Annotated in this window: 111 protein-coding genes (2 of these 111 cut by a window edge); 44 read left to right on the forward strand and 67 right to left on the reverse strand. The window is 61.6% G+C overall.

Annotated elements, in window-relative coordinates; all coding sequences use genetic code 11:
• Positions 1–566 carry the 3' portion of a protein-disulfide reductase DsbD domain-containing protein gene (locus tag BLW80_RS03375; protein WP_093756810.1) on the forward strand. The gene continues 262 nt to the left of window position 1, outside the view, so only the last 566 of its 828 coding nucleotides appear in the window; its start codon lies beyond the left edge, outside the window; the stop codon is at positions 564–566.
• Between the two features lie 114 nt (positions 567–680).
• Complete coding sequence (locus tag BLW80_RS03380; protein WP_170849564.1) at positions 681–2,057, forward strand: flippase; 1,377 nt, start codon at positions 681–683, stop codon at positions 2,055–2,057.
• A gap of 41 nt (positions 2,058–2,098) precedes the next feature.
• Here the strand turns inward: BLW80_RS03380 and BLW80_RS03385 are convergent, their stop codons facing one another.
• From BLW80_RS03385 to cysG, 11 genes are all read right to left on the reverse strand, one after another.
• Positions 2,099–2,887 carry a 3-hydroxybutyrate dehydrogenase gene (locus tag BLW80_RS03385; RefSeq protein WP_093756812.1) on the reverse strand — a complete coding sequence of 263 codons (789 nt, stop codon included), beginning with the start codon at positions 2,885–2,887 and terminating at the stop codon, positions 2,099–2,101.
• Positions 2,887–4,083: a DUF3734 domain-containing protein gene (locus BLW80_RS03390; protein WP_093756813.1), complete on the reverse strand. Its 1,197-nt coding sequence runs from the start codon at positions 4,081–4,083 to the stop codon at positions 2,887–2,889. The genes BLW80_RS03385 and BLW80_RS03390 overlap by 1 nt, the downstream gene beginning before the upstream one ends.
• Positions 4,084–4,193: 110 nt before the next feature.
• Entirely contained in the window at positions 4,194–4,703 is a 510-nt protein-coding gene (locus BLW80_RS03395) for a CAP domain-containing protein (protein WP_093756814.1), read from the reverse strand.
• An 84-nt stretch (positions 4,704–4,787) separates the two neighbouring features.
• Positions 4,788–5,828 carry a sulfate/molybdate ABC transporter ATP-binding protein gene (locus tag BLW80_RS03400; protein ID WP_089265416.1) on the reverse strand — a complete coding sequence of 347 codons (1,041 nt, stop codon included), beginning with the start codon at positions 5,826–5,828 and terminating at the stop codon, positions 4,788–4,790.
• Complete coding sequence (gene cysW, locus BLW80_RS03405; RefSeq protein ID WP_093756815.1) at positions 5,818–6,711, reverse strand: sulfate ABC transporter permease subunit CysW; 894 nt, start codon at positions 6,709–6,711, stop codon at positions 5,818–5,820. The genes BLW80_RS03400 and cysW (BLW80_RS03405) overlap by 11 nt, the downstream gene beginning before the upstream one ends.
• Positions 6,712–6,717: 6 nt before the next feature.
• Positions 6,718–7,554: a sulfate ABC transporter permease subunit CysT gene (cysT, locus tag BLW80_RS03410; protein ID WP_089265418.1), complete on the reverse strand. Its 837-nt coding sequence runs from the start codon at positions 7,552–7,554 to the stop codon at positions 6,718–6,720.
• Positions 7,555–7,620: 66 nt separating this feature from the next.
• Positions 7,621–8,610, reverse strand: coding sequence for a sulfate ABC transporter substrate-binding protein (locus BLW80_RS03415; RefSeq protein ID WP_093757326.1), 990 nt, complete (start codon positions 8,608–8,610; stop codon positions 7,621–7,623).
• Positions 8,611–8,818: 208 nt separating this feature from the next.
• Complete coding sequence (locus tag BLW80_RS03420; RefSeq protein WP_093756816.1) at positions 8,819–9,331, reverse strand: DUF934 domain-containing protein; 513 nt, start codon at positions 9,329–9,331, stop codon at positions 8,819–8,821.
• Positions 9,318–10,973 carry a nitrite/sulfite reductase gene (locus BLW80_RS03425; RefSeq protein WP_093756817.1) on the reverse strand — a complete coding sequence of 552 codons (1,656 nt, stop codon included), beginning with the start codon at positions 10,971–10,973 and terminating at the stop codon, positions 9,318–9,320. Before BLW80_RS03425 ends, BLW80_RS03420 begins: the two co-directional genes overlap by 14 nt.
• Before the next feature lie 12 nt (positions 10,974–10,985).
• Positions 10,986–11,300, reverse strand: coding sequence for a DUF2849 domain-containing protein (locus BLW80_RS03430; protein WP_068735099.1), 315 nt, complete (start codon positions 11,298–11,300; stop codon positions 10,986–10,988).
• Complete coding sequence (gene cysG / locus BLW80_RS03435; protein ID WP_093756818.1) at positions 11,297–12,733, reverse strand: siroheme synthase CysG; 1,437 nt, start codon at positions 12,731–12,733, stop codon at positions 11,297–11,299. Before cysG ends, BLW80_RS03430 begins: the two co-directional genes overlap by 4 nt.
• A 301-nt stretch (positions 12,734–13,034) precedes the next feature.
• Between cysG and cysP the strand changes: the two genes are divergently transcribed.
• From cysP to BLW80_RS03455, 4 genes are all read left to right on the forward strand, one after another.
• The gene (gene cysP, locus BLW80_RS03440; RefSeq protein ID WP_068735095.1) at positions 13,035–14,036 is read left to right on the forward strand and encodes a thiosulfate ABC transporter substrate-binding protein CysP; all 1,002 of its coding nucleotides are present in this window, start codon (positions 13,035–13,037) and stop codon (positions 14,034–14,036) included.
• A gap of 225 nt (positions 14,037–14,261) precedes the next feature.
• Positions 14,262–15,089: a sulfate ABC transporter permease subunit CysT gene (gene cysT / locus BLW80_RS03445; protein WP_089265424.1), complete on the forward strand. Its 828-nt coding sequence runs from the start codon at positions 14,262–14,264 to the stop codon at positions 15,087–15,089.
• Positions 15,089–15,976: a sulfate ABC transporter permease subunit CysW gene (gene cysW, locus BLW80_RS03450; RefSeq protein WP_093756819.1), complete on the forward strand. Its 888-nt coding sequence runs from the start codon at positions 15,089–15,091 to the stop codon at positions 15,974–15,976. The genes cysT (BLW80_RS03445) and cysW (BLW80_RS03450) overlap by 1 nt, the downstream gene beginning before the upstream one ends.
• A gap of 131 nt (positions 15,977–16,107) precedes the next feature.
• Entirely contained in the window at positions 16,108–18,267 is a 2,160-nt protein-coding gene (locus BLW80_RS03455) for a malate synthase G (RefSeq protein WP_093756820.1), read from the forward strand.
• A 68-nt stretch (positions 18,268–18,335) separates the two neighbouring features.
• On the opposite strand, the gene BLW80_RS03460 is transcribed toward BLW80_RS03455, so the two are convergent.
• A complete protein-coding gene (locus tag BLW80_RS03460; RefSeq protein ID WP_086937086.1) occupies positions 18,336–18,491 on the reverse strand; it encodes a Thivi_2564 family membrane protein in 156 nt (51 codons plus the stop codon).
• A gap of 370 nt (positions 18,492–18,861) precedes the next feature.
• Between BLW80_RS03460 and BLW80_RS03465 the strand changes: the two genes are divergently transcribed.
• Entirely contained in the window at positions 18,862–20,955 is a 2,094-nt protein-coding gene (locus tag BLW80_RS03465) for a methyl-accepting chemotaxis protein (protein ID WP_093757327.1), read from the forward strand.
• Between the two features lie 206 nt (positions 20,956–21,161).
• Entirely contained in the window at positions 21,162–23,255 is a 2,094-nt protein-coding gene (locus tag BLW80_RS03470) for a methyl-accepting chemotaxis protein (RefSeq protein ID WP_093756821.1), read from the forward strand.
• Positions 23,256–23,279: 24 nt separating this feature from the next.
• Here BLW80_RS03470 and BLW80_RS03475 read toward each other — a convergent pair whose 3' ends face one another.
• Together BLW80_RS03475 and BLW80_RS03480 are read right to left on the reverse strand one after the other, a co-directional pair.
• Positions 23,280–23,912, reverse strand: coding sequence for a DUF2865 domain-containing protein (locus BLW80_RS03475; RefSeq protein ID WP_093756822.1), 633 nt, complete (start codon positions 23,910–23,912; stop codon positions 23,280–23,282).
• Positions 23,913–23,951: 39 nt separating this feature from the next.
• Positions 23,952–24,749 (reverse strand): L,D-transpeptidase, encoded by a 798-nt coding sequence (locus BLW80_RS03480; RefSeq protein ID WP_093756823.1) that lies wholly within the window; start codon positions 24,747–24,749, stop codon positions 23,952–23,954.
• Positions 24,750–24,984: 235 nt separating this feature from the next.
• Between BLW80_RS03480 and BLW80_RS03485 the strand changes: the two genes are divergently transcribed.
• The 3 genes from BLW80_RS03485 to BLW80_RS03495 all read left to right on the forward strand — a co-directional run bounded on the left by BLW80_RS03485 (position 24,985) and on the right by BLW80_RS03495 (position 27,113).
• Positions 24,985–26,094: an AI-2E family transporter gene (locus BLW80_RS03485; protein ID WP_093757328.1), complete on the forward strand. Its 1,110-nt coding sequence runs from the start codon at positions 24,985–24,987 to the stop codon at positions 26,092–26,094.
• 75 nt (positions 26,095–26,169) lie between these two features.
• The gene (locus BLW80_RS03490; RefSeq protein WP_093756824.1) at positions 26,170–26,541 is read left to right on the forward strand and encodes an ElaB/YgaM/YqjD family protein; all 372 of its coding nucleotides are present in this window, start codon (positions 26,170–26,172) and stop codon (positions 26,539–26,541) included.
• Between the two features lie 92 nt (positions 26,542–26,633).
• Positions 26,634–27,113 (forward strand): phage holin family protein, encoded by a 480-nt coding sequence (locus BLW80_RS03495; RefSeq protein ID WP_093756825.1) that lies wholly within the window; start codon positions 26,634–26,636, stop codon positions 27,111–27,113.
• A 21-nt stretch (positions 27,114–27,134) separates the two neighbouring features.
• Here BLW80_RS03495 and BLW80_RS03500 read toward each other — a convergent pair whose 3' ends face one another.
• The 4 genes from BLW80_RS03500 to BLW80_RS03515 form a co-directional block, all read right to left on the reverse strand.
• Positions 27,135–27,494, reverse strand: a complete 360-nt coding sequence (locus BLW80_RS03500; protein WP_244527934.1) for a hypothetical protein — start codon at positions 27,492–27,494, stop codon at positions 27,135–27,137.
• 371 nt (positions 27,495–27,865) lie between these two features.
• Positions 27,866–29,092, reverse strand: coding sequence for an ABC transporter substrate-binding protein (locus BLW80_RS03505; RefSeq protein ID WP_093756826.1), 1,227 nt, complete (start codon positions 29,090–29,092; stop codon positions 27,866–27,868).
• A 62-nt stretch (positions 29,093–29,154) separates the two neighbouring features.
• Positions 29,155–29,484, reverse strand: a complete 330-nt coding sequence (locus tag BLW80_RS03510; RefSeq protein WP_093756827.1) for an AtuA-related protein — start codon at positions 29,482–29,484, stop codon at positions 29,155–29,157.
• Between the two features lie 2 nt (positions 29,485–29,486).
• The gene (locus BLW80_RS03515; protein WP_093756828.1) at positions 29,487–30,821 is read right to left on the reverse strand and encodes an acyclic terpene utilization AtuA family protein; all 1,335 of its coding nucleotides are present in this window, start codon (positions 30,819–30,821) and stop codon (positions 29,487–29,489) included.
• Between the two features lie 201 nt (positions 30,822–31,022).
• Here BLW80_RS03515 and BLW80_RS03520 point away from each other — a divergent pair, with 201 nt between their 5' ends.
• Entirely contained in the window at positions 31,023–31,934 is a 912-nt protein-coding gene (locus BLW80_RS03520; RefSeq protein ID WP_093756829.1) for a LysR family transcriptional regulator, read from the forward strand.
• 7 nt (positions 31,935–31,941) lie between these two features.
• Here the strand turns inward: BLW80_RS03520 and BLW80_RS03525 are convergent, their stop codons facing one another.
• The 5 genes from BLW80_RS03525 to BLW80_RS03545 all read right to left on the reverse strand — a co-directional run bounded on the left by BLW80_RS03525 (position 31,942) and on the right by BLW80_RS03545 (position 36,943).
• Positions 31,942–32,922, reverse strand: a complete 981-nt coding sequence (locus BLW80_RS03525; protein WP_093756830.1) for an ABC transporter substrate-binding protein — start codon at positions 32,920–32,922, stop codon at positions 31,942–31,944.
• Positions 32,923–32,953: 31 nt separating this feature from the next.
• Positions 32,954–34,084: an ABC transporter permease gene (locus BLW80_RS03530; RefSeq protein WP_502688582.1), complete on the reverse strand. Its 1,131-nt coding sequence runs from the start codon at positions 34,082–34,084 to the stop codon at positions 32,954–32,956.
• Positions 34,081–34,983 carry an ABC transporter permease gene (locus BLW80_RS03535; protein ID WP_244527993.1) on the reverse strand — a complete coding sequence of 301 codons (903 nt, stop codon included), beginning with the start codon at positions 34,981–34,983 and terminating at the stop codon, positions 34,081–34,083. The genes BLW80_RS03530 and BLW80_RS03535 overlap by 4 nt, the downstream gene beginning before the upstream one ends.
• 13 nt (positions 34,984–34,996) lie before the next feature.
• The gene (locus tag BLW80_RS03540) at positions 34,997–35,827 is read right to left on the reverse strand and encodes an ABC transporter ATP-binding protein (RefSeq protein ID WP_093757330.1); all 831 of its coding nucleotides are present in this window, start codon (positions 35,825–35,827) and stop codon (positions 34,997–34,999) included.
• 315 nt (positions 35,828–36,142) lie between these two features.
• Complete coding sequence (locus BLW80_RS03545; protein WP_068735059.1) at positions 36,143–36,943, reverse strand: response regulator; 801 nt, start codon at positions 36,941–36,943, stop codon at positions 36,143–36,145.
• Positions 36,944–37,180: 237 nt separating this feature from the next.
• On the opposite strand from BLW80_RS03545, the gene BLW80_RS03550 reads away from it, so the two are divergent.
• The 8 genes from BLW80_RS03550 to BLW80_RS03585 all read left to right on the forward strand — a co-directional run bounded on the left by BLW80_RS03550 (position 37,181) and on the right by BLW80_RS03585 (position 46,512).
• Complete coding sequence (locus tag BLW80_RS03550) at positions 37,181–37,378, forward strand: NepR family anti-sigma factor (RefSeq protein WP_068735402.1); 198 nt, start codon at positions 37,181–37,183, stop codon at positions 37,376–37,378.
• Positions 37,378–37,926 (forward strand): sigma-70 family RNA polymerase sigma factor, encoded by a 549-nt coding sequence (locus BLW80_RS03555; protein WP_068735058.1) that lies wholly within the window; start codon positions 37,378–37,380, stop codon positions 37,924–37,926. Before BLW80_RS03550 ends, BLW80_RS03555 begins: the two co-directional genes overlap by 1 nt.
• Positions 37,927–38,156: 230 nt before the next feature.
• The gene (locus BLW80_RS03560; RefSeq protein ID WP_093756832.1) at positions 38,157–39,380 is read left to right on the forward strand and encodes an ABC transporter substrate-binding protein; all 1,224 of its coding nucleotides are present in this window, start codon (positions 38,157–38,159) and stop codon (positions 39,378–39,380) included.
• A gap of 160 nt (positions 39,381–39,540) precedes the next feature.
• Positions 39,541–40,776: an ABC transporter substrate-binding protein gene (locus BLW80_RS03565; RefSeq protein WP_093756833.1), complete on the forward strand. Its 1,236-nt coding sequence runs from the start codon at positions 39,541–39,543 to the stop codon at positions 40,774–40,776.
• Between the two features lie 156 nt (positions 40,777–40,932).
• Positions 40,933–42,168 carry an ABC transporter substrate-binding protein gene (locus tag BLW80_RS03570; protein WP_093756834.1) on the forward strand — a complete coding sequence of 412 codons (1,236 nt, stop codon included), beginning with the start codon at positions 40,933–40,935 and terminating at the stop codon, positions 42,166–42,168.
• A gap of 176 nt (positions 42,169–42,344) precedes the next feature.
• Positions 42,345–43,586, forward strand: a complete 1,242-nt coding sequence (locus BLW80_RS03575; RefSeq protein ID WP_093756835.1) for an ABC transporter substrate-binding protein — start codon at positions 42,345–42,347, stop codon at positions 43,584–43,586.
• Positions 43,587–43,767: 181 nt separating this feature from the next.
• The gene (locus BLW80_RS03580) at positions 43,768–45,009 is read left to right on the forward strand and encodes an ABC transporter substrate-binding protein (RefSeq protein ID WP_089265442.1); all 1,242 of its coding nucleotides are present in this window, start codon (positions 43,768–43,770) and stop codon (positions 45,007–45,009) included.
• A 222-nt stretch (positions 45,010–45,231) separates the two neighbouring features.
• A complete protein-coding gene (locus BLW80_RS03585; RefSeq protein WP_093756836.1) occupies positions 45,232–46,512 on the forward strand; it encodes a glycerate kinase type-2 family protein in 1,281 nt (426 codons plus the stop codon).
• Between the two features lie 163 nt (positions 46,513–46,675).
• On the opposite strand, the gene BLW80_RS03590 is transcribed toward BLW80_RS03585, so the two are convergent.
• Positions 46,676–47,182 carry a MarR family winged helix-turn-helix transcriptional regulator gene (locus tag BLW80_RS03590; RefSeq protein WP_081421958.1) on the reverse strand — a complete coding sequence of 169 codons (507 nt, stop codon included), beginning with the start codon at positions 47,180–47,182 and terminating at the stop codon, positions 46,676–46,678.
• Between the two features lie 185 nt (positions 47,183–47,367).
• Here BLW80_RS03590 and BLW80_RS03595 point away from each other — a divergent pair, with 185 nt between their 5' ends.
• From BLW80_RS03595 to BLW80_RS03605, 3 genes are read left to right on the forward strand one after another with little or no spacing between them, the layout of a single operon-like run.
• Positions 47,368–48,408, forward strand: a complete 1,041-nt coding sequence (locus BLW80_RS03595) for a branched-chain amino acid ABC transporter permease (RefSeq protein ID WP_170849565.1) — start codon at positions 47,368–47,370, stop codon at positions 48,406–48,408.
• Positions 48,409–48,413: 5 nt separating this feature from the next.
• Positions 48,414–50,189 carry a branched-chain amino acid ABC transporter ATP-binding protein/permease gene (locus tag BLW80_RS03600; RefSeq protein WP_093756837.1) on the forward strand — a complete coding sequence of 592 codons (1,776 nt, stop codon included), beginning with the start codon at positions 48,414–48,416 and terminating at the stop codon, positions 50,187–50,189.
• Positions 50,186–50,917 (forward strand): ABC transporter ATP-binding protein, encoded by a 732-nt coding sequence (locus BLW80_RS03605; RefSeq protein WP_093756838.1) that lies wholly within the window; start codon positions 50,186–50,188, stop codon positions 50,915–50,917. The genes BLW80_RS03600 and BLW80_RS03605 overlap by 4 nt, the downstream gene beginning before the upstream one ends.
• Before the next feature lie 65 nt (positions 50,918–50,982).
• On the opposite strand, the gene BLW80_RS03610 is transcribed toward BLW80_RS03605, so the two are convergent.
• The 10 genes from BLW80_RS03610 to BLW80_RS03655 all read right to left on the reverse strand — a co-directional run bounded on the left by BLW80_RS03610 (position 50,983) and on the right by BLW80_RS03655 (position 62,005).
• A complete protein-coding gene (locus tag BLW80_RS03610) occupies positions 50,983–52,131 on the reverse strand; it encodes an ABC transporter substrate-binding protein (RefSeq protein WP_093756839.1) in 1,149 nt (382 codons plus the stop codon).
• Positions 52,132–52,323: 192 nt separating this feature from the next.
• Entirely contained in the window at positions 52,324–53,472 is a 1,149-nt protein-coding gene (locus tag BLW80_RS03615; RefSeq protein ID WP_093756840.1) for an ABC transporter substrate-binding protein, read from the reverse strand.
• A 128-nt stretch (positions 53,473–53,600) separates the two neighbouring features.
• A complete protein-coding gene (locus tag BLW80_RS03620) occupies positions 53,601–54,362 on the reverse strand; it encodes an SDR family NAD(P)-dependent oxidoreductase (protein ID WP_093756841.1) in 762 nt (253 codons plus the stop codon).
• A 48-nt stretch (positions 54,363–54,410) separates the two neighbouring features.
• Positions 54,411–56,294 (reverse strand): feruloyl-CoA synthase, encoded by a 1,884-nt coding sequence (locus BLW80_RS03625; RefSeq protein WP_093756842.1) that lies wholly within the window; start codon positions 56,292–56,294, stop codon positions 54,411–54,413.
• A gap of 65 nt (positions 56,295–56,359) precedes the next feature.
• A complete protein-coding gene (locus BLW80_RS03630) occupies positions 56,360–57,151 on the reverse strand; it encodes a crotonase/enoyl-CoA hydratase family protein (RefSeq protein ID WP_093756843.1) in 792 nt (263 codons plus the stop codon).
• A gap of 173 nt (positions 57,152–57,324) precedes the next feature.
• Positions 57,325–58,257, reverse strand: a complete 933-nt coding sequence (locus BLW80_RS03635; protein WP_093756844.1) for a cyclase family protein — start codon at positions 58,255–58,257, stop codon at positions 57,325–57,327.
• Positions 58,258–58,437: 180 nt separating this feature from the next.
• A complete protein-coding gene (locus BLW80_RS03640; RefSeq protein WP_093756845.1) occupies positions 58,438–58,902 on the reverse strand; it encodes a DUF3237 domain-containing protein in 465 nt (154 codons plus the stop codon).
• A gap of 4 nt (positions 58,903–58,906) precedes the next feature.
• Positions 58,907–60,217 (reverse strand): TRAP transporter large permease, encoded by a 1,311-nt coding sequence (locus tag BLW80_RS03645; protein WP_089265454.1) that lies wholly within the window; start codon positions 60,215–60,217, stop codon positions 58,907–58,909.
• A 5-nt stretch (positions 60,218–60,222) separates the two neighbouring features.
• Complete coding sequence (locus tag BLW80_RS03650) at positions 60,223–60,717, reverse strand: TRAP transporter small permease (RefSeq protein WP_244527997.1); 495 nt, start codon at positions 60,715–60,717, stop codon at positions 60,223–60,225.
• Between the two features lie 265 nt (positions 60,718–60,982).
• Positions 60,983–62,005, reverse strand: coding sequence for a TRAP transporter substrate-binding protein (locus BLW80_RS03655; protein WP_089265456.1), 1,023 nt, complete (start codon positions 62,003–62,005; stop codon positions 60,983–60,985).
• A 206-nt stretch (positions 62,006–62,211) separates the two neighbouring features.
• Here BLW80_RS03655 and pobA point away from each other — a divergent pair, with 206 nt between their 5' ends.
• Together pobA and BLW80_RS03665 are read left to right on the forward strand one after the other, a co-directional pair.
• Positions 62,212–63,384: a 4-hydroxybenzoate 3-monooxygenase gene (gene pobA, locus BLW80_RS03660; RefSeq protein ID WP_093756847.1), complete on the forward strand. Its 1,173-nt coding sequence runs from the start codon at positions 62,212–62,214 to the stop codon at positions 63,382–63,384.
• A gap of 251 nt (positions 63,385–63,635) precedes the next feature.
• Entirely contained in the window at positions 63,636–64,055 is a 420-nt protein-coding gene (locus BLW80_RS03665; protein WP_093756848.1) for a PaaI family thioesterase, read from the forward strand.
• 6 nt (positions 64,056–64,061) lie between these two features.
• Here BLW80_RS03665 and BLW80_RS03670 read toward each other — a convergent pair whose 3' ends face one another.
• Positions 64,062–64,961 (reverse strand): LysR family transcriptional regulator, encoded by a 900-nt coding sequence (locus BLW80_RS03670; protein ID WP_089265459.1) that lies wholly within the window; start codon positions 64,959–64,961, stop codon positions 64,062–64,064.
• Between the two features lie 124 nt (positions 64,962–65,085).
• Between BLW80_RS03670 and BLW80_RS03675 the strand changes: the two genes are divergently transcribed.
• On the forward strand, positions 65,086–65,712 hold the full coding sequence (locus BLW80_RS03675; RefSeq protein WP_093756849.1) for a pyridoxamine 5'-phosphate oxidase family protein: 627 nt from the start codon (positions 65,086–65,088) through the stop codon (positions 65,710–65,712).
• Between the two features lie 13 nt (positions 65,713–65,725).
• Here the strand turns inward: BLW80_RS03675 and BLW80_RS03680 are convergent, their stop codons facing one another.
• Both BLW80_RS03680 and BLW80_RS03685 read right to left on the reverse strand, forming a co-directional pair.
• A complete protein-coding gene (locus BLW80_RS03680) occupies positions 65,726–66,451 on the reverse strand; it encodes a glutathione S-transferase family protein (protein WP_093756850.1) in 726 nt (241 codons plus the stop codon).
• Positions 66,452–66,509: 58 nt separating this feature from the next.
• Entirely contained in the window at positions 66,510–66,713 is a 204-nt protein-coding gene (locus BLW80_RS03685) for a hypothetical protein (protein WP_093756851.1), read from the reverse strand.
• Positions 66,714–66,817: 104 nt separating this feature from the next.
• Here BLW80_RS03685 and BLW80_RS03690 point away from each other — a divergent pair, with 104 nt between their 5' ends.
• Together BLW80_RS03690 and BLW80_RS03695 are read left to right on the forward strand one after the other, a co-directional pair.
• Positions 66,818–67,516: a helix-turn-helix transcriptional regulator gene (locus BLW80_RS03690; RefSeq protein WP_089265463.1), complete on the forward strand. Its 699-nt coding sequence runs from the start codon at positions 66,818–66,820 to the stop codon at positions 67,514–67,516.
• Positions 67,517–67,576: 60 nt separating this feature from the next.
• Positions 67,577–67,906 (forward strand): YkgJ family cysteine cluster protein, encoded by a 330-nt coding sequence (locus BLW80_RS03695; RefSeq protein ID WP_093756852.1) that lies wholly within the window; start codon positions 67,577–67,579, stop codon positions 67,904–67,906.
• Between the two features lie 11 nt (positions 67,907–67,917).
• Here BLW80_RS03695 and BLW80_RS03700 read toward each other — a convergent pair whose 3' ends face one another.
• From BLW80_RS03700 to BLW80_RS03715, 4 genes are all read right to left on the reverse strand, one after another.
• Entirely contained in the window at positions 67,918–68,334 is a 417-nt protein-coding gene (locus BLW80_RS03700) for a hypothetical protein (RefSeq protein ID WP_089265465.1), read from the reverse strand.
• Positions 68,335–68,490: 156 nt separating this feature from the next.
• Positions 68,491–68,895, reverse strand: a complete 405-nt coding sequence (locus BLW80_RS03705) for a DUF3307 domain-containing protein (protein ID WP_068735395.1) — start codon at positions 68,893–68,895, stop codon at positions 68,491–68,493.
• Between the two features lie 170 nt (positions 68,896–69,065).
• On the reverse strand, positions 69,066–69,911 hold the full coding sequence (locus BLW80_RS03710) for a DUF6537 domain-containing protein (protein ID WP_093756853.1): 846 nt from the start codon (positions 69,909–69,911) through the stop codon (positions 69,066–69,068).
• Between the two features lie 15 nt (positions 69,912–69,926).
• Positions 69,927–70,586, reverse strand: coding sequence for a Crp/Fnr family transcriptional regulator (locus BLW80_RS03715; protein ID WP_089265467.1), 660 nt, complete (start codon positions 70,584–70,586; stop codon positions 69,927–69,929).
• 200 nt (positions 70,587–70,786) lie between these two features.
• Between BLW80_RS03715 and BLW80_RS03720 the strand changes: the two genes are divergently transcribed.
• On the forward strand, positions 70,787–71,593 hold the full coding sequence (locus BLW80_RS03720; RefSeq protein ID WP_093757332.1) for an enoyl-CoA hydratase/isomerase family protein: 807 nt from the start codon (positions 70,787–70,789) through the stop codon (positions 71,591–71,593).
• 199 nt (positions 71,594–71,792) lie between these two features.
• On the opposite strand, the gene BLW80_RS03725 is transcribed toward BLW80_RS03720, so the two are convergent.
• From BLW80_RS03725 to BLW80_RS03760, 8 genes are all read right to left on the reverse strand, one after another.
• A complete protein-coding gene (locus BLW80_RS03725) occupies positions 71,793–72,470 on the reverse strand; it encodes a nitroreductase (RefSeq protein ID WP_093756854.1) in 678 nt (225 codons plus the stop codon).
• A gap of 192 nt (positions 72,471–72,662) precedes the next feature.
• Positions 72,663–73,904: an acyl-CoA dehydrogenase gene (locus tag BLW80_RS03730; protein WP_093756855.1), complete on the reverse strand. Its 1,242-nt coding sequence runs from the start codon at positions 73,902–73,904 to the stop codon at positions 72,663–72,665.
• A gap of 120 nt (positions 73,905–74,024) precedes the next feature.
• Positions 74,025–75,269: an acyl-CoA dehydrogenase gene (locus tag BLW80_RS03735; RefSeq protein ID WP_093756856.1), complete on the reverse strand. Its 1,245-nt coding sequence runs from the start codon at positions 75,267–75,269 to the stop codon at positions 74,025–74,027.
• Between the two features lie 12 nt (positions 75,270–75,281).
• Entirely contained in the window at positions 75,282–76,409 is a 1,128-nt protein-coding gene (locus BLW80_RS03740) for an acyl-CoA dehydrogenase family protein (RefSeq protein WP_092145058.1), read from the reverse strand.
• 31 nt (positions 76,410–76,440) lie between these two features.
• Positions 76,441–78,315 (reverse strand): AMP-binding protein, encoded by a 1,875-nt coding sequence (locus BLW80_RS03745; protein ID WP_093756857.1) that lies wholly within the window; start codon positions 78,313–78,315, stop codon positions 76,441–76,443.
• 78 nt (positions 78,316–78,393) lie between these two features.
• A complete protein-coding gene (locus tag BLW80_RS03750; protein ID WP_093756858.1) occupies positions 78,394–79,200 on the reverse strand; it encodes an enoyl-CoA hydratase/isomerase family protein in 807 nt (268 codons plus the stop codon).
• Positions 79,201–79,407: 207 nt separating this feature from the next.
• Positions 79,408–80,166 carry an SDR family NAD(P)-dependent oxidoreductase gene (locus BLW80_RS03755; RefSeq protein WP_093756859.1) on the reverse strand — a complete coding sequence of 253 codons (759 nt, stop codon included), beginning with the start codon at positions 80,164–80,166 and terminating at the stop codon, positions 79,408–79,410.
• Positions 80,167–80,399: 233 nt separating this feature from the next.
• Positions 80,400–81,065 (reverse strand): TetR family transcriptional regulator, encoded by a 666-nt coding sequence (locus BLW80_RS03760; protein ID WP_093756860.1) that lies wholly within the window; start codon positions 81,063–81,065, stop codon positions 80,400–80,402.
• Between the two features lie 141 nt (positions 81,066–81,206).
• Here BLW80_RS03760 and BLW80_RS03765 point away from each other — a divergent pair, with 141 nt between their 5' ends.
• The 3 genes from BLW80_RS03765 to BLW80_RS03775 all read left to right on the forward strand — a co-directional run bounded on the left by BLW80_RS03765 (position 81,207) and on the right by BLW80_RS03775 (position 85,541).
• Positions 81,207–82,379 (forward strand): acetyl-CoA C-acetyltransferase, encoded by a 1,173-nt coding sequence (locus BLW80_RS03765; RefSeq protein ID WP_093756861.1) that lies wholly within the window; start codon positions 81,207–81,209, stop codon positions 82,377–82,379.
• Positions 82,380–82,612: 233 nt separating this feature from the next.
• The gene (locus tag BLW80_RS03770; RefSeq protein WP_093756862.1) at positions 82,613–84,157 is read left to right on the forward strand and encodes an acyl-CoA synthetase; all 1,545 of its coding nucleotides are present in this window, start codon (positions 82,613–82,615) and stop codon (positions 84,155–84,157) included.
• A 64-nt stretch (positions 84,158–84,221) separates the two neighbouring features.
• The gene (locus BLW80_RS03775) at positions 84,222–85,541 is read left to right on the forward strand and encodes a cobyrinic acid a,c-diamide synthase CobB (protein ID WP_093756863.1); all 1,320 of its coding nucleotides are present in this window, start codon (positions 84,222–84,224) and stop codon (positions 85,539–85,541) included.
• A 6-nt stretch (positions 85,542–85,547) separates the two neighbouring features.
• Here the strand turns inward: BLW80_RS03775 and BLW80_RS03780 are convergent, their stop codons facing one another.
• Positions 85,548–86,393, reverse strand: a complete 846-nt coding sequence (locus tag BLW80_RS03780) for a DUF1194 domain-containing protein (protein ID WP_092145074.1) — start codon at positions 86,391–86,393, stop codon at positions 85,548–85,550.
• A 220-nt stretch (positions 86,394–86,613) separates the two neighbouring features.
• On the opposite strand from BLW80_RS03780, the gene BLW80_RS03785 reads away from it, so the two are divergent.
• From BLW80_RS03785 to BLW80_RS03795, 3 genes are all read left to right on the forward strand, one after another.
• Positions 86,614–87,930: a tetratricopeptide repeat protein gene (locus BLW80_RS03785; protein ID WP_170849566.1), complete on the forward strand. Its 1,317-nt coding sequence runs from the start codon at positions 86,614–86,616 to the stop codon at positions 87,928–87,930.
• 48 nt (positions 87,931–87,978) lie between these two features.
• The gene (gene clpS / locus BLW80_RS03790; RefSeq protein WP_089265483.1) at positions 87,979–88,284 is read left to right on the forward strand and encodes an ATP-dependent Clp protease adapter ClpS; all 306 of its coding nucleotides are present in this window, start codon (positions 87,979–87,981) and stop codon (positions 88,282–88,284) included.
• Positions 88,285–88,374: 90 nt separating this feature from the next.
• Entirely contained in the window at positions 88,375–89,130 is a 756-nt protein-coding gene (locus tag BLW80_RS03795; protein WP_093757333.1) for a hypothetical protein, read from the forward strand.
• Between the two features lie 2 nt (positions 89,131–89,132).
• Here BLW80_RS03795 and BLW80_RS03800 read toward each other — a convergent pair whose 3' ends face one another.
• The 4 genes from BLW80_RS03800 to fabI form a co-directional block, all read right to left on the reverse strand.
• Positions 89,133–90,323 (reverse strand): adenylate/guanylate cyclase domain-containing protein, encoded by a 1,191-nt coding sequence (locus tag BLW80_RS03800; RefSeq protein ID WP_093757334.1) that lies wholly within the window; start codon positions 90,321–90,323, stop codon positions 89,133–89,135.
• Positions 90,324–90,374: 51 nt separating this feature from the next.
• Positions 90,375–91,460 (reverse strand): chorismate synthase, encoded by a 1,086-nt coding sequence (gene aroC / locus BLW80_RS03805; RefSeq protein ID WP_089265485.1) that lies wholly within the window; start codon positions 91,458–91,460, stop codon positions 90,375–90,377.
• Positions 91,461–91,535: 75 nt separating this feature from the next.
• On the reverse strand, positions 91,536–92,135 hold the full coding sequence (locus BLW80_RS03810) for a histidine phosphatase family protein (RefSeq protein WP_093756865.1): 600 nt from the start codon (positions 92,133–92,135) through the stop codon (positions 91,536–91,538).
• Positions 92,136–92,146: 11 nt separating this feature from the next.
• Complete coding sequence (gene fabI, locus BLW80_RS03815; RefSeq protein WP_093756866.1) at positions 92,147–92,968, reverse strand: enoyl-ACP reductase FabI; 822 nt, start codon at positions 92,966–92,968, stop codon at positions 92,147–92,149.
• A 225-nt stretch (positions 92,969–93,193) separates the two neighbouring features.
• On the opposite strand from fabI, the gene BLW80_RS03820 reads away from it, so the two are divergent.
• Both BLW80_RS03820 and BLW80_RS03825 read left to right on the forward strand, forming a co-directional pair.
• Positions 93,194–93,682, forward strand: a complete 489-nt coding sequence (locus BLW80_RS03820) for an RNA polymerase sigma factor (protein ID WP_093756867.1) — start codon at positions 93,194–93,196, stop codon at positions 93,680–93,682.
• An 18-nt stretch (positions 93,683–93,700) separates the two neighbouring features.
• Positions 93,701–94,474, forward strand: a complete 774-nt coding sequence (locus BLW80_RS03825) for an anti-sigma factor family protein (protein WP_093756868.1) — start codon at positions 93,701–93,703, stop codon at positions 94,472–94,474.
• A gap of 26 nt (positions 94,475–94,500) precedes the next feature.
• Here the strand turns inward: BLW80_RS03825 and BLW80_RS03830 are convergent, their stop codons facing one another.
• Positions 94,501–95,475, reverse strand: a complete 975-nt coding sequence (locus tag BLW80_RS03830; RefSeq protein WP_093756869.1) for a DnaJ C-terminal domain-containing protein — start codon at positions 95,473–95,475, stop codon at positions 94,501–94,503.
• Positions 95,476–95,615: 140 nt separating this feature from the next.
• Entirely contained in the window at positions 95,616–96,029 is a 414-nt protein-coding gene (locus tag BLW80_RS03835; RefSeq protein WP_089265490.1) for an RT0821/Lpp0805 family surface protein, read from the reverse strand.
• Between the two features lie 122 nt (positions 96,030–96,151).
• Here BLW80_RS03835 and pdxH point away from each other — a divergent pair, with 122 nt between their 5' ends.
• Together pdxH and BLW80_RS03845 are read left to right on the forward strand one after the other, a co-directional pair.
• Positions 96,152–96,802 (forward strand): pyridoxamine 5'-phosphate oxidase, encoded by a 651-nt coding sequence (gene pdxH, locus BLW80_RS03840; protein ID WP_093756870.1) that lies wholly within the window; start codon positions 96,152–96,154, stop codon positions 96,800–96,802.
• A gap of 65 nt (positions 96,803–96,867) precedes the next feature.
• A complete protein-coding gene (locus BLW80_RS03845) occupies positions 96,868–97,587 on the forward strand; it encodes an SDR family NAD(P)-dependent oxidoreductase (RefSeq protein ID WP_089265492.1) in 720 nt (239 codons plus the stop codon).
• 1,105 nt (positions 97,588–98,692) lie between these two features.
• Here the strand turns inward: BLW80_RS03845 and BLW80_RS03855 are convergent.
• Positions 98,693–99,673, reverse strand: coding sequence for a magnesium transporter CorA family protein (locus BLW80_RS03855; protein ID WP_089265493.1), 981 nt, complete (start codon positions 99,671–99,673; stop codon positions 98,693–98,695).
• A 443-nt stretch (positions 99,674–100,116) separates the two neighbouring features.
• Between BLW80_RS03855 and BLW80_RS03860 the strand changes: the two genes are divergently transcribed.
• Positions 100,117–100,803, forward strand: a complete 687-nt coding sequence (locus BLW80_RS03860; protein WP_068734945.1) for a L,D-transpeptidase — start codon at positions 100,117–100,119, stop codon at positions 100,801–100,803.
• Between the two features lie 275 nt (positions 100,804–101,078).
• Here BLW80_RS03860 and BLW80_RS03865 read toward each other — a convergent pair whose 3' ends face one another.
• Entirely contained in the window at positions 101,079–102,167 is a 1,089-nt protein-coding gene (locus tag BLW80_RS03865) for an extensin family protein (RefSeq protein WP_093756871.1), read from the reverse strand.
• A gap of 86 nt (positions 102,168–102,253) precedes the next feature.
• Between BLW80_RS03865 and BLW80_RS03870 the strand changes: the two genes are divergently transcribed.
• Complete coding sequence (locus tag BLW80_RS03870; RefSeq protein ID WP_093756872.1) at positions 102,254–103,882, forward strand: fatty-acid--CoA ligase; 1,629 nt, start codon at positions 102,254–102,256, stop codon at positions 103,880–103,882.
• Positions 103,883–103,971: 89 nt separating this feature from the next.
• The gene (locus tag BLW80_RS03875; RefSeq protein ID WP_093756873.1) at positions 103,972–104,322 is read left to right on the forward strand and encodes an endonuclease domain-containing protein; all 351 of its coding nucleotides are present in this window, start codon (positions 103,972–103,974) and stop codon (positions 104,320–104,322) included.
• Positions 104,323–104,431: 109 nt separating this feature from the next.
• Here the strand turns inward: BLW80_RS03875 and BLW80_RS03880 are convergent, their stop codons facing one another.
• Both BLW80_RS03880 and BLW80_RS03885 read right to left on the reverse strand, forming a co-directional pair.
• Entirely contained in the window at positions 104,432–104,887 is a 456-nt protein-coding gene (locus tag BLW80_RS03880; RefSeq protein ID WP_093756874.1) for a GatB/YqeY domain-containing protein, read from the reverse strand.
• 142 nt (positions 104,888–105,029) lie between these two features.
• On the reverse strand, positions 105,030–106,655 hold the full coding sequence (locus tag BLW80_RS03885; protein WP_349633086.1) for a glycosyltransferase family 39 protein: 1,626 nt from the start codon (positions 106,653–106,655) through the stop codon (positions 105,030–105,032).
• Between the two features lie 309 nt (positions 106,656–106,964).
• Here BLW80_RS03885 and carA point away from each other — a divergent pair, with 309 nt between their 5' ends.
• Positions 106,965–108,155, forward strand: coding sequence for a glutamine-hydrolyzing carbamoyl-phosphate synthase small subunit (carA, locus tag BLW80_RS03890; RefSeq protein WP_093756875.1), 1,191 nt, complete (start codon positions 106,965–106,967; stop codon positions 108,153–108,155).
• A gap of 184 nt (positions 108,156–108,339) precedes the next feature.
• Positions 108,340–108,834 (forward strand): PaaI family thioesterase, encoded by a 495-nt coding sequence (locus tag BLW80_RS03895; protein ID WP_093757336.1) that lies wholly within the window; start codon positions 108,340–108,342, stop codon positions 108,832–108,834.
• A 38-nt stretch (positions 108,835–108,872) separates the two neighbouring features.
• Here the strand turns inward: BLW80_RS03895 and soxA are convergent, their stop codons facing one another.
• The 7 genes in view from soxA to BLW80_RS03930 are tightly spaced (at most 43 nt apart) and all read right to left on the reverse strand, a layout consistent with a single transcriptional unit that may run on beyond the window.
• Positions 108,873–109,652, reverse strand: coding sequence for a sulfur oxidation c-type cytochrome SoxA (soxA, locus tag BLW80_RS03900; protein ID WP_093756876.1), 780 nt, complete (start codon positions 109,650–109,652; stop codon positions 108,873–108,875).
• Positions 109,649–109,969, reverse strand: coding sequence for a thiosulfate oxidation carrier complex protein SoxZ (soxZ, locus tag BLW80_RS03905; protein ID WP_093756877.1), 321 nt, complete (start codon positions 109,967–109,969; stop codon positions 109,649–109,651). Before soxZ ends, soxA begins: the two co-directional genes overlap by 4 nt.
• Entirely contained in the window at positions 109,969–110,445 is a 477-nt protein-coding gene (locus BLW80_RS03910; protein WP_093756878.1) for a SoxY-related AACIE arm protein, read from the reverse strand. Before BLW80_RS03910 ends, soxZ begins: the two co-directional genes overlap by 1 nt.
• Before the next feature lie 12 nt (positions 110,446–110,457).
• Complete coding sequence (gene soxX, locus BLW80_RS03915; RefSeq protein WP_502688583.1) at positions 110,458–110,922, reverse strand: sulfur oxidation c-type cytochrome SoxX; 465 nt, start codon at positions 110,920–110,922, stop codon at positions 110,458–110,460.
• Entirely contained in the window at positions 110,915–112,195 is a 1,281-nt protein-coding gene (locus tag BLW80_RS03920) for an NAD(P)/FAD-dependent oxidoreductase (protein WP_093756880.1), read from the reverse strand. Before BLW80_RS03920 ends, soxX begins: the two co-directional genes overlap by 8 nt.
• Position 112,196: 1 nt before the next feature.
• On the reverse strand, positions 112,197–112,484 hold the full coding sequence (locus BLW80_RS03925; RefSeq protein ID WP_089265733.1) for a c-type cytochrome: 288 nt from the start codon (positions 112,482–112,484) through the stop codon (positions 112,197–112,199).
• Between the two features lie 43 nt (positions 112,485–112,527).
• Positions 112,528–114,024: the 3' portion of a xanthine dehydrogenase family protein molybdopterin-binding subunit gene (locus BLW80_RS03930; RefSeq protein WP_170849567.1), read on the reverse strand. The gene runs 678 nt beyond the window's last position; only the last 1,497 of its 2,175 coding nucleotides appear in the window; its start codon lies off the right edge, out of view — the gene reads right to left on this strand; it ends in the stop codon at positions 112,528–112,530.

The following is a 114,024-nucleotide window of genomic DNA, read 5'->3' on the forward strand; positions in this document are numbered from 1 at the left end:
ATACCGTCACCATCCTGTGGCCGGCGCCGAAAAAATTCGAAGATGGCGCCGGCGGCCTGTCGCTGGGCTATGTGAAACAGGTGGTGCTGCCCATGCGGGTGATCGCCAAGGACCCCGGCAAGCCGGTGATTCTCCGTGCGGCGATCAATTACGCGGTCTGCGACAAGCTCTGCATCCCGGTCGATGCCAATACCGAGCTCGCTTTTACCAGCGTGGCCAGCACAGAAGACGGCGCCCTGACTGCGGCGCTCGATACCGTGCCTAAGCCGGCAACCATGGGCGACGCCAGTCCACTGACGGTGCGCGACCTCAAGCGCGAGGGCAAGAATGTGTTCGTTGACGTCGTGGCGCCCGAAGGCAGCGAACCCAACCTGTTCGTCGAGGGCCCGACGCCGGAATGGGCGCTGCCGATTCCCAAACTCGAGGCCAAGAGCCCGCCCGGCGTGAAGCGGTTCAGCTTTGAACTCGATGGCGTGCCACCAGGCGCCACGACCGATGGCGCCGCGTTGAAACTGACGCTGGTCGGCAGCGACCGCGCCTATGAATTCAACGTCAACCTGCCCTGATACCGCTGGCGCGTGACCTGTTGCGCGCAACCTGTACATCTCCGTCCAACCGGATGTTAACGACTGCTTGCTACGCCAGACCGCTGCCGCACGCCTGCGGCTGAGGACCTTGTCGTGGCCGTGATGGACGCAAACTCCGCACCCGCAAGCGAGCCCGCCGGCCTCAAGGCCAGGCTACGCGCGCTGTTCACCGGTACAGGCGAAGCCTCGCTGACGCGCCGCCTCGCCGGCACTATCTTCCTCATCCGCGTGATCTCGGCCGGCCTCGCTTATTTCTCGCAGATCCTGCTGGCGCGCTGGATGGGCACGTCGGATTACGGCATCTATGTCTATGTCTGGACATGGGTACTGCTGCTCGGCTCGATGATGGATTTCGGCATCGCCGCTTCAGCCCAGAAGATCATCCCGGAGTATCGCGCCAGCGGCGACCACGCACGGCTGCGCGGCTTTCTCTCTGGCAGCCGCTGGATGACCGGTATCGTCTCGGTGATAATCTCGCTGCTGCTCGCTGGCCTCGTCAAGCTCATCTCGCCGTGGATCGACGCCAACACGGTGGTGCCGCTCTATCTCGGCTGCCTGACACTGCCGGCCTTCGTCGTCGCCAACACACAGGATGGCATCGCGCGCTCCCATGACTGGATGCGCCTCGGCCTGATGCCGCAATTCATCATCCGCCAGGCGCTCATCATCGGCTTCACCGCCGGCGCCTTCGCACTGGGCTTTAAGCTTGGTGCGACCATCGCAATGCTGGCCAGCGTCGCAGCCGTCTGGGTTGCGATGATCGGCCAGATGATTGTGCTCAATCGCCGGCTCGCGGCGCATATCGAACCCGGCCCGAAAGCCTATGACTATCGCGCCTGGCTCGCAGTGTCGTTGCCGATCCTGCTGGTGGAAAGCTTCTATCTGCTGTTGTCCTACACCGACGTGCTGGTACTGCAGCAGTTCGTCTCATCCGACGAAGTCGGTGTGTATTTCGCCGTGGTGAAGACCCTGGCGCTGGTGTCGTTCATTCATTACGCGATGTCGGCGACAACGGCGCATCGCTTCACCGAATATCACGCGGCTGGCGACAAGGATCGACTTGCCGCTTACGTCACCCACGCGATCAAGTGGACATTCTGGCCGTCGCTCGCGGCGACGCTGATCCTGCTCGCTTTGGGCAAGCCGCTGCTATGGCTGTTCGGTCCGCAATTCACCAGCGGTTACGACATCATGTTCATCGCGGCCATCGGCCTCGTGGTGCGCGCCGCAATCGGTCCCGTCGAGCGGCTGCTCAACATGCTCGGTCACCAACATATTTGCGCCGTGGCCTACGCGTCGGCTTTCGTGATGAACCTGGTACTGTGTCTCGTGCTGGTGCCGAAATTCGGCGGCCATGGCGCCGCCGCGGCAACGTCGATCGCGCTTACATTCGAGACGATCCTGCTGTTCTGGATCGTGCGACAGCGGCTTGGACTGCACGTGCTCGCCTTCGGAAAGCAAGGCGCCTAGCAACCTCCCCCTGCAAAGCAGGAGGAGGTCAGGAAGCAAACTTATTCCGCCGTCCAACCGCCATCGATCGACAGATTGGTGCCGGTGATCTGCGCCGCATCGTCGCCGCACAGGAACAGCGCCAGGGCCGCGACCTGTTCGGAGGTCACGAATTCCTTGGTCGGCTGCGCTTCGAGCAGGACGTCGTTGATGACCTGTTCTTTGGTCAGTCCGCGCGCCTTCATGGTGTCGGGGATCTGTTTCTCCACCAGCGGCGTCCAGACATAGCCCGGCGAGATACAGTTGCAGGTGATCTTGTGGGTCGCGACTTCCAGCGCCACGGTCTTGGTCAGACCGGCGATGCCGTGCTTGGCAGAGACATAAGCCGACTTGAATGGCGAGGCGACCAGCGAATGCGCTGAGGCGGTGTTGATGATGCGACCCCAGCCGCGCTTCTTCATGCCGGGCACGGCGGCGCGGATGCCATGGAAGGCCGAGGAGAGATTGATGGCGATGATCGCATCCCACTTCTCGATCGGGAATTCCTCGATCGGAGACACAAACTGGATACCCGCATTGTTGACGAGAATATCGACCGATCCATAGGTCTTCTCGCCGAGCGCGACCATTTCGGCAATTTCGGCCGGCTTGGTCATGTCCGCTGGCGAATGGATCGCCTTGACCTTGAAATCGCTCTCGATCGCCGCGCGTTCCTTCTCGATGTCAGCAGGCGCGCCCATGCCGTTGATGACGATATTGGCGCCAGCGCTTGCGAAAGCGCGCGCATAAGCGAGGCCGATGCCGCTGGTCGAACCGGTGACGACGGCGGTCTTGCCTGTGAGATTAGCCATTACTTGCTCCTGTTGGACGTCAAATGCTGCGGGAGGTCATTGTAATCGTCGGCGGTGAGCGCATGGGTCACCATCGATTCGTCGGATTGCGGTCGCTCGAACCAGTCCTTGTGGCGCATCGAGAGGAACACATCGCGCTCGCCGGCGCCCCAGTGTTCGACCATGCCGATGCGCGAGAAATTGTAGTCCTTCGACGACGACTCGTAATTCTTGCTCGTATAGATCAGATGCACCACCGTGACGGTATTTTCCTTCGCGGCTTCCGACAACAGCGCCACTCCAGGATCCTGCTTCAGTTCTGCCGGCAATTTACCAATCAGATCACGCAGCGCCTTGCGGATGTTGTGGATCTTCTTGTTCTTGTCGGTATTCATGCGGGTGCGGCTGGAATAGCGAATGTCCTTTTCGCGTTCCTGCGCTTCCAGGATCGACTGCGGCAATGGCCCGCGCGCGCTGAACAGATCGACCTGAAAGATCAGCAGATCGCTGGTGACGTCATCCAGTACGAAATCCAGCGGTGTGTTTGAGGCGATGCCGCCATCCCAGAAATGCTCGCCATCGATGACGATCGAGGGAAACCCCGGCGGCAACGCACCGGAGGCCATGATGTGCTCGGGCTCGATCCTTTTGCGATCTTTCTTGAAGAGCGTGTTGTCGAAATAAGTGAAGTTGCCGGTGGTCACGCTCACGGCGCCAACGCTTAGCCGGGTCTTGCAATCGTTGAGACGATCAAAGTCGACCAGCCGTTCCAGCGTCGCCTTCAGCGGCGCGGTGTCGTAAAAGCTCTGCGACTGCGGACTGCCGGGCGGCCACAGTGGTGCTGGCGGAATCCGCGGCACGAAAAAGCCTGGCACGCCGAATGTAGCAATGACAGCGGCGCCTGCCTCGTAGAAATAAGAGCGCGCGCGATCATCCGTCAGCATCGGGCTCCAGGGGACCGGCGATGCCGCCATCTCCCAGAATTCCTTGAGCTTGCCGATCCGCTTGTCGCGCTCGTTGCCCGCGATGATCGCCGCATTGATGGCACCGATGGAGATGCCAGCCACCCATTCCGGCTCGAAATCATGATGACACAGCGCCTCATAGGCGCCGGCCTGATAGGAGCCAAGCGCGCCGCCCCCTTGCAGCACCAGGACGCGCTTGGCTTCGGCGGGTTTGCTGGCAGCGCTGGATTGAGGCTGATCGGACATATCCATGAGACCACTCGATCCTGTCGGCGACGGGAACCATACCGTGGCGCCCCCTTGCGGCGACGTCAATCAGGGATGGTGCAGAGCACCATCACGCTTCGGCTATCTGGGAAGGCTTATTTGGAATCCGTCGACGCCAGGATCATGGTCCAGAACACCTTGTATTTGGTGTTGGGAGCATAGATCGCCGCAATGCCCAGTTTTGTGACACCGGACTTCAGCATATTAGCCCGATGCGGTGGCGAGTCCCGCCAGCCCGAGAAGGCTTCCGCCATGGTATGGTAGCCCGCCGAGACGTTCTCGACGGCCAAGCTCGCCGGATAACCGCCGGCATTCAGACGCTTGGCCAGCGGTGCCTTCACATCGTGATCGAGCTTGTTTCGTTTGGCCATGGCGGTGGACTGGTCTTCAGCCAACGCCATTAATGCGGGATCGACCACAACCGGGCCGAGGCCATTGTTCTGCCGGTACAGCGAGATCATCGAGGCCGCAGCCACAGGATCGAGCTTGGCGCCACCATTGGCCATGCTGAGATACATGGTGGGCTGGTCCGGCACGGTATCGACGGTCCCCGCGCACCCTGCCAGCAACAGAAATCCCAGACTGGCCAGAGCCACCCGCTTCATCGGCAATCCCCCAAATCAAGGGGCCGTTGTTGCACACCAACCGTGGCTGAAAGGTGAACGCAGGGGATTTTTAGAAAGCGCCAGTCACTCCTGCCCGGCAAAGATCCGGTAGCGCCGCGGCTGCAGGCTGATCGCATCGCCCGTGGTGAGCGGACGGTCGCGCGGGGCATCGATCTCCACCAGCGTATCATCGCCGGACAACGCGATGTCGGCGCGCTGGATCGGGCCGAAGGTGCGGACGCGGCGCACGGTGCCTTCGAGGGCTCCCTCGCCGAGCGGACCGATCTGCATGTCGTGACGACGAACAAACAATTTCGACGGCCCGCTTGCACTGCCCGCATCGATGTTGAGCGGGCGATGGCCGAGCTTCACCTGGCCGTCGCTTACATCGACCGGGAGCACGATCGATTCACCTATGAATGAGTGCACGAAAGCCGTCGCCGGGTTATCGTAAACGTCGCCAGGCGTGCCGATCTGTTCGATCTTGCCCTTGTCCATCACCACGACGCGGTTGGCGACTTCGAGCGCCTCCTCCTGATCATGCGTGACGAAGATCGAGGTAACATGGATTTCCTCGTGCAACGTGCGCAGCCATTGGCGTAGTTCCTTGCGGACCTTGGCATCGAGCGCGCCGAACGGCTCATCGAGCAGCAGAATGCGCGGCTCGATGGCGAGCGCACGCGCCAGCGCAATGCGCTGCCGCTGGCCGCCCGAGAGCTGGCTGGGATAGCGATTGGCGAGCCAGTCGAGCTGCACGAGATCGAGCAACTCCTTCACCCGCGCGCGGATCTGCGCTTCGCTCTTGCGCACGGCGCGCGGCTGCACGCGCAGGCCGAAGGCCACATTCTCGAACACGCTCATATGACGGAACAACGCATAGTGCTGAAACACGAAACCGACGTGGCGCTCGCCGGCGCCGCGCGCCAATGCGTTTTCGCCATCGAACGAGACTTCACCGGAATCCGGCCAATCGAGCCCTGCGATAATTCGCAGCAATGACGTCTTGCCGGAACCGGACGGTCCGAGCAGCGCGAGCAACTCACCATCAGCAACCCTGAGGTCGACATTATCCAGCGCCTTGAAGGCACCGTACTGCTTTACGATATTCCGAACTTCAATCGTCACGGGGCAGCTGTCCTTCTTCAATCTGGCCTTCGAGGATGGTCTTTGCGATCAGCGTCAAGAGCGCCAGCAGAGCCAGCAATGACGCGATCGCGAACGACGCCACCAGTTGATATTCATTATACAGGATTTCCACCAGCAGCGGCATGGTGTTGGTCTCGCCGCGAATGTGGCCCGACACCACCGAAACCGCGCCAAACTCACCCATCGCCCGCGCATTGCACAACAGTACGCCGTAGAGCAGGCCCCATTTGATGTTGGGGAGCGTCACCACAACGAAGGTACGCCAGCCACTCGCCCCGAGCGATATCGCAGCCTCTTCCTCCTGCGACCCCTGTTCCTGCATCAGCGGAATCAATTCCCGGGCGACGAACGGGAAGGTGACGAAGGTGGTCGCCAACACGATCGCCGGCACGGCAAACAGAATGTTGATGCCATGCGCCATCAGCCATGGCCCAAAGAAACCCTGCGCACCAAACAGCAGCACGAATACCAGACCGGAGATAACGGGGCTGACCGAGAACGGCAGATCGATCAGGGTGACCAGCAAGGTCTTGCCCCTGAATTCGAATTTGGCCACCGCCCAAGCGGCGGCAACGCCGAATACCAGATTGAGGCTGACCGAGATCACTGCAGTGATCAGCGTCAGCCAGATGGCCGAGAGCGCCTCGGAATCTGCCAAGGCCGACAGATAGAACCCAACGCCCTTGGACAATGCCTCCGAGAACACCAAAATCAGCGGCAGGACCACGAACACTGTCAGGAACATCACTGCGACACCGATAATGATGCCGCGCACGAGCCATGGCTCGGTATGCAGGTCCTGTCGTGCCACGGACTGGGCGCGCTCCACGGTGACTGGCGAATTGATAATTGTAATGGTCATGTCAGGTCAACTCACGGCCAGCGCGCGTGTCTGCGCCCAGCGCTGCAGCCGATTGAGCACGAAGATGATCAGGAATGAGAAGACCAGCATGACCACCGCGATCGCTGTCGCATCGGCGTAGCGGAATTCCGACAGCCGGATGACGATCAAGAGCGGCGCAATCTCCGACACATTTGGAAGGTTGCCGGCGATGAAGATCACGGAGCCATATTCGCCAACGGCGCGGGCGAACGCCAGCGCGAAGCCGGTGAGAATGGCCGGCGTGAGGCTGGGAATGATGACGCGGGTGATGGTTTGCCAGCGGGAGGCACCGAGACAGGCCGCGGCCTCTTCGATCTCGACATCGAGGTCGATCAGCACCGGCTGCACCGTCCGCACCACGAACGGAATGCCAATGAAGACCATCGCCAGGAAAATTCCGAGCGGCGTAAACGCCACCTTGATGCCGAGCGACGCCAGCGGCGCGCCGAGCCATCCGTTCTGCGCAAACAACGTCGTCAGCGCGATGCCTGCCACTGCAGTGGGCAGGGCGAACGGGATATCGACAATGGCATCAAACAGCCGGCGACCGGGAAACCGGTAACGCACCAGGGCCCAGACGATAATCAGGCCAGCGACCAGATTGACCAGCGCAGCAGCGAAGGCCAATCCGAACGAAATCCTGAGCGCGTGTAGGGTGCGGTTGCTGGTGACGGTATCGATGAACTGCGAGAGACTGAGATCGGCTGTCTTGACGAACAACCCCGCCAGCGGGATCAAAATCAAAAGCGACAGCCATGTCAGGGTCAGGCCCATGCTCAGGCCGAACCCCGGCAACGAACTTCGTTTAGGTGCCGCGCTCACAATGTCCCCTTGCTTTGGTAAAAGCCCCAGACCGGCATACCGGTCTGGATGTTTCGCTGCGAACGATCAGTTCTTGTAGATCTTGTCGAACACGCCGCCGTCGGTAAAGTGCTCGCTCTGCGCCTTGGTCCAACCTCCGAACACGTCGTCGATCGTAAACAGATCAACCTTGGCGAAGGAAGCCTCGTACTTTTTGGCAGTATCGGCATCACGCGGACGATAGAAATTGCGCGCGGCGATCTCCTGACCTTCCTTGGTGTACCAGTATTTCAGATAGGCCTCGGCAGCGGCTTTAGTACCCTTTTTATCAGTGACGGTATCAACGACGGCGACCGGCGGCTCCGCAAGAATTGAAAGCGACGGCGCGACGATCTCGAACTTGTCCTTGCCGAATTCCTGGATTGCCAGATACGCCTCGTTTTCCCAGGCCAGCAAGACATCGCCGACACCGCGCTGGACGAAAGTGATGGTCGAGCCACGCGCGCCGGTATCGAGAACCGGAACGTTCTTGAAGATGTTACCGACGAATTCCTTTGCCTTGTCCTGCGATCCATATTTCTTCAGAGCATAGCCCCAGGCACCGAGATAGTTCCAGCGCGCACCGCCAGAGGTCTTCGGATTCGGCGTGATGACGCTGACGCCGCTCTTGATCAGATCGTCCCAGTCCTTGATGGCCTTGGGGTTACCCTTGCGCACGAGGAACACGATGGTCGACGTATAGGGCGATGAATTTTGCGCCAGGCGCTTCTGCCAGTCCTTCGCCAGCAGGCCCTTATTGGCGATTGCGTCGATGTCGTAGGCGAGCGCGAGGGTGACCACATCGGCTTGCAGACCATCGATCACAGAGCGCGCCTGCGCCCCCGAGCCGCCATGCGACTGCTTGATCTCGACGCTCTTGCCGGTTTCCTTCTGATACGCAGCAGCGAACGATTTGTTGAAATCGACATACAGCTCGCGCGTCGGGTCATACGACACGTTGAGCAGCGAAATGTCTGCCGCGTGCGCCGATGTTGCAATTAAGAGACCCGCAATGACGGGAAGAATACGACGGACCATTTTGATCTCCATCCAACCTCACAACACGATCGTCATGAGGTGGGGGGCAAAATCTTGAAGAAGCACCGCTAAGTCAACGAAACCAGATTCCAATGTTGGCGGCATGACGGCAGCAATGTGCTATGAATATGCCTTCGTATGGAGACCGTATCGCGCGCTGGTCATTTGTCATCAACCAACGCTGCGAAAGCTGTCGACATGCGGCGAATTAGCGCGCGTTCTCCGCATGACGCAACTGCATGCGCTGATGCAGCGCCGTGATGCGACCATCGCCGGTCGGCTGATAGAACACCGTGTAGCGTTTCACCGTAGCCGCGAACGCTTCCGCATCGGCATCCTTCTTCACTTCGAATGAATCAAAACCGGCGCGCAGCATGATGACGAACTGATCGCGTAACACCTGGCCGGTTGCCCGTAATTCGCCCCTGTATTTGTAGCGTTCACGCAGCAGGCGCGCCTGGCTGTAGGCTCGGCCGTCGCGGAACGACGGGAAGACCAGCGCGACCACCGCGAGCCTGTCGAGATAAGGCACCAGCTCTTCCGGATCGCGGTTATTCGGCCAGATCACACCGGTCGGGCTGCTGCGCTTCAGCAGCGCCTCCGGATCGGCGAGAAAACGCGCAGCCGGAACCAACGCCGCTCCGTCGACCGGAATCTCCGCATCGTCTGCCACGTGAATATAGCCGTCGGCAACGATCTTGCCTTGCTTAACGAGTGGCATAAACGCGCTCCTTGAACGGCTCGACGCCGAGGCGTTCGACAGTCTGGACAAACAATTCGTCCGGCCGGGCACGCAGTGCCAAATAGGCTTCGACGATATCCTCGATGACGTCGGCTACCTCGGCAAAAGGCACCGCCGGTCCGATCAGGGTGCCGACCACGGCATGCTCGTCGGCACGGCCACCGATTGTGATCTGGAAGAATTCCTCGCCGTTCTTCTCGACGCCGAGAATACCGATATGGCCGACATGGTGATGGCCGCAGGCATTGATGCAGCCGGAGATGTTGATATGCAGCCGACCGATCAGCTCCGCGAGATCGTTATTGGCGAAACGCCGCGTTAGTTCCTGCGCGATCGGGATCGAACGCGTATTAGCCAGCGAGCAGTAGTCCAGGCCAGGGCATGCGATGATGTCGGTGACCAGATTGACGTTCGGCGTGGCGAGGCCGAGCTTGTCGAGCTGCCGCCACAGTGCGGGCAGATCACGCCTGGCCACGCTCGGCAGCGCTAGATTTTGCTCATGGCCCACGCGGATTTCGCCGAACGAGTATTTGTCGGCAAGATCGGCAACCGCATCCATCTGGTCGGCCGTGGCATCGCCGGGCGGGCCGCCCACCGGCTTCAACGACAATGTCACGATGGCGTAGCCGGTCCGCTGATGCGGCGCGACCGAGTTCTTGAGCCAGCGCGCAAAACGCGGATCGGCCGACGCGGCCGCCAACTCGTCCGGCGTGTCGGAGAGCTTTTGATAGTGCGGATAGCTGAAGCGCGAGCGGATATCCTCGACAACCTCGTTGTCCAGCGTCAGCGCACTCTCGCGCGTCGCCAGCCACTCATCCTCAACTTCGGCGGCGAATTTCTCGATGCCCAGCTCATGAACCAGAATCTTGATGCGCGCCTTGTAGATATTGTCGCGGCGGCCATACTGGTTGTAGACGCGCAGGATGGACTCGACGTAGCTCAGAATGTCGCGGCCGTGCACGAACGGCTTGATCACCTTGCCGATGAATGGCGTGCGACCGAGGCCACCGCCGACCAGCACTTCGAAGCCAGTTTCGCCGGCCTCGTTCTTGTGAATTCGCAGACCGATGTCATGCACCTTGATCGCCGCGCGATCATGGGCCGACGCAGTGATCGCAATCTTGAACTTGCGTGGCAGGAACGAGAATTCCGGATGCATGGTCGAATACTGCCGCAGCAATTCCGCCCAGATGCGTGGATCCTCGACCTCGCCCGGCGCGACACCTGCCCATTGATCGGTGGTGACATTGCGCGTGCAATTGCCCGATGTCTGCATCGCATGGATGCCGACCGAAGCGAGATCTTCCAGCGCATCCGGCAGATCGGCGAGCTTGATCCAATTGAACTGGATGTTCTGCCGTGTGGTGAAGTGGCCATAGCCGCGGTCATAGCGTCGCGCCACATGCGCCATCTTGCGCAGTTGCGGCGATGACAGCGTGCCATAGGGAATGGCGACGCGGAACATATAGGCGTGAAGCTGAAGATAAACGCCGTTCATCAACCGCAGCATCTTGAACTCGTCTTCGGTGAGTTCACCTGCGAGGCGGCGCTTCACCTGATCGCGGAATTCCGAGACACGCTCGTTGATCAGCGTGCGATCGATTTCATCATAAGCATACATAATTCAGGTGCCTTAAGCCGAAGCCGGAAGGTCAATGGTGACGCCCTTGCGGCGAATCTGTTCACGGAGGTTGCCCGGCTCGACGGTGCCGTTGTCGTTCACGGCGACCGGCGCGATATAGGGACCGATGGCGCCAACGTCATCGGCTGTGGATTCAGCAAGCAGCGCACGCGCATCATCGGCAGTGCGCACAATGGCAGCCTGCGCGAGGTCGGTGGTCCACCCTTTATGGGCATCGCGATAAATCACCACGCCGTCCCAGGTACGGTTGGCAGTCACCACCGACGGGCCGGTGATCTTGATTTTCTGTTGCAGCGGAGAGGTCATTCGGCAGCCACCAATAAATCTGAAACGAGCTTGTTGATCTGAGCGGCCCGCCACGGCGCGGAATGCGCCACGACATCGCCAATGATGAGAACCGCCGGACCGCCATCGATCTGGTCGACCAGCGCCGGGAGATCGTCGAGCACACCCACCGCCGCTTGCGCGTCCGGACGCGTCACGCGCGCAAACACGCCAACCGGCGTTTGTGGCGAGCGCCCGGCAGCGAGCAATCCAGCGCGGATCGTGGGGGCAGCGGTCATACCCATATAAACAACGACGGTCATCTTCTCGTCGGTGAGCGTCGACCAGTCGACCTTGTCGGCGTCCTTTTCCTTGTGCGCCGTCAGGAAGGTGATGCGCAGCGCTTCGCGGCGATAGGTCAGCGGCGCCTCGAACATAGCCGCAGCGCCAAGACCTGCGGTGATGCCGGGAATAACGGAGTAAGCAACACCCGCTTCGCGCAGCGCTTCGATCTCCTCGCCACCGCGCCCGAAGATAAAGGGATCGCCGCCCTTCAAGCGCACGGCGCGTTGCCCAGCTTTCGCGGCCTCGATCAGCAATTTGTGGATCGCATCCTGACCGATGCCAGGCTTGCCGACCCGACGACCCACGGGAATGCGCGATGCATCCCGGCGGATGCGGTCGAGCACTTCGGGGGACACCAGTTCGTCGTAAAATACAACGTCGGCGTCCTGCAGCGCGCGCAACGCCTTGATGGTCAGGAGATCCGGATCGCCCGGCCCAGCTCCCACCAGCGTGACGTGACCTTCGACAACGCCGGCCTGCGCTGCACCCGCATAGATCGAGAGATCGGCGATTCCCGTCAGCGCCTTCTCGGCCTCGGTACCTCGCCCCGCCAGCACCAGCGCGCCGATCGGACCGTCGACGATGCGCTCCCAGAACCTGCGACGCAACGGAGCCTCGGCGATCTTGTCGTTGATCGGTTTGCGCCAGCGCCCGATGAAGCCGGCCAGATCGCCGATCCGCGCAGGCAGCATCGCCTCGATCTTTTCGCGCACACGCCGCGCCACCACCGGCGACGCACCGCCGGTTCCGACGGCGACGACCACATCGCCGCGGTCGACGATGGCCGGAAAGATGAAAGTGGAGTGCGCAAGCTCATCCATCACATTGACGGGCACACCGCTCGCTTTGGCGCGCGCAGCCACCGCGTGGCCGAGTTCACCGGCGCCAGCGCAGAGCACCGCGATGCACCCCGAAAGATCGGCGGTCACCGGATCGCCCTCGACATGCTCAATGCGCGCCACGCCATCGGCATCGAGCCCGGACGTGTCACGATTGCCGTCCGTTGCGTACCAGCGAATCCGCGCACCGGCCGCCAGCAGCAGCCTCAGCTTGGCGCGCACGAGTTCGCCCTGGCCGACAAGAATGATCGGCCCGGTCTGCAAATCGAGGAAGACAGGCAGAAACCGCATACATACTCCGCTGCCCCGAATTCGGGGGTTGACTGGAATTATATTCTATATATCTCTCGATAACGAGGCGCAAAGAGAAGATTTTATCTTCTTCGAGGCGTTCTAACTATAGAATTTTTGTCCTCAAACACCAAGCGTCGTAGATGCTTCTTCTCAATAACGGTCGGCCGACGCAGGAGTTGCGCGAAATCGCACCCGTGCCCGCCCCCGTTGCGCAGCAAATTCCGGACCGTTTGCCGGGCAAAACGCCGCAGCCGCCGCTCCCGGCCATCCGATCACTCTCACTCACAGGGGACTACACGTGAACCGTTTCATTATCGCTCTCGCCGCCGGACTCGGCATTCTCGCGACTGCACCCGCCCAGGCGCAGACGCCGAACACGCTGCTCAATGTCTCCTACGACATCTCGCGCGAGCTCTATGCCGAGATCAACGTTGCTTTCGCCAAGCAGTGGAAGGCCAAAACCGGCCAGGACGTCACCATCAACCAGTCGCATAACGGCTCGTCGCGCCAGGCGCGCTCGATCCTCGAAGGCCTCGAGGCCGATGTGGTGACCTTCAACCAGGTCACCGACGTGCAGGTACTGTATGATCGCGGCAAGCTCATTCCGGCCGATTGGGCCAAGCGGCTGCCGAATAATTCCTCGCCTTATTACTCGCTGCCGGCCTTCCTGGTGCGCGCCGGAAATCCAAAGGGCATCAAGGACTGGGACGATCTGGTGAAGCCGGGCGTGCAGGTGATTTTCCCGAATCCGAAGACCTCAGGCAATGCGCGCTACACCTATCTAGCCGCCTATGCCTTCGCGAAGAACAAGTATGGTGCCGACAAGGCTGACGACTTCATCAAGAAGCTGTTCGCCAATGTCCCGGTGTTTGACACCGGCGGCCGTGCTGCCACCACGACCTTCGTCGAGCGCGGCACCGGCGATGTGCTGATCACCTTCGAGGCCGAGACCTCGTCGATCCGCGACCTTGCGGGCAAGGACAAGTATGAAGTGGTGGTGCCACCGACCAGCGTGCTCGCCGAATTCCCGGTGACCGTCGTCGACAAATATGCCGACAAGCACGGCACGAAGGCCCTCGCGACCGCCTATCTTGAATTCCTGTATTCGCCGGAAGGCCAGGACATCGAAGCCAAGGGCTATAACCGCGTCACCGACAAGACCGTGATGGCAAAATACAAGGACAAATTCCCGGAAGTGAAGCTGTACCGCGTCGAGGACGAATTCGGCGGCTGGGACAAGCTGAATGCCGAACACCTCAATCCCGGCGCGAAGCTGGACACGCTGTTCGGCGGGAAGTGAACCACAAACTCCATCATGCCCGGGCTTGACCCGGGCATCCACGTCTTGGCTGCAAATGGACTAAAGACGTGGATGGCCGGGAACATCTAGCGAAGCGGCGCTTCGCGCTTTGCCCGGCCATGACATGGGAGAGGACGGGCGCCTGCATTAGACGACCTCGCCGCATTCCCTTTCCGCGCAAATCGTCTAAGAGAAGCCCCAACGGCTTCACACACGGACCTTCCCTTGCGACGTAGCGTCATTCCAGGTTTCGGGCTCTCGCTCGGCATTACGCTCTTTTATCTCGGAGCGATCGTGCTGTTGCCGCTCTGCGCGCTGATCCTGAAAGCCTCGGACGTCGGGCTTGCGCAATTGTGGGACATCCTGTCGTCACCGCGCACACTGTCGGCCATCCGCGTCACCGTGACGATGGCGCTGGCGGCCACCGCATTCAACGCCATCTACGGCCTGCTGCTCGCCTGGGTGCTGGCGCGCTATCAATTTCCCGGCAAGCGCATTCTCGACGCGCTGGTCGACGTGCCCTTCGCGCTGCCGACCGCCGTGGCCGGCCTCGCGCTGACGGCGCTGTTTTCCAAGAAAGGCTGGTTCGGCGCACCGCTCGATGCACTTGGCATCCAGGTCGCCTACGCACCGCTCGGCATCGCCATCGCGATGGCCTTTACCAGCATTCCCTTCGTGGTGCGCACAGTGCAGCCGGTGATCGAGGATCTCGGCTCCGATGTCGAGGAAGCCGGCCGCTCGCTCGGCGCCAATGATCTGCAGATTCTCTGGCGCGTAATCTTCCCGGCGATCTTTCCGGCGTTCCTCGCCGGCTGCTCGCTGTCCTTCGCACGCAGCCTCGGCGAATTCGGCGCGGTGATTTTCATCGCCGGCAACCAGCCGATGAAGACCGAGATCGTTGCCCTGCTAACCTATATTCGGCTTGAGGAATACAACTACCAAGCTGCCGCCGCGATTGCCGTGGTAATGCTGGCGATGGCTTTCGCCATGCTGATTGTCACCAACGCGGTGCAGGCCTGGAACCTGCGTTATCTCGGCCGGGGAGATGTGTGATGTCGCATCCGACGAGTGAACGCGCCCATACCGAATGGATGGTGACGCCCGTCGGTGCCGGCCCGGTGACGCGCCGCGTGGTACTTGGCATCGTCGCGATCCTCACATTGCTGTTCCTGATCGCACCGCTGGCTTTGATCTTCAGTTCAGCGCTGTCGCAAGGCATCGGCACGTTTTTCAACAGCCTCACCGAGCCCGGCACGCAGCATGCCATTCTGTTGACAGTCACCACCGCGCTGATCGCTGTGCCGATCAACATCGTGTTCGGCCTCGCCGCGGCGTGGACGGTGACCAAGTTCGTCTTCCCAGGCCGTACGCTCCTCATTTCGCTGATCGAACTGCCCTATTCTATCTCGCCGATCGTCGCCGGCGTCGCCTATATCTTCGTCTATGGCTCGCAGGGCCTGTTCGGCCCGCTGATCGAGGCCATGGGCATCAAGGTGATGTTCGCACTGCCGGCGATCGTGCTCGCCAGCATGTTCGTGACCGCGCCCTTCGTGGCGCGTGAGTTGATCCCGCTCATGCAGGTGCAGGGCACGGATGAGGAAGAGGCCGCCGTCACACTCGGCGCTTCCGGCTTTGCGACCTTCATGCGGGTCACGCTGCCGAATGTGCGCTGGGCGGTGCTCTATGGCGCGATCCTGTGCAACGCGCGCGTGATGGGCGAATTTGGCGCCGTCTCCGTCGTCTCCGGCAACATCCGCGGCCAGACCACGACGTTGCCGTTGCAGATCGAACTTCTGTATCAGGACTACAATGTCGCCGGCGCCTTCGCCGCGGCGACGGTGCTGACGGCCGTGGCACTGCTCACCATCGTGATCAAGGTGGCGCTGGAGCGGATCTCGCCAGATCACGCGCAGGCCCCGGCCCGGCCGCCCGGCCACTGATCCCTTTAGGGGACTTCTCACCGGGTAGCGTTTGGCGTTAAAAGGTCCCATGGGCGCCGCGGTTTGGCGCCGTTTATGCTTATACTCCCTGAAATTAGAGCAGAATTGCCGCTTCTCGCGAGAAAGACACCATGAAACGCATCGACGCCCACGGACTGCAGATCGCCCCCGTCCTGTTCGACTTCATCGCCAAGGAAGCCGCCCCCGGGACCGGCATCCAGCCGGATGCGTTCTGGGCCGGCGTCGCCGCTCTCATCAAGGACCTCGGCCCGAAGAACCGCGAACTGCTCAAGGTGCGCGATACGCTGCAGACCAAGATCGATGCCTGGCATATGGCCAACAAGGGCGCCTTCGACATGAACGCCTATACGGCGTTCCTCAAGGAAATCGGCTACCTCCTCCCGGAACCTGCGACCAAGCAGGTCGAGACTGCCAATGTCGATATCGAGATCGGCCAGATCTGCGGCCCGCAGCTCGTGGTGCCGCTGACCAATGCGCGCTACGCGCTGAATGCCGCAAATGCGCGCTGGGGCAGTCTCTACGATGCCTTCTACGGCACCGATGCGATCCCGCACGATCCGTCTGAAGGTGGCAAAGGCTACAATAAGGCACGCGGCGACAAAGTCATCGCCAAGGCAAAAGCCTTCCTCGATCAGGCCGCGCCGCTCGCTACCGGCAGCCACACCGATGTCACGGCCTACAGCATCATTGCGGGCCAGCTCTCGGCCAAGCTCAAGAGCGGCAACCTCACCGCGCTGAAGAACGAGTCCCAGCTCGCTGGCTATCTCGGCGAGCTCGCCACCCCGACCTCGATCCTGCTGGTCAATAACGGCCTGCATATCGAAGTGAAGATCGATCGAACCAACACCATTGGCAAGGACGACTCCGCTGGTGTTGCCGATATGATCATGGAGTCGGCCGTCTCGACCATTCTCGACATGGAAGACAGCGTCGCCACCGTGGACGCCGACGACAAGGTGCTGGTCTATCGCAACACGCTGGGCCTGATGAACGGCACGCTCTCGGCCGATTTCGAAAAGGGCGGCAAGACGCTGAAGCGCGCACTCAATGAAGACCGTGTCTACAAGACGATCGACGGCAAGAACCTGACCCTGCATGGCCGCAGCCTGATGCTGATGCGCAATGTCGGCCATCACATGTTCACGGATGCGGTGCTCGACAGCGCCGGCGAGGAAATCCCGGAAGGCCTGCTCGACGCAGCCGTTGCCGGCCTGATCGCGATCCACGATCTCAAGAGCAAGGGTCCGATCCGCAACAGCCGCACCGGCTCGGTCTATATCGTGAAGCCGAAGATGCACGGCCCCGATGAAGTGGCGCTGACCTGCGAAATCTTTGCGCACGTCGAGAAGCTGCTGTCGCTGCCCGAGAACACCATGAAGGTCGGCATCATGGATGAGGAACGCCGCACCACGGTGAACCTCAAGGCCTGTATCCAGAATGCATCCAAGCGCATCATGTTTATCAACACCGGCTTCCTCGACCGCACCGGCGACGAGATCCACACGTCGATGGAAGCGGGTCCGATGATCCGCAAGAACGACATGAAGGCGACGCCGTGGATCAAGGCTTATGAAGAGTGGAACGTGGATGTCGGACTGATCGATGGCCTGCCAGGCCATGCCCAGATCGGCAAGGGCATGTGGGCCGCACCCGACAAGATGGCGGACATGCTCACGCAGAAGCTCGGCCATCCGCAGGCCGGCGCCACCACCGCATGGGTGCCCTCGCCCACCGCCGCGACGCTGCACGCGTTGCACTATCATCAGATCGATGTCGCGACGCGCCAGAAGGATCTCGCCAAGAGCGGCCCTCGCGGCAAGCTCACCGACATCCTCACCATTCCGGTGTCGCAGTCGAACTGGGCGCCGGATGATGTGAAACAGGAGATCGACAACAATTGCCAGGGCATTCTCGGCTATGTTGTGCGCTGGATCGACCAGGGCGTCGGCTGCTCCAAGGTGCCGGACATTCACGGCGTCGGCCTGATGGAAGACCGCGCAACGCTGCGCATCTCCGCGCAGCATCTCGCCAACTGGCTGCACCAGGGCGTCATTACCAGGGATCAGGTGATGGAATCGCTGAAGCGCATGGCCGTGGTGGTGGACGGACAGAACAAGGATGACGCGCTTTATCAGAACATGGCGCCCTCCTTCGACGGCGTCGCCTTCAAGGCCGCCTGCGACCTGATCTTCGAGGGACGCACACAGCCGAACGGCTATACTGAATACATCCTCACGGCGCGCCGCCGCGAGGCGAAGGCGCTGGCTTGATCGCAAGCGGCACTATCAATAGCAAAAGCCCCGGCAAACCGCCGGGGCTTTTTTGTTAGTCCATCTCGCTAGAAAACCGCGATGTATTTCAGCAGCGAGATCACACCGAGAATGATCACGACGACGCGGCAAATCTGCTTCGCGCGGCCGTCGATCGGCAACAGATTGATCAAGTACAGAATGAGAATGACGACGAGAAAAGTGATCAAGACGCCGACGAGCATGTGCGTATCCCCCCAGACTCAATGGAAATGAATAGCAGCCCCGGCCATCGCAGCTGCTCAACAGTGATCCAACGTGGGCGAGAGCATTGGGTTCCCGGACCGGAACAAAAGAACCTCGCCAAACTAGGCACGCAAGTTGGCTCTCAGGTCACCGACGGTCACGTAGAATCCGCGCCGCCAGCGGAGTGCCGAACCCGCGCGGAGAAGCAGAACCGATCAATCGCCGGGCATCGTCCTTCGCCGTGCCGCAAGAACGCTTACGCACCAACCACCTAAAGTAGCCGTATTCAAGCCTACTTCACGATACGTGTGCAATCGGAAATATTTACCATTTGAAGCCTTACTAAATCAAATATTTGGGGGATTCATGATGTTCAATCGATTGACCGTTTCCGCATTGCTTCAATCTGTCATCGTGGTCATGGCGCTCTGTGTGGTCGCCGTTCTGGCAACGACAGCCTGGGACTCCTACGGGCGGCTACGTTCAGCCAGCCGCATCTCGGTAATTGCGGACGCCTCCGCGAATGCCTTCAAGGCGATGCACAATCTGCGCACCGACCGTGCATCGACGAACCGGAACCTGAACAACGAGACAGTCATTCAGCCGGACGGAGAAAAATATCTCCGCTCCATTCGCGATTCCGAGATGCCGGCGATGCGAGCAGCGGCTGACCTCATTGCCACCATCGAATTCGCCGATCAAAAGACGCTGCACCCGACGCTGGTCCAGCTGGTCGACAAGTTGACCGCTCTGCAAACCGAATCCTGGGGCGCGATGAGCAAGCCGAAGGCGTCGCGCCGTGCAGCCCTCGGCAAGGAGTATATGGAGACCACGCAAGCGCTGCTTGAAACACTGGAAAAGGTGTCGGCCCAGCTCGCCGCCGCGGTGAACCACAACGATCCCATGATCGATCAATTACTGTCGATCAAACAGGCGGCCTGGCTGTTGCGCAACACCGCCGGCGAAGGATCCCTCCTCGTCGCGAACGGCCTTGCTGTCGGGCGCGCTACACCTGAGAATAAGCTCGCCTACACCAAGTTTGTTGGCGGCATCGATGCCGCCTGGAATGCGCTGGAATTGTCTGCGTCTGGAATGCAGCTGCCGCCCAACCTGGCTGCAACCATGGCTGCTGCAAAGGTGGCTTATTTCGACCCGCAATATATGGCTCTTCGTGACCGTGTCATGAATGCGCTGGTGAGCGGCGAAAAGCCCGAAATCACCGCGAGCGAATGGACTCCAATCACCGTTGATCGCATGGCCAGTGCGGTTACAGTCGCCGAACGAGCGCTGAATGAAGCCAAAAGCCACACCTTGACGCAGTGGACTGCCGCGCAGCACGCGTTGATCCTGCAACTGGCGCTGCTCGCAGCCGCGCTCGGCATAGCATTCGGCAGCATGGTTGCCGTCACCCGCCGCGTCATCACCCCGCTGCACACCATTCGCGATGCGATGCTGAAAGTCGCCGCAGGCGATCTCGTCGTCGATGCCGGCTATTCCGAACGGAAGGACGAAATCGGTGCGCTCGCCGGCGCTCTGGAGACCTTCAAGCAACAAGCCAAGGAGAAAGCACAGATCGAACAGCAGGAGCGCAATCGCAACGCCGACGCGACCCAGCGGCAGCAGGCCATCGAACAGCACATCGGGACCTTCGAGGTCCAGATGCGCGATGCGCTCAACGCGCTCGGCAACGCGTCCGATCAGATGAACACCACATCGGATGGCATGGCGGTCGTGTCCAGCCAGACCAATGCCCGCGTGCAGGTCGCAGCAAAAGCTTCGGGCGAAGCCTCCCTGAACGTGCAGAATGTCGCCTCGGCCGCCGAACAGCTGAGCTCGTCGATCAACGATATCAGCCGGCAGGCCGCGCACGCCGCGGGAATCGCCAGTCGCGCCGTCAATCAGGCGCAGGAAACCGACGGTACCGTCCAAGGCCTCGCCAAGACCGCCAACCGGATCGGCGAGGTGGTCGGGTTGATCAACGATATCGCCTCGCAGACCAACCTGCTGGCCCTCAACGCCACTATCGAAGCCGCGCGCGCTGGCGAGGCCGGACGCGGCTTTGCGGTCGTCGCGTCGGAAGTGAAGTCACTGGCCAGCCAGACCGCCAAGGCAACCGACGATATTTCCGAGCAGATCGCAGATATCCAGAAGGTCGCCAATGAGGCCATCGAGGCAATCAAGTCGATCGGCGGCATCATCGGCGAAGTCAATGAAGTAGCAACCGCCATCGCCGCAGCCGTCGAAGAACAGGGAGCCGCGACACAAGAGATCACCCGAAGTACGCAGCAGGCCGCCGATGGCACCCGCAATGTGTCGGACAACATCGCTGGTGTGAGCGCCGATGCGGACGCCGCTGGCGCTGCCGCGCAGGATGTGAAGGTAGCCTCGGAAACGCTGGCCACGCAGACGCGCCAGCTCGGCACTCAGGTGACGGACTTCCTCGGCAAGATCCGGGCTGCCTAGGCAGGCCTCATCAGTCACGTCATCGAGCCCTGACAAGTATCAAAAGCCCCGGCATCGTCGGGGCTTTTTTCGTTGAAGCGTCGCCGGACACGACAATTTTCCATCTAAAGTAGATTTACAAGAAACGTATTTATCAAGACGGGCATGAGCGTGAATATTTACCAATTGCAGCCTTAAATACCGAAATATTTTTTGGGGGATTCATTGTGCTTCATCGATTGACCGTTTCCGCATTGCTCAAGTCCGTGATCGCCATCATGGCGGTCTGTGTCGTCATATTCCTGGTTCTCAGCGCGTGGGAATCATATGGGCGCCTCAACGTCGCGGGGCGCATGTCGACGATCGCCGAGGCATCCGGCCATGTGTTCAAGGCAATGCACAATCTGCGCACTGACCGGTCCACGACGTTCCGCACGTTGAACGCCGATATCGTGATTCAGCCCGATACTGAGGCCTATCTGCGCCGTATCCGCGGCGCCGAAATGCCGGCAATGAAAACAGCAGGAGAATTGCTGGTCACCGCCGACTTCCCCGGCAAGGCGACGCTGGTGCCCGAATTTAACCGGCTGATGCAGGCATTGATCGCGTTGCAGACCGAATCCTGGGACCAGATGAGCAAGCCAAAGGCCTCGCGCCGCGCTGGCCTTGCCAAGGAATTCCAGGACAATGTCGATTCCGTTCTGGCCATGCTCGAAAAAGTCTCCTCCGCCCTCACGGCCGCCGTAACCCACAACGATCCGGTGATCGATCAGTTACTGTCGATCAAGCAGATGGCCTGGCTGATGCGCAACACATCGGGCGACGCCTCGGTCATCGTGTCGAACGCGCTCGCGGTCAACAAGATCTCGCCGGAGCTGCAGCGGAGCTATGTGAAGCTGACGGGCGGCATCGAGACCGGATGGAATGCCTTGGAAATCGCATCGTCGGGAACTGAACTGCCGCAGGCTCTCGTCTCGGCCCTCGCTGCAGCGAAAACATCCTATTTCGATCCGCAATATCTGGCACTGCGCGACCGTCTGATTCAGGCCGTCGCAACCGGCGAGAAACCCGAAATGCCGGCGACGGCCTGGACACCGCTGACCGTGGACAAGATGAGCACAGCCGTGGTCGTTGCCGAACGCGCGCTTGATGAAGCCAAGAACCACAGCCTCGTGCAGTGGTCTGCTGCGCAACGCTCACTGATCCTGCAACTGGTGCTACTGGGGGCCGCCATCATGCTGGTCGTTGGCGCCATGGTCACCATCACGCGCCGTGTCACCACGCCGCTGCTCACCATCCGCGACGCGATGCTGAAAGTGGCGGGCGGTGATCTCGCCGTCGATGCCGGCTATGCCGATCGCCAGGATGAAATCGGCGGGCTGGCCGGTGCGCTGGAGACCTTCAAGAAGCAAGCGATGGAAAAGGCCGAGATCGAGGCACAGGAACGCCATCGCAATGCCAATGCGAGCCAGCGCCAGCAGGCCATCGAGCAATATATCGGCATGTTCGAAATCCAGATGCGCGACACGCTCGCCACGCTGGGCAGCGCCTCCGATCAGATGAGCACGACATCCGATGGCATGGCCGCTGTGTCCAGCCAGACCAATGCCCGCGTGCAAGATGCTGCGCGCGCCTCCGGCGAAGCCTCAGTGAATGTGCAAAACGTTGCCGCCGCGGCCGAGGAGCTGAGTGCCTCGATCAACGACATCAGCCGCCAGGCATCGCATGCAGCCGGCATCGCCAGCCGCGCCGTCAGCCAGGCACAGCAGACCGACAATACCGTTCAGGGCCTCGCCCAGACTGCGAACCGGATTGGCGAAGTGGTCGGCCTCATAAACGACATCGCCTCTCAGACCAACCTGCTGGCGCTCAATGCCACCATCGAAGCGGCGCGCGCCGGCGAAGCCGGCCGCGGCTTCGCCGTCGTCGCATCGGAAGTGAAGTCGCTGGCCAGCCAGACCGCCAAGGCGACCGAGGATATTTCCGAACAGATCGCGGATATCCAGAAGGTCGCCAATGAGGCCATCGAAGCCATCAAGTCGATCGGCGGCATTATCGGCGAAGTGAATGAAGTCGCCACCGCGATTGCGGCTGCAGTCGAAGAACAGGGCGCGGCAACGCAGGAAATCACCCGCAGCACCCAGCAGGCGGCCGACGGCACCCGCAACGTGTCGGACAATATCAGCGGAGTCAGTGCCGACGCCGACGCAGCCGGTGCAGCCGCTCAGGATGTGAAGGTAGCATCAGAGACCCTGGCGACGCAGACACGCCAGCTCGGTACTCAGGTAACGGACTTCCTCGGGAAGATCCGCGCGGCTTAAGCGCAATCGATCACGTGGCGCGGATTATTCCCGCGCCACCACCGGCATGCGCTCATACTTCGCCTGCACCGATGGCGAGACTGGCGACATCTGCAGCGACGCGCCGCGCTTGTCAGCGCCGCGACCAGTGACCATCAGCCCATCGGCACCGGCGACGATATCACCCTTGCGCAGTGTTGGATCGTTCTCGAGTTTCACCGGCGCCAGACCGATCTGGTCCTTACCGTTACAGGTGCAACCGGCCACCAGTTCGGTGCGGTACTTGAATGCATTCGGCAGCTCGGAATAGGGCTTGCCGCTCTCGGTCGCCGCCGTGTCGATACTGCTGCCATAAACAACCTTGGTATCGCTCGCCGGACAGAAATTATTGCACGACGCTGCGCGGCTCTGACTGTCGGTGGCTGATATCGGGAAGTAACGCCCATCGCACGTGCGCACGCAAAAAGCCTGACGCCCGCCGCTTGCTGCGCGAGGGCGCTGCTCCTGCACCGGCGGACCTTCATTGACGAACGGCAGCGAGATATCCGGGCCACGACCACGCGCTATCCCGCCGAACAATGCCGAGAAGAAATCCTGTGCCTGCGCTGGGGCGGCACTGAGCATGACAATCGCCGCGACCGCGCCAAGAGCCATCCGTTGTCCTAGAAATCGGGTCATGGGGCCTCCAACGCGGCATCAAAGCAGAACGATCGACTCTCAGTAGAGCGACGACGCGGAAAGGTTCATCGCCTGACGGCCCGGAGCCTGCTGCACGCCGGCAGGGCGAACCGAGATCGATGTGACGCTGCGCGGCGCCGGAGCCGTGCGCGCCTCATAGTGTGGGGCAACCGACTTCGGCAGCACCACAACCCTGGTCCCAACGCTGACGCGACTGAAAAGGTCCTGCACATCTTCATTGGTCAGGCGGATACAACCCGACGACACGAACTTGCCGATGGTTGACGGATCATTGGTGCCATGGATGCGATAGGCGCTGGAGCCGAGATACATCGCGCGGGCACCGAGCGGATTGCCGGGGCCCCCAGCCATGAAGCGCGGCAGATAGGGCTGGCGCGCGATCATTTCCTGCGGCGGATGCCAATCCGGCCATTCCGCCTTGCGCGTGACAGTTTGCGTTCCGGACCAGGTGAATCCTTCGCGGCCAACACCGACGCCGTAGCGGATCGCGCGGTTGTTGCCGAGCACATAATAAAGCTGGGTATTGCCAGTATCGATGATCACTGTGCCCGGCGCTTCGCGGGTCATATAGTTGACTTCAGCGCGGCGCAGGCGCTCGGGGAGAGCGGCATCCATGTTCTCCCGCACCCGCGGCGCAGCCATCACATCCTCGTCCGGTGGAAACGCGCTTAACGCAGCTGGTCCATAGTTCATTACCTGCACCTGCGCCGATGCACTGGAGATGAACGGCGGAGCTACGATCAGAGCGGCTGCAACAACGAGCGCGTTTGTGAGACGCAGCGAAAGCTTGCGGTTTTCAGATGATGCCTGTGACATGTGACTGCCCCGTTTGGCGACGCGTCATCGTCGTGATGACCGCAACCAACCGCGCCGGAGCCTCACAGTTCCCTCCCTGCGGGCGTTCACCGAATGATTTGTCAACCAAGGAACCATCACGAAATCGCGACGGAACTTTTGCGGTATGGTCGTGTTGTAGAGCCCGATCGCATGTCGGCGATCTGACGCGCGAACGCGGTTTGCGCGAACAAGTGGCGGCATGTCGGGACAGCTCATGAGTGAAGTACGCGCTCTCCCCGAAAAGCCCGCCGGCACGCCGGTGCCCGAGAGCAAGATCGAGCAGCCGCCGGTGTTCCGCCGTGCCGAGGTGGTTGCTTTCACGCTGGTATCGCTGCTGGTGATCACCGTGATTACGGTGCTCTATGTCGCCAAGGCATTCTTCCTGCCAATCGTGACAGCCTTCATCATTGGCACCATGTTGTCGCCTGCAGCAAGCTTTCTCGAAAAGCGTCGCATTCCGCGATCAGTCTCGGCAGTCCTGATCGTTATCTTGGTCTGCGCCGGGCTCGCCTTCATCGTGGGGCTTATTTCATCCCCGCTGATGGAATGGACGACGCGGCTCCCCGAACTAGGTTCGCTGCTCAAGAACAAGCTGCATGTCTTCGACCGACCGCTGGCGCTCTGGCACCAGATACAGAGCATGTTCAGCAGCGCCGAAACGCTTGCGACAACAAAGTTCGAATTGCCCAAGATCGACTGGGTGCAGCCAACCGTCGAATTCCTGTCGCCAACCTTCACCGAATTCCTGCTGTTCTTCGCCACGCTGGTGCTGTTCATCGCAAGCTGGAAAGACCTGCGCCGCGCGCTGGTGATGAACTTCGCCGATCACGAATGGCGGCTGCGGACCCTGCGCATTCTCAATGCGATAGAGACCAGCCTTGGCGAATATCTGTTGATGGTCACTATGATCAATTTCGGAGTCGGCATTGCCACCGGCGTGATCTGCGCGGCCACCGGCATGCCCAACCCGGCCGGCCTCGGCGCGCTGGCAGCCACGCTCAACTTCTTCCCGATCATCGGCCCCGTAGCCATGTTCGTCATCCTGGTCGCGGTGGGCATCATTTCGTCGGAAACGATCGCAGCGGGCATGATCGCGCCGCTGCTGTTCGTCGGCCTCACCTTCATGGAAGGCCACTTCATCACGCCCACGATCATTGGACGCAAATTGCAACTCAACGCGCTGGCGGTGTTCATCGGGCTGGCGTTCTGGACCTGGCTTTGGGGCCCGATGGGCGGCTTCCTGGCGGCGCCGATCCTGATCGTCGGGCTGATCCTGAAAGAGCATTTGATGCCGATCAATTCGCCGCAGTTGCCGCCGGATTAATCCAGCTCTACTGATGGAACCTACGGTCTAACCGGGCGTTTCTGCATTGGATTTTCAGTATCAGGGGAGCTTCGCATGGCGGATATCGATGGCCTGGATGAACTCAAGAAACTGACCGACAAAGCAACCTATAGCCGCCTTCAGAAGGATCTCACCGCCGTGAAAAACGATGTTGCCGCCCTGACCGAACAGATCACCGACGCGCTTAATGCCTTTACGGGCCAAGCTACTAAACAAGCCCGCCGCGGCGTCAAGCAAGCCCGTGCCGACGCCGAAGACATGATGTCCGACATGCGGGAGCGCGGCAGCGCGGCCTATGATGCTGCGCATGACGCAGCCTATTCACTGGAGGAAACGCTGGAAGACAACATTACACAGCGGCCACTGGCCGCCGTCGGACTGGCGCTCGGCTTAGGCGTGCTGATCGGGATGGCCTGGCGCCGCTGAGCACATGCGCAGAATTGAGATGTGATGACTGGCGGTGCCCGAGGGTGCCGTCAGTTTTCTTTGTATTTTAGAGTTCGGGTTCGGGGGCTTCCATGCTGAAGAGTATCATCGACGATCTGAAGAACAGCACAGGCAACAGCCTGCGCATGACATCGCTCATGGCACTGGCGGGCTTTGCTGGTTTCGTGGCGCTGTGCTTCCTGTGTGTTGCGGCTTTCATCGCGGTGATGCAGCGCTACGGCGTCATTGAGGCCTGCCTCACCATCGCCGGCATCTTTTTGGTCATCGCGGCGATCTTCGCACAGGTCTATGCGACCAAGCAGAAGCAGGCTCGCGAGCGCGCAGCAGCCGCGGCGCGCGCAGCGGCCAGAGGTGCTGCGAATGCGCCGCTGATCGATCCGATGCTGGTGGCGACCGGCATCCAGATCGCGCGCACGCTCGGCCTCAAGAAGGTTATTCCGCTGCTAGCGCTGGCCGGCGTCGCACTCGGCTATATGGCCAATCGCAGCAGCGCTGCGGCAGATGATGATACGAATGAAACCTGCGACCCCGATGAGGTCGCCGACGATTGATTTAAATTGTCAGCGTGAAGATCAGGTCACGCAGCGACCCGGCTGCAGCATCTTTGCCATCTCGCTGAGCACACTCACAGGCGGTTCGCAGCCCACCGCCGCACGCTGCGGTTTGGCATTCATGGGGAGAGGTCGGATATTGACGGCTTCATTCTTGGTTGGAGCCACCACGGGCGCGACGCCCATCCGCAGAAGGACGGACGTATCCGACAGCCCCTGAACGCGGAACGAGAGAGTCTGGCTCTGCTCGTTCTGTGTGGTAATTAGTGATGCCCGGTCACCCTTGGCAGCCCGGTTGACGCCGCTGGATGCAGCCTTGTCTGAATCAGTCAGCGTGCCCCGCAGATCATTGCCGGAAGCATACTGGATGGCGCCGAACATGGTCGCTCCAGCGACCATTCCCAAGACCAAGCTGGATACCTTTGACATGTGAGCCTCGCCTGCGCCGCGTCGTTGCGTGGCGCTCATGATAGGAACGTGCGTCAAGGCTCTAGGTTCAAGAACGGCGATCACTTAACCGTGTGTTAAATAATTTGACGCCCGCGGGAACGCTTTTCACCCTCGCGCGTCTTCCCGGAAGCCGGTCGTCCCCTGCCCCAATTGACCGGCGACGCGGGGTGGAGCTGTGGTGATGCCAGCTGCACCCCGCATTCTTTTGAGGAATAGGTAAGGCTCTCTCACCCTTCGAAAGAATCGCGGGTAAAGGTATTTCCCTGCCCGCGACGCTCGGTTCATAGAGTTATGTGTTCGGCTTACTTCTTGCTCATCACCATTGGGCATGCACTCGCCGAGAGCGGCGAGAACGCGTCTTCGCCCTTCACCGTGGCGAGGATTCTGAACACGTCATAGCTATCGGTGACCTCGGAAGGCTTCTTGACCTCGGCGAGATACATGTCGTGGACCATCAGATTGTCCGGACGCAGCTTGCCGTTGCGCAGAAAGGCATCGTCAAACGTACGCCCCTGCAGATCCTTGACCACAGCGGCAGGATCCTTGGTATTCGCGGCCTCCACCGACTTGATGTAGTTCAGCGTCGAGGAATAGACACCGGCCTGCATCATGCTCGGCGGCTTGCCCATCTTGGCAGCGTAACGCTTGGAAAATGCACGCGTGCGGTCGTCCATATTCCAGTAGAAGCCGGACGTCACCAGCAGGCCTTGCGCGCTCTTCAATCCGACGCTTCGGATGTCATTCACGTCGATCAAGAGCGCAATCATCTTCTGATCGCCGCCCATCAAACCGAACTCTTCTGCCTGCTTGATGGCATTCTGCGTGTCGCTGCCGGCATTCGCGATGGCGATGACCTTGGCGCCCGACGACTTGGCCGTCAGAAGCTGCGAGGAGAAATCCGCCGTGTTGATTGGATGCGGCGCACGGCCAAGCGCCTTGCCGCCGCCCTTGACGGCAACTTCCGTTACGTCACGCTCGAGCGCCTGACCAAAGGCATAATCCGCAACAACGAAGAACCATGTGTCGCCACCGCGCTGAAGCATCGCCTTGCCGGCGACATTGGCCAGCGCGTAAGTATTGTAGGTCCACTGAATGAAGTTCGGCGAGCAGAACTTGCCGCTGAGATCCGCCGAACCGCCGGCCGACGTGATGAACATCTTGTTGCGGTCCTTGGCGAAGGTCTGCACGGCGATGCAAACAGACGACACCGGCACGTCGAGAATGACGTCAACGCCTTCCTGATCATACCACTGGCGCGCAATATTGCCGCCGACATCGGGCTTGTTGAGATGGTCGGCCTGGATCAGCTCGATCGTCTTACCGAGCACCTTGCCACCGCATTCGTCGATCGCGAGCTGCGCTGCCGCCACCGAGCCCTGCCCGCCATTGTCAGCGAACAGGCCTGTCATGTCGGACAGCACACCGAACTTCAGTGGAGTATCCGCAGCAGCACGAACGATCGCCGGAGAAAAAACTGCAGCGCTGACGCCAGTTGCACCGAGGCCAGCCAGGAATGTACGTCGCTTCATCAATAGTCCTCCCGTTTTTGGTTTTTTGGTATGAAAGTATCGTCGTCCTGTTGTGACGAAGATCATGGTGAGCCGGATGACGCTCCTTTGTCCGGCAGCTCGAATTCAAGCAGCGCAGAGCTGAATGATTTCCCGTGCGTATCCAACGCGAGCGATCGCACAACACCGCCACCGAGCGCGCCCGTCAGCACGAAGTTTAGCGCGCCGAGCGCCGGCAATTCATAGCGCGTGACGGTGCCGGCGATGGTGTCGCCGAAATGGTCCGCGACGCAATCGGCGGTCACATGCTCGGCCAGAAACGCGAAGTCCCCCATATCGAAAGCGATGACAGAAATGTTGGACGTGTCGCCCTTGTCGCCGCTGCGTGAATGCGCGATCTCACGGAGTTTCATGGTCAGGCCTCCATGAATGTGACTGATGACGTCACGACAGTTTCAGGCAGCAAAGCCGAAGCGACGCCGACGATTTCGCGCGCCGATTTCCAGGCCCCGCCGCCGCCGGCGGGTCCATTGGTGTAGAGCGTTTCGACCTCGTTGCCGATCTTCACGGCCTCTGCGAGCGAGTCGGTACGCCCGGCGACGCGGATGCGGACTTCATAGGGATCACGGCCTTCGGCCAGGGCGTCACCATGCAGCGCATTGACGCCGATCAGGTCGAACCGGCTCTCCGTCATCTTCACGCCGGTGAGCGTGAGGCGCTCGCGCACAATCTCAAGCGCCAGACGCCCCCGCGCCACGGCATTGGCACCAGCATAGGAGATCTCGCCCTCACCGATATAGCTGTCGAGATAGCCGACAGACGTCTTCAGCAAGCCCGTCTTCGGCGCTCCGCTTCCACCTGTGACATGGATGCGATCCGGTCCGACCTCCTCGACACGCACCTGCGAGAAATCGGCAACCACATCCGGCTGGTAATAGCGGGTCGGATCATGAATTTCGTAGAGCAACTGCTCCGCCACCGTCGCGCGCGTGATCTGGCCGCCCGAACCCGCAACCTTGGTGACGACGAGATCGCCGTCTTCGCGCACCTCGCCGATCGGGAAACCAAGCCGCGCGAGACCCTGCACGTCCTTGACGCCGGGATCGGCGAAATAGCCGCCGGTGATCTGGCCAGCACATTCCAGGAGATGGCCGACCATCGTGCCCTTACCAAGCAGGTCCCAGTCATCCATCGCCCAGCCGAACTCATGAACCAGCGGCCCGAGAAACAAGGCCGGGTCAGCCGCGCGGCCGGTGATGACGACATCGGCGCCGCCGGCAAGCGCTTCGGCGATGGGGGCTGCGCCGGTATAGGCATTGGCCGAGATCACGCGGTTGCCGAGCGCCTTGACGGAGCCGCCCTCGTCCAACGCAACGTCGGACATGCGCGCCTGATCCAGCACATCATCGCCGGTCACGGCCGCAACCTTGAGACCGGTCAGCCCTAACACTTTGGCGATCTCACGCGTTGCCTGCGCCGCCGAGACAGGATTCGCCGCGCCCATATTGGTGACGATCTTGACGCCGTTCTTTCGGCAGATGGACAGCACCGCCTTCATGCGGTCGGCAAGCAGCGGATCGAAGCCGCCGTGGGGATCCTTCAGCCGGTCCTGCTGGGCGAGCGCGATGGTGCGTTCGGCAAGGCACTCGAAGACGAGATAATCGAGGTTGCCGCTTTCGGCGAGTTCGATCGCCGGTTCGATCCGGTCCCCCGAATAGCCGGCACCGGATCCGATCCTGATGGTACGCACGAGCAGCTCTCCCTGGATCAGACTTGCCTGCAGTCACATCGCGAATAACGCGATCGCCGCATGCCCATCTCCCGATCGCTTTTTGACGGACGCGCCACAGGCCCGAGCAGGCGATCACGCGCATGTCGCTTTCGGGCATTGAAGCCAGAAGCTTCCCTCTATTCAATTGAATTAATTCTATCCCATTGATAGAAATTCTCTATGGATGTGAATCTGCGGCAGATCCGGTCTTTCGTCGTCGTCGCCCAAGCCGGCAGCTTCACCCGCGCCGCGGAGTTGCTGCATCTGGCGCAGCCGACGCTGACGGTTCAGATCAGGCGCCTCGAAGAAACCCTCGAGGTGAAACTGTTCGATCGCAACACCCGCTCCGTCGAACTGACGCGGGTCGGCCGCGAACTGCTGCCGGTGTTTCAGCGCATGATCCGCGATCTCGATGCCGTCGTCGTGGATACTCGCGATATCGCGGCCAAGCGCCGGGGCATCGTCCGGATCGCGGCGCTTCCCTCAGTCGCCGCGGGTGCCCTGCCCGAGGCCATCAAGTCGTTTCGCGAGTTGCAGCCCGGCACATCTTTCGTCCTGAAGGACGTGATCGCCAACCGCGTCCTTGACCTCGTCCGCTCAGAAGAGGTCGATCTCGGCATCATGGGCGGCAGCGTCACCGGCCACGACGTGGAAGTGCTGCTCGAAGTGCGCGACCGCATGCATGTGGTGTTTCCGGCGAAGCACCCGATCGGCGGCATCCGCAAGGTCACCATCGACGATCTGATGAAATATCCGCTGGTGCTGATGGATCCCGCGACCAGCGTCCGCGCGGTCGTCGACAGCGCCTTCCTGACCGCGGGACACGTCGCGCAGCCGACCTGCGAGGCGACCTATATGATGACGGCCATCGCCATGGTGCGCGCCGGGCTGGGCATCACCATCCTGCCAGGCTCCGCACGCGAAATCGGCGCGGAGCCGGACCTGCGCTCGCGGCAGATCGACGTCGCGGACTTCTCACGCGCCATCACAATCATCAAGAAAAACGGCCGCACCCTGCCGCCGATCAGCGAAGCCTTTGGCGATCACCTTGCCAAATCAATCGGCGCGCAGCCATTGTTCGCACGCCGATGATGCGCAATTACTTCATCGCCTCATAGACCGCGAAGCTGTAGGCACCTTCCGGCTTCTTGGTAATCACGGGATCCGAACCGCCAGACATCAGCGTCGCAACGGTGCGATCATAGTCCTTGACGTCGAGCTTGCCATTAGCATCGCCGAGCAACTTGCTGACCTCGGTCATCATGCGCTTCTGGTCTTTGGCAGTCTTGGCGCCCGTGGAGTCGCCAGCCAGGATGATCTTCACGGCTTCGTCCGGATTAGCCTTGGCATAGTCCCAGCCCTTCATCGACGCCTTCACGAACTTCGCCATCTTGGCGACGAAGGCGGGGTCCTTGAGGTTCTTGTCGAGCACCCAGAGACCATCCTCTAGCGTGGCGACGCCCTCGTCCTCATATTTGAACACGGTGAGCTGGCTCGGCTTGTAGCCGCCGTCGATCACCTGCCAATATTCGTTATAGGCCATGGTCGACACGCAATCGGCCTGCTTCTGCAGCAGCGGATCGACATTGAAGCCCTGCTTGATGATCTTGACACCCGCCGGCGAGCCATCGGTCTTGTAGCCCAGCTTCGACATCCAGGAGAGGAACGGATATTCGTTGCCGCCGTACCAGACGCCGGTAACCTTGCCCTTCAGATCGGTCGGCTTCTTGATGCCGGTTTCTGCGCGGCAGGTGAGTTCGAGCCCGGACTTCTTGAAGGTCTGCGAAATATTCACCAGCGGCACGCCCTTCTCGCGCGAGGCCAGCGCCGACGGCATCCAGTCCACCACCACATCGGCACCGCCGCCCGCGATCACTTGCGGTGGGGCGACATCGGGACCGCCCGGCTTGATCGTCACGTCGAGCCCGGCGTCCTTGTAGAAGCCCTTCTCCTTGGCGACGAAGTAGCCGGCGAACTGGGCCTGTGCGACCCATTTGAGTTGGATGGTGACCTTGTCCGCCGCTTGCGCGGAGCCAAGCGAGAGAGCCATCGCTGCGCCGAATGCCATGATCTTCTTCATGCTCAACTCCAGAATTGGCGAACCTGCCGAACTAGGTCCGCATGGATGGATGCCAAAACGTCGTCACGCGCTCGGCGAGCGCAACAAGTCCATAAAATGCCATTCCCGCGATCGCGGCCAGCGCGATCTCCGCCCACACCATATCGAGCGCCATGCGCCCGGCTTCGGTGGAAATTCGAAAGCCGATGCCTTGCGTCGGCGTGCCGAAGAATTCCGCGACGATGGCACCGATCAGGGCCAGTGTGGCATTGATCTTCAGTGCATTGAAGATGAAAGGTAGAGCAGCGGGAAGATACAACTTGATGAGAGTCTGGGCATAGCTCGCGCCGTAGGAGCGCATCAGGTCACGCTCGATATCGCCGGCAGCTTGCAGACCGGCCAACGCATTCACCAGCATCGGGAAGAATGTCACCAGCGCCACGACCGCGGCCTTCGACGGCCAGTCGAAGCCGAACCACATGACCATGATCGGCGCGACGCCAACCAGCGGCAGTGCCGAGAAGAAGTTACCCAAGGGTAGCAGCCCGCGGCCGAGAAATTCAAAGCGATGCGCGAGGATCGCCACCAGAAGCCCGGCGCCGCAGCCGATGGCATAGCCGATCAGCACACCACGGATGAAGGTCTGCACGAAATCCGCGCCCAATATCGGCAGCGACGCCATGAATTTCGTAGCGGCAGCGCTCGGCGACGGCAGCAGCACCGGCGGCACGCCGGCGCCGCGCACCACGACCTCCCAGAGATAGAACACTGCCGCACCGAACAGCAGCGGAATGGCGAGATCGATGATCTTCCGAAATGCGCTGTTGCGCGGTTTCAGCCCCGCGAGCGCGACGACGCAGATCCAAGATGCCAGCCAGACTCCGATCACGACCATCCAGAAGCCTGATGCCGCATCGCCGGCGATCAAGGGATCGCGGAGCAGCATCAGTGTCATATCCGCAGTGATGCCTGCCCCGATAAGGCCGATCACGATGGCCGGAAGACCGCGAAAGCCGGCGGCGAAACCGAACACAAGCACGATGACGCCGGTCAGCAGAAACGTCAGCGGGCGCGCCATAAGCGCGGCGACAGGCACACCCGAGAGCGGCAATGGCAGCATCAGTGTGATCAGCACGCACACCGCCGACATGATGAAGCCCAGCCGGATCTGGCGACGATTCATGCCCGCGCCCCCATCCGCTGCGCGACCTTGCGTTCGGCATAGCTCACAATCGCAATCAGGCCCGAGGCCAGCACGGCGGCGGCAACCAGCGCCGACCAGATCTGGATGGTCTGGCCGTAATAGGAGCCGGCCAACAGGCGTGCACCGATGCCGGCTTCCGCGCCGGTCGGCAATTCCGCGACGATGGCGCCGATCAGCGAAATGGTGATGGCGACCTTGAGGCTGGCAAAGAGATAGGGCACCGCCGAGGGCCAGCGCAGTTTCGACAGCACCTGCCTAGATGTCGCCGACCATGTCCGCATCAGATCCATCTGCATCGGATCGGGCGAGGTGAAGCCCTTCACCATGCCGATGGCGATGGGGAAGAAGCTCAGATAGGCCGAGATAATCGATTTCGGCAGCAGGCCCTGCAGGCCGATGGCACCGAGCACCACAATGAAGATCGGCGCCAGCGCCAATATGGGCACCATCTGCGAGCAGATGATCCACGGCATCAAGCTGCGCTCCAGCACGCGACTGTGCACGATGGCGAGCGCCAGCACGATGCCGAGCAGCGCGCCGAGCACGAAGCCGAGCAGCGTCGCCGACAGCGTCACCATGGAATGATAGACGAGGCTACGCGGCGCCGTCGGCGCATAGCCGAACACGCCGTCAATGAAAGCACCGACCACCTGATGCGGCGCCGGCAGCAGCGGCCGTTCCGCGCTCATGGTGCCTTCCAGTAATTCCGTCGTCGTGTAAGGCGCTTCCTCGCGCTCGAAGCCGCCGCGCACAAGCGACAGGTTCATCAGCACGGCGCCGATGTACCAGACGACGATCAGCACCGCGACAATGGTCACCACCGGCGCGCTACGCTTGACCAGCGGATGCGTGCGCCATGCCGCACGCGCGACCGGCATCGTATCCACCGTGCTACTCGTCATAGGAGTGCCCGGCGCGCAGGCCCGTGCGCACACGCTGCGCGATGGCCATGAATTCCGGTGTCTCGCGGATTTCCAGCGTGCGGTCGCGCCGGAAATTGCAGTCGATGATATCAGTGATACGGCCCGGCCGCGGCGACATCACCACGATCTTGGTGGAAAGAAACACCGCTTCGGGAATCGAATGCGTCACGAACAACACGGTCTTGCGGGTCTTGGCCCAGAGCTGCAGGAGCTGTTCGTTGAGATGATCGCGCACAATCTCATCCAGTGCTCCGAACGGCTCGTCCATCAGCAGCAATTCGGGATCGAACGACAGCGCCCGTGCGATGGAAACCCGCTGCTGCATGCCGCCGGAGAGCTGCCAGGGAAATTTCCGCTCGAAGCCGGTGAGATTGACCAGCTCCAGATAACGCGCTGCGCGCTGTTTCTGTTCGGTCGGCGAGAACCCCATCAATTCCAGCGGCAGCTTGAGGTTGGCCTCGATGCTGCGCCAGGGAAACAATGCGGGCGCCTGAAATACATAACCGTAATTGCGCCCGTGTCGCGCCTGCTCTGCGCTCATGCCGTTGACAGTGACGCTGCCAGAGCTTGGTTGCTGCAGATCCGCGATCACACGCAGCAGCGTGGTCTTGCCGCAGCCGGAGGGACCAATGAAGGAGACGAACTCCCCGCCACTGATTTGCAGATCGACATTGGATAGCGCTTCGACCGTGCCGTCGGCCGTATCGAAAGTGAGCGACACCTTGCTGACATCGACCGCAACGGGGCGTGTCACTGTGGATTGATAGATATGAGGTTCAGCGTCGGCAGTTGAGTTCATGCGCACCGGTTCGACCAGAAGGGTCACGCAGCCCCGCCAGCCCGTCAAAGCCTATGAGCCCTGCGGGACGTGGCAATTTGCCGCTTATCGAGGGATGATATCGGCATTGATCGCTGCATCAACACAATACTGTCTGCCCCCTCCTTCTGCCCGCTGATAGTTTGCGCAAGCGAAGAGGACTTATTGAGCAGGTATCATCCGGCGCGCTCTGGATGGCTTCTGGCCAAACGAAAGCGGCCGGGCACATAGCCTAGCCGCTTCGATGTCGATCAATACCAGCGAGATCAGGACGCCCGAAGTTAGGGCGCCTTGAAATCAGGATGCCTTGGCTGTCTTGTTTTTTGAGTTGCGCTGGAAGAACAGCGCCTGGCTGGCGACGGCCGAGACCATCGCGGGCTGGAACGGCTTCGAGATCAGGAAGGCCGGCTCCGGACGTTCGCCAGTCAGGAAACGCTCCGGATATGCGGTGATGAAAACTACCGGCACTTCGAAGATGCGCAGCAACTCGTTCACCGCATCGAGACCCGAGCTGCCATCGGCGAGCTGGATATCGGCGAGGATTAGGCCGGGCTTCTTGTTCTTTGCGAGCGCAACCGCATCTGCATGGGTGCGTGCAACGCCGATGACGTTATGACCGAGATTCTTCACGAGGCTTTCGAGATCCATCGCGATGAAGGTCTCGTCCTCGATGATGAGAACGTCGGTGGCGATTTCGGCGGCCATTTCTCGGCCGGCCGTATCGGCCAGCGTACGCACTTCCGCCACATCAGCATCGAGTACGAAGGCGACTTCCTCTTCCGAGAAGCCTTCGAGCGACAGCAACAGGAAGGCCTGTCGTGGCAGCGGAGTGATGTTGGAAATGCGCTTCTCGGAGGCGGCCTGCAGCGGCGCGACGTCCGGATTGTCGTTCAAGGCGACAGAGTTCCAAATCTGGGTGAACAGACGAAACAAGCCGGCACGGGCCCCGTGTTGCTCGTCGAGCAACGACTGGTCCTGCAGCAACGCTTCCAGCATGGCGCCTACATAGGCATCGCCTGAGGCCTGGTTACCTGTGAGGGCGCGGGCATAGCGCCGCAACAGCGGCAAGTGTTCAGCTACGAGCTGTGATCGGGACATCCCCACTCCATCCTGTCTGGTCAAAGACGACTCTACGTCAAAGTCGAAGGGGTATTCGGATACAATCCGGCTCCCTCGTTGTGCATGTTTACGCCCCAGCCAGACAAAAGTTCCATCGGGTCGGAACTTTCGGCCACGCTCCGCATTAGATCGCCGACAGACGCCGCAAAGGCTTCAAAAATCAAGAAAATTTCTCAAATTCCAGGGACATGTCTTCTGGGGAATGTGGAACGGGTCATGAAAGATGTGAAGCCAAAGGGCGGATTAAACGCCGAAATCCAGTCACGGATCGGGCATCAGTTGCGCGCCATGTACGACGATGTCGTGCGACAGGGCGTGCCGGACCGATTTGCGGAGCTGATCCGCAAGCTGGACGGGGCTGAGGCTCAAGCCCAGATCGCTGGCGATCCCGGCAAAAATGAAGGAGGGGAATAATGCCTCTCACAGACTCACTCCGCGACGACATTCTGGCGTCGGTGCCTAGCCTGCGCGCCTTCGCGATCTCGCTCTCCGGCAACGGCGACCGGGCAGATGACCTCGTTCAGGAAACGCTGTTGCGCGCTCTCGCCAATATCGACTCCTTCCAGGTCGGCTCGAATCTCCCTGCGTGGTTGTTCACCATTCTGCGCAACCTGTTCCGGTCGGACTATCGCAAGCGGCGACGGGAAGTCGAGGATGCGGACGGCAGCTATGCCAAGACTCTGAAGACCCAGCCGGCACAAAACGCCCATCTGGAATTTGAGGAGTTTCGCGCGGCGCTTGAGAAGCTTCCGCAGGATCAGCGCGAAGCGCTTATTCTCGTCGGCGCATCGGGCTTCTCCTATGAGGACGCGGCCACGATCTGCGGCTGCGCCGTCGGCACCATCAAGAGCCGCGTCAACCGCGCGCGTTCGAAGCTCAGCGCTCTTCTCTATGTGGATGGCGCGGAAGACTTCGGCCCGGACGATACCGTCCGCGCAGTGATCGGCGGATCGGGCGGTTAGTTCGATCCGACAATTGAGGCAAGACAAGCGGTCACTTCGGTGGCCGCTTTTTTGTGCGAGTTGGTATGAGCGTATCAGCAGCGCGCCGACTTCTTCCGCAATCGGGGCGAAGGAACCGCCACCATCTTTCCGCCACACAGAAAGTGCCCCTCGCGCTCACATCGCCGGGGATTTTTGTTGATGCACATGCCATTAACGCCTCGCGACTGCTGTACGAGGACCAACCCGGGATGCCTGCCTTTCGACCACGAACAATCTCGCTTGCCGCCGCACTGAGCATCGCCTGCGCCGGCCATGCCCTCGCGCAGAAGCGATACGATCCCGGCGCATCCGACACCGAGATCAAGATCGGCAACATCATGCCCTATAGCGGGCCGGCTTCGGCCTATGGCATCGCGGGCATCATCGAGGCCGCTTATTTCCGGATGATCAACGATCAGGGCGGCATCAACGGCCGCAAGATCAATTTCATCAGCTATGACGATGCCTACAATCCGGCCAAGGCCGTCGAGCAGGCCCGCAAGCTGGTGGAATCGGACGAGGTGCTCGTGGTGTTTAACCCACTCGGCACACCGTCCAATGCGGCGATCCAAAAATATCTCAACATCAAGAAAGTGCCGCAACTGTTCGTCGCCGCCGGCGCGACCTATTTCGGCAATCACAAGGCTTTCCCGTGGACCATGGCGTGGCAGCCGCCCTATGAGAGCGAGGGCCGCATCTATGCGAAATATCTGCTGAACGAAAAGCCCGACGCGAAGATCGCGATGCTCTATCAGAACGACGACCTCGGCAAGGACGTGCTGAAGGGCCTGAAAGATGGTCTCGGCGACAAAGCTGGAGGCATGCTGATCGCCGCCGAAAGCTATGAGGTCACCGAGCCGACCATCGATAGCCACATCATCAATCTGAAAGCCTCTGGCGCCGATACGTTCATCAGCGTCACGACACCCAAGTCGGCGGTCCAGAGTATCCGCAAGGTCTCCGAACTCGGCTGGAAGCCGCTCTACATCCAGGGCTATGCCAGCGCATCGATCAGTTCCGTGCTGAAACCGGCGGGACAGGAGATTTCGCAAGGCATCCTGTCGGCCTATTACGCCAAGGACGGCTCAGATCCACAATGGGACAATGACCCCGGCATGCAGCGCTTCTACGCGTTTCTCGCAAAATACGCGCCGGACGCCCGCCGCAACGACATCTCCGTGGTCTATGGCTACGGCGCAGCTCAGACCATGGTTCAGGTGCTGAAGCAGGCAGGCGACGATCTCACCCGTGCCAATGTGATGAAGCAAGCCGCCAGCCTGAAGGACTTCGCGCCGGACACGATGCTGCCGGGCGTCAAGCTCAACACGTCCGCGACTGATTTCTACCCGATCGAACAGTTGCAGATGATGCGCTTCAAGGGCGACAAATGGGAGTTATTTGGCCCTGTGATTTCGGGCGAGATCAGCCGCTGAATTATACCGGGGGACGGCATATCCATTGCCCAATAAAGCAGCCCTTCGCGGTGTCGTCGCGAGGGGCTTTTTGTTGCCGCATACACGCGAACGGTGTTCAATCCGGCCGGAGCCGCAAAGGCCCGCAAAACAAGACGAATAAAAATCAGGGAGTTCTGAAATGCCTTCGATCCGATCGCGCGCACTGGCTTTATCGGTTGCCGCGGCCCTCAGCGTCGCGGCCAGCGGCAGCGCGCTGGCCCAGAAGAAATACGACACCGGCGCCACTGACACCGAAATCACGATCGGCAACATTATGCCGTATAGCGGCCCTGCCTCGTCCTACGGACTGATCGGCAAGACCGAAACCGCCTATTTCAAAATGATCAATGACCAGGGCGGCATCAACGGCCGCAAGATCAATTTCATCAGCTACGACGACGCCTATTCGCCGCCCAAGGCGGTCGAGCAGGCCCGCAAGCTGGTCGAAAGCGACGAGGCACTGTTCATCTTCAATTCCCTCGGCACGCCGTCGAATACCGCGTTCCAGAAATACATGAATGCCAAGAAGGTGCCACAACTCTTCGTCGCCACCGGCGCCAGCAAGTGGAACGATCCGAAGCACTTCCCGTGGACGATGGGCTGGCAGCCAAGCTACGCGGTCGAAGCACAGATCTATGCAAAATACCTGATGAAGGAGAAACCGAACGCCAAGGTCGCAGTGATCTATCAGAACGACGACTTCGGCAAGGACTACCAGAAGGCGTTCAAGGAAGCGCTGGGCGCCAAGGCCGCCACGATGCTCGTTACGGAAGAGAGCTATGAGATTTCCGAGCCAACCATCGATTCCCACATCGTGAAGGTGAAGTCGCTCAATCCTGATGTTGTCGTCCATTTCGTAACGCCGAAATTCGCGGCTCAAGGCATCAAGAAGATCGGTGAACTCGGCTGGAAGCCGCTGCAGCTCGTCACCAATGTCAGCGTCTCCGTCGGAGCAGTGATGCAGCCGGCAGGCTTTGCCAATGCAGAGGGCGTCCTGTCCGCCGACTACCGCAAGGACGGCGCGGATTCGCAATGGAAAGACGATGCGGGCATGAAGAAATGGTCGGCCTTCATCGACAAATACATGCCGGGTGCCGATCGCACCGACAACAGCCTCGTCTACGGCTATGGCGCCGCACAGACCATGGTCAAGGTGCTGGAGATGTGCGGCGACAACCTGACCCGCGAGAACGTCATGAAGCAGGCGGCAAGCCTCAAGGATTTCGCGCCAGACACGCTGCTGCCGGGCATCACCATCTCCACCTCGGCCACCGACTATGCGCCGATCGCGCAGTTGCGAATGATGCGCTTCAAGGGCGACAAGTGGGAGCTGTTCGGCGACGTGATCAATGCCGACACGACTGCGCCGGACTAGTGCCGCAGCACTTTGCACTGCACCACTAGAACAACGGAGCCCCTGCGATTTGGTCGCAGGGGCTTATTCTTGTGACTGGCGCATCAGGGGTATTCAATGCGGACAGGAGTCGCAGAACTCCACCAAAGACCTGGGAAGAAATGATCACGGAGATCCATGATGCTCGCACGATCCATGCGCTTTGCAGCACTGCCTGCTGCTATGGCGCTTCTGGCCGCCAGTGTGTCCAGCGCGCTCGCGCAGAAGAAATACGACACCGGCGCCACCGATACTGAAATCAAGATCGGCAACATCATTCCTTACAGCGGCCCCGCATCTGCCTATGGAACGATCGGCAAGACCGAGACCGCCTATTTCAACATGATCAACGCACAGGGCGGCATCAACGGACGCAAGATCAACTTCATCAGTTACGATGACGCCTATTCGTCACCGAAAGCCGTGGAGCAGGTGCGAAGGCTGGTGGAGAGCGACGAGGTACTGGTGGTGTTCAACCCACTCGGCACGCCGTCCAATACCGCGATCCAGAAATATCTGAACGGCAAGAAAGTGCCGCAGCTTTTCGTCGCCACCGGCGCCACCAAATGGAACGATCCAAAGAACTTCCCCTGGACGATCGGCTGGCAACCCTCCTATCAGAGCGAAGCACAGATCTATGCGAAGTATCTTCTGAAGGAGAAGCCGAACGCAAAAATCGGCGTGCTTTACCAGAACGACGATTTCGGCAAGGACTATCTGAAGGGCTTCAAGGACGGCCTCGGCGACAAGGCAGCATCGATGATCACGATCGAGGACAGTTACGAGATCGCCGAACCGACCATTGACACCCATGTGGTGAAGCTGAAAGCTGCGAACCCCGACGTGCTGATGATCTTCACCACGCCAAAATTCGCGGCACAGACTATCAAGAAGACCGCCGAGCTTGGCTGGAAGCCGTTGCAGATTCTCGCCAATGTCAGCGTCTCCGTGGGAGCGGTGATGCAGCCTGCCGGCTTCGACAATGCGCAAGGCGTGCTGTCGGCCTCCTACACCAAGGACGGCACCGACTCCCAGTGGAAGGACGACCCCGGCATGAAGAAGTGGAACGCGTTCCTCGACAAATACATGCCGGACGCCAACAAGGCGGATTCGAGCACGGTCTATGGCTATGGTGCTGCGCAGACGCTGGTCAAGGTGCTGCAGATGTGCGGCGACGACCTGACCCGGGCGAATGTCATGAAGCAGACCGCCAGCCTGAAGGACTTTACCCCCGACACGCTACTGCCGGGCATCACCATCAATACCTCGCCCACCGATTTCGCGCCGATCTCGCAATTGCAGATGCAGCGTTTCAAGGGCGACAAGTGGGAGCGCTTCGGCGAGATCTTCAGCGCCGACGCCGTCACGCAATAACTCTGCAGCGCCTGCAGCTCTGCTGCATCAGCGAACACGAATTATACCGCTCTCGCGACCACGTCGCGGGGGCTTTTTCTTGCTGGCGATCCCGCGCGGGTGTTGAATGTCGTCAGGAGCCGCAGAGCTCCACGTCAAGAAACACGACACATCACAATTGATCAGGGAGATCAGAAATGCCCGCAATCCATCTGCGCCTGGCCGCACTTCCGGCTGCCTCTTTGGCTGGCTTGGCTTTGCTCGCCGCATCCGCCACCGGCGCGCTCGCCCAAAAAAAATACGACACCGGCGCCTCGGACACCGAAATCAAGATCGGCAACATCATGCCCTATAGCGGACCCGCCTCCGCCTATGGCGTGATCGGAAAAACCGAGGAAGCCTATTTCAAGAAGATCAATGCTGCCGGCGGCATCAACGGCCGCAAGATCAACTTCATCAGTTATGACGATGCCTATTCGCCGCCAAAGACCGTCGAGCAGGCGCGCAAGCTGGTGGAATCGGACGAAGTTCTGCTGGTGTTCAACTCGCTCGGCACACCGCCGAACTCGGCGATCCAGAAATACATGAACAGCAAGAAGGTGCCGCAACTGTTCGTGGCCACCGGCGCCACCAAGTGGAACGACCCGAAGGACTTCCCCTGGACCATGGGCTGGCAGCCCAACTACCAGAGCGAGACGCAGATCTATGCAAAATATCTTTTGAAGGAAAAGCCCGGCGCGAAGATTGCCGTCCTTTACCAGAACGATGACTACGGCAAGGACTACCTCAAGGGCCTGAAGGACGGGCTTGGCGCAAAGGCCGCTTCGATGATCGTGGTGGAGGAGAGCTACGAGACCTCCGAGCCGACCATCGACAATCACATCGTCAAGCTAAAGTCGTTGAACGCAGACGTGTTCGTCAATATCACGACGCCGAAATTTGCGGCACAGGCTATCAAGAAGGCCGCCGAGATCGGCTGGAAACCGATGCACTTCCTCAACAACGTGTCCAACTCGATCGGCAGCGTGATGAAGCCGGCCGGCTTCGAAAACTCGCAGGACATTATTTCCGCTGCGTATCTGAAGGACGTCGCGGACACCCAGTGGAACAACGACCCCGGCATGAAGGAATTTCTCGCCTTCCTCGACAAGGATTTTCCGGAAGGCAACAAGCTCGATGGATTGATCGTCACCGGTTACGGGGTCGCCCAGACGCTGGTTGAGGTTCTCAAGAAGTGCGGTGACAACCTGACCCGCGAAAACGTCATGAAGCAGGCGGCCAGCCTGAAGGACTTCCGAACCGAGGTGCTGCTGCCCGGCATCAAGATCAACACGTCTGCGACCGACTTTGCGCCGATCAGCCAGCTTCAGCTGATGCGTTTCAAGGGCGATAAATGGGAGCTGTTCGGCGAGGTCATTAGCGCTGACGTGGGTGGCTGATCGCCTTCATTCCACATAACGGAAAATACTAAGGCCCGCGTCAAAAACAGCGCGGGCCTTGTTGCGTTTCTGGTCGCTTTCCATTTGAGCCATTGTGCAATCGCGGTATGACTATCTCGCAGGCGCAAAAGAGCCTGCAGAACAAGAAAATCTCGCCTTGCAAGCAAGGGAAGGAACTCAAATGTCTGCCACGTCCGCGCGGCTGTTGTCGCTCTCGGCCGCCACCATGTTGCTCGCCATTTCCTCGACCCACGTCCTCGCCCAGAAGAAATACGACACCGGCGCCAGCGACACCGAAATCAAGCTCGGCAACATCGTGCCCTATAGCGGACCGGCCTCGGCCTATGGCGCCGTCGGCAAGGCACAGGCCGGCTATTTCAAGATGATCAACGACAAGGGCGGCATCAACGGCCGCATGATCAACTACATCTCCTACGATGACGCCTATTCGCCACCGAAGGCTGTCGAGCAGACCCGCAAGCTCGTCGAGTCCGACGAAGTGCTCTTGATGTTCTCGGCGCTCGGCACGCCGTCCAATACGGCGATCCAGAAATATCTCAACGCCAAGAAGGTGCCGCAACTGTTCCTGGCCACTGGCGCCACCAAATGGGCCGATCCGAAGAACTTCCCCTGGACCATGGGCTGGCTGCCCAGCTACCAGAGCGAAGGCCGCATCTATGCCAAGTACCTCTTGAAGGAAAAGGCCGGCGCCAAGATCGGCGTGCTCTTTCAGAATGACGACTTCGGCAAGGACTACCTGAAGGGCGTCAAGGACGGGCTTGGCGAAAAAGCATCCTCCATCGTCATCGAGGAGAGCTATGAGCTCACCGAGCCGACCGTGGATTCCCACATCGTCAAGATGAAGTCGCTTAATCCCGATGTTGTCATCATCTTCGCGACGCCGAAATTCGCTGCACAGACTATCAAGAAGATTGCCGAACTCGGCTGGAAGCCGACCATGATCGTGCCAGGCGTCAGCGTCTCGATCGGTCAGGTGCTGCGTCCCGCAGGCTTCGAGAACGCCCAGGGCTTGCTCTCCGCGCACTACTCCAAGGACGCCACCGACCCGCAGTGGAAGGACGATCCGGGCATCAAGGCCTATCGCGAATTTCTCGCCAAATACGTGCCGGACGGCAACCCGTCGGACAGCTCGCTGATGTCCGGCTACAATATCGCCGAGACCATGGCGATCCTGCTCAAGCAGTGCGGTGACGATCTCACCCGCGCCAATGTGATGAAGCAGGCGGCGAACCTGAAGGATGTCCAGCAGTCGACGCTCCTGCCGGGCGTTAAGGTCAACACCTCGCCAACCGACTTCTCGCCCATCGAGCAGATGCAGCTGATGCGTTTCGAAGGAGAGAACTGGAAACTGTTCGGCGACGTGCTGACCGGTGAACTCGGCGAAAGCGGCAAGGGCGGTTAGCTCTTACTTCCCCTCTCCCCAGCGCAGCGAAGCTACGCGCCGCGGGAGAGGGTGCCTGAGCGAAGCGAAGGCGGGAGGGGCTCCTTGCTTCTTAAGCCCCCTCTCCCGTCTCGAACCGCTCCGCGGTTCGATCCACCCTCTCCCACCAGTCGCGGCTGCGCCGCGTCCGGGGGCGAGGGGAAGCGCTTGCCGCCTCCGCGAATGAGCGGCATAACCCCGAACATGACCGACAAACGCCCCCTGCTCCGCGCAATTTTCGATGCCGCAGTTGCTGCGGCCCATCCCGATGTCATCCTCAGCGCCCACCTGCCGGCGCCGCCGAAGGGCCGCATCATCTGCCTGGCCGCCGGCAAGGGCGCCGCCGCCATGGCTGCCGCCGCGGAAAAGCACTATCTCGACACGCTGAAGCTCGATCCCGCGCGCCTCACCGGCATCGCCACCACGCGCCATGGCCATGGCGTGCCGACACAGCGCATCCGTGTGGTCGAGGCCGGCCATCCCGTGCCCGATGAAGCGGGCCTCAAGGGTGCCGACGACAGCCTCAAGCTCGCAGCGGAAGCCACCGCGGACGACCTCCTGCTGGTCTTGATCTCCGGCGGCGGCTCGGCCAACTGGACCGCGCCGGTGGCGGGCATCACCTTCCAGCAGAAACAGCAACTCAACCGCGCGCTACTTCGCTCCGGTGCGGTAATCGGCGAGATCAACACCGTGCGCAAGCATCTCTCCCGCATCAAGGGCGGCCGCCTTGCCCGCGCTGGGCAGAAGGCCGAGATCGTGTCGCTGGCGATTTCCGACGTGCCGCATGACGATCCCGCCGTGATCGCATCGGGACCGACGGTGCCGGATACAACAACGCTGGCCGATGCCCGTGCCATCATCGCGAAATTCAATCTCGCCATCGATGACGCGGTACGGGCGGCGCTCAGCGATGAGGCCAATGAAAGCGTGAAGCCGGATGACGCGGCATTCGCGCGCGCACGGTTCGAGCTGATCGCACGACCGCGCGAGTCACTCGATGCCGCAATCAAGATGGCAAAAGATGCCGGCTATGAGATTGTCGATCTCGGCGCCGATCTCGAAGGCGAAGCGCGCGAGGTTGCCGCCGAGCATGCGAAGCTGGCGCTTAAGGCCAAGGCCGACGGCAAGAAGCTCGCGATCCTCTCCGGCGGCGAACTCACTGTGACCGTCACGGGCAACGGCCGCGGCGGCCCGAACCAGGAATACGCGCTGGCGCTCGCGGATGCTTTCAAGGATACCACCGGCATCGTCGCGCTCGCCGGCGACACCGACGGCGCCGATGGCGGCGCCGGCAGCGCCAGCGATCCCGCCGGCGCGGTCATCGATGCACGTACGTTCGAGGCAATGCGCGCGCAGAAGCTCGATGCGAAGGCAACGCTGGCGAATAACGACGCGACGACGTTCTTCACCGCGACAGGCGATCTGCTGCAGACCGGGCCGACGCTGACCAACGTGAATGATGTCAGGGTAATTTTAGTGGACTAACCACACACTGTCATTCCGGGGCGTGCGAGCGCCAGCTCGCGCGAACCTCAGCCACTCCGCTTGGAGTGGCGGGGAATCCCGATATGAGTGTCACATGTCGAGGTTCCAGGCTCGGTCCCGTCGCCTGCGGCGCCGGTCCCGCCCCGGAATGACGGGTATTTGGCTAAAACTCCCGTGCAATCTTCGCCATCATGCCCAGCAGCGCTTTGTGCTCGGCCGGCCCCAGCACCTCGATCAGCCGCGCTTCATGCCGCGTCGCCACCAGCTTCTTGGCGCGGGCCAGCGTGGCACGCCCCTTGTCGGTAAGCATCAGCACATGGGAGCGGCGATCGCTCGGCGAGCGCATCCGCGTCAGCAAGTCGCGACTCTCCAGAGCGTCAAGCAGCGAAACGAAATTCGGACGGAGAATGCCGAGCGTATTGGCGATTTCGGTCTGATTGCGGCCCGGGTTCTTGTCCAGCAGCAGCAGCACCGAGAACTGCGCCGGCGTCAGCTGCAGCGGCGCCATGCAGCGCAGGAAGTCTTCAAACACCTTCAACTGCGCACGTTTCAGCGAATAGCCCAGCAGTTCGGACAGTTCGCCGAGCTGCAGCGCACCGCCCTCCTCGTCGAACCCGACGGGCGCAACCTGCTTGGCTTGATCCTGGGACGTCATCTTTGAAACAGTCATCGCTCGCTTTCCGCGATACCCGGCGGCTTGAATGAAACACCCGGTCGACGTGCGACAGGCCTTGAGATTATGTTCAATAATCGTTATGAAGTATATCAAATAGACGGCGGGTTTCAACCGCCATTGTTGATCGTCCCGCGCCTGTGGTATCCGGCGCGCCAGACAGTGTGGGGGAGCGCGCGGCTTTGAATACGACGATTTTGCTGTTCCTTTTGCAGGACGGCATCACCAATGGCGCGATTTATGCGCTGCTCGGGCTGGCCCTGGTGCTGGTCTTTGCGGTTACACGCATCATCCTGATCCCCCAGGGCGAATTCATCACTTTTGGTGCGCTGACCTATGCCAGCCTCTCGGCCGGCCAGATGCCGGGCACCATCAAGCTCGCCGTCGCCATGGGCATCGTGGCCTTTGCCTTCGATCTCTTCACCTTCCGCAAGGCGCTCCATGCCAGGCGCGTACTGCGCTCGATTGCTGTCAATATCGTGTTCCCGCTGGCGATCTGGGGCGTGATGTGGGCGCTGGGTGGACGGCCGGGGAATATCGCCCTCAACATCGCCCTGTCGCTGCTGATCGTTGCCGCCATCGGCCTATATCTCTATCGCATCGCGTTCCAGCCGATCGCCCACACATCGGTTCTGGTGCTACTGATCGCGTCGGTGGGCTGCCACCTGGCGCTGCAGGGCTTCGGCCTCGTCTTCTTCGGCGCCGAAGGCCAGCGCGGTCCTGCGATCTCGTCTGACGCCATCACCATCGGCGCGCTGCGTTTCACCGGCCAGAGCATCGCTGTCTATGGCATCACCATCGCTCTGATCGTCGGGTTGTGGCTGTTCTTCGGCTACACGCTTTATGGCAAGGCGCTGCGCGCCACGGCGGTAAACCGCCTCGGTGCTCGCCTCGCCGGCATCCGCACCTCGCTGTCGGGTCAGATCGCATTCCTGCTGGCCTCCGTCATCGGCGCCATCTCGGGCATCCTGATCGTCCCGATCACCACGCTCTATTACGACACCGGCTTCCTCATCGGCCTGAAGGGCTTCGTCGCCGCGATCATCGGCGGCCTCGTCAGCTATCCGCTGACGGCTGCCGCCGCGATCCTGGTCGGCTGCGTCGAGGCATTCTCGTCCTTCTATGCGAGCAACTACAAAGAGGTCATCGTCTTCACGCTGATCCTTCCGGTTCTGGTGCTGCGCTCGCTCGCCGCACCTGAAGTCGAAGAAGAGAAGGATTAAGCGCCATGCAACAGCGTCTCCTTCCCATTCTCGTTTTCGCGCTGGTGATGGCTGCGATCCCGTTCGTGCCGGGCGTGCCGCCATTCTGGATCGTGCTGCTCGACAATATCGGCCTAGCCGCGCTCGTCGCCATGGGCCTCGTGCTGCTCACCGGCGTCGGCGGCCTGACGTCATTCGGCCAGGCGGCGTTCTGCGGTTTCGGCGCCTATACAACGGCCTATCTCACCACTGCCTATGGAATGTCGCCGTGGCTGACGCTGCCGATGTCGCTGATCGTCTCAGGCCTCGCCGCGGTACTGCTCGGCATCATCACCATGCGTCTGTCGGGCCACTATCTGCCACTCGGCACCATCGCCTGGGGCATCAGCCTGTTCTATCTGTTCAGCAAGCTGGAATTCCTCGGCCGTAACGACGGCATTTCGGGCATCCCGCCACTGTCGATCGGCACGTGGAAGATGCTGGATCCCGGCTCGATCTATTTCCCGATCTGGATCGCGGTCATCATCTGCGCGCTGCTGTCCATGAACCTTCTGGACTCGCGGACCGGCCGCGCCATCCGCGCGCTGCGTCGTGGCCATATCGCCGCCGAAGCCTTCGGCGTGCAGACGGCGCGCGCGAAGCTCCTGGTCTTCATTTACGCAGCAGTTCTCGCCGGCCTGTCCGGCTGGCTCTATGCGCATTTCCAGCGCGCTGCGAATCCGACGCCGTTCGGACCGCATCTCGGTATCGAATATCTGTTCATCGCGGTGGTCGGCGGCGCCGGCTATGTCTGGGGCGGTGTGCTCGGTGCGGCCGTGGTCGTGATCCTCAAGGAAGTCCTGCAGAGCTATCTACCGCTGATCTTCGGCGGCGGCGGTGGCCAGCTCGAAACCATCGTGTTCGGCATCCTGCTCGTAGCGCTGCTGCAGCTCGCACCCACCGGCATGTGGCCGTGGCTGACCGCGTGGCTCCCGGCTGGCGACAGCCGCAAGCGCCCCACGCCAGCCGATGCACTGCCCGCCCGCAACGACCACCGTCCGGACACCGGCGTCTTGCTGCAGGTCGACAAGGCACGCAAGCAGTTCGGCGGCGTCGTCGCCGTCAACGACGTATCGTTCAATGTGCAGGCACGCGAGATCGTCGCTTTGATCGGCCCCAACGGCGCCGGCAAGAGTACGACCTTCAACCTCATCACCGGCGTACTGGCCGCGACCGCCGGCAAGGTCACGGTACTCGGCAAGAGTGTGTCCGGTGCGCCGCCGCAGGAGATCGTCAAACTCGGCATTGCCCGTACCTTCCAGCATGTGAAGCTGGTGCCCGACATGACCGTGCTGGAAAACGTTGCCCTCGGTGCGCATCTGCGCGGACGTTCGGGTGCCATCGCCAGCATGCTGCGGCTCGACCGCGCCGACGAAGCGAAGCTGCTCGCGGAAGCTGCCAAGCAGATCGAACGTGTCGGTCTCGGCGACCAGATGAACCAGCTTGCAGGATCCTTGTCGCTCGGCCAGCAGCGCATCGTCGAGATCGCCCGCGCACTCTGCGTCGATCCGATGCTGCTGCTGCTCGACGAGCCCGCGGCCGGCTTGCGCCACATGGAGAAGCAGCAACTGGCATCGCTGCTGCGCCAGCTCCGCGACGGCGGCATGTCGGTTCTGTTGGTCGAACACGACATGGGCTTCGTCATGAATCTCGCCAACCGCATCGTGGTGCTCGATTTCGGCACCAAAATCGCCGAGGGCACACCGGCTGACATCAAGACCAATCCCGACGTCATCAAGGCCTATCTGGGAGCGGTCGCATGAGCGCGTTGCTACAAGTCTCTGATGCGCATGTCGCCTATGGCAAGGTCGAGGCCGTGCGTGCGGTCAATCTCGAGGTTCGCACCGACGAGATCGTCACGATCATTGGCGCCAACGGCGCCGGCAAGACCACGCTGCTCAATGCGGTGATGGGTATCCTGCCGCTGAAGGGTGGCGTGACATTCGCCGGACAGGACGTCTCCAAGATCGACATCGAAGACCGCGTCGCTGCCGGCCTCAGCCTCGTGCCCGAGCATCGCGAATTGTTCGCCACGATGAATGTGGAAGACAACCTGCTGCTCGGCGCCTTCCGTATCGACAAGGCGACTGCCGCGCGATCTTTCGAGCACGTCTACACCCTATTCCCGCGCCTCAAGGAACGCCGCAAGCAGCTCGCCGGCACATTGTCGGGCGGCGAACAGCAGATGCTGGCCATGGGCCGCGCACTGATGGGCGCGCCGAAGCTGCTGATGCTCGACGAACCAAGCCTCGGCCTCGCCCCGATCATCGTCGCCGACATTTTCCGCATCGTCAGCGAGCTGAAGGCTGCCGGCGTCTCGGTGCTGCTGGTCGAGCAGAATGCGCAGGCGGCACTGAAGATCGCTGACCGCGCTTATGTGATGGAGCTCGGCGAGTTCATCCTGGATGGCGCCGCCAGCGACATCGCCAGCAACCAGCGCGTGGTGGCGAGCTATCTTGGCTTTCAGCACGAAGGCGCGAGCGCAATCTGATCTCGATCATATGAAAAAGCCGGCTGCCTCGCGACAGCCGGCCTTCGTTTGAGCGGTGCGCTGGCTTACTTCGCCGGAACGTACTTCCCGTCCTTCACCGTCAGCAGGATCCGCGAACGGTCGTCGACGCCGTTGCGGTCCTGTTCGGTGTAGTTGTAAACGCCCTGTGTCGCGGCGATTTCCTTCTCGCTCATCAGCGCCTGGCGGATGGCCTCGCGGAATTCCGGGGTGCCGGGCTTGGCGGTCTTCAACGCCATGGGCACGACGCGCTTCAGCACTTCGAACACGTCATAGGCGTGACCGGCGAATTGGCTGCGGCTGTGGGCGCCGTATTTGGCCTCGTAGGCCGCATTGAGTTCGAGGCCGGGCTTCTTGGTCAGCGCGGATTCCGGCTGGCCTTCCGGATACATCACGGGACCCGCAGCCATCAGCACGTTTTCGGCGGATTTTCCGGCGATGCGGATGAAGTCTGATGAGGCGGCGCCGTGGGTCTGATAGATCAGGCCCTTGTAGCCGCGATCGCGCAGTTCGGACTGCGGCATGCCGGCGCCGGTGCCGGCGGCACCGATCAGGATGGCATCGGGATTGGCGGCGATCAGCTTCAGCGCCTGGCCGGTTATCGACGTATCCGGACGCGCGAAGCGCTCATCATCGACAATGGACATGCCCATCGTTGATGTCTGCGCCTTGAGGTCGTTGAACCACAGGTCGCCATAGCTGTCTGAGTAACCGACATAGCCGATCGTCTTCACCCCATGGGCCTTCATGTGATCGTACATGACCCTGCCGACGATCTCGACTGGCTGCGGCATGTCCACCGACCACTTCACACGCGCCGGCGTAAACGGCATCGGCGACAGGCTGAAATGCGGAATGCCGGCTTCATTAGCGACCGCCGAGATGGCGACCGAGGACGGCACGATCGACGAGCCGACCATGATGTCGGCCTTGGATTCCGACACGAAACGGCGCGCATTGGTGGTGGCGATGGACGGATCGCCGCCGTCATCGAGCACAATCAGCTTCAGCGGCACGCCGCCGATGTCCTTGGGCACGAATTCAAGTGCATTGCGCTCGGGCACGCCCAGCGCCGCCGCAGGGCCCGTGGTGGAGATGCTGATGCCGACGGTGATCTCTGCGGTCTGGGTTTCGGCGGAGGTGGCAATCGCCAGCGAGACGGCAACAGCCGCGATCGCCAGATGAAGCTTAGACATGTCTTATCTTTCTCGTGTGGAAGCGGAGAGCGCCGAAAGCGGCAGCGATACCGGCAGACGTGGCGCTGGTTGTGGCCGCGCGAAGGCTCGCGCACAGCAAAAAGCCGACCCTCTGGCGAGGGCCGGCCTTGTTATCGAAAAATGCCGGCGAAGCAAAGGCGCTTCGCGCCCCTGCCCTCCGTCAGATCTGCATTACTGGGCGAGAACGTATTTGCCGTCTTTCACCGTCAGCAAGATGCGCGAACGCTCATCCAGACCATACCGATCCTTTTCCGTGAAGTTGTAGACGCCCTGGGTGGCGGCAATCTCACGCTCGGTGAGCAGCGCCTGCCGTATCGCCTCGCGGAACTCGGGGGTGCCCGGCTTGGCGGTCTTCAGCGCCGTCGGGATCACCCGCTTCAGCACCTCGAAGGCGTCATAGGAGTGGCCGGCGAACTGGCTGCGGCTGTTCGGGCCGTATTTGGCCTCATAGGCGGTGTTGAGCGTCATGCCGGGCTTCTTGGTCAGCGCCGTATCGGCCTGGCCTTCCGGATACATCACCGGGCCGGAGGCCATCAGAACGCCTTCGGCGGCCTTGCCGGCGATACGGATGAAGTCCATCGAGGCGGCGCCGTGGGTCTGGTAGATCAGGCCCTTGTAGCCCTTGTCGCGCAATTCGGTCTGCGGCAGCGCGGCGGCGGTGCCGGAGGCGCCGACCAGGATCGCGTCAGGATTGGCGGCAAGCAGTTTCAGTACCTGACCGGTGACCGACGTATCCGGACGGGCAAAACGCTCTTCCGCCGCGATGTTGATGCCCATCGGCACCGCCTGGGTCTTGAGATCGTTGAACCACAGATCGCCGTAGCTATCGGAATAGCCGATATAGCCGATGGTCTTGATGCCCTTGGACTTCATGTGGTCGTACATCACCTTGCCGACGATTGGCACGGGCTGGGGCATGGCCACCGACCACTTGGCGCGTTCCGGCGTGATCGGCAGCGGCGACAGGGCGAAATGCGGGATGCCAGCTTCGTTGGCCACGTTGGACACCGCAATGCTGGTTGGCGTCACCGCCGAACCCATGATGATGTCGGCCTTGGATTCGGTCATGAAACGGCGGGCATTGGTGGTCGCGGTGGTCGGATCGCCGCCATCGTCGAGCACGATGATCTTGAGCGGCACGCCGCCGATTTCCTTCGGCACGAATTCCAGCGCGTTGCGTTCGGGAATGCCCAGCGCGGCCGCGGGACCCGTGGTCGACGTGGTGATGCCGATGGTGATGTCGGACGTCTGCGCAAAAGCCGGTGCGGCGAGTGCCAGCGAGGCGGCAACAGCCGCGATCGCCAAGTGATGCTTGGTCATGGGTCTCTCCCTAAGGTCATTTTTTATGTCGTCAGCTAAATCAAAGTTCGGCTGGCTTATCAGCCCCTTCTTTAGGTCAGTGCGCCCGTACCGGTAAAGGGCTGGCGCATTGATGCTTTGCCGCAGGCTTAACGTGGCGCCATGCGCAGCGAGGCGTCGAGCCGGACCACCTCGCCGTTCAGATACGGGTTGTCGATCATGTGCAGTGCGAGAGACGCGAATTCGTCGGCATGGCCGAGCCGGCGCGGAAACGGGATCGCCGCGGCGAGACTGTCCTGCGCCTCCTGCGGTAGGCCGGCCAAAAGCGGCGTCATGAACAGACCCGGCGCGATGGTCAGCACGCGGATGCCGAACTGAGCCATTTCGCGGGCAATGGGCAGTGTCATGCCGACGATGCCACCTTTGGAGGCCGAATAGGCAGACTGGCCGATCTGGCCGTCATAGGCCGCCACCGAGGCCGTCGAGATCACAACGCCGCGCTCGCCGGTCTCCAGCGGCTCCAGCTTGGACATCGGGTCCGTTGCCAGGCGGATCATGTTGAACGAGCCAATCAGGTTGACGCGGATGACCTTGTCGAAATCGCCGAGCGCCATCGGACCATCGCGGCCGATCACGCGCTTGGCGACACCGATGCCGGCGCAGTTCACCAGCACACGCGCCGGACCGTGCGCCTTGGCGGCGGCGGCGACCGCGGCTTCGGCGGAGGCCGCGTCGGACACGTCACAGGAAATGGCAACACCGCCGATTTCCTTGGCAACGGTTTCGGCGAGGGCGGTGTTGAGATCGAGCAGCGCGACTTTCGCGCCCTGCGCGGCGAGCCTGCGGGCGGTCGCAGCGCCGAGACCGGAAGCGCCACCCGTGACGATAGCGGCCTGGTTCTTCAATTGCATGATGTCCTCCCCTGTTCGATTTCTCTGCCGTTCATTGGCGGCTTTCAACTAGATCGCGATCACTTTCGCGACTTCCGGATTCCCATAGATATCGTCGATCAACCTGGCGCGATGCTCCAGCACGGCGCGCTGATTGACCGAGCCCTTGTCCGTGACCTCACCACGATCGATGGACAGCGGGGTGTCGAGCAGCACCGCCTTGGTAATCCGCGTGGACGAACCGGTAGCACCGGCTATGAAACGTGCGAGGCGCTCACGGAACGCGTCGCGGACGATCGGATCATTGGCTGCCGCAGCGAGGTCGCCCACAGGAAGATCGGGATTGATCACACGGCAGCCATCGAGATCGAGAATAACGAGAGCTGCGAGTTCGTCGCGGTTGATGCCGGCGATGACGACATCGCGCACCAGTGGCGCGCAGGTGCCGACGAAGCGCGCGCGCAGCGGGCCAACACTGACCCAGGTGCCGCTGCCGAGTTTGAAGTCCTCGGAGATGCGGCCGTCGAAATCAAAACCGGCGGAGAGATCATCGGGATCGACGGCCTTCAGCGCATCGCCGAAGATGTAATAGCCTTCCTCGTCGAACGCTTTCGCGGTCAGTTCCGGCTCGCGCCAGTAACCCGGCGTGATGTTCGGCCCCTTGGCGCGCACTTCCATCTTGCCATTGTTCGGCACCAGCTTGGCATCGTTGCCCGGCACCGGAAGACCGACATGGCCGGAACGGCTGGTCACGGGATTGACGCACATGAAGAAGGGCGAGGTCTCGGTTGCACCGAGACCCGTCAGCATCGGCACGCGCACGCCCGTGGTTTGCACCGACAGTTCGTCAAGACTGTCCCAGACATAGGCGGACAGCGCTGCCCCTGAAAAGAACATTGCGTGCAACCGCACGAAGAATTTTTCGCGCAACGCCGCATCCTCGCGCAGATAGGGCAGCAGCGATTCATAGCCCTTGGGGACGTTGAAATAGACTGTCGGCGAGATCTCGCGAAGATTGCGGATGGTTTGCTCGATGCCCGCCGGCGTCGGCTTACCCTCGTCGAGATACATCGAACCGCCATTGAACAGCGTCAGCCCGATATTGTGATTACCGCCAAAGGTGTGATTCCACGGCAGCCAGTCGATGATCACCGGCGGCTCGTCCTTCAGGAAGGCCAGCGTGTCGCGCAGCATGATCTGGTTAGCGCACATCATGCGCTGGGTGTTGATCACGGCCTTCGGATTGCCCGTCGAGCCCGAAGTCAGCAAAAATTTGGCGATTGTGTCAGGACCGATGGCAGCGTTCGCAGCGTCGAGATTGGCTGCCTCCGGCGTCACAAGCAGATCGGAGAGCTTGGTCACGGGCCGATCCGGCAGAGCGCCGGTGGAAACGACAACTTCGGTGTTGGCCGGTACATTGAAGTGAATGGCGTTCGTGAACGCATTGGCGTCATCGACGAAGACCAGCCCCGGCGTCAGCAGCTTCATGAGATAGCCGAGCTTGCCGTAGTCCTTCGATACCAGCGAATAGGCCGGCGACACCGGCGCATAGGGGATACCGGCATAGAGCGCGCCGAAGGCGATCAGTGCGTGATCGACGGAATTGCCGGAGAGAATGACGATGGGCTTGTCAGCGGATAGCCCGCGCGACAACAGCGCCGAGGCGATATGGCGCGCTGCATCCAGCATCTGCGCATAAGTGACTTCGCGCCAGCCGCCACCTTCCGCGCGCTCGGCCATGAAGACGCGATCCGGCGCTTCCCTGGCCCAGTGATGCAGATAGTCGGTGACACGGTCCGGATAGTCGCCGATGGCATTGGTCGGACGCAGATAGATGGTGCCGTCGTCGTGGCGCTCGATGGTGACCGCGGGATCGCCATAGGAAATCGGCCGCAGCGGATGCGCGGTTATCGCCCGCCTTGTCTGATCGATTTTGTCGGCACTTGCAGACATTGTTTCCGCCCTGTGTATTCGTCCCGATTGTTGCTTTTATTTTTGTTCGTTGTCGTCTTGCAGGATTAGCCGGGCTTCACCTTGCCGGCCTTGCGCTCCAGAAAATCCCTGATGCGATTTTTCGCCTCCTGATCGCTCTGCGCCACCGAGGCCATCAGCGCTTCGAGCATCAGGCCTGTTTGCGGACTGGCTTCGGCGATCAGCGGCAAGGCCTGCAGCACGGCAAAATTTGTCAACGGCGCGTTCTGCGCGACACGCTCGGCAAGCTCTATGGCCTTGGGCAAGGCGCCGCCGACTTCCGTCAGATACTGCGCGAAGCCGAGCGACATGCCCTCCTCCGCCTTGTAGACGCGGCCGGTGAGCATCATATCGGCCATCCGGTGCACACCGATCAGGCGCGGCAGCCGCATCGAGCCGCCGCCACCGACGAAGATGCCGCGGCTGCCTTCCGGCAGCGCGTAATAGGCCGAGGGATCGGCAACGCGAATATGCGCGGAGCAAGCCAGTTCAAGCCCGCCGCCGATCACTGCGCCCTGTAGTGCGGCGATCACTGGGACGCGGCAATGCTGGATGATATCGAACACCCGGTGCCACATCCGCGAATGCATCAAGCCGGCTGTCGCATCGCGCTCGGTGAGTTCGGACAGATCGAGACCCGCGGAAAAATGCCCGCCGATGCCGTGGACGACGACGGCACCGATTTCCTCGGGCAGCGACGCGAAGCAACGCTCGATGTCCAGGATCAGTCCATCGTTCAGCGCGTTGCGCTTGGCAGGACGGTTCAGGCCCACGATCAGCACGCGGCCTTGGGTTTCGATCTGGAGCATGGCAGCGGTAGCGGCGACGGCTTGGTTCATGAGCGCGATTAGGTCCTGGCTAGAATAATTATATCCTATAACGAATAGCGCATGAGTCAATCTTGCGGTGCAATAGGCTGATCTCGTCCCGCATAAAGTCAGGTATTCCGGTGCGACAGCGATCCGGTCTCGCCTGCCCCGCAGAACAGACCGGATCGCGTCTCCTACGATGGTTAGCGGATCGCCACCGGGTTGATCATGCTCTGTACACCACCCTTGAAGCGGGGCTGACCGAGCACGAACAGGAACTCGTAGCCTTTGTCCTTGGCGAGTTCGGACGTGTCCATGTTTTCGAGGATGTAGGTCCCGTTCATCGCCAGAAGTATCTGGTGGATTTCAAATACATTGCCGGTTTCGAACGGCAGCACCTCGACGCCCCAGGTATCGGCGCCGACCGCGACGACACCCTTGCTGGTTAGATACTTAGCGCCCTCGGCGCCAAGGCCGGGCTCGCCGGCATTGTAGCGTTTATCGTCCTTGCCGAGCAGGCTGAGCCATCCGGTGTGGAACAGCACGACGTCGCCTTGCCTGATCTCAACGCCCTGCGCCTTGGCGACCTCCTCGATTTCCTTGACGTTGAAAGCCGTGCCTTCCTTGACAATGTCGGTCTTGTAGTAAGCCGCCATGTCCAGCAGCACGCCACGGGTGACCAGCGGCGGCACCTTGTCGATGCCGAGTTTCTTCAGGCCGTTGGCATCGCCGAAATCGGCGACTTTGTTGCCATTGTAATAGACGTGGTTGACGCCGAGATGGCCGAGCCCATCCATCTGGCTGCCGACGCCGACCCAGCCGTTGAGCATGTCGTCGTTGTAGGTCGCGTGATTGGGACCGAGCCCGGGGTTGCCGGCCTGACCGGGCTGTACCACGGTGATCTTGAAACCGCGGGGCGGGTAGGCCGGCGTGTCCGCGCCCACCGGAATGCCGAGTGCATAGGTCTTGCCGGTCTTCACCAGTTGCGCGGCAGACTTCACGAGGTCGGGCTTCATGTAGTTCGCGGCGCCGATCTCGTCGTTCGGCCCCCATTTCGATTTGGTCCAGTCCTGGGCCAGCGCAGGCACAGCCATCAGTAGCGAAATCGCAGATCCAAGCACCCAAGCTTTCAGCATCGTCGCCTCCCTGTGTAACGCCGGCTTTTTGCCGGTCGATGGAGATTTAACACCAGAAATTGCGGAGAAAGTAAGCTGACACCTCCGCCATTGCGAGCGAAGCGAAGCAAATCCAGAAAGCCAAGAACTGGATTGCCTCGTCGCTTCGCTCCTCGCAATGACAGCGGAGAGGATGAAGCCCTACAGCACCTGATGCACCGCAAGCTCCACCCGATCGGGATGCCGTGCTCCGACGCCGATGAACAGGTTCTGCATCAGCCACCGATAGCTGGGATGCCCTGTCTCGAATTTCGGCACCGAGCGGAAATAGATCAGCGCGGGATCGACCGCCTCGCCCCGAGCGATGCGATCAAGCGCCTCCTTCGGGCCAAAGCGGACGCCTATATTCTCGATATAGATCACGGCCCCGTCGTCGAGCTCGAACGTATATTTCGCTTCCAGCTCGGTGAAGCCATCCGGACGGATAATCTGAAAATCGGCGCCGCCCGAATGGATCGTACCCTTGGTGCCCTCGCCCTGCACAGTGCCGCCAAGGACCGGGATGACCCGGCGGATGCCATATCCGAGATCGCCGGCCACGATCGGCGTGCCGACCTTGATCGACAGGCTGAAGACATACTTCGTCGCAAGCTGCGGTGTCGTCATGATGTCATCCAATCATCCGCATCGGCAGCCAGGTGGCAATCAGCGGGAACAGGATCAGCAGCACGAGACGGATCAGGTCGGTAACCACGAATGGCAGCACGCCTTTGAATATCGTCGACATGCTGACGTCCTTGATCACACTCTTGATGACAAACACGTTCATGCCGACCGGCGGATGAATCAGGCCGAGCTCAACGGTCATGACGATGACGATGCCGAACCAGATCGGATCGAAACCAAGCGCCATGATCACCGGAAACACGATCGGCACGGTGAGGATCACCATGGCCATGGCATCCATCAGGCAGCCCAGCACCAGATACATCAGGAGGATCAGCGCCAGCACGCCGTAGGGGCCGATGCCGAGGCCGGTGAGGAACTCGGTGACGTGCTGCGGGGTCTGGGTAATCGTGAGAAAATAGCCAAAGCACAGCGCACCGATGAGCACGGTGAACACGGCGGCAGCGGTCCGCGTCGCCTGCAGTAGTGACTGCAGGATGCCGTCCTTGTTCAGTTTGCCGCGCAGCACGCCGATGATGAAGGCGCCGACCGCGCCGACCGCACCGGCTTCGGTCGGGATGAAGAAGCCGCCATAAAGGCCGCCAATCACGAAGACGAACAGCAACAATGGCGACCAGACATCGCGGATCGCCGCGGCGCGCTCGCGCCACGAGGCTTTCGGGCCAGCCGGCAAGAAGCCCGGCTTGACCACGCCGATGATCGCAATGGTTATCATGTGCATGACGATAGCGAGCAGGCCCGGCACGATGCCGGCGATGAACAGCTTGCCGATGTCTTGCTGGGTAATAATGCCGTAAACCGCCAATACCGTGGACGGCGGCAGCATTGCGCCGAGCGTGCCGCCCACGGCGATGACGCCGGTGGCGAAGCTCTGCGGATAATTGAAACGGCGCATTTCCGGATAGGCAACGGCGGAGAATGTCGCGGCCGTCGCCACCGACGAACCGGAGATCGCGGCAAAGCCGCCGCAGGCGGCGATGGTCGCGATGCCCAATCCGCCCTTCCAGTGGCCGACAAAGGTGTTGGCCGCGCGAAATAGTTCACGGCTGATACCCGACACCGAAACGAAGGCGCCCATCAGGAGGAACATCGGGATCACGCCAAAGGAATAGTCCGTCACCGTCCGCATGGTAGTCTGGCCGACCAGTTTCAGCGCTGGCGCAAAACCAGTGAGATAGCCGAAGCCCGTGATGCCCACGAGCCCCATTGCCATACCCACCGGCACGCGTAACAGCATCAACACGAACAGGCTGACAAAGCCGATGACGGCAACCGCTTCGTTACTGAGATCCATGCGATTTACTCTGCCGTCTTGATTTCGGGTTCATGCATCTCTTCCGGATGGAAGATCAGCCTGTAAGTGCGGATCGCGATCAACAGCACCGCCGAAACGTCGCCGATCCATGACAGCAGGAAGAACGGCCAGACCGGCAGTTGCAGATCCATGGTGACGATGTGGCTCGAATAAGTGTCCACCACCTTGTCAAACAGCGTGTAGGTCTGCACCGTGACAACGAACAGCAGCACCAAGGTTGCGAACACGTCGATCCAGCGCTGATACTTTGGCGTGGCATTGGCCCAGACCAGATCGACCGTGATGTGCGAGCCACGATAGGACGTCGCGGCGATGCCCCAGAAGATCAGCACGCCAAGCATGAACTGGCCGATATTGTAGTAATCGGGGATCGTGACTGCGAAGAATTTGCGCATGAACACCGCGACGAAGGTATTCAGCGCGACGATGCCGACGAAGAACGCGGCGATCCACTCGATGGAATCGATGAAGCGATCCATCACATTCTTGCGGGGCGGATCCGGCGGAATGCCGAGGGCGCTGGATTGGGAGATTTCGGACGTGGCGGTCATCGTCGATGTCACAATGCTCAAGAGGAGAAGCCAGCCTCCGCCCTCTCGATCGTCATGCTCGGGCAGCGCGAAGCGAACTTCACTAGATGACCCGGGCATTCATCTTCTGGGTGGCGAAGGAAAGTGGATGGCCGGGTCAAGCCCGGCCATGACGTGGTGAGAGGTCCGTGCGATCAACGGACTCGGCGGAAAGCTACAGCCCCGCGTCGTGCTTCTTCAGCATCGCCTTGAGGTCGGCGTCGATGGCATCGGCATCGCCGCCGGCCTTCTTCACGGCCGCAGCCCAGGCGGCGTTGAGCGGTTGAACGCCCTTCTTCCACTCGGCGAGCTGCTCGGGCGTCAGCTTGTAGACCTCGTGATCCGGAAGCGCCTTCATCTTGGTGCGGCCATTGGCTTCGAAGTCGACCCAGGGATCGGTGACCTTGGAGGCCCATTCCGGTGTGCAGTGATCGTCGATGATCTTCTTCTGCGCCGCGGACATGGAATTATACTTGGCGAGGTTGATGTTGTAGGTGAACACCGTCGAATAGAGCGGCACGTCGATGTGATACTTCACCACCTTGTCGATGCCGAACAGGAAGATCGAGCCCCACGGGAACGCGATCTCGTCGGCAACGCCGCGCTCGATCGCATCGCGCGATTCCGGCGCCGAGGCCTGCACATTGGTTCCGCCGAACAGCTTGACCATTTCGCCGATGGTGCTCTGCGCCGGGCGGACCTTCACGCCGTTGAGGTCTGACGGCACGACGATCTTCTTCTTGCCGTGGATTGATCCGGGATCGTGGATGAAAGCGAAGCACAGCTTGGTATCCTTCATCTCGGTCTTGGCGTATTTCTGATACCACTCGTTGAGCGCGAGGGTGCCCTTCTTGCCGTCCGAGAACACGAAGGGCAGCTGGCCCGCGGCCACGATGGGGAAACGGCCGGGCTGATAGCCGGGATTCACATAGGTAATATCGGCGATACCATCGCGCGCCATGTCGTAATGGTCGAACGCCTTGCCGAGCTGTTCCGAAGGGAATACCGACATCTTGATGCTGCCGCCCGAGGCTTTCTCGATATCGGCCGCCCAGGCCTGCGTGGCCGGCACCAGCGGATGCGCCGGCGGCACCCACAGCGATACTTTCATATTGACGGTTTTGTCTTGCGCCTGCGCCGGGCTCATTGCAGTCGTCAGACAGCCAGCCGCCAGCAATGCAAAGATTGCCCTTTTCATCGACGTCTCTCCCTCTACGCCCGTTTGGACGTGTTCTCTCGAACCTGTTCACCGGACCTTGAATGGCCCTTTGCGAATATTGTTATATGTTATAATCATCCTTGCAAGCGGTGCGATAGCACGCGTTGCGGAGCCAGTGTCGCGACCCCGCTTGACTTGTCAACTCAGTCGGACGACAGAGCCTATATCAACCGCGGGAGCAAGCGTTGCGAACAAAAGTTGCCATCATTGGAGCTGGTCCGGCTGGAATGTTGCTAGGGCAACTATTGCATGCCTATGGGATCGATAACGTCATTCTGGAGCGCAAGGATCGCGACTATGTCCTCGCCCGCATCCGCGCCGGCGTGCTCGAACAGGGCACCGTTGGCCTGCTGGAAAAGCTGGGGATTACCGAGCGCCTGCATCACGAAGGCCTGATCCATGACGGGATCGAACTTCTATTCGGCGGAATTCGCCACCGCCTCGACCTGAAGAAGGCATCCGGCGGTAAGGTCGTTACCGTCTACGGCCAGACCGAAGTCACCCGCGACCTGATGGACGCCCGCGACAAGGCCGGGCTGACCACGGTCTATGATGCCGACAATGTCTCGCTGCATGATTTCGACGGCACAAGCCCCCGCGTCCGCTACGTCAAGGACGGCGTAAGCCACGAGATCGCCTGCGATTTCATTGCCGGCTGTGATGGGTTCCACGGCGTCTCGCGCCAGAGCGTTCCGGCCTCCGCCGTACAGACCTTCGAGCGCGTCTATCCGTTCGGCTGGCTCGGCCTGCTCTCGGATACGCCGCCAGTGTCGCATGAGCTGATCTACACCAATCACCAACGCGGCTTCGCGCTGTGCTCGATGCGCTCGATGACGCGCAGCCGATATTACGTCCAGTGCTCCCTCGACGAAAAAGTCGAGAACTGGACCGACGACATGTTCTGGGACGAGTTGCGCCGTCGCCTCGACACGGAGGCCGCCGAAAGCCTCATCACCGGCCCATCGCTGGAGAAGAGTATCGCGCCGCTGCGTAGTTTTGTCGCGGAGCCGATGCGCTTCGGCAGACTGTTCCTCGCCGGCGACGCCGCCCACATCGTGCCGCCGACCGGCGCCAAGGGGCTCAACCTCGCGGCCTCCGACGTCCATTACCTGTCGATGGCGCTGCGCGAATTCTATGACGAGAAATCCTCGAGCGGTCTCGACTTCTATTCGGCCATCGCGCTGAAGCGCGTGTGGAAAGCCGTGCGCTTTTCGTGGTGGATGACATCGATGATGCATCGCTTTCCCGACAATGACGGTTTCGGCACCAAGCTGCAGCAGGCCGAGCTGGATTATGTCGTACATTCGGATGTCGCGACAGCGTCGCTGGCGGAAAATTATGTGGGACTGCCGTATTAGGCCTTTCCACTCACACTCTGCATGTCGTCACCCGGCTTGACCGGGTGCCCCAGTAAAGACCGGCAAGTGTGATGACCCGAACCGCATGCGTTTACTGGATCACCGCTTTCGCGGGTGACGACAGACTGAGTTTGGCGTTATCGCTGTCACACCTGTTTTAAACATCCCGTCAGACCCGTTTCAAACTTTGTTGGTCTGTCCTTTGCTTGTGCTTTCGCTTCTATGGCACACACAATCCAGATGGATGCGCCATGACCGACACCGCTATCCCCCACGGCTTCGCGCCACACTATCGCAAGAGCCCCCTCACCGCACCGTGGGAACCGATCTATTCAAAGGTGACAGAGACCAATGTCATCCTCGGTCTCCGCATCGCCGAAGCGCATACCAATTCGCGCGGCATGGCGCATGGCGGGCTGATCACGGCGCTGGCCGACAATGCTATGGGCCTGAGTTGCGGCCATGTGCTCGGCGGCGGCACACGGCTGCTCACCGTCAATCTCTCCGCCGATTTTCTCGGCTCGGCACAGGTCGGGCAATGGCTGCAGATCGACACCGAGGTCATCAAGACCGGCAAGCGTCTCTGCTTTGCGCAGGCACTAATCACGGCAGACGGCGAGCCGTGCGCCCGGGCCAACGGCACGTTCAGCGTCGCGCCACCAAAAACGTAGCGATGGCTATCGCTTGCTGAAATCCCACTGGCAGGTTTCGGCGGCGAGGTCGATGAAGACGCGCACTTTAGCCGATAGCAACCGCGACGTCGGATAGACGATGTGGATCGGCACCACCGGCGGCTCGAACTTCGTCAGCACGCGCTTCAGCCGTCCCGCCGCCAGCCCCTCCGCAGCCTGATAGGCCAGCACGCGAGTCAGGCCGCCACCGTGCTCGGCGTGCCAGATGGCGGCATCGGCGACATCGGTGGTGAAGCGCGGCGTATGCGTGATGCGAACATCCCGGCCATCACGCACGAAGCGCCATTCCGGCGCTGACGCGATCGAACCGAACTGGATCGTGTCGTGCTTTGCGATATCCTCCGGTGCCGTCGGCTGGCCGCGCTGCGCCAGATAATCCGGCGACGCCACCACGATGCGCGACATGGTGCCGAGGTTGCGCGCCACGAGGCTGGAATCGGCGAGATCGCCGATCCGCACCGCGACATCGATGCCGTCCTCGACCAGACCGACCATGCGATCGGTCAGCCGCAATTCACCCGAGACATCGGGATAGCGCTGCAGATAGGCCGAGATCAGCGGCGTCACATGCAGCCGTCCGAAGCCGACTGGCGCCGAGACGACCAGACGCCCGGTCGGCCTGGCGCGTTCGGCCTGCGCGGAGCCTTCGGCCTCCTCGATATCCGCGAGAATCTGGCGCGCTCGTTGCAGATAGCGCGCGCCGACATCGGTCAGCATCACCGAGCGCGTGGTCCGCTGCAGCAGGCGGGCGCCAAGGCGCTCCTCCAGCGCCGCCACCATGCGGGTGACCGCCGAGGCGGAGAGTCCGAGCTTGCGGGCCGCGGGCGCGAACCCCTGCAGGTCCGCCACGGCGACGAAGACGGTCATGGCTTCGATGCGATCCATCGCACCATTTCATATCCCGCAATAATGAAGTGTCAATTCAGATAATTGTTCTTATGCGGGGAAAGAGCCACGTTGAGGCGATCGCGAACGTATCCCGTTCAGAACTCCAATCAGGGAGTAAGCCATGTCAGACATCCACACCTATTCCAGCGACATTGCCTTCACGCCGACCGTCAAGGCGATCCAGACGCGCAAGGGGTCGCGTTCCGGCTACGCGCATGTCGAGGAAAACGGCGGCTGGCGCACCGAGATCGACGACAATCTCGCAGCGTTTCTCGCCGAGGCGAACAGCTTCTTTCTGGCTACCGCAAGCGCTGACGGCCAGCCTTACATGCAACATCGCGGCGGGCCGAAGGGCTTCGTGAAGATCCTCGACAAGCAGACGCTGGCCTTTGCGGACTATAGCGGCAATCGGCAATACATCACCCAGGGCAATCTCGCCGAGAATCCCAAGGCCAACATCTTCATCATGGATTATGCACATCGCCGACGCGTCAAGCTCTGGGGCACCGCGCGGGTGGTCGAGGACGATCCGGCGCTGCTGGCGTCGCTAATGCCGCAAGGTTATCGTGCCAAGCCGGAACAGGTGATCCTGTTCACAATCGCCGCCTGGGACACCAATTGCCCGCAGCATATCCCGCAGAAGTTCGATGCCGCCGATGTTGCAGCAGTACTGGCAGCGCGCGATGCGCGGATTGCGGAGCTGGAAGCCGAGCTAGCGACGCTGAAGGACTCAGCGTCGCCGCATTGAGGGCAGTAGAGCGTCACGCCGCGACGCTGCACTGCCAGACGTGTTCGGGATAATACTCTGCCATCATCCGATCCACGTAGGTGACGAGGTTGCCGTAGCGGTGCAACTGACGCTGCAGGGGTGACGGAAACAACGGCGACATGATCCCGGCCAGAACGCCGAATGCGGTCGCATCGACACCCGCCGGGCGGTTGCTCATCAGGTGAGACTTCCCGGCCAGCAGCACCGACAGCGCCATCAGCGAACGATCCGCGAGTTGCAGCGCCTCATCGGCAGGATGCCGGCCGAGGCCATTCGCCAGATGGTTCTGAATGACGGATTTGCGCGCGGATGCACGGATCTCGTCGCGCTGCGCTTCGGGAATGCCGTCGAAGAAATGCGACGGTCCCTTGGCGAAATTATCGGCATCGACCCAGCGCACGCCGACCAGCGACCAATAGAGGTGATGCTCGATCATCCGCTCGATCGCCCAGGCCTGAGCGCGCTGGGCGAGATCGAGACCCCTATCGAAATCGACGTCATATTTGCGTTCGATATAGGCGCGGATAAAGGTGGAGTCGGCAATGCACTCAGCGCCGTCATCGATATAGGGCATCTGCCCTTTCGGCGAATCCTGCGGCCGTGCCGGTTGCTTCTCATAGGGCAAGCCGGCCATCTTGAGCTGGACTTCCGTCTTGGTAACGAAAGGGCTGATTTCCGGCAGGCCAAAGCCTGCACCTGCGCCGTGAAGGACAATCATGTGGTTTCTCCAAGTGATAAGGACAAGAGACTAGGCAGTCGCTGCTGCCACCGTGGTGTCAGCAGCCGTCACGCCGGATGACGCCGGCGACCCAAGCGCGCGCCTGGACCGCCGCGGTGGAGACCATGCGCCAGCCGAGCCCGATCAGGGCCCAGCGGAGGTCTCCCGACAGGGCGAGAATGGCGCGTTCCAGCAGCCATGCCCGGATGCGCCAGAGCCGGTCATCATGCGAAAAGACGGCGAGGCTATCGAAAGCGGTCATTGCAGAATCCTTCGTTCGTTTGAACCTGGACCCTGTATGACTGCCCCCTGCTGCCAACATGCTGTCAGCATCGACAGCAGACCAACACGGACAGAGAGACGACGATGAGACGCGCAGACCGCCTGTTTCAGATCATTCAGGTACTCCGGCGCACGCGGAAGCCGCTGACGGCGGATGCCATTGCCGCCGAACTGGAAACGTCCAAGCGCACGATCTATCGCGACATCGCGACACTGATGGCGCAACGCGTCCCGATCCGCGGCGAAGCCGGCATGGGCTATATCCTCGAACGCGGCTTCGACATGCCGCCGCTAATGCTGACACCCGACGAGATCGAAGCCGCTGTGCTCGGCGCGCAATGGGTGATGGGGCACGCCGATCCGGCATTGGCCAAGGCCGCACAGGATCTCATTGCGAAGATCGCGGACACCGTGCCCGAGCGCTTGCGCCCCTTCGTGCTGGAACCCGCGAGCCGCGCGCGACCGCATTTCCGCGGCACCGCCGACAGCATGGATATGGTGCAGATGCGCGCGCATATTCATGCGGGCAAGAAGGTCCGGCTGCTTTACCGGGACGAAGCCGGTCGCGACAGCGAGCGCATCGTCTGGCCGATCGCGGTGGGCTACCTGGAAGCCGTGCGGCTGCTGGCGGCCTGGTGCGAGCTTCGCAAGGATTTCCGCAGTTTTCGAACCGACCGAGCGATCGAGGCACATTTCCTCGATGAGAAGTATCCGGAACGGCGCGAGACGCTGCGCAGCAAATGGCGCAAGACGCTGAGCTGGGAGCGGCCACAGGATACCTGAAACAGCCAAGCCTGCATCTGCACGGCTGGTGAAACCCGCCCGATCGCGATAAACCGCGGCATGACAAGCAATGCCACCACGATCAGCGACGCCAGCCCATGCCAGGCCTGTGGTGCGTGCTGTTCGTATTCCAGCAACTGGCCGCGCTTCACCATCGAGGACGATGCCGATCTCGATCTGATCCCGGCCAAATATGTCAACGACCGTGAATCGGGAATGCGCTGCGACGGAGACCGCTGCAGCGCGTTGAACGGTAAGGTTGGAGAGGCCACAGCCTGTGGGATTTACGCTGTCAGACCGGACGTGTGCCGGACCTGCATGCCTGGCGATCCCGAATGCGCCATGGCGCGACGCCGGCACGGGCTGCCAATTTTGGCAGCCGCAGAGTAGTTGATGTTAGCTCACGCCGTGACGGTGTAAGCGAGCTCCTTGTCATCCAGCTCGTCGTCGAGATCATCATCCATCGGCGCCAGCGTCGAGAGCGGCTTGGTCGACAGCGTGATGGCCTTGCGGTTGTGATAGGCCGACACCGAAGGACGCGCCACGGCCGTGTCGTGTGACAGCGCGTAGAGCGTGGAACCAACGCGGCCACCGAATTCGATCAGCTCACGCTCGCTGCAGCTCGATGCGATCGAAATTGCCAAAGCGTGAAGATGACTGCGGCGATAGCAGAACAGAGCCAGCATCGCGCGGACATCGGATGAAACGCTGGCCACGAGATGGGGCAGGCCATTTTCATTTGCACGATACATTGCACCGAGCAGATCTTCCTCGACGGGGCAAAAATCGTTCTCAAAAGCTTGACGGCTGGACCGCATGGGGTTTCTCCTCGTTAATGAGGATGCGGTTGAATTTCCTAACGCAGGGTTAACCAACAGCCTTAATGGCCGCGTGCGACTCTTGAGTAACAGTTTGAAATGTGGCAGCCGTGCCCTGCTACCGCCACATTGGAACTCGATGCGTTCAAACGCGCATCAGCTGTTGGCGACGATGAAGATGGCCAGGAAGAAGTCGGTCAGGTGATGCAGCGCCTGATCGATGCCGATCAGCCACCAGAACCAGCGATGGCCCTGCGTCACACCGAAATGCGATACGCAGATGCCCTTGAGCCGATCGATGGTGATGTGGATCGCGAAGTCGACCAGTCCCAAGAACCAGAGCTTGGGTTGTACAACGGCAATGAACAGCGTTGTCAGCACGCCATGGATCGCGCAATGCGCCAGCAGCGGCAGCGCCCATCCGGTCCGTTGATCCTTGCCTATCGCCATCCAGGCGTTTTGCAGCAGGAAATCAGCGATCACGTGCTTGACGGTGAGGACGAGCATCCACCCGACGAGCCCGCCCAGAGCAATCGACGACGACATTGCAGGAAACAACAAGCTGACGTCCCTCTCACCGGTCACGACAGGCTGGCCCGCTTAGCCGGCCCGATCACTCGCCCTATTTATGACACTCCGAAACCGGGAATGCACGCCGCGGAACCGAAAACCCACCGCTTCCTGCAGAGCCAGCCTGGTCGGGAAAACACTGCGCACGCTCCACTTTCTCGCTAGTTCAGAACGGCATGCGCCCGGAGCTCGCCGATCGCCTTGCGTAATTGGTCACCTTTCGGATCGCGCGGCACCGCACGGGCACGCGTGATCGCGTCCGCCAGGTCGGTGATAACCAGCGTCCCATCGAAAGCCGGCTTGGCTAGTCCGTCGATGATCTGATGCCAGGCGGCCATGCCCTGCCGATAGCCCGTGCCGTAACCTTCGATCATGGTTGCCGTCTGCACGATGGCCATTGCCGCGTCCGGCTGCTTGGTCAGTGCCCGATCAATCATGTGCAGCCAGCGTTCGACCCAGACGCGCTCGGTTTCATAACGCGTCGACAACAGGCGCCAACGTCGCAGCCAGGATTCGAACTCAAGGCGCTTGATGCCCCAGATGCTCGCCTTGCTGAAACGGATCGGCACCGTGCGATGCGCACAATAGATGCGCTCGAGCGCCCACATCAGGGGATCGCCGACGATCTCCGGCAATGCCGACACCAACTCGTCGAGGCGAAAACGCCGCCTGTCGACGACGGGCGGCCGGCCGGGCATCACGGGTTCCTGCAGCTTGAGCTGCGCGATGCGGATCGGATCGTGATAGCTCATGCGCATCGTGAGCAGCCGCGCAATCTCGCTAAACAGTTCGTCGCTGACGTTGCGCCGTCCGACAAAGCGACGCAGCCGGTCGCTGTAGAGCTGCGCGTAGACTGCGCTCTGATAGTTGATCAACAGGGCCACGCCATCTTCCGCCACAGGACGCACCGCAGCCGGCAGCCCCACCGGCAAAACCGGCGCTGCAGGTTCGCTCCTGTTCGCCAGCTCGGCGAGCGTGGAGCGGATGACGTTGATGAAACCTGCCACGGGACGTCCTGATGCTTATGCGTGCTGCGGCGCCATGGGCAATGCGGGCGCGTCCTGCTTCATCAGACGCGCTTCCAGCTTGTCGATATTCTCGAACAATCGCGCGCTGGCGAGACGCAGGAAGAAGAAACCGAATTCCGGATTCTGCACGTAGAGCTCTTCGACCTGGCTGTAGCTGACGCTGAGCACCATGCCGGGCTCGATACATTCCAGCGTCTGGGTGCGTTCGTTCAAGGGCGACAGCATGCCGAGTTCACCGACAATGGCGCCGACCGGCAATTCGATCCCGGATTCGACGAGACGATAACGGCCACTGACGATGTAGAACATGTCTTCGGCCTTCTCGTCCTTGTAAAACAACACCTCACCGGCCTTACAGGGACGCTTGGTCATGAACGGTTTCAGCCATTCCATCGACAGGTCCGAGTTCACCGACTTTTTCACATCCTGGACCAATTGCAGCATCTGGCGCAGGCGGTAGATGTTGAGTGGCAGCAGTACCGCATGCAGTGCCATGGTCGGATAGTTGTGGGTCGGGATCGAGATCGCGATCAGCAAGACATTGGCCATGATGCCAAACACCCGCAGCGGAATCATCGTCCGCATCGTGGCGGTCGCGACCACGAAGATCGTGGCGGCGGCGCTGCCAAAGTGATGGAGATAGGACATATCCATGGGAGCAAACCGGGTTTCCAGGAACGGCCGCACCGTCCTCCGCGACTATGAAGCGCGAATGACCGGGCCTTTGCAGCGGCAATATAGCCCATCTGGTTAAAATAGCCCGTGTTGCGACCCGCAAAAATCACGGAGTCGTGCGCAGATTGACGCGATCCGCCGGTGCGGGCACCGTCGCTCGCATCCCAAAGGAGAACAACATGTCGGAAACGACGGAAACCGCATCTGACCAGTCCTCGCCCCCCATTCTGACCATCGACGGCCCCCGCGCCACCATCCGCCTGAACCGCCCCCAAAAGCTGAACCGGCTGTCCCAGCTCGACCTGGACACCTTGGTACAGCTGTTCGATCGCGTAGAGGCCGATCGCGCCGTCCGGGTGCTGGTGCTCACCGGCACCGGCCGCGCTTTCAGCGCCGGCTTCGATCTCAATGCGATCTCCGAACGGGCTGCCAGCGAGCCCAAGCCCGTGGCCGAAGGTTCGTCCGGATCGGCCTTTGAGGCCGTGGCCAACCGGCTGGAGGACCTGGCGCTCCCGACGATCTGCCGGCTCAATGGCGGCGTCTATGGCGGCTCCACCGACCTGGCACTGGCCTGCGACTTCCGCATCGGCGTCGACACCTGCGAGATGTTCATGCCGGCCGCCCGGCTCGGGCTGCATTATTACAAGGGCGGCATCAAACGCTATGTGAGCCGGCTCGGGGTCGACAACGCCAAGCGATTGTTTCTCACCGCGCAGAAGCTGGAAGCCAGCGAACTGCTGCGGATCGGATACCTCACCGCCATGGTGCCGACCGAGGCGCTGGACGAGGAAGTCGACAAGCTCGCCATGATTCTGGCCGGCAACGCCCCGATCGCCATGCGCGGCATGAAGCAGGCGATCAACGAATTCGCCCGCGGTGAATTGGACGAAGCTGCCGCCGATCAGCGCGCGCGGGACAGCATGCGGGGCGATGAGATCAAGGAAGGCACGAAGGCGTTCGCGGAGAAACGGGCACCGAGGTTTTAAACGCTAAGCCTGTGGCACTTTTCTTCCCCTCTCCCCTTGCGGGAGAGGGTGTCTGAGCGAAGCGACGGCGGGAGAGGGGTAGCCGCGAAGCTCGGAGCTCGTGGCAGCCCCTCTCCCGTCTCGACCGCTTCGCGTTCGATCCACCCTCTCCCACGGCGCGCAGCTTCGCTGCGCTGGGGGAGAGGGGAAGTGAGCAGAGTCACTCCACAAACGTCGCGACGTCGTCCAACTGCGCGCGGTTCGTTCGGTAGCTGTTGACCTTGTGCTCGCGGTCCGGATAGCCGAACGAAATGCCGCAAACGACGCGGCGGTCGTCGCTCATGCCGAAATGCTGGCGCACCACGGCCGAGTGAAACGCCAGCGCCGCCTGCGGCACGGTCGCGAGGCCGAGCGCCTGCGCAGCCAGCATGAAATTGTTTACATAGCCGCCGCAGTCCACTGCGCCATAGACCCCGAGCGCTTCATCCGATGTGATGATCGCCACATGCGGCGCGCCGAAGAAGTTGAAGTTCTGCAGCGCCTGCTCGGCATAGGCCGTCTTGTCGCCGCGCGCGATACCCAGTGTGTTGTAAAGCTGGAAGCCGCTTTCGCGGCGGCGGTCCAGATAGACCCCGCGATATTCGCGCGGAAACGGGAAGTCGCCCGAATTCGGCGTACCCGCGGCCGCGACGGGATAGAGCACGTCGCGAAACTTCTTGGTGGCTTCACCCGACGTGATCGTGACCTGCCACGGCTGGCTGTTGCACCATGACGCGGTCTTCTGCGCGGCATTGAGAATGCGGTCGATGATGGCGCGCGGCACCTGCTCGGTCTTGTAGGCCCGGCAGGAGTAACGCGACGCGAGGAGATCTTCGAGCGTATCGATGGAGTCGGTCATGGGAGCCTCTGTCGTCGCGACTTCTTCCTTCTCCCCTTGTGGGAGAAGGTGGCACGGCCGAAGGCCGTGACGGATGAGGGGTACGGCTGGGCTCGGAGCTTGTGGCACCCCTCACCCGTCCGCGCTTCGCGCGGCCACCCTCTCCCACCTAGCGAAGCTTCGCTTCGCACGGGGGAGAGGGGAAGAAAGAGCTTACCGTCCCTTGGTCGGGACCTTGTTGAACGGCACGTCCTTGTCGACGCGGATGTCGCCCGGCAAACCGAGCACGCGCTCGGCGATGATGTTGCGCAGGATCTCGTCGGTGCCGCCGGCAATGCGCATCGAGGGCGAACCGAGGATCGTCGCCTGGAATTCGCCAGCAGCTTCCGCATCGGCGCCGACCAAGGCTCCGGAGGCGCCCTGCAGGTCGGCCGCGAACATCGCGATGTCCTGCATCATCATGCCGGAGACCAGCTTGCCGATGGAGTTCTCCGGACCCGGACGTTGGCCCTTCGACAGCGCCGAGATCGAGCGGTAGCTGGTGTATTTCAGGCCGGAATTCTTCACCGCCCAGCTTGCGAGCTTGGAGCGCACATTGGGATCGTCGATGGCGAGGCCGTCTTCCAGCATCAGGTTGCTGCAATACTCGAACAGCTCCGGGAAACCCGTGGCGACGCGGGAGCCGATCGACATGCGCTCATTCATCAGCGTGGTCAGCGACACGTTCCAGCCGTCACCGACGGCGCCGAGCCGCTGGCTATCCGGGATCCTTACATTGGTGAAGAACACCTCGTTGAATTCCTGCATGCCATTGGCCTGCTTGATCGGCTTTACCTCGACGCCCTCACTCTTCATGTCGAGGAAGAACATGGTGAGGCCCTTGTGCTTGGGCACATTCGGGTCAGTGCGGGTGATCAGGATGCCATAATCAGAGTAATGCGCGCCGGAGGTCCAGATCTTCTGGCCGTTGACGATCCAGTCGTCACCATCCTTCTCCGCGCGGGTACGAAGGCCAGCGACGTCGGAACCACCGGCGGGCTCGGAGAACAGCTGACACCAGACTTTCTCGCCGGAGGCCAGCGGCGGCAGATATTTGCGCTTCTGGTCTTCGGAGGCGTAGGCCATCACGGTCGGGCCGCACATGCCCTGCCCGATGGCGAAGGGCCGCGCGAGCTTGTCATAGACGCCCTCTTCCTGCTGCCAGATTACGCGCTCGATCGGCGTCGAGCCGCGGCCGCCATATTCCTTCGGCCAATGCAGACAGGCCCAGCCGGCATCGGCCTTCTTCTTCTGCCACGCCTTGGCGACATCGAGCATCGCGTCGCGCTTCTCGCTGGCGCGCTTCGCCGATGGCTTGGTCAGCTCAGCTTCCAGCTCCTTCGGTGCGTTCGCATCGATCCACTTGCGCGCGACGGCGCGGAATTCGGCTTCCTGCGGCGTGTCATCGAAATTCATGGCAGTCGTCCTTAATGAGAAAAGAAAGCGTAGGATGGGTAGAGCCCTTGCGAAACCCATCGATGGGCTTGCGCGGACATTGATGGGTTTCGCTGCGCTCTACCCATCCTACAGGCTGACTTATCGTCCCTTGGTCGGGATCTTGTTGAATGGCACGTCCTTGTCGACGCGAATGTCGCCGGGGAGACCCAGCACGCGCTCGGCGATGATGTTGCGCAGGATCTCGTCAGTGCCGCCTTCGACGCGCGTGGCGGGCGAGCGCAGCAGCATCGCCTGGAACTTGCCGGCGACCTCCGCATCCTCCGGCCCGTTGAGCACGCCGGCCGCACCCTGCAGATCGAGCGCATAGGTCGCGACATCCTGCAGCATGGCACCCGCAACGAGCTTGCCGATGGAGTTTTCCGGACCCGGACGTTCGCCGCGCGACAGCGCCGAGATCGCGCGGAAGCTGGTGTAGCGAAGTCCGCTGGCGCGCACCGCCCAGCTGGCGAGCCTGGAGCGCACCGCGGGATCGTCGATGGCCGGACCGTCATCGAGCATCAGGCCGTTGCAGAACTCGAACAGCTCCGGGAATCCCGTGGCAACATTGGCGCCGATCGCCATGCGCTCGTTCATCAGCGTGGTCAGCGACACGTTCCAGCCATCGCCGACCGCGCCGAGCCGCTGCGCATCGGGAATCCGCACGTCGGTGAAATACACCTCGTTGAACTCGGCCTGCCCGTTGGCTTGCTTGATCGGCTTCACCTCGACGCCCGGGCTCTTCATGTCCAGGAAGAACATGGTGAGGCCTTTGTGCTTCGGCACGGTGGGATCGGTACGGGTGATCAGGATGCCGTAGTCCGAGTAGTGCGCGCCGGAGGTCCAAATCTTCTGGCCGTTGATGACCCAGTCGTCACCGTCCTTTTCCGCGCGGGTGCGGAGACCCGCGACGTCGGATCCGCCGGCGGGTTCGGAGAACAACTGGCACCAGATCTTCTCACCGGACGCCAGCGGCGGCAGATACTGCCGCTTATGCTCCTCGGCGGCATAGGCCATCATGGTCGGGCCGCACATGCCGTGACCGATAATGAAGAGCGCGCCGAGCTTGCCGAACACGCCCTCTTCCTGCTGCCAGATCACCCGCTCGATGGGCGATGCGCCGCGGCCGCCATACTCCTTCGGCCAGTGCGGTACGGCCCAGCCGGCATCGGCCTTCTTCTTCTGCCAGGCTTTCGCGACTTCCAGAATATTCGCACTCTTGAGCTGAATGCGGCCAAGCGCAGCCTTCTTCAGTTCGTCTTCATATTGCTTGGGCGCATGGGCCGCGATCCAGGCTTTCGCCTCGGCGCGGAACGCGGCCTCCTGCGGGGTGTCATCAAAATTCATCGCGATTGGTCCTTACGCCGCGTTCTTCTGGCGCATGCGCTCGATCAACTGGTCTTCCCAATAGGACAGCGAGCCGAGCCCAACCGCCACCGCGTTGGAGCGGCGGTAGTAGAGGTGGCAGTCGAACTCCCAGGTGAAGCCCATGCCGCCATGAACCTGGATGTTGTTCTTCGAGCAGTGCTGGAATGCCTGCGTCGCGCTGATGCGTGCTGCAGCGGCGGCTTCTGGCAGTTCGGACGCGTTGGTCGAGAGCGCCCAGGCGCCGTAATAGCAATTCGAGCGCGCCAGCGTCGCGGAGACATACATGTCCGCGAGCATGTGCTTCACAGCCTGGAAAGAGCCGATCTGGCGGCCGAAGGCAATGCGGTCGAGCGCGTAGTCGCGGCCCATTTCCAGCGCGCGGTCGGAACCGCCGACCTGTTCGAAGCCGATCAACACCGCGGCGCGGTCGAGCACCTGCGAGAGGATGCTCCAGCCTTCATTCGCAGCGCCGAGCAGCTCAGCCTTGACATTCTTGAACGAGATCTCGGCCTGATTGCGCGAGGGATCGATGGATGTCAGTGCCTTGGCCTCGACGCCCTCGCTGGTGAGATCGACAAGATACAGCGCGATGTCGGTATCGCGGCCAGTCGAACCGGTGCGCGCGGCGACGATTGCGAAGTCAGCGATGGCGCCATCGGCCACCGGCTTCTTGGTGCCGTTGAGCACGCCGTTAGCCGCGGTGAGCTTGATCGCCTTTGGCGACGGATTACCGGAACCTTCGAACAGCGCCAGCGTGCCGACGGCATTGCCCTGTGCAATCGCCGGCAGCCACTTCTGCTTTTGCGCATCGGAACCGGCGAGCAGCAGCGCTTCTGCGGCGAGGTAGACCGTCGAGGAGAACGGCACCGGGGCGAGTGCACGGCCCATTTCCTCGGCGATCACGCAGAGTTCGAGATGACCGGCACCCGAGCCGCCAAAGGCTTCCGGGATGGCAACGCCGAGGAAGCCCATATCCGCAAGGCCCTTCCAGAGCTCGCGATCATAGGGCGCCTTGCCGTCGATCACGGCGCGCACAGCCTTCGGCGGGCACTTCTCGGTGAGAAAACGCCGGGCCTCATCGCGGAGCTGCTTCTGGTCGTCGGAGAAATCGAAGTTCATGGCGGTGTACTCTGTTCTGATCGATGAAAGTCTAGTTGAGGATGATGACGTCTTCGCCGGGGTGCTCGGCGTAAAGCTGGGCGACCAGTGCCGCGCGGCGTTCGAGGCCGGCGCGCTGGTTGATGTAGCCCTTGTCAGTGAGTTCGTTGCCGTCGATGGACGCCGGCTCGACCATGAACATCGCGCGCGCAATGCGCCTGCTGCTGGCGCCTTCGCACGACGCATTATGTGCCTGCAGCCCCTTCTTCAGACAGGCAAGAACCGCAGGATGTTTCACCACATCGGCAAATGTCGCCTCGGGCTCGCCGATCATGATGCGGCAGGCCGGCAGGTTGGGCCAGGCGAGCACGCCGATATAGGGGCGATCCTGTCCCGTGATCAGCGCGTCCTGCACCACCGGCGTCGCCGCAGCGATCACATCGGTGCGCAACGAGCCGACATGCACGAAGGTGCCGGTCGTCAGCTTGAAGTCCTCCACCACGCGGCCGGAGAAGATCAGGCCCTGCACGGGGTCATTGTCGTCGACGAAAATGCCAGCGTCGCCGATCTTGTAGAAGCCTTCCTCGTCGAAGGCCGCTTTGGTGAGGTCCGGCTGGCGATAGTAGCCCGGCATCACGTTGACGCCGCGCAAGCGCAACTCGTATTTCGAATCCACCGGCACCATCTTGAGTTCGACGCCGGGGAACGGCAGGCCGATCAGGCCGACGCGCTCTGTGTCCCAATAGGTGCCGGTCGAGGTCGGCGAGGTCTCGGTGCAGCCCCAACCGGTATAGAACACGATGCGCTCGCCGGTGGCGCGCACGGCCAGCGCCTGCATCCGGTCGTAGAGATCGTCAGGGAGACGCGCGCCGCCATAGGCCATCAGATTCAGGTTCTTGAAGAACGAGCGCGCCAGCGCATCGTCTTTCTCCATCGCGCTGGCGATGGCAGCATAGCCGGCGGGAACATTGGCGTAATAGGTCGGCGAGATTTCGCGCAGATTGCGCAATGTCTCGTCGATCATGCCCGGCATTGGACGGCCATCGTCGATATAGAGCGTGCCGCCATCGATCAGCAGCGGGTTGAACAAAGCGTTGCCGCCCATGGTGTGATTCCACGGCATCCAGTCGAGATAGACCGGCGGCTGCGCGTTCGGATCGCGCGGGCGCGTCTGCATCATCATCGCGGCATTCGCCGTCATCATCCGCTGCGTGTTGATGACCGCCTTGGGCATGCCGGTGGAGCCCGAGGTGAACAGCAGCTTGCCGACCGTATCGGGCATGATCTGGGCGAGCGATGCGTCGACCGTGGGCGTAACCATGGTCGCGACCATGTCGGCATAGGCGGTGCTGGCGATCCCCGTCGGCGGGCGCGCCACATGGATGATCTTGATGTCGGTGAGATCGAGCGCATCCAGCGCCTTCTGGAAGGTCGGCCCGTCCTGCACCATGACCGCGACAGGCTTGATCAGGTCGAACAGATATTTGAGCTTGGCGTGATCCTGGCTCATCAGCGAATAGGCCGGCGACACCGGCGCTGCCGGATGCCGCGCCTGCATCGCCGCCATGGTCATTAGTGCATGCTCGACGGAATTGCCCGAAAGGATCGCAACCGGTCCATCGGCCGCGAGCTTCATGTCGAGTAGCGCCTGGGTCAGCGCATCGGCGGTCCGCTTCGCCTCGCCATAGCTGAGCCGACGCCATTGCCGGTCATCGCCGGCGCGCTGGGCCAGCCAGGTGTGATCGGGACGCTCCTTGGCCCACTTCGCCAGAGACGCCGGCAGATGCGTCTCATAGGGCATCAACGGTATCAGCGACTTCATGACGATGACGCCGTCCGGCCGGCGCTCGACATCGATGTCGCGCTCCATCCAGTGGATCTTGCGGAAGGCGGGCTTTGTCAGCACCGCGGCAGCCTGCGGGTTCATGTGGTTTCTCCCAAAACCGTTCTTATCGAACCACGGTCTCGTTTGTCGGACCTTGTATTCGTTGCGTGAGATCACGCTTCAACGTGTGACGTAAACCGGCTTTCGTTTCTCGATGAATGCGCGGATGCCTTCCTCGAAATCTTCCGAGCGGCTGCACAGCACCTGATTGCGATCTTCCATGGCGATGACGGCCTCGATCGAGCCGGCATCGACGGACATGTTGATGCATTCCTTGGACAGCCGCAGCCCCACCGGCGACGCGGTCATCATCGCATCGACATAGGGCGCAGCGGCGGCTTCGAGTTGACCGTCGTCGACAACTTCCGACACCAACCCAACAGCCAGCGCGCGATCGGCATGGATGAAGCGGCCGGTGAGGATCAGTTCAGAGGCGACGGAGACACCGACGAGACGCGGCAGGAAATAGCTTGAGCCGATGTCGCAGCCGCCGAGGCCGAGCTTGATGAAGGCGCAGTTCATGCGCGCCGACTTGGCGGCGATGCGGATATCTGCGGCGAGCGCCAGCGCGAAACCGCCGCCGGCGGCAGCACCCTGCACCAGCGCGATGATCGGCTGCGGACAGCGGCGCATCAGCATCACGATATCCGCGATGCGGCGCTGGGAATCCAGCGACTCGGTGACGGTGCGCGGCGCATTCTGCCCGGAGCGCACGGCCATTGCGTGTTTGAGATCGAGCCCGGCGCAGAAATTGGCGCCGGCACCCTTGAGGACGACCACGCGTGTCTTGCGATTGCGCTGCAGGCTTTCGAAATAGTCGTTTAGTGCGTCGATCAGAGCAGGATCGAGCGCGTTGAGACTGTCCGGACGATTAAGCGTCACCCGGTCCACGCCATCGTCGTGTTCGATCAGCAGTGGATTAGACACACGCGCTCTCCCGTTTCACTCGTTGGCGCCTTGCCGACGCTCATTGCCGCGCCCTCTCCCCTTGCGGGAGAGGGCAGCGCAGGAGTTAGAAACAAACTCACTTGGGAGAGGGGCGCCACAACGAGCCCTCTCCCGCCTTCGCTTGCTCAGGCACCCTCTCCCGCGGCGCGCGGCTACGCCGCGCTGGGGGAGAGGGGAAGACAAGTACTACCGCGGCGCCATACGGATGGCGCCGTCGAGGCGGATGGTTTCGCCGTTCAGCATCGGATTCTCGACGATGTGGACCGCAAGGTTGCCGTATTCCGAGGCGTCGCCGAGGCGGGCCGGATGCGGCACCTGCGCGCCCAGGCTAGCGCGGGCTTCCTCGTTGAGGCCCATCAGCAGCGGCGTCAGGAACAGGCCCGGCGCGATGGTGTTGACGCGGATCTTGCTGGAGGCGAGATCGCGGGCGGCCGGCAGCGTGAGGCCGACAACGCCCCCCTTCGAGGCGGAGTAGGCGATCTGGCCGATCTGGCCTTCATAGGCGGCGACGCTGGCGGTGTTGATGATGACGCCGCGTTCCTCGCCGATCGGTTCGGCGGTGGCAAGCTGCTCGGCGAACAGGCGCAGGCAGTTGAAGGTGCCGATCAAGTTCACCATGATGACATTGGTGAACTTCTCGAGCGGATAAACGCCCTGCTTGCCGACGATGCGCTGCGAACCGCCGATACCGGCGCAGTTCATCAGCACGCGCGCGGTACCATGCGCAGCCGCTGCCTTGGCGAGCGCCGCCTTCACGTCACTCTCGCTGGTGACATCGCCGACGGTAGCAACGCCCTTCACTTCGGCAGCGACCTTCTCGGCATTGTCCTGCGCGCGGTCGAACACGGCGACCTTGGCGCCCTTGGCAGCCATCGCGCGCGCGGTTGCGGCGCCCAGTCCCGAGCCACCGCCGGTGATGAATACGGCTACGTCTTTCAGCTGCATGGATAGAGCCTTTCCTTGGGCGTTTCTGATCGTTTCTTGAATTCTTGAGTCGCGACGAAGAAGAAAAAGAAGAAGAAGAAGTGGTCCTTGGGCGTTTTCTTGGTTGTTGTTCTTGAAACTGATCCTTGGGCGTTTCTTATTTTGGTTCTTGAATTTTGTTCCTTGGGCGTTTCCCGACGTTTTTGAATTTTCTTGGCAGTTTTCCTTGGGCCGTTTCTTCTGAGCTCGTGATGTCAGGCCTTGGCGGCCTTCTTGTTTGTGAGGATTCCGCCGAGCAGCATCGCTTCCATATGGGCGACGTAGTCGCGGCAGACTTCATCGGTCACCGGGCCGACGCCAATGGCGCGCGACATGGCATGACGGCTGAAGAACAGGTTGTCGCAGGCGCCGATCAGGCTGGTGTAGAACAACACCGGATCGACCTTGCGAAATTCGCCGGATTCAAGTCCCTCGGCCAGCAGGCGGCGATGGAAGCCGAGCAGCGGCCCCACGAAGAACTTCGATACTTCGTCGGCTGCCTCGTTGCTGCTCTCATGCAGCAAGTAGTGGATCAGCCGGTTCATATAGGGAAACTGGTAATAGGCCTTGATGATGCCGGCGATGTGCAGCCGCAGTTTTGCAGTGGCCGAGATCGGCTGCGCCAGCAGATATTCCAGATTGGTCATCTCGGTGGCGGCATCGCGCGCGAGCAGCGCCAGCAGCAAGCCGTCCTTATTGCCGAAATGATATTTCACCAGCGCCGCATTGACCCCGGACTGCTGCGCAATCTCGCTCAGCGACACCTCGATGGAGTTGCTGGCAATCATCAGCTCGCTCGCCGCGAGCAACAGCTTGTCGGCCGTCGGATTACGGGCAGCGGCGGTTTTCACAGAGGTGCTGGGGTTCAAAGTCGGTGCCATTCGGAGCGCAGATAATACGAACAATCGGCCGCACTCAAGAGTTAATTGACCGATTGACTAAACTCTCCGCGGACACTTAAATCCCGCGCATTCAACGCCACGAAAAACGCCGCCAAACAAGGCAAAAAAGGGAGATCACGCATGGCCGAGGCCTATATCGTTGCCGCTGCACGCACCGCCGGTGGCCGCAAGGGCGGGCGTTTAGCCGGCTGGCACCCGGCCGACCTCGCAGCCTCGGTTTTGAACACGCTGGTTGAACGCACCGGCGCAGATCCCGCCTCGGTTGAGGACGTCATCATGGGCTGCGTCGGTCAGGGCGGCGAGCAGGCCGTCAACGTCGCGCGCAACGCGGTGCTGGCCTCGAAGCTTCCGGAAAGCGTGCCGGGCACCTCCATCGACCGCCAGTGCGGTTCATCGCAGCAGGCGCTGCATTTCGCCGCCCAGGCCGTGATGGCTGGCTCTATGGACATCGTGATCGCCGCCGGCGTCGAGAGCATGACCCGCGTGCCAATGGGCTCGCCAAGCATTCTCGCGTCCAAGGCCGGCATGGGCCACTACAAGAGCCCCGGCATGGAAGCGCGCTATCCCAACATCCAGTTCAGCCAGTTCACCGGCGCCGAGATGGTCGCCGAGAAATACGGACTGTCGAAGGATGACCTCGACACATACGCTTTCCAGAGCCATCAGCGCGCTATTGCCGCGACCGAGGCCGGCCGGTTCAAGGACGAAATCATCCCGCTGCAGATCACCCGCGCCGATGGCACCACGGACACCCATCACATCGACGAGGGCATCCGCTTCGACGCCACGCTCGACGGCATCAGGGGCGTCAAGCTGATCGCTGAGAACGGCAAGCTCACTGCAGCATCCGCCAGCCAGATCTGCGACGGCGCGTCGGGCGTGATGGTTGTCAACGAGAAGGGCCTCAAGCAACTCGGCATCAAGCCGCTGGCGCGCATCCACCACATGACCATGATGGGCGGCGATCCCGTGATCATGCTGGAAGCGCCCCTGCCCGCCACCAAGCGCGCGCTCGAAAAGGCCGGAATGAAGATCGACGACATCGACCTGTTCGAAGTCAACGAAGCCTTCGCCTCGATCCCGACCGCTTGGCTGAAAGCCACCGGCGCCGATCCAAAGCGCCTCAACGTCAATGGCGGCGCCATCGCGCTCGGCCATCCGCTCGGCGGCTCCGGCACCAAGCTGATGACCACGCTGGTCCATACACTTCAGCAGACGGGCAAGCGCTACGGGCTGCAGACCATGTGCGAAGGCGGCGGCATGGCCAATGTGACGATCGTGGAGAGGTTGTAATTTTCTTCCCTTCTCCCCTAGCGCTGCGTAGCAGCGCGACGTGGGAGAGGGTGGATCGAACACGCGAAGCGGGTTCGAGACGGGAGAGGGCCCGCGACTGGCCATACCCCTCTCCCGCCTTTCGCTTCGCTCAGGCACCCTCTCCCACAAGGGGAGAGGGGACGTAAGAAAACTAAACCACACCACGAGCGGAAAAATCCGCCGGTCTTCGAGGAAACACCAAGGAATTCTCCATGACGCATCCGTCGATTCACGCGAAGACCAGTCCCGACAAGATTGCCTACCGCATGGCCGGCTCCGGCCAGGCGCTCAGCTATCGCGAACTCGACGAACGTTCCAACCGCGGCGCGCAGTTGTTTCGCTCGCTAGGACTCAAGGCCGGCGATCACATCGCGCTCTTGATGGAGAATCGCCTCGACTTCATGGAGATCTGCTGGGCTGCACAGCGCGCCGGGCTCTATTACACGGCGATCAGCCGCTACCTCACGCAGGACGAGATCGCCTATATCGTGAAAGACTGCGGCGCACGGGTTGTCATCACCTCCGAGAAATGCGCCGATGTGGTTGCACCGCTGATCACCAACACGGCGGAGCCGATGTTCTATATCGTCGACGGTTCGCGCACCGGTTTCCGCGACTGGAATGCCGCCCTCGCCACTCAGCCCGCCACGCCGATTGCCGACGAGGTTGCCGGCTACGACATGCTGTATTCGTCGGGCACGACGGGCCGCCCCAAGGGCATCAAGCGCGCCTCGGAGAACAATCCGATCGACGTGCCCAATCCGTTCCTGAAGCTGCTCTGCGCGAACATGTGCGGCATGACATCGGACTCGATCTATCTGTCACCGGCGCCGCTGTATCACGCGGCTCCATTACGTTTTAACATGATGGCGATCACGCTCGGCGGCACGTCGGTGATCATGGAGCATTTCGACGCCGAGGAATTCCTCAAGCTTGTCGAAAAGTACAAGATCACCCAGTCGCAGCTGGTGCCGACCATGTTCGTGCGCATGCTGAAGCTGCCGGATGAAATCCGTTTGAAATACAATGTCTCTTCATTGAACGGCGCGATCCATGCCGCAGCCCCCTGCCCCGTCGACGTCAAGGCGCGGATGATCGACTGGTGGGGACCGATCCTGATCGAATATTACGCCGGCTCCGAAGGCAACGGCGTCACCGTGTCGAACTCGCAGCAGTGGCTGTCGCATCGCGGGACCGTCGGCAAGGCTGTGGTCGGCAGCGTCAAGATCGTCAATGAAGAAGACCAGGAAGCGCCGACCGGCGAAATCGGCACGGTGTATTTCGCCGATACGCCGCAGTTCAGCTATCACAACGATCCCGAGAAGACGAAGCGCGCCTATAACGCGCGCGGCTGGTCCACCCTCGGCGATGTCGGCTATCTCGATGACGAAGGCTTCCTCTACCTCACCGACCGCAAGTCCTACATGATCATTTCCGGCGGTGTGAACATCTATCCGCAGGAGACCGAGGACATTCTCATCACCCATCCGGACATCGCCGATGTTGCGGTGTTCGGCGTGCCGAACGAGGAGATGGGCGAAGAGGTCAAGGCCGTGGTGCAGCCGCACGACATGAGCCGCGCCGGCAAGGCGCTGGAGGCCGAATTGATCTTGTACTGCCGCAAGCATCTGTCCCCGATCAAATGCCCCAAGAGCATCGACTTCGAGCCGGAATTGCCGCGTACGCCGACCGGCAAGCTGGTGAAGCGCCATTTGCGGGACAAGTACTGGCCGAAGAAGGAAAAGGCGTCGGCCTAGACCTCGCCCTTGCGGCATTGCAGTCGCCGCGGTAATCCGCCGTGATGTCGCAAGTTCATCCATCATGACCGCCGGCCTGCTGATCTCCGCAGCACGTTCCGGCGCGGGCAAGACCACGGTTACGCTCGGCCTGCTCGCCGCGCTCGGGCGGCGCGGCATGGTACTGCGTGCGGCCAAGGCCGGGCCCGATTATATCGACCCTGCCTTTCACGCGGTCGCCACCGGCGCTCCCTGCATCAATCTCGATAGCTGGACCATGCCGCCCTCGCTGCTGCAGGCGCTGATGGCTGGCACCACCGAAGCCGCCGATCTGCTGGTGGTCGAAGGCGTTATGGGCCTGTTCGACGGTGTGCCCGGCGTCGCCGACCGAGACGGTAGCAGCGCCAGTATCGCCGCGCGCTTCAATCTACCGGTGCTGCTGGTGCTCGACGTGACCGCGCAATCGCAATCCGCCGCCGCCATGGTGCGCGGCTTTGCCAGTCATCGTCCTGACGTGCACGTCGCCGGCGTGATCCTGAACCGCGTCGGCAGCGATCGCCACCGCCGCCTTATCACGGACGCCATCGCGCCGCTCGGCATCCCCGTCGTCGGCGCCATTCCGCGGGATGCCGCACTGGCGCTGCCAGAGCGTCATCTCGGCCTCATCCAGGCTGGCGAACACGGCGACCTTGCCACACGGATGGACGTACTCGCCGGCATGGCGGAGAAGCACCTCGATCTCGATACCATCATCGCGCTGGCTGCGCCGATCGACGGACAGCCGGCCCGCAATGCCGCGCCGGCCTTACCGCCGCCGGGTCAGCGCATTGCATTGGCCGCTGATGCTGCCTTCACCTTCATCTATCCGCACCTGATTGACGGCTGGCGCAATGCCGGCGCGGAGGTCGTCCGCTTCTCACCGCTGGCCAATGAAGCTCCGCCGGATGATTGTGATGCATGCTGGCTGCCAGGCGGCTATCCCGAACTTCACGTGGCAACGCTTGCCTCGGCGCAAAGATTCCGCGACGGGCTGGTGCGCTTCGCACAGACACGTTCGGTCCATGGCGAGTGCGGCGGCTATATGGTGCTCGGTGAAGGCCTGGAGGATGCCGACGGCAACCGGCATGCGATGACGGGGCTGCTCAGCCACACGACGAGTTTCCACAAGCGGCACTTGCATCTCGGCTATCGCGAGGCGCGATTGCTATCCGACAGTCCGATCGGACCAAAGGGATCGCTCATCCGCGGCCATGAATTTCACTATGCGTCACTGATTGATCCGGGCAGCGACGACCCGCTGGTCGATCTCCGCAACGCGCAGGCCGAACCCATGGCAGAGCGCGGCGGACGGCGCGGCCATGTCACCGGCACGTTTTTCCACGCGATTGCGCGGGTCGATGGCTAACGGGAACTAACGCCCCCAGCGATCCTGCCAGATCTTCTCGCCGATCAGGCAGTTGACGCGGGGCTCCTTCGTCGTGTTGGCGACAGGAATCGCGCGCGGCTCGGGCATCAATCCTGCGACTTCCAACACCAGTTTGGTGCGGATCGCTTCCTTGAACTTGTCGCGCTCCTTGATCGGCACCACGAAGGAACCCGCGCCGCCGATCACGCAGTCCTCATAATAGAGATCGAGGTTTTCGATATCCATGGTCGAGTAGGACAGTTCCTTGGCCATGATCGGCAGGCCGTTGATGACGATACCTTTCGCGACTGCCTCATCGCGCGCGACCGTCACCGGTCCTCCATTGTTGTTCGGCCCATCGCCCGAAATATCGATGACCCGGCGCAGACCGTGCAGCGCATTTTCATCGAACAGCGGCATGGCGTAGTAGATCGCGCCCGAGATCGACGTCCTTGACGCCCGGCGGATCGGTGTCTTCATGATTTCGGATGCCACCGCGTCGGCGGATTCAGGACCATCGATGACACGCCAGGGAATGATCAGCTTCTGGTCTGACGATGCCGCCCATTCGAAATAAGTGACCGCAATCTTGCCTGTCGGGCCACTCTTGAGCGCGGTAAGAAATTCCTTGGAGACGATGGCCTGGGCATAGCCTTCGCGCTGGATCGCCAACTCGTCCATATCCATCGAATAGGAAACGTCGACCGCCAGCACCAGTTCGACATCGACTACGGGGTCCTGCTTGCTCTGGGCAAACTGCGCTTTCGGGCCTGTCGCAGCCATGCTCGCGACGTCCCCGCCGGCCATCGCTCCCGCGACGAGTACCGCTCCAATCGAGACACACCAGCGCATAGCGGCCCTCCCGTTGAGAATCGAATGGTGACATGCAAATGACGAGCCGCAAAGCAGGAACCTGCAGGCATGTTCACAATCCGGTCATGGCGGCTCTGCTGCTGCGGCAGAGTTAACGGGCGCCTGCCCCCGGATTTGAACGGTTTGCACGTTCGCGCGACAAAGCTAGCGCAGGATGTCGCCAACGCCACATCCACCATTGCCGACCGGAATGGCCGACATGAGTGCCGCCTTGAACGCGCCGATGAACGGTGGCCGCCAGCCCGCAGCGCGGCACGCAATCGTGTTGGCCGTACTGCTCGCTTGCATCGGCGCAGCGATCGCTTTGTTCGTTTCAGCACCTGCCGAACAGCGCAAGACAGGGGCCGCCGAACAGGACGAACCTATTCAGCCGTTCGGCGCCAACGCAGCCAACGAATGCCGCCGTCTTTTGCGGAACGCCACCGAATACCTCCCCGAGCAACAAGAGAAGCTGCGTTACCGGATGCGCCAGACCGCCTGCAGCGAAGCATTCGCTGCTGCTCCGGACGATGTCCGCAACAAGGTGGCCTTCGCTCAATCGCTGCCGCATGAACGGCGCGCCGAGGCGGTCGCACTGTTGCGCGAGGCCGCAGCCCGGAACGATAGCGAGGCAAATTACGCAATCTATGAGTCGCACAATTCATGGGACTATCATCTTGATCGCCCGCAACTGATTGCGCGCGACGAGGCACAGCACGCGCTGATCAAGGCAGCCGAACTGGACAACCCGTCAGCGGTAAACAGGCTCGCCATCCTCTATGGCCGTGGCGGCATCGTAAAGCGGGACCCCTCGGCCGAACGATACTGGACCGAGCGCGCGCTTCGGTTGCCGCTGCCGGAGAACGTCACCCGTGCGGACCAGCAGATCAGGCTTGCCCGGCTTCTCGCGCGATCCCCGCAGCCGGACGAGCAGACCCTCGGCCGGGATTTACTCGAACGTCTCGCCCAAGGCGGCTCGTTTGGCGCCAAGGCGGCGCTGGCTGAAGCCACGCGTCCCAACGATCCCGTGCGCGCCCGCAAACTATTTGAAGAGGCTGTGCGCGATCATCTGGGAGGCGATACCGAGCTGGCGCAGATGCTGCTCGATGGCGAAGGCGGCCCGGCCGATCCGAAGCGCGCATTATCGATCTTGCAAAGCCGCCGCCATCAAGCGAACGCGAGTGGCCTGCTCGGCGAGCTTTATCTCGATGGAAAGCTGGTGCCACGCGACGTGCCAAAGGGGATCGACTTGCTGATCACTGCCGGGGTTTGGGATTACGACTCCCGGCTAAAGGCCCTGCGGTTGCTGGCCGGCCATCCGCAGGTTCAGATCTCTTCGCTCAACATCGTTCTGTATGAGGCAATTCAGGCTGCGGAACTTGGCGAGCCTGACGCACTTGCCGCATTGGTCGATCTCAAACTATCGCAGAACCCGCAGTTTCGCGACGTCCCCGGAGCCTGTAAACTGAAACCAATGGCCGTGCAGCGCGGCGATCAGGATGCCGTGCGACACCTCAAGGATTGCCCGGCCGAGTGATCATCGTCGCGTCGCCGCCCCAGAGCGCGATCGTCCGGATGAGTGTGCATGCCCGAGAGTGTCACCGCCCCGCAGACTAAGACCAAGCCGAAGGTCGAGCGGCCGAAATTGTACAAGGTTATCCTCGTCAATGATGACTTCACGCCGCGGGAGTTCGTCGTGCGGGTGCTGAAGGCGGAATTTCGCATGTCCGAGGATCAAGCCGCCAAGGTAATGATGACGGCGCATCAACGCGGCGTCTGCGTCGTCGCCGTGTTCACCCGTGACGTCGCCGAGACCAAGGCGACCCGCGCGACAGATGCCGGCCGCGCCAAGGGCTATCCGCTTCTGTTCACGACCGAGCCGGAAGAATAGGACGTGGCGCTTCTGCTTTGGCCACCAAGACGATAAAAATTTAACGATCGGCTCAATCCGAGGTTGGGCGGCATGTGGCAAGCTCGCCAGATGTCGATTGCACTCCGCAAGCAATATGTATCCCGGCCGGAATTGTCGTTCGGGCCTTTGCGCTTCATCGAATGCCTGCCTTGGCTCGTGCTGGCAGCGGGAATGCGCGTGATCGCGTTCAGCGGTGGCGTTATCGCCTTGCCGGCCATCTTCGTCGCCACGGTTGCCGTTCTTCTCGCGTTTCTGGTGACCGCACGGCGGTCGATCGAGCTTGCCGACGGCGAGACCCATCTCGGAGCGATGACGTTCGAGGATGAATTCCGACTATCGCTGCGCATTTTGGTGCGTATCGGCGCGCTGATGCTTGTAGCAAGCATGATCTCTGTATCGCTCGGAATCTCGCCGCTGGACCTGAACTTCATGGGCGGCATCGATGGCATGGCGTTCGATCAGCCGACGGCGGCGGGAAAGATCTGGAATGCCTCCATCGCCACGCTGATCTTGCTGATGATCGTCGGCGTCGAACGCCACGACAACAGGGTTCGTTTCTTCGCGGCTTGCCGTGAATTCGCCAGGCGAAGCGCGTGGCTCGGCGTGGGCCTTCTGGTCCTGACCGCCGCCTATTTCGGCCTCGGTTTTGTCCAGGGTCTCGTTCGCAACGCGATTGCGATCTACGGGCAGGCGCCGACGACGAACACCTTCATCCGAAACCTGATCTTCTTCGTTTTTATCTTCGGCTTCGCGATGCTGCGGCTTTGGGTGACCCTGATGATCCTGACCGCGGCCCTCAAGCAATCCCATCTGCGCGGCGACTGACCTCAGCCAGCGACCGCGGTTTCATCGCCCAATCCATAGACCTGCTCGGCCTTGGCGAAGCCAGCGATGGGAAATTCACCGAGATCGGCCCAGTCGGCGCGTGTCACATCAGCAAAAGCGGTCGACGCGACCACCGTCCGGTGCAGCCTGCCCGCGATCTTCTCCAGACGTGCGGCGAGGTTCACCGCCGGGCCGATACAGGTGAAATCGAGCCGGTTGCCGCCACCGATATTGCCGTAAAGTACCTTGCCGACATGCAGTGCCAGACCGAAGCGAAAGCGCTCTTCAGCACCTGCCGCATCCGACCAGCGCAGCGCTTCAACGGCAGCGCTAGCTTCACGCGCGGCCTCCAGCGCGTGGCCGCACACCGTGGAACGATCCGCATCGTCCTCGGCAATGGGAAACACGGCCAGCAGGCCATCGCCCATGAATTTGAGCACTTCGCCGCCATGCTTGAGGATCGCAGGCACCTGACAATCGAAGTAGTGGTTGAGAATCTCGACGACGCTTTCCGGCGGCAATCGGTCCGACAGCGCCGTAAATCCGCGCAGATCCGACAACCAGATCGCTGCGCGCATGGTCTCGGTATGGCCGCGTCGGATCTGACCACCGAGAATACGTCCGCCAGCGCGATTGCCCACATAGGTATCGAGCAGTGTCACCGTCACTCGTCGTATGCCGATGACCTCGATCAACCGCGCCAATGTCGGCAGCACCGCTTTCAAGGCAGCAAGCTGCTCGTCCGTAAAACCGCCAGGCTGCTTCGTGGTCCAGCTTGATGCGTGGAGCATGTTGTCGACGAAGGTGAGCGGGATCGCGATATAGTCGGTAACGCCTTCGGCGCGCATATCGTCGAAAAAAGGAAAGGGTGTGGTTGATGGCTCATGAAGTCGGCTGCGGACCTCGACACCTTCACGGAAGACCAGCGCAAGCGGACTGCTGAGGAATTCAGGCGCCTCCTGAATGTCGAAATCAACCGAGCTGAGGACCACCCCGGTCTCCGGACGCCAGATGAAATTTCGGCCGAAGATTTCCGGATGCAGGGTGCGGATGAAGATGCCCACGCGGTACAGCGGCAGCCCCGCAGCAACAAGCCGTTCGCAACATTCCGCCATCATGCGCGATGGCGTCGGCGCGGATCGCGCACCGTCGCTGAGCCAGTCGATGATCTCTCTGAGCTTGTCGGGCAACACGGCTGGCACTTTCAAACTCGCGCGAACGCGGGCTTCGGTCAGTCACTTACTCTAGCCGACCTGTCCGCGATGCCGAATGAAATGATCGGCGAGCACACAAGCGGCCATGGCTTCCGCCACCGGCACGGCGCGGATGCCGACGCAGGGATCATGACGACCCTTGGTCAGGATGTCCGTATCGGCGCCATTGCGATCGACGGTTTTGCGCGGCGACAGGATCGACGAGGTCGGCTTCACCGCAAAACGTGCCACGACCGGCTGGCCTGTGGAAATGCCGCCGAGGATGCCGCCAGCATGGTTTGAGAGAAATGACGGGCCGTGATTGGTCATGCGCATCTCATCGGCATTGTCCTCGCCGGACAATTCCGCCGCGCCAAAACCGTCACCGATCTCGACGCCCTTCACCGCATTGATGCTCATCAGCGCCGCTGCCAGATCGCCATCGAGCTTGGCGTAAATGGGCGCGCCCAAACCTGCGGGCACGCCGTCGGCGACCACTTCGATCACCGCGCCGATCGACGAGCCGGATTTCCGGATGCCGTCGAGATAGCTTTCGAAGAAGGCAGCCTTGTCCTTGTCCGGACAGAAGAATGGATTGCGGGCAACCTCGTCCCAATCCCAGTTGCCGCGGTCGATCTTGTGCGGTCCCATCTGCACCAGCGCCGCGCGCACCGTCATGCCCGGCACGATCTTGCGCGCGATGGCGCCAGCGGCCACGCGCGTCGCCGTCTCGCGGGCCGATGAACGGCCACCGCCGCGATAGTCGCGCAACCCGTATTTGGCTTCATAGGTGAAGTCGGCGTGACCCGGCCGAAACTTGTCTTTGATGTCCGAATAGTCCTTCGAGCGCTGGTCGGTGTTCTCGATCAGCAGCGCGATCGGCGTCCCCGTCGTGACCTGCACGCCGGTTTCCGGATGCGCCATGACCCCGGACAGAATTTTGACCGCGTCAGCTTCCTGCCGCTGCGTGGTAAAGCGCGACTGGCCGGGACGGCGGCGATCGAGATCGGCCTGGATCTCGGCAACATCCAGCGGAATCAGCGGCGGACAGCCATCGACCACGCAGCCAATCGCCACCCCGTGGCTCTCGCCAAAGGTCGTGACGCGGAACATGTGGCCGAAGGTGTTGTGGGACATGGGGCGCTCGCTGCTTGAGCAGATGTCGTAACGCGGGCCGTCCGAGGGGTCAAATCGCCCGGTCAGCCGCAATGCTTAACTAAACTTGTCCATCCCGTCGGCGTTGAACACGTAGACCGCGCCCTGCTGGATCGGCAGCTCACTGACCCCGTCCGGCGTCTCAAAGCCCAGCGCCACCATTAGCGCCCGCGCCGTACCGCCATGGGCAACGGCAACGGTATCGCCCGTCAGGCCGTCAACCCATTCGCGCATCCGGAGTTGCACCTCAGCGTAGCTCTCGCCGCCCGGCGCCGGCAGGCTCCATTTGTCGCGCAGGCGCGCCGCAAAGATCTCGGGATGTGCGGCTTCCTGCTCGGCCAGCGTAAAGCCTTCCCAGTGGCCGAAGCCGATCTCACGCAGACGATCGTCGAGGCCGTAGTCGTCATGCGGCAGATCGAGCTTGCCGCGCACCAGTTCCATGGTGTTGCGCGCGCGGCCGAGCGGACTGGAGACGAATGCGACATCGCCGTTGGTGCGCCCGTCGCGCGCCAGCAGATCTTTAAGGACACCACCAGCATGCGCCGCCTGCTCACGACCGAGATCGTTGAGCGGAATGTCCTTCGAGCCCTGAAAGCGACCGGCGGCATTCCATTCGGTCTGACCGTGGCGAATATAATAGATCGTTGGTTTCGGCATGGACTAAGCGATCAGTCCTTGCCGCCCATCGAGATATCCGGTGCATCCGGCACCTTGGTGCCGAGCACGTGATAGCCAGCATCGACGTGATGCACTTCGCCGGTGACGCCAGAGGACAGGTCAGACAGGAAATACATCGAGCTCTGGCCGACTTCGTCGATCGAGACGTTCTTGCGCAGCGGCGCATTGACCTCGTTGTATTTCAGCAGATAGCGGGAGTCGGCAATCCCTGCGAAGGCCAGCGTCTTGATCGGGCCGGCGGAGATCGCATTGACGCGGATGCCCTTCTCGCCCAGGTCAGCCGCCAGATAGCGCACGCTGGCTTCGAGCGCGGCCTTGGCGACGCCCATCACGTTGTAGTTCGGCATCCACTTCTCGGCGCCGTAATAAGTCAGCGTGATGATCGAACCACCGTCGGTCATTAGTTTCTCGGCGCGCTGCGCAACCGCGGTCAGCGAATAGCAGGAGATGAGCATGCTCTTGCTGAAGTTCTCCGCCGTGGTGTCGACATAGCGGCCCTCGAGCTCGTTCTTGTCGGAAAACGCAATGGCATGGACGACGAAGTCGATCTTGCCCCACTTCGCCTTGAGCTCGTCGAACACCGCATCGATGGTCGCGGCATCCGTGACGTCGCAATGACCAAGCACGAGCGCGCCCAGTTCCGCCGCCAGCGGCTCCACGCGCTTCTTCAGCGCATCGCCCTGATAGGTCAGCGCGATCTCGGCGCCCTGCGCCTGGCACGCCTTGGCGATGCCCCAGGCGATGGAGCGGTTGTTGGCGACGCCCAGAATGACACCGCGCTTGCCCTTCATCAGGCCTGAAACTTCACTCATATCACATCCTATTTGCTTGGCTGATAACTTGGCAGTCCATGCCGATCTGGCCTTGGGGGTACACCAGCACTTGCGTCCGGTACAGCCCAAAAGCCCGGTTATGTGGCTGTTTACCGTCCGGGCTTAACGCCGGAATAGACGGTCCGCCAAGGTGTTATGATAGATGCGGCGCAATTGCGGACCGCCCAAGATACCGTCAGGATTGCAACGGATGGCACGAGCCCCATGAGCGCCTTTCGCGAGAGCGTTGAGAGCATGATTCCGGCGCTGCGCCGTTATGCGCGGGCGCTGGCGCGTGACACCGACATTGCCGACGACCTGGTGCAGGACACGCTGGTGCGCGCGCTGCGCTCGGAGAAGTTGTTCATCGGCGGTGACCTCAGAAGCTGGCTCTATACGATCCTGACCAATCTGAACCGCAACCGCCGGCGGTCGCTGGCACGCAAACCGGTCTTCACCGAGCTGTTCGACAACAATCCGGATGCCAGCGGGACCGAAGCCGAAGGGCGCGATATCGCGCGCGCCCTTGCCGCCCTCGTCGAAGAGCAGCGCTCGGTGCTGCTGCTCGTGATGCTCGAGGGCCTGAGCTACCGCGAAGTCGCCGACATTCAGGGTGTGCCGATCGGCACCGTGATGTCGCGCCTCGCCCGCGCCCGCGCCCATGTCAAAGCCTATCTCGACGGCGAGCGCCCGGCGCTGCGCGCGGTCAAATGATTTAAAGGGAAGATGATAATGACCGGACCGAACATTCCCGTGACCGAAGACGAATTGCACGCCTTCGTCGATAATGAATTGCCGGCCGAGCGCCGCACAGATGTCGAGGCCTGGCTCGCGACACATCCTGACGATGCCGAGCGCGTCGCATCATGGCGCGCAATGGCCGAGTTGCTGCATGCCCGCTACGATGCGATTGCCGACGAAGCCGTGCCGCAGCGGCTGGAAATCGAGCGACTGGTTCAGCAGCCGCGGCGCTGGATCTACGGCGCCGTCGCCGCAACGCTCGTCGCCTTCGTTGCAGGTGGCAGCGCGGGCTGGGTCGCACGCGGCGCAGCGACCACGCCGTCGATATTCCGGAGTTTCACGGTGGACGCGCTCGGTGCGCACCGGACCTATGTGGTCGAAGTCCGTCATCCGGTCGAAGTCGCAGCCAATGAACGTGCACACCTGCAGCAGTGGCTGTCGAAGCGCGTCGGCTACGAGATCAGGGCGCCCGAACTCGATGCGGCCGGATTGAAGCTGGTCGGCGGACGCTTGCTGCCCGGCCCCGAAGCGCCTGCGGCCTTCTTCATGTATGAGAGCCCGTCGGGCGAACGCTACACGCTCTACACTTCGCGTGCGGCGAAAGCCGACGCCACCCAGATGCGCTATGCCGCGCAGGACAAGGACGGCGCCATGTTCTGGGCTGACAAGGGCGTCGGCTATGTCGTGTCAGGCCCGACCGACAAAGACCGGCTCAACCAGGTCGCGCGCCAGATCTATGACCAGACGGAGAAGGTCGGGGGATGAGGACAGCGAGCTGATCGCTGCTCGCCTCACCCCAGATCACTCCGCGGATGATACGGGTGCCCGTCGCGCCACTTCTCCATCAGGGCTTCCAGCTCGGCATCGTTGCCGTCCGGCAGCATGATCCTGGTGGTGAAGTAGAGATCGCCCGCGGCGCCTCCGGCCAGCGGCAGGCCCTTGCCCTTCAGGCGAAACACCCGTCCGCTCGACGTGTTCTTCGGAATTGAAAGCTCCACGGCGCCGGTGAGTGTCGGCGCGCGCACCTTGGCCCCCAGCACGGCTTCGTAGAGCGTGATCGGCAGATCGACGCGCAGGTCGTTGCCATCCACCTTGAAGTGGGCGTGGGGAGCGATGGTGACGGTGATCATCAGATCGCCGGGACGATGTCCTGGCGCGCTTTCGCCCTGCCCGCGGAGCCGGATCTGCTGGCCCGACGTGACGCCGGCCGGTATCTTGACGTTCAATTCCTTGCCGGATGGCAGACGCACGCGCTTCTCGGCGCCCTTCACGGATTCTTCCAGCGTCACCGTCATGGCAACGTTCAAATCCAGATCGGGCATCCCGCCGGCATAGCCACCGGTATCGAACTCAAAGCCCTGCGCGCCCGGCCGCGCGCCGCGCGGGCTGGCGCCACCGAACATGCTGTTGAGGATATCCTCGAAACCGCCACCGGCACCGCCGGGAAAGCCCTGCTGCGCACCGGGACCGCCGCGGAAAGCATGCTCGAAGCCGCGCTGCGACGCGCCAGCGCGGCCGCCGCCCGGAAATCCCTGGAAGCGTGCTTTACCCTCGGCATCGATCTCGCCGCGGTCGAACTGCTTGCGCTTGTCCTCGTCGCCGATGATCTCATTGGCCGCATTCAATTCCGAAAACCGGTCGGCGGCTTTCGGATCGTCCTTGTTGCTGTCGGGATGATGCTTCTTGGCGAGCTTGCGATAGGCACTCTTGATCGCCGCAGCGCTGGCGCCCCGCTGCACCCCCAAGACCTCATAGGGGTCGCGCATCCGTCGTCTCTCCTTCAGGTAACTAAAAGGCGGGCAATCGGCCCGCATGTTGGGTTTGCGGGCCAGGGCCCGCCTGCTTCTTCATCTGGTGACTTCGTGTCATTTTTGCAACTCGGCCGCAAGCGGCCCGCCGGTGAAAACTAGCTCCGTTTCCACGGCTTCAGCGTATGCACGTCCCAGCTGCCGCGGTCACCCTTACAGGCCGCACCTTGCATCCAGCTTTCGCTGGTGCCGTTGACATAGCTGGCCAGAAAATCCCTGCAGGTGCGACCTTCCGCGACATAGGCACTGGACAGAGGCGTTACCGATCCGCGCGCGCCGGTCGACGGGTTTTCCCACGGCTGGCTGGAATCCTTGCTGCCCTTGGTGAGCACATCCGAGGCCGCCGTACGCGTCAGGACCAGATCGGCTTCGGTAGGCTCGTAATTGGTGGCCTGGACGGATGCCGGCGAAATCGAACCGGTGACATCGCCGCCCTCCATCCTGGCCAGCGCGGACTCGTTTCGGCCCATACTGCAACCACCGAGGGTGCTGCCGATAAGAATTGCTGTCAAAGCCGCACCGAGCGGGCAGATGGCCGATAGGCCAATGCGTTGCCGTATCCTATATAGGTCTTGCCTATGCAGGGGCAGCAGCGAGCTCTCTACAACAGGCCAACGCAAGCGGAACTCCGGACATGACCGACACGACCTCCCCCATCAAAGACTCAACTCCGTTAACGTCAGGTGATTTTACGGCCGCTGCGGAACCATTTGCGCTGTTTTCCGAGTGGTTTACCGAGGCGAAGGCGTCCGAGCCCAACGATCCGAACGCGATGGCGCTGGCCACCGTCGACGCCGACGGCCTGCCGGATGTCCGCATGGTGCTGATGAAGGGCTACGACACCGACGGCTTCGTGTTCTACAGCCACATCGCCAGCCAGAAGGGCCAGGAGCTTGCCGCCAATCCCAAGGCTGCCTTGCTGTTTCACTGGAAGTCGCTGCGCCGGCAGGTCCGCATTCGCGGTCCCGTCACCCGCGTGACCGATGCCGAGGCCGACGAGTATTTCGCAACCCGTCCGAAACAGGCGCAGATCGGCGCCTGGGCGAGCAAGCAGTCGCAGCCGCTGGAAAGCCGTTTTGCCTTTGAACAGGCCATCGCCAAGGAAAGCGCCAAGCACCTGATCGGCAGCGTGCCACGTCCGCCAGGCTGGAGCGGATGGCGCATTACGCCACAGCGGTTCGAGTTCTGGCACGACCGCCCGTATCGCCTGCACGACCGCATCGAATTCCGCCGCGACACCGCGGCACCAGATACGTCCTGGACCAAGGTGAGACTGTATCCGTGAACGCCGACAACGAGACGAGAACCAGACCCGTGAGCCATCCAGGATCGAACGCGCCCAAGCGCACCATGCTGCTCACCGGCGCAAGCCGCGGCATCGGTCATGCCACCGTGATGCGCTTTTCAAGCGCCGGCTGGCGTGTGCTGACCTGTTCGCGGCATCCGTTTCCGGAAGTCTGCCCATGGGATGCCGGCCCCGAAGATCACATCCAGGTCGACCTCGCCGACCATGACGACACCGTCCGCGCCATCGACGACATCAAGGAACGGCTGAACGGCGGCGCGCTGCATGCGCTGGTGAACAATGCCGCGATCTCACCCAAGGCCGAAGGCGGCGCGCGGATGGGCTCCATCGACACCGACGTCGCAACCTGGAGCCACGTCTTCAACGTCAATTTTTTCGCGCCGATCATGATGGCGCGCGGGCTGATCGAACAGTTGAAGGCTGCGAAGGGCTCGGTGGTGAATGTTACCTCGATCGCCGGCTCGCGCGTGCATCCGTTTGCCGGTGCGGCCTATGCCACATCGAAAGCGGCGCTGGCGTCGCTGACCCGCGAAATGGCGTCGGATTTCGGCCGCCTCGGCATCCGCGTCAACGCTATCGCGCCGGGCGAGATCGACACCTCGATCCTCTCGCCGGGCACGCAGACCATCGTCGATCAGCAGATCCCGCTGCATCGGCTCGGCACGCCCGACGAAGTCGCCAAGATCATCTATGTGCTGTGTACGGAAACGAGTTCATACGTGAACGGCGCCGAGATCCACATCAATGGCGGCCAGCACGTCTGATCAGCGGTAACGGGTGGGGAATAGTCATGCTGAGGACCGCGCCATTCTGGCGCTCCTCGAAAAGCGCGGGATTTTCTAGTCCGCGTAAAATTTCCGCGGCATCGGCGCAGCCGCGCTGATCCCCGCGCTGGAACAATCGTCTTCGGATTCGCCGTCCATCAACCCGGCACCACAATGCCGGCAGGTACGCGCAGACATCGCCTGCGCCCGACCGTTGGCCATGCGCGCCTGTTGATAGGACCTGAGATCGACGACGTTCCGTCCCGATGTTTCTGTTTTGTCAACCATTGCTGTCCTCATCGCTTCTGACAGCGTTATGACAGCAACCATTAGCGCAACCGTTCAGCGGAACGCTCGAATTTTACCGGATAAATTGTGGCGGGAATCGCGCGAAGCCTATGATCATTGGGCTTTTCGAACACGCATCATGAATGCGTTTTGATAGTTGGAAAAAGATTCAGACACCCGCGCCTTTATGATCCCGCGAGCGCATGCTCGGGGTTGTCTAAGCGGTGTCCCCTCCTGAAACATGAGGGGTGGCAGCGCGCCCGACGACGCGAAATGGTGGTAATTTTCGCGATCCGCTCCGCCGGAACGCCGGCAAGCTGCAACCGCGCAACGCCATCAGGCGCGCCACCGCGGCGATTTCTGTCCCCGGGACCGTTCTTCCGGGCAAAGGCGCAGAGCTCCGCACTCCGCTGATCCCGACGGTTTCCCGCCGTTCACCAATGCCACGTCCAGCCAGCATGAGTGGCAGACCCCCGTAGTGGGGTCGGACGGTGACCCAAGGCCTCCCGAGTGCGCAGGGTACGTCACCCCACACCCGCAGGCGCCGCATCCTGTCCCACTTCAAGACGCCTCATGAAGCGCCCCTCGCGAACGGGATGCGCGGAGGATAATCCTTATAGGTATATTGTCAAGGGATGCAGGAAAAAATGTTTGGGCGCTGCTATCCCTCATTTGTCATTCCGGGGCGCGCCCTTGCGCGAACCCGGAATCCATAACCACGATCGAACTTATGGATTCCGGGCCTGCACCCCACCGGCTTCGCCGGCGTGACGCATCCCGGAATGACAAATGAGAGGTTAGTGCCGCCCTACGTGCCCTACAGCCACTTCTTCCACTTGAAGAACATGTAAGGCAGCACCGCGGCGAACAGCATCATGATCAGCGCCATGGGGTAACCGACATCCCATTGCAGTTCCGGCATCGCCTTGAAATTCATGCCATAGACCGAGGCGATCAATGTCGGCGGCATCAGCACGACGGCCATGACCGAGAACAGCTTGATGATGTTGTTCTGTTCGAGATTGACGACACCGAGCATCGCATCGAGCGTGAAGGTGATCTTGTTCGACAGATAGGAGGCGTGATCGGTCAGGGACACCACGTCGCGCTGCATGGTCTTGAGCTGCGCGCGCATGTCCTTCGACCACTTCACGCCTTCGGCTTCCGCCGTGATGAAGGTGACGACGCGGCCGATCGAGACGAGGCTTTCACGTACTTTCGAGGTCAGGTCGCCCTTGCGACCGATGGTGATCAGAATTTCGGAATAACGCTTGGCATGGCCGGTCCGCAGCGACTCATCCGGCTCGAAGATGTCGTGGCTGACCTGATCGACGTCGGCGCCGACGCGTTCGAGAATGTCGGCGCACCGATCGATCACCGCGTCGAGCAGTTCGAGCAGAATGGTTTCACCATTGGCGCCGGGCGGCGCGTTGCGGCCAAGCTTCAGTTCGACGGACGCGAACGGACGCGGTGTGTCGTAGCGCACCGTCACCAGCCGTTGCCGGGTGAGGATGAAAGTTACCGCCGTGATCCGCGGCGACTCCGTGTCGGAGCCGCACATCAAGCTCGCGGTCATATAGCGGGCGCCGTTCTCGATATAGAGACGGCTGGAGATTTCGATCTCCTGCATGTCTTCGCGGGTCGGAATTTCCACCCCCGCCAGTTTCTCCACCGCCTTGTCTTCGGCTGGCGACGGCTTCACCATGTCGATCCACACCGCATTGTCCGGCAACGCTTCGAGATCGGTTGGCTCGGATTTTCTCAAGGCGTGGTCGGCAGGGGTGAAGACAGCGAGCATGGCAACTCCGGGACATTGAAAAGGCGGGACACTGCAATACGGACGATCCGGACAGAATCGGCAGGGGCGACCGACCATGACCGATGCGGATGCAGCCGTCATGACAGCCTTTGTGCGGCGCGCCAACCCCACCCGAACCCGGGGAATTTTTCCCGCAAGATCGCGCGTTCCATGGTCTCGATCTGACAAAATTGTCACGCGCGCATCACGGCTTCGCGAGGCGTTGCGGTTCTGCACAGGATTTGGCCGGAGGGTCGAAAATTCTGCGGCAAATATGACACAGGTTGTGCGCTGCATGATGCGCAGCGCATCTAACCGCTGGAATTGCAGCGGATTTCAGCGATAGTAGCTTTAACGGAATCGTGGCGTTCGCAGGCTATTTTGGGTGCGTTTCCTTGCACCAGCCTGTCTGAATTCGGACCTCACGCAATTGGAACAATGACATGTCGCCGCTCAAGATTAAGCTTGGATTGATTGTCGCCGCCGGCCTGATGCTGTCGGGCTGCATGCAGACCGCAACGCAATTCCAGGCCGCCCCGGAAGCCAGCCTCAAGCCGAATGACAAGGCACAGCTCGCCAAGGCACGTTACGCCAAGGTTGCCGTCGCCGAGCCGTTCCGCCGCGCCATCGTCGACTTCCACCGCAAGGAAGCGCCCGGCTCGATCGTGGTCGATTCCGACAACCACTATCTCTATTTCGTCCAGGACGGCGGCAAGGCGATCCGCTATGGCGTGACCGTCGGCGAAGAAGCGCTGGCCTTCTCGGGCGTCGCGCGCGTCGGCAACATGGCCGAATGGCCGAAGTGGACCCCGACCAAGGACATTCACGCCCGCATCGAAGGCCTGCCGGCCCAGGTGCCCGGCGGCGTCGATAATCCGCTCGGTGCCCGCGCCCTCTATCTCTATCAGGGCAACAAGGACACGCTGTTCCGCATTCACGGCACCAATCAGCCGGAATATATCGGCGCCTCGATCTCGTCGGGCTGCATCCGCATGACCAACGAAGACGTCATCGACCTCTATAGCCGCGTCAAGCCCGGCGCTGTGGTCGTCGTGCTCGAGCCGAAGGCCGGCGACTCGCCGTATAATTCCAAGCTGGCCCTGCAGGGCGGCGGCGGAACGCCGTACTGAGCTGAGATTTTATGACGTTAGAAAAAGCGCCGGTTTTGCCGGCGCTTTTTCTGTTGATGGGTGGGATGGTTGGGTGCTCAGCATTCACCTCAAACACCGATGTCATCCCCGCGAAGGCGGGGATCCATACACTCCGAAGAACTTTTGAAGCGCTGTAGATGCGGCAATGCCGTCGCCTCAACCACGCCAACCGTGGTTATGGATCCCCGCCTTCGCGGGGATGACAGCTGAGAGGCGATTGCAACCTCACGCCTGCTCCCCCACTCCTTTTCAAATCACCGCAAAAAGCTGAACGGCGATGGCGGCGCGCGACGCTTCTTCGGCTTGGGTTTTGGCTTCGGCTTGGGCTGTTCTTGTGGAGGCGCGGCTTCTGCTTCGGGCTCCGGCTCGGCTTCAGCGGCAGGCTGAGCGGCTGGAGGCTCTGCGGGCTTCGCCGCCTCCGGCGTCTTCTCGCCCGGCTTGCCCTCGGCCACTTCGCGCGGCGGTGCTTCGTCCGGACGCACGGCCGGCATCAGCGGTGCGATGCGCGGCCACTCGTCCCAGACGTCCCACTGGCAGATCCGGTAGTTGCCGCGCCGCTCGGCGATATCGAGATGGATATGATCCTCGTGGTAGCCGTCGGAGCCCGGCCCCAGCACGGTGGTGAACCGCGTACAGACCGAATGCAGCACGGCCTCGCGCTGCTCACGCGGCGTGTTGCGCTCGGTGAGCGCGATCGAGCGGCCATTGGCGAGTTTCAGCCCGCGCACATCCAGCGCATTGGCGCGGCCATGCTCTGACAGTTTCGCCCCGACGACACGGTTGCGACCACGGCAATCGAAGGAGTCGAAATTATCGAGCTCAAGAAGCTTGGTGCCGAGGTTGGTCGCGAGCGGTGCCATGTCGGCGCGAATCCATTCGGCCACCGCCGTTGCCATGGCGCAGCGCATCGTTCCTGCCGGCTTCAGCGGCACGCGCGTCTTGTCCGGCAGCACAACCGCTTCCAGCCGCACCATGTCGGGTCCGCCGCAGGCGCCCGGCCCCTTGATGTCGGGAATACTCGGCGCAACAGCGATGGCATCGGTAAGCGCCAAGCGGCAGGCTGAAGGCGGCGGCGGCTCCGGCGGACGCGCTTCCGCAGCAGGCTTCTCAGGCTCAGCGGGTTGCTGCGATCTCGCAGGCTCCTCACCGGGATTTTGCGCCGGCTCGATCGCCGGCGCCTCTGCCGGGCGGGGCTTTGGCAGCGGCACACGCGATGTCGTCAGATAGGCCTGCGCCGGCGCGGCAACCAGCAGCAACGCCAGAACCACCCCAATTGTCCTTTGGTCGCAGCCGGATAGGCCAAAAGTCCATTTCCGGGCCGCTTTCCCCGCGCTAAACTTCATGCCAAGACCTAAAGCAAGAAGGGTCGAAGTTCCCCGGCAACGATCGGGGAGCCGGCACGCCAATCACAAGACGGAGGAACGATCAAATGCGTGGCTTGATGCAAGACTGGCCTTTGCTGTGTCATCGGATCATCGATCATGCGGCCCAAGTCCACGGCGAGCGCGAGGTCGTGACCAGATCAGTCGAAGGTCCCATCCACCGCACCAATTACGCCGAAATTCGTACCCGTGCCCTGAAGGTCGCACAGCGTCTCGACCGCGAGGGCATCAAGATGGGCGACCGCGTCGCCACCATCGCGTGGAACACGTGGCGGCACCTGGAAACGTGGTACGGCATCATGGGCATCGGCGCCATCTGCCACACCGTCAATCCACGTCTATTCCCGGATCAGATCGCGTGGATCATCAACCATGCGCAAGATCGCATCGTGATGACCGACCTCACCTTCGTCCCGATCCTCGAGAAACTCGCCGACCAGCTGCCATCAGTAGAGCGCTACATCATCTACACCGACAAGGCACACATGCCGCAGACCACGCTGAAAAACGCCGTGGCCTATGAGGACTGGATCGCTGAGGTCGACGGCAACTTCAAATGGAAGGAGTTCGACGAGAACACCGCAGCGGCGATGTGCTACACATCGGGAACAACAGGCGATCCGAAGGGCGTGCTGTATTCTCACCGCTCCAACGTGATGCACGCGCTGATGGCCAATACCGGTGACTCGCTCGGCGCCAATGCCGCCGACACCATGCTGCCGGTGGTCCCGCTGTTCCATGCCAATAGCTGGGGCATCGCGTTCTCCGCGCCGTCGATGGGCACCAAGCTCGTGCTGCCAGGCGCCAAGATGGACGGCGCTTCGATCTACGAATTGCTCTCCACCGAGAGGGTGACGCATACCGCGGGCGTGCCGACGGTATGGCTGATGCTGCTCAACTACATGTCGCAGAACAATCTGAAACTGCCCGACCTGCGCATGGTGGTATGCGGCGGATCGGCGATGCCGCGCTCGATGATCAAGGCGTTCGTCGATATGGGCATCGGTGCACGTCATGCCTGGGGCATGACCGAAATGAGCCCGATCGGCACGCTGGCCGCGTTGAAGCCGCCGTTCGACCAGCTCGAAGGCGACGAGCGGCTGGATATCCTGCAGACCCAGGGCTATCCGCCGTTCGGCGTCCAGATGAAGATCACCGACGACGCCGGCAAGAACCTGCCATGGGACGGCAAGACCTTCGGCCGTCTCAAGGTGCGCGGCCCGTCAGTATCATCAGCTTATTTCCGCGTCGAGGACGAGATCCTCGACGAGGAAGGCTATTTCGACACCGGCGACGTCGCGACCATCGACGCCCATGGCTATATGCGGATCACCGACCGCTCCAAGGACGTCATCAAGTCCGGCGGCGAATGGATCTCGTCGATCGATCTGGAAAACCTTGCCGTCGGTCATCCGCAGGTGGCGGAAGCCGCCGTCATCGGCGTCTATCATCCGAAGTGGGACGAGCGCCCGCTGCTGATCGTACAACTGAAGCAGGATCAAACCGCCACGCGCGAAGACATCCTGAAATATATGGATGGCAAGATCGCCAAGTGGTGGATGCCGGACGATGTGGTGTTCGTCGATGCGATCCCGCACACGGCCACCGGCAAGATCCTGAAGACCGCCCTGCGCGATCAGTTCAAGACGTATAGCCTGCCGACGGCGGCGGCTTAGCTGACAAGAGCGACAGCGTTCCTAACCTCTCCCCGCCCTTCGCGGGGAGAGGTCGACCGGCGAAGCCGGTCGGGTGAGGGGCATGGCACATGCGTGGCCACATTCGCATTGCCAACAGATCGCGCGAATTACGCGCCAACTCCACCGACGCCGAAACGAAACTGTGGAATCGTCTGCGCAACAGGCAGATTGCCGGCTGCAAATTTATTCGCCAAGAGCCGATCGGGCGATATATCTGCGACTTCGTTTGTCGGGAGAAGATGATCGTTATCGAGGTCGATGGCGGGCAGCATCTGGAGTCGCAACGGGACGCCATGCGCGATCGATATCTGCGCGAGCAAGGTTATTGCGTGCTTCGCTTCTGGAACAACGATGTGCTGTCAAATATCGAAGGCGTGCTGTCGCTCATCGATGAGGAATTGCGCAAGACCTCGGATTGATCCGAACCGATAGATTGCGTGCGTTGAAGCAGCGTGCTTGGCCCCTCACCCGCGCGCCAGGTGCGCGCGACCTCTCCCCGCAAAGGGCGGGGAGAGGTTAAAGAGAGCCTCAGCCGTTGAGCGCAGCCTTGACCAGACCGCTGGCCTTGCCGAAGTCCATCTGGCCGGCATATTTCGCTTTCAGCGCGGCGATCACCTTGCCCATGTCTTTCATGCCGGCCGCACCCGTCGCTGCGATCTCGGCTGCGATGGCGGACTTGGTCTCGTCCTCCGACATCTGCTGCGGCAGATAGGCGGAGATGATCGCGATTTCCTCGCGCTCCTGGGCCGCGAGTTCGGCGCGGCCGCCCTTGTCATAGAGCTCGACGGATTCCTGGCGCTGCTTGATCATCTTCTGCAGTAGGCTCAACAGGTCGGCGTCCGACAGCGGCGGCTTGCTCTGGCCGCGCGCCTCGATATCGGCATTCTTGATGGTCGAATTGACCATGCGCAGCGTCGAAAGCTTGCGCTCGTCCTTGGCCCGCATGGCGTCCTTGACGGCGTTGTTGATATCATCGCGCAGCATCTGCGTCTCCTCTTGCGGCCGCCAATCGCAGCGCCGGAACTCGGTTGGCCCCGATCTAAGCGTTTTAAGGGGTATGCACAACTGCACCCGCCAATTCTCGGGGACGTCGCCCGGAGCTGTTGCCCGAACCTACTGCCCAAACCTATTGCCGATGGCTGGAGCTGAAATCCTCCACGCCTGCGGACAGCGGCCCGGGCGCATTGGCCCCAGCGACGTACGGCAGAACCATCAACGCCGATATGGTGGCCGGAATACCGGCCTGGCCCCATAGCCGGGGCTGAACCTCGAAATCAAACCTGACGTGCCGCGGCTCGAGCATCGCGACCTTGCCCATCCACATCAGGCAATCGCTATCTGTCGCAAAGCACATCGAAGCCCACCCCTTCTGCAGCGTCGTCGCGCGCGGCATGCCCCAAGTGTACTGGAACTGGAACGGGCGGCTGTAGACGGGATGGTCAGGGCTGTAAAAGGCCGTCGCGAATGCCAGCCCGTCGTCGCCACTGATCCGTGGTATCGGCCGGCCTGTCATCTGGTGCCACCGGTCAGTCAGCTCTTGAGCGGCCAGCCGATAGTAAGTCCGCTCGTTAGGATTGATGCTGTTGCGGTAAATCGCATGGATCGGAGCAGCCACAATGGTTGCGATGATGGCGATGCCGGCGACGAACACCACCATATTGACCACATACAGGCGTTCGAGCGTGAAGCGGGCGCCGCAAACGATCAAAACGGCAGGCAGGAACAAACCCTGGAGCGCCCATAGCGAAGGCATGTCGGTGCCAAGCGTGACGGTTGTCATAACAGGCAGCAGCACGGTGCCGATGAACACCCAGAACAGCAGCAACAACCCCGGATCCATGGTACGGAAATCGGCTGAAAAGTACTTCAGGCGCAGCTCGGCCGATAAAACCCAGACAATGGCCGGCAGCGCCAGCGTCGCCGCGAGACCGAGCAAAAACATGCTGGCTTCGATGAGTGACTGACCAAAGTCGATGCCGCCGTGAACCTGTATGGCATAGGCGAACGGCGCAGCACCGGTCGTCACGAGCCAATGGATGTGCGGCCCAAGGGCAATGAGCCCGGCAAGTGTCGAGACCCACGGTGCCCAGGACCTGAAATAGACCGCCCGCTGCGGATGCACGATCGCTGCCAGCGCGAAGCTGGCGATCAGGAAGATCGAATAATATTTGCCGAGCATCGCCAGCGCGGACAGGACGCCGGCGGCGGCAGCCCAGCCGATAGCGCGCGTTTCAAAGGAGCGCAGGAAGCAATAGGTCGCCAGCGGCCAGACCGCGAGCAGCACCGTGTTCGCGTTGAAGCGCTGGGCATGGAATTGATAGGCCGGAAGCAGCATCAGCAGCAGCAGCACGACGGCTCGCGAATCGCCGCGCACGAAGCGGCGCGCAATCAGATCGACGGCCCAGAGCGCCACCGCGGCATTGGTCATCGACAGCAACTGGAACGACCAGTCGGTCAGCGGGAAAACCAGCGTCCACAGCCGCGCGACCCAGCCCATCAAGGGCGGATGTTTGGGATTACCCCATGCGAATTCGCGCCCAAGCGTCCAGGTTTCCAGCGCATCCGCATGTAGATCGCCGCTCTGATAGGCGATCACCAGAAACAGCAGCCAGATTCCCGCGAAGCCGACGATCAGCACAGGAATCGTCCAGCCCTTCTCGATCCCATCGAGGAAGGTCAGAAAAGGCCTGCGCCATCGCGCAGGCGCGACGGCCGAGCGCGCGGCCATCTTGGCGAAATAGTCCAACTGCACTGAAATATCCGGAAATACGGGAAGTCGTAGCTTGCTACCGGCGAAAGTGAGTTCCGGCAAGCATCCGTAATTATAATTAGTTGATTTTACATCTCATTCTGCAAATTACGCGCTATCGGCGTGCAGGTTTCGCCGGACAACCGGAACACCACAATTTTGCCAGATAAGATATTATTCCTTAATGAAGCTCAGTCCGGGCCCGTTGATCGGCCAAAGCGCCGATTGCTAACCCTGCAGGCCATGGTTGACGTGTGAATCCGGCCTTTCCGGCTTTGACGGCGGCGGATGCGCGGACTATGTAGTCCCCTCATGACCCCCTCAGAAACATCTTCAGCCTGGCCGGACCACAAACCGACCGCGCTCCTCGTGCTCGCCGATGGCACCGTGCTGGAAGGCTTCGGCCTTGGCGCGGAAGGCCAGGCCGTGGGCGAAGTCTGCTTCAACACGGCGATGACCGGTTATGAGGAAATCCTCACCGATCCATCCTATGCCGGGCAGCTGATCACCTTCACCTTCCCGCATATCGGCAATGTCGGCACCAACGACGAGGATATCGAGACGGTGAACATGGCGGCGACGCCAGGCGCCCGCGGCGTGATCCTGCGCTCGGCGATCACCGACCCGTCGAATTACCGCTCTTCCCGGCATCTCGACGCCTGGCTGAAGGCGCGCGGCATCATCGGCATTTCCGGCATCGACACCCGCGCCCTGACCGCGCTGATCCGCAACAAGGGCATGCCCAATGCGGTGCTTGTGCATGCGAAGGACGGCCAATTCGACCTGCATGGCCTGAAGGAAGAAGCGCGCGAATGGCCGGGTCTCGAAGGCATGGACCTGGTGCCGATGGTGACGTCGGCCCAGCGCTTCACGTGGGACGAGACTCCCTGGGAATGGGAAAAGGGTTTCGGTCGCCAGACCAACCCTGAATTCAACGTCGTCGCTATCGATTACGGCATCAAGCGCAACATTCTGCGCCTGCTGGCCGGCGAAGGCTGCAAGGTCACAGTCGTTCCAGCCACGACTTCGGCCGAAGAGATCATGGCGCTGAAGCCGGACGGTGTGTTCCTGTCGAATGGCCCAGGCGATCCCGCCGAGACCGGCAAATATGCCGTGCCTGTCATCAAGCAGGTGATCGATTCAGGCGTGCCCACATTCGGCATCTGCCTTGGTCACCAGATGCTCGGCCTCGCGGTCGGCGCCAAGACCAAGAAGATGCATCAGGGCCATCACGGCGCCAATCATCCGGTCAAGGACGAGACCACCGGCAAGGTGGAAATCACCTCGATGAACCACGGCTTCGCGGTGGATGAAGCAACGCTGCCGAAGGGCGCGACGCAGACCCATATCTCGCTGTTCGACGGATCCAATTGCGGCATCCAGCTCGACGGCAAGCCGGTGTTCTCCGTGCAGTATCACCCGGAGGCTTCCCCCGGTCCGCGCGACTCGCATTATTTGTTCAAGCGGTTCGCGGAACTGATGCGGGCGAACAAGGCGTCGTAGCTTTCTTTATCGATAGAATTCAGACGTCATGGCCGGGCTTGTCCCGGCCATCTACGTTTTAGGGCTGCGAAGGCGTGGATGCCCGGGTCAAGCCCGGGCATGACGTGGAAGGGCTTGCGGCAAGCGCTAGCATCCGCACCTGCAGCTTTGTATGATGATCGTCATCAAAAATAAAGGAAGCGCCATGACCGACGCCCCCACACCCCGCTACGACGTCGTCCCCACCAGCCTGATGGCCTCGATGCCCGGGCTCGATTTTGTGCGCAAGATCTTCTCCGGCGAGCTGCCGCAGCCGCCGATCATGGAGAATGTCGAGCCGTTCGACTCGACCGCAGAACCCGGTGTTGTCGTGTTTCACAGCGTCCCCGGCTTCCGCCACTACAATCCGATCGGCTCGGTACATGGCGGCTACGCGGCGATCCTGCTGGATTCGGCGATGGGCCTCGCCGTGCACACCATGTTGCCTGTCGGCACCGGCTACACCACGCTGGAATTCAAGATCAGCTTCATTCGCGGCATGAGCAAGGATAGCGGCACCGTGCGCACCGAAGGCAAGACGCTGAATGTCGGCCGCCGCGCCGCCACCGCCGAAGCGCGCATCACGGATTCCAAGGACCGGCTCATCGCCCATGCCACCACGACGTGTCTGGTGTTCGAGATACCGAAGGAAACGACCTGACCTGCAGCCCGCGGGCACGTACACAGACATTCGAAGCGTCACGGCCTGACAGCGGGAGTTTCGCTTGCCATGCCCCGCGCGCGCGACATCAGGTAGAGCTCAAGCTCGACCATCTCAGGCGCGTCGGCGCTGTAGGGTTGAGCGCGCACGCCGATCATGCAATTGCGCAGGCGGCGCTTGAGAGAGCCAAGCCCCTGCCACTCCAGCCGATAGACGGGATAGCCCGTTGGATGGGCCTGCGTGATCGCGGAGCCGGCGAGACGTTTGTCCCAGTTGTCGTCGTGACAGTTCGTGCATGCCAGATTCAACTGCCCCTGACGCCGCATGAAGGCATCGCGGCCTTTGTCGATGAATGCTTGCAGACGTGAATCGGCGCCCGTCTCGATCGGCATCCCCTGTGATTGCCGGCCGATCAATGCGGTCAGCGCCAGCAGATCACGGCTTTCATCGGCGAGCGGCGGCAATTGCTGATGATCGACACGGCAGAGATTGACGCGCTGTTCGAGATCGACCGGGCGATTGAGCTTGTCGTCGAATGCCGGGTACCGCACAGCGACACCGCGCATGCTGCTGGCATCACCGTGGCAATCCGCGCAAGCACGGCCGGCAACGGGCTTTCGGGTCCATAGCGCCTCGCCATCCAGCACCCCCAGCATGCCGGGATTGGCCGTGGCGTCGTTCTGCATGGCCTGCGTTTCGACGGACATGAAACTGGCACCGGAGCGTCGCTCGCCCGGCGCGATCTCCGCCGCCTCGATGAGAGACGTGAAAGCGACGGTTGCCAGCAACGACAGGCTGATATTTCGCAGTCGTCTCATGTGACCGTGATGCTGGCCGACGCGGTTTCCTGAAATCCGTTATCGCCGATCCACTGGAATTCGAATTTTCCGCTCTCGGTGGCGATCGTAAAGAAGGAGATGAAGGGATTGGCCGAGAAGGCGGGAAACAGATCGGCCCGGAACACTTCATCACCATTATAACGGCAGGTGAAATTGGTGATGATGTTGCGCGGGATAACCTCACCGGTCACGGTATGGCGAAAGCCGGTCTCCATGATGTGCGACATCAGCGTCTTGATCTCGATGATGTCGCCACGCTTGGCCGTGGCGGGAACGTTGATCAGCGCGGACGCCATCAGGTTGCCTCCTCGGTACATGCGGCGAGCGTGACCACGACATCGGCGGTCGTCGACCAGAACGAGCCATCGGAGAGTTTCGCAATGGCCGTCAGTGTTTGCGTATCGGCGAGCCGGATGCGCGTCGATATCTGCGCACGGCCTGCGCGCGGCGAGATATAGAAGTTGCCGACATTGGGCTGCGGATTCTTCTCGTTGAAAATGTGGATACTGACCACGTGATCCGCATCGCTCATCGGGCTCGTTACCGTGACGGTGAGCGGCACCGTGTTGCCGTTCTCGACCAGCGGCGGGACGTCGAGCTTCACTTTGCCGGGGCGCACCGCGGCGCCGTTGACGATATCGCGGATGGCTGCCTTCATGGTGTCCGGCGTCGCATGGGCCGGGCCGATATGCACGAGCGACACCGCGCCGAGCGCAGCGCCACCGGCCATCGCCAGAAACTGGCGGCGTGTCGATCGATCGAGCTCAGCCATGGATTGCTTTCGTCATGATGGGTTCTGCAGCGTTGTCAGGTAAGCGACGACGTCCTCGATTTGTTGCGCCGACAGGATCGGCTTGCCAAGCCATGCATCCCCGACACGCTGTAACCCATCTGCACGATAATAGGACGGCATGATGGTCGCGGCATTGAGGCGTGAGGCATCCACCAGCCGCAGCCGCAACTGGCCTTCCGACCAGCGGCTGCCGGTGCCGGCAAGGCTTGGCGCAAGATCGCCCTGGAATCTCTGTTCGGTAAATGGCCCGCTGTGGCAGAGCAGACACGTATATGTGCGGTTGACGACGATCGCCCTGCCCGCCGACGCGTCGCCGACCGCGCCCGCCAGGGGCAGCGGAATCGCATCGCCAATCACCGCATAAGGGACAAGTTCACTCGCACGGACCGGAGCAGTCAGCAGCAGCGTCGCCACGCTCGCCGACAACAGCGTCGATGCGCGGCCACGACTAACCAAAGACCTCTGCTCCGATCGTCTCGAACCAGGACCGTGCATAGATCGCTTCGCGGGCCCGGACATCACGTGGCGCATCCAGCGGACTCGTACCGCCCGCGCCTTCGATATCTGCAAACAGGCCGTTGCGGGGCTGGTAAACGCCGGCGATGGAAATGCCGTAGTCGGGCGCGACCAGGCTGTAGCAAGTGTTGATCAGCTTCGGCGACGTCGGCGTCGCCCCCGCCAGCAACGCCACGATCGCGCCGGCACAGGTCTTCGCCTGCGCATTCGCCGAGAATGCGGATTTGGGCATGGCGCCGGCAATGCAGGCATCGCCGATCACATGGATGTTCGGCACCTGTGTGGACTCGAGGCTGACGGGATTGATCGGACACCAGCCGGATTTATCGGTGACGCCGGCAATCTCCGCGATGCGTCCGGCGCGCTGCGGTGGAATGACATTGGCCACCTGAACGTGATGTGTCGCGAAATCGGTCACCAGCGTATTGGTCGCCGGATCGACCGACGTGACCTTGCCGCCCTGCGATAGCGCGACCCATTCGATCAATCCCGGATATAGCTCCTGCCACGCGGCCTGAAACAGCCGCTGTTTCGAGAACGCGTCTTTCGAGTCGAGAATAATCAGCTTCGACCGCGGCTTTCGGGTCTTCAGGTAATGCGCGATCAGGCTCGCGCGCTCATAGGGGCCCGGAGGACACCTAAAGGGGTTGGCGGGAACGACGATCGCAACCACGCCGCCATCGTCCATCGCTTCCAACTGGCGTCGCAGCAGCAGCGTCTGCTCACCGGCCTTCCAGGCATGCGGCATGCGCGACGCTGCAGCCTCGTCATAGCCCGGCAGCGCATCGAAGCGCAGATCGATTCCGGGCGACAGAACCAGCCGGTCGTAGCGCAACGTCGATCCATCGGCGAGACCGATCGTGCGCGCCTGCGGGTCGATCGTCTGCGCCATTTGCACGACGACTTTGATGCCGGCGGCAGCGGTTTTCTCGTAGGTGAATTGCTGGGCTTCAATGGCGCGGTCGCCGGCGATGACCTCATTACTGAATGGGCACGCGACATATTGGCGATCGGCCGTCACCAGCGTGACATCCAGCGACGGATCGAGCTGCCGAAGCGCGCGGGCGCAACTGGCGCCGCCGAAGCCGCCGCCGATTACAACGACCCGCGCAGGCGATTGCGCGAGGCTTGGCGATGCCAGCGCAAGGGATGCCGTCGCGGCAGCGGCAGCGCGAAGAAATTCCCGTCGTGAGGTATGATTTTTGTGGGTCATGCTATTTCTGCGTTGCCAGCCAGGCCGCAATCGACCCGATTTCGTCTTCGGAGAAGCCCTTGGCGATCCGCGTCATCACTGTGGCCGGCATCGATCCATTGCGAAAGGCCAGTAATGTGGAGCGCGTCGCATCGGCATCGCGCCCATAGATGTTCGGGATGGCCTGCGATGTCGCCGCATGGCAGCCGGAGCACGACGCCGCGCCAGGCGGCGGCGCCGATGCCGCCCGGACCGGCGCCGCCGAGGCGACGATCAGCCCGATCGCAAGTGAGGTACGCAACGTCTTCATGAGCGAAATCCAGTGATGGGCAGCAAGCATGGCGACGCGTCGGTTACGCAAAGATGATGTCGTGATTCTTCAGCGGCACGGAACGGATGCGCTTGCCGGTCGCGGCAAAATAGGCATTCAGCACGGCCGGCGCCGCCACGCAGATCGTCGGTTCGCCGACGCCGCCCCAGAAGCCGCCCGATGGCATCAGGATCGACTCGACCTTCGGCATCTCCTTCATGGTCATCGACTGATAGGTGTCGAAGTTTTCCTGCTCGATGCGACCACCCTTCACAGTGCATTCGCCATAGAACAGCGCCGACAGGCCATAGACGAACGAGCCGGCGATCTGGCGATCGATCTGCCAGGGATTCACCGCATAACCGGGATCTGTGGCGGCTACGATGCGATGGATCTTGATCTTGTTGCCGCCCGTCACCGAAATTTCCGTCGCGGCCGCGACATAGCTGCCGAAGCCCATGTGCTGGCAGATGCCGCGGAACACGCCTTGCGGAGCCGGCGTCGTCCAGCCGATCCTCTCTGCGACGGCATTGAGCACCGCGAGATGCTTCGGATGCTTGGTCATCAGCTTGCGGCGGAATTCGAGCGGATCCTGACCGACCGAATGCGCGAGCTCATCCATGAAGCTCTCAAGATAGATCGCATTCTGGTTGACGTTGACGCCGCGCCAGAAGCCCGGCGGCACATGCGGATTGCGCATGGAATGGTCGATCAGCAAATTCGGAACGGTGTAGCCGATCGCTGCCTCACCGCTGGCATTCAGACCCTGGAAAGTGACGGGATCCATCCCGTTCTGCATACCCTCGGGACGCACGCTGGCCAGGATCGACTGGCCCGAGATCCGCATGTGCAAACCGATCAGATTGTTATCGGCATCGAAGGCGCCGACCAGCTTGCTCTGCGTAATGGGATGATAGCGGCCGTGCAGCATGTCCTCTTCGCGCGACCACATCAGCTTGATCGGCGTGCCGGGCATCTGCTTGGCGATGGCCACCGCCTGCCGGACGTAATCGGTCATGCCGCGCCGACCGAAGCCGCCGCCCGGCATGATCTTGTAGACCTCGCATTTGTCGCTCGGCAGGCCTGACGCTTCGACTGCGGCCGCAAACACGGCTTCGCCGTTCTGCGTGCCGGTCCAGACCTCGCACTTCTCTGGCGTATAGAGCACCGTCGCGTTCATCGGCTCCATGGTGGCGTGGTTCTGATAGGGATAGGCGTAGACCGCTTCCACCGTCTTCGCAGCACCCGCAAACGCTGCTTTGACATCGCCAGCCTTGTTGCCGACAAAAGCGGGCTGCGCAGCGTCCAGGCCTTCCTGCAGCCACTTGGCGATGGACTCGCTGGACACGCTGGCGTTCTTGCCGTCGTCCCAGACGACCGGCATCGCTTCCAGCGCCGACTTGGCGTGCCACCACGTATCAGCGACCACAGCGACGGCGCTGTCGCCGACGCGCACGACCTTCTTGACGCCTTTCATGCCCAGGATCTTGCTGTCGTCGAAGCTCTTCAGCGTGCCGCCGAACACCGGGCAATCCTTGAT

Origin of the sequence: Tardiphaga sp. OK245, from assembly GCF_900108575.1 — a bacterium.
Taxonomy (GTDB): domain Bacteria; phylum Pseudomonadota; class Alphaproteobacteria; order Rhizobiales; family Xanthobacteraceae; genus Tardiphaga; species Tardiphaga robiniae.

What these genes read in the sequence shown, in the direction of transcription:
- BLW80_RS03755 (WP_093756859.1), bottom strand. Translation starts at nt 80,166, where the DNA reads ATGCAGCTGAAAGACGTAGCCGTATTCATCACCGGCGGTGGCTCGGGA.
- BLW80_RS03870 (WP_093756872.1), top strand. Translation starts at nt 102,254, where the DNA reads ATGCGTGGCTTGATGCAAGACTGGCCTTTGCTGTGTCATCGGATCATC.
- BLW80_RS03590 (WP_081421958.1), bottom strand. Translation starts at nt 47,182, where the DNA reads ATGACTGTTTCAAAGATGACGTCCCAGGATCAAGCCAAGCAGGTTGCG.
- BLW80_RS03620 (WP_093756841.1), bottom strand. Translation starts at nt 54,362, where the DNA reads ATGCAATTGAAGAACCAGGCCGCTATCGTCACGGGTGGCGCTTCCGGT.
- BLW80_RS03670 (WP_089265459.1), bottom strand. Translation starts at nt 64,961, where the DNA reads ATGGATCGCATCGAAGCCATGACCGTCTTCGTCGCCGTGGCGGACCTG.
- BLW80_RS03810 (WP_093756865.1), bottom strand. Translation starts at nt 92,135, where the DNA reads ATGCCGAAACCAACGATCTATTATATTCGCCACGGTCAGACCGAATGG.
- BLW80_RS03775 (WP_093756863.1), top strand. Translation starts at nt 84,222, where the DNA reads ATGACCGCCGGCCTGCTGATCTCCGCAGCACGTTCCGGCGCGGGCAAG.
- BLW80_RS03785 (WP_170849566.1), top strand. Translation starts at nt 86,614, where the DNA reads ATGAGTGCCGCCTTGAACGCGCCGATGAACGGTGGCCGCCAGCCCGCA.
- BLW80_RS03485 (WP_093757328.1), top strand. Translation starts at nt 24,985, where the DNA reads ATGAGTGAAGTACGCGCTCTCCCCGAAAAGCCCGCCGGCACGCCGGTG.
- BLW80_RS03565 (WP_093756833.1), top strand. Translation starts at nt 39,541, where the DNA reads ATGCCTTCGATCCGATCGCGCGCACTGGCTTTATCGGTTGCCGCGGCC.
- clpS (WP_089265483.1), top strand. Translation starts at nt 87,979, where the DNA reads ATGCCCGAGAGTGTCACCGCCCCGCAGACTAAGACCAAGCCGAAGGTC.
- cysW (WP_093756819.1), top strand. Translation starts at nt 15,089, where the DNA reads ATGTCGCATCCGACGAGTGAACGCGCCCATACCGAATGGATGGTGACG.
- BLW80_RS03555 (WP_068735058.1), top strand. Translation starts at nt 37,378, where the DNA reads ATGCCTCTCACAGACTCACTCCGCGACGACATTCTGGCGTCGGTGCCT.
- BLW80_RS03665 (WP_093756848.1), top strand. Translation starts at nt 63,636, where the DNA reads ATGACCGACACCGCTATCCCCCACGGCTTCGCGCCACACTATCGCAAG.
- BLW80_RS03510 (WP_093756827.1), bottom strand. Translation starts at nt 29,484, where the DNA reads ATGAAACTCCGTGAGATCGCGCATTCACGCAGCGGCGACAAGGGCGAC.
- BLW80_RS03655 (WP_089265456.1), bottom strand. Translation starts at nt 62,005, where the DNA reads ATGAAAAGGGCAATCTTTGCATTGCTGGCGGCTGGCTGTCTGACGACT.
- BLW80_RS03415 (WP_093757326.1), bottom strand. Translation starts at nt 8,610, where the DNA reads ATGGTCCGTCGTATTCTTCCCGTCATTGCGGGTCTCTTAATTGCAACA.
- BLW80_RS03490 (WP_093756824.1), top strand. Translation starts at nt 26,170, where the DNA reads ATGGCGGATATCGATGGCCTGGATGAACTCAAGAAACTGACCGACAAA.
- BLW80_RS03395 (WP_093756814.1), bottom strand. Translation starts at nt 4,703, where the DNA reads ATGAAGCGGGTGGCTCTGGCCAGTCTGGGATTTCTGTTGCTGGCAGGG.
- soxA (WP_093756876.1), bottom strand. Translation starts at nt 109,652, where the DNA reads ATGAGACGACTGCGAAATATCAGCCTGTCGTTGCTGGCAACCGTCGCT.
- BLW80_RS03920 (WP_093756880.1), bottom strand. Translation starts at nt 112,195, where the DNA reads ATGACCCACAAAAATCATACCTCACGACGGGAATTTCTTCGCGCTGCC.
- soxZ (WP_093756877.1), bottom strand. Translation starts at nt 109,969, where the DNA reads ATGGCGTCCGCGCTGATCAACGTTCCCGCCACGGCCAAGCGTGGCGAC.
- BLW80_RS03765 (WP_093756861.1), top strand. Translation starts at nt 81,207, where the DNA reads ATGGCCGAGGCCTATATCGTTGCCGCTGCACGCACCGCCGGTGGCCGC.
- BLW80_RS03910 (WP_093756878.1), bottom strand. Translation starts at nt 110,445, where the DNA reads ATGGCTGAGCTCGATCGATCGACACGCCGCCAGTTTCTGGCGATGGCC.
- BLW80_RS03675 (WP_093756849.1), top strand. Translation starts at nt 65,086, where the DNA reads ATGTCAGACATCCACACCTATTCCAGCGACATTGCCTTCACGCCGACC.
- BLW80_RS03385 (WP_093756812.1), bottom strand. Translation starts at nt 2,887, where the DNA reads ATGGCTAATCTCACAGGCAAGACCGCCGTCGTCACCGGTTCGACCAGC.
- BLW80_RS03390 (WP_093756813.1), bottom strand. Translation starts at nt 4,083, where the DNA reads ATGGATATGTCCGATCAGCCTCAATCCAGCGCTGCCAGCAAACCCGCC.
- BLW80_RS03635 (WP_093756844.1), bottom strand. Translation starts at nt 58,257, where the DNA reads ATGCTGAAAGCTTGGGTGCTTGGATCTGCGATTTCGCTACTGATGGCT.
- fabI (WP_093756866.1), bottom strand. Translation starts at nt 92,968, where the DNA reads ATGAGTGAAGTTTCAGGCCTGATGAAGGGCAAGCGCGGTGTCATTCTG.
- BLW80_RS03830 (WP_093756869.1), bottom strand. Translation starts at nt 95,475, where the DNA reads ATGCGCGACCCCTATGAGGTCTTGGGGGTGCAGCGGGGCGCCAGCGCT.
- BLW80_RS03535 (WP_244527993.1), bottom strand. Translation starts at nt 34,983, where the DNA reads ATGCCGGTCGCGCGTGCGGCATGGCGCACGCATCCGCTGGTCAAGCGT.
- BLW80_RS03725 (WP_093756854.1), bottom strand. Translation starts at nt 72,470, where the DNA reads ATGACCGACTCCATCGATACGCTCGAAGATCTCCTCGCGTCGCGTTAC.
- BLW80_RS03495 (WP_093756825.1), top strand. Translation starts at nt 26,634, where the DNA reads ATGCTGAAGAGTATCATCGACGATCTGAAGAACAGCACAGGCAACAGC.
- BLW80_RS03530 (WP_502688582.1), bottom strand. Translation starts at nt 34,084, where the DNA reads ATGAATCGTCGCCAGATCCGGCTGGGCTTCATCATGTCGGCGGTGTGC.
- BLW80_RS03855 (WP_089265493.1), bottom strand. Translation starts at nt 99,673, where the DNA reads ATGCTCGCTGTCTTCACCCCTGCCGACCACGCCTTGAGAAAATCCGAG.
- BLW80_RS03475 (WP_093756822.1), bottom strand. Translation starts at nt 23,912, where the DNA reads ATGACCCGATTTCTAGGACAACGGATGGCTCTTGGCGCGGTCGCGGCG.
- BLW80_RS03465 (WP_093757327.1), top strand. Translation starts at nt 18,862, where the DNA reads ATGTTCAATCGATTGACCGTTTCCGCATTGCTTCAATCTGTCATCGTG.
- BLW80_RS03640 (WP_093756845.1), bottom strand. Translation starts at nt 58,902, where the DNA reads ATGACGACACCGCAGCTTGCGACGAAGTATGTCTTCAGCCTGTCGATC.
- BLW80_RS03680 (WP_093756850.1), bottom strand. Translation starts at nt 66,451, where the DNA reads ATGATTGTCCTTCACGGCGCAGGTGCAGGCTTTGGCCTGCCGGAAATC.
- BLW80_RS03455 (WP_093756820.1), top strand. Translation starts at nt 16,108, where the DNA reads ATGAAACGCATCGACGCCCACGGACTGCAGATCGCCCCCGTCCTGTTC.
- BLW80_RS03540 (WP_093757330.1), bottom strand. Translation starts at nt 35,827, where the DNA reads ATGAACTCAACTGCCGACGCTGAACCTCATATCTATCAATCCACAGTG.
- BLW80_RS03480 (WP_093756823.1), bottom strand. Translation starts at nt 24,749, where the DNA reads ATGTCACAGGCATCATCTGAAAACCGCAAGCTTTCGCTGCGTCTCACA.
- BLW80_RS03545 (WP_068735059.1), bottom strand. Translation starts at nt 36,943, where the DNA reads ATGTCCCGATCACAGCTCGTAGCTGAACACTTGCCGCTGTTGCGGCGC.
- BLW80_RS03760 (WP_093756860.1), bottom strand. Translation starts at nt 81,065, where the DNA reads ATGGCACCGACTTTGAACCCCAGCACCTCTGTGAAAACCGCCGCTGCC.
- BLW80_RS03875 (WP_093756873.1), top strand. Translation starts at nt 103,972, where the DNA reads ATGCGTGGCCACATTCGCATTGCCAACAGATCGCGCGAATTACGCGCC.
- BLW80_RS03560 (WP_093756832.1), top strand. Translation starts at nt 38,157, where the DNA reads ATGCCTGCCTTTCGACCACGAACAATCTCGCTTGCCGCCGCACTGAGC.
- BLW80_RS03550 (WP_068735402.1), top strand. Translation starts at nt 37,181, where the DNA reads ATGAAAGATGTGAAGCCAAAGGGCGGATTAAACGCCGAAATCCAGTCA.
- BLW80_RS03520 (WP_093756829.1), top strand. Translation starts at nt 31,023, where the DNA reads ATGGATGTGAATCTGCGGCAGATCCGGTCTTTCGTCGTCGTCGCCCAA.
- BLW80_RS03795 (WP_093757333.1), top strand. Translation starts at nt 88,375, where the DNA reads ATGTCGATTGCACTCCGCAAGCAATATGTATCCCGGCCGGAATTGTCG.
- BLW80_RS03645 (WP_089265454.1), bottom strand. Translation starts at nt 60,217, where the DNA reads ATGGATCTCAGTAACGAAGCGGTTGCCGTCATCGGCTTTGTCAGCCTG.
- BLW80_RS03570 (WP_093756834.1), top strand. Translation starts at nt 40,933, where the DNA reads ATGATGCTCGCACGATCCATGCGCTTTGCAGCACTGCCTGCTGCTATG.
- BLW80_RS03880 (WP_093756874.1), bottom strand. Translation starts at nt 104,887, where the DNA reads ATGCTGCGCGATGATATCAACAACGCCGTCAAGGACGCCATGCGGGCC.
- cysG (WP_093756818.1), bottom strand. Translation starts at nt 12,733, where the DNA reads ATGCGGTTTCTGCCTGTCTTCCTCGATTTGCAGACCGGGCCGATCATT.
- cysW (WP_093756815.1), bottom strand. Translation starts at nt 6,711, where the DNA reads ATGACCATTACAATTATCAATTCGCCAGTCACCGTGGAGCGCGCCCAG.
- aroC (WP_089265485.1), bottom strand. Translation starts at nt 91,460, where the DNA reads ATGTCCCACAACACCTTCGGCCACATGTTCCGCGTCACGACCTTTGGC.
- BLW80_RS03650 (WP_244527997.1), bottom strand. Translation starts at nt 60,717, where the DNA reads ATGGATCGCTTCATCGATTCCATCGAGTGGATCGCCGCGTTCTTCGTC.
- BLW80_RS03845 (WP_089265492.1), top strand. Translation starts at nt 96,868, where the DNA reads ATGCTGCTCACCGGCGCAAGCCGCGGCATCGGTCATGCCACCGTGATG.
- BLW80_RS03425 (WP_093756817.1), bottom strand. Translation starts at nt 10,973, where the DNA reads ATGTATGCTTATGATGAAATCGATCGCACGCTGATCAACGAGCGTGTC.
- BLW80_RS03730 (WP_093756855.1), bottom strand. Translation starts at nt 73,904, where the DNA reads ATGAATTTCGATGACACGCCGCAGGAAGCCGAATTCCGCGCCGTCGCG.
- carA (WP_093756875.1), top strand. Translation starts at nt 106,965, where the DNA reads ATGACCCCCTCAGAAACATCTTCAGCCTGGCCGGACCACAAACCGACC.
- BLW80_RS03925 (WP_089265733.1), bottom strand. Translation starts at nt 112,484, where the DNA reads ATGAAGACGTTGCGTACCTCACTTGCGATCGGGCTGATCGTCGCCTCG.
- BLW80_RS03525 (WP_093756830.1), bottom strand. Translation starts at nt 32,922, where the DNA reads ATGAAGAAGATCATGGCATTCGGCGCAGCGATGGCTCTCTCGCTTGGC.
- BLW80_RS03735 (WP_093756856.1), bottom strand. Translation starts at nt 75,269, where the DNA reads ATGAATTTTGATGACACCCCGCAGGAGGCCGCGTTCCGCGCCGAGGCG.
- BLW80_RS03865 (WP_093756871.1), bottom strand. Translation starts at nt 102,167, where the DNA reads ATGAAGTTTAGCGCGGGGAAAGCGGCCCGGAAATGGACTTTTGGCCTA.
- BLW80_RS03580 (WP_089265442.1), top strand. Translation starts at nt 43,768, where the DNA reads ATGTCTGCCACGTCCGCGCGGCTGTTGTCGCTCTCGGCCGCCACCATG.
- BLW80_RS03690 (WP_089265463.1), top strand. Translation starts at nt 66,818, where the DNA reads ATGAGACGCGCAGACCGCCTGTTTCAGATCATTCAGGTACTCCGGCGC.
- BLW80_RS03720 (WP_093757332.1), top strand. Translation starts at nt 70,787, where the DNA reads ATGTCGGAAACGACGGAAACCGCATCTGACCAGTCCTCGCCCCCCATT.
- BLW80_RS03740 (WP_092145058.1), bottom strand. Translation starts at nt 76,409, where the DNA reads ATGAACTTCGATTTCTCCGACGACCAGAAGCAGCTCCGCGATGAGGCC.
- BLW80_RS03610 (WP_093756839.1), bottom strand. Translation starts at nt 52,131, where the DNA reads ATGTCTAAGCTTCATCTGGCGATCGCGGCTGTTGCCGTCTCGCTGGCG.
- BLW80_RS03500 (WP_244527934.1), bottom strand. Translation starts at nt 27,494, where the DNA reads ATGTTCGGCGCCATCCAGTATGCTTCCGGCAATGATCTGCGGGGCACG.
- BLW80_RS03895 (WP_093757336.1), top strand. Translation starts at nt 108,340, where the DNA reads ATGACCGACGCCCCCACACCCCGCTACGACGTCGTCCCCACCAGCCTG.
- BLW80_RS03630 (WP_093756843.1), bottom strand. Translation starts at nt 57,151, where the DNA reads ATGAACCAAGCCGTCGCCGCTACCGCTGCCATGCTCCAGATCGAAACC.
- BLW80_RS03585 (WP_093756836.1), top strand. Translation starts at nt 45,232, where the DNA reads ATGACCGACAAACGCCCCCTGCTCCGCGCAATTTTCGATGCCGCAGTT.
- BLW80_RS03605 (WP_093756838.1), top strand. Translation starts at nt 50,186, where the DNA reads ATGAGCGCGTTGCTACAAGTCTCTGATGCGCATGTCGCCTATGGCAAG.
- BLW80_RS03600 (WP_093756837.1), top strand. Translation starts at nt 48,414, where the DNA reads ATGCAACAGCGTCTCCTTCCCATTCTCGTTTTCGCGCTGGTGATGGCT.
- BLW80_RS03820 (WP_093756867.1), top strand. Translation starts at nt 93,194, where the DNA reads ATGAGCGCCTTTCGCGAGAGCGTTGAGAGCATGATTCCGGCGCTGCGC.
- BLW80_RS03625 (WP_093756842.1), bottom strand. Translation starts at nt 56,294, where the DNA reads ATGTCTGCAAGTGCCGACAAAATCGATCAGACAAGGCGGGCGATAACC.
- pdxH (WP_093756870.1), top strand. Translation starts at nt 96,152, where the DNA reads ATGACCGACACGACCTCCCCCATCAAAGACTCAACTCCGTTAACGTCA.
- BLW80_RS03700 (WP_089265465.1), bottom strand. Translation starts at nt 68,334, where the DNA reads ATGCGGTCCAGCCGTCAAGCTTTTGAGAACGATTTTTGCCCCGTCGAG.
- BLW80_RS03825 (WP_093756868.1), top strand. Translation starts at nt 93,701, where the DNA reads ATGACCGGACCGAACATTCCCGTGACCGAAGACGAATTGCACGCCTTC.
- BLW80_RS03780 (WP_092145074.1), bottom strand. Translation starts at nt 86,393, where the DNA reads ATGCGCTGGTGTGTCTCGATTGGAGCGGTACTCGTCGCGGGAGCGATG.
- BLW80_RS03575 (WP_093756835.1), top strand. Translation starts at nt 42,345, where the DNA reads ATGCCCGCAATCCATCTGCGCCTGGCCGCACTTCCGGCTGCCTCTTTG.
- BLW80_RS03860 (WP_068734945.1), top strand. Translation starts at nt 100,117, where the DNA reads ATGTCGCCGCTCAAGATTAAGCTTGGATTGATTGTCGCCGCCGGCCTG.
- BLW80_RS03420 (WP_093756816.1), bottom strand. Translation starts at nt 9,331, where the DNA reads ATGCCACTCGTTAAGCAAGGCAAGATCGTTGCCGACGGCTATATTCAC.
- BLW80_RS03460 (WP_086937086.1), bottom strand. Translation starts at nt 18,491, where the DNA reads ATGCTCGTCGGCGTCTTGATCACTTTTCTCGTCGTCATTCTCATTCTG.
- BLW80_RS03615 (WP_093756840.1), bottom strand. Translation starts at nt 53,472, where the DNA reads ATGACCAAGCATCACTTGGCGATCGCGGCTGTTGCCGCCTCGCTGGCA.
- BLW80_RS03685 (WP_093756851.1), bottom strand. Translation starts at nt 66,713, where the DNA reads ATGACCGCTTTCGATAGCCTCGCCGTCTTTTCGCATGATGACCGGCTC.
- BLW80_RS03745 (WP_093756857.1), bottom strand. Translation starts at nt 78,315, where the DNA reads ATGAACCCGCAGGCTGCCGCGGTGCTGACAAAGCCCGCCTTCCGCAAG.
- BLW80_RS03430 (WP_068735099.1), bottom strand. Translation starts at nt 11,300, where the DNA reads ATGACCTCTCCGCTGCAACAGAAAATCAAGATCACCGGCCCGTCGGTG.
- BLW80_RS03505 (WP_093756826.1), bottom strand. Translation starts at nt 29,092, where the DNA reads ATGAAGCGACGTACATTCCTGGCTGGCCTCGGTGCAACTGGCGTCAGC.
- BLW80_RS03770 (WP_093756862.1), top strand. Translation starts at nt 82,613, where the DNA reads ATGACGCATCCGTCGATTCACGCGAAGACCAGTCCCGACAAGATTGCC.
- BLW80_RS03695 (WP_093756852.1), top strand. Translation starts at nt 67,577, where the DNA reads ATGACAAGCAATGCCACCACGATCAGCGACGCCAGCCCATGCCAGGCC.
- BLW80_RS03715 (WP_089265467.1), bottom strand. Translation starts at nt 70,586, where the DNA reads ATGGATATGTCCTATCTCCATCACTTTGGCAGCGCCGCCGCCACGATC.